Raw genomic sequence first — 115,343 nt, 5'->3', positions numbered from 1 at the left:
GGCCGAGGTGATCGGCACCGGGCCGGTGCCGCCCGAGCTCGCGGACCGGCAGCTGCTGGTGGAGCTGGTCAAGGGCGGCGAGGTGGTGGCGCGCGAGCCCCTGGACGCGGCGCGCGAGCGGCACACGAGGGCGCGCGCGGGTCTGCCGATGTCGGCCACGCAGCTCTCGCGCGGGGAGCCCGTCCTTCCCACGGAGTACCTGCACGAGAGCTCGGGTAGCTAGGGGGTGTTCGGAAAGTCCAGTGCGGTGGCCGCGGTGTTCGGTGCGTGCCCTCGGCGTGCCGGACGAAGGCCCTCGTAGCGGAGCTACTCGGGTCTTCGGCCGGTGCGGCGAGGGGGCGTGCCGGGCGCCGTGGGTGCTGTGCTGGACTTTCCGAACACCCCCGGTGTGCCGTGATGCACCGAGTCGCGACCCCTCCCGCCCGCTCCCCCTTGTCCCTGCGCTCGGTGGTTCACCGGCCGGGCTTGCCGACCTCACCGACCTCATAGCCGAAGGACACCGACCATGCGCCGCGCCTTGATCGTCGTCGATGTGCAGAACGACTTCTGTGAGGGGGGCAGCCTCGCGGTGTCCGGCGGGGCGGACGTGGCCGCCGCCGTCACGGAGCTGATCGGCCAGGCGGCCGGGTCCGGCTACCAGCACGTCGTGGCCACCCGCGACCACCACATCGCCCCCGGTGGCCACTTCTCCACGAACCCGGACTACGCCCGCTCCTGGCCCGCGCACTGCGTCGCCGGCACGGAGGGCGTCGGCTTCCACCCCAATTTCGCCCCCGCGGTCGCCTCCGGCTCGATCGACGCGGTGTTCGACAAGGGGGCGTACTCGGCGGCGTACAGCGGTTTCGAGGGCGCTGACGAGAACGGCACGCCCCTGGCCGACTGGCTGCGCTCCCGCGAGGTCACCGAGGTCGACGTGGTCGGCATCGCCACGGACCACTGCGTGAAGGCCACCGCCCTGGACGCCGCCCGGGAGGGCTTCCGTACGCATGTCCTGCTGGACCTGACGGCCGGGGTGGCCCAGGGAAGCACCGAGCGGGCCCTGGAGGAGCTGCGCGGGGCGGGCGTGGAGCTGTCGGGCAAGCCGGTCGTGCAGTAGTCCCGAGCCCCTGCGGGCCCGGCGCGGGTCAGGTGTGGGCCGTCGGGCGCCGCAGGAGGGTCCTGATCGGACGCCACAGCTCCTGGACCAGCTCCGGGTGGCCGGCCACGACACCGTTGTCGGGGGCCGTGCGCCATATGAGGCCGTCGGGGTGGTGCAGGACCGCCGTGATCTCGTCGGGGGTGGGCGGGGCGGCGTTGCCGCGCAGGTAGACCGACCGCAGACCGAGGTTGCGGAGCCTGGTCAGGGCCCGGGCGCGGTTCACGGAGTGGACGAGGACGCGCACTGCTCCGGGGCCGTCGGCGGCGGGGCGGGGCAGGTTCAGTGCCACCACCACCGTGCCGTTCGGCAGCTTGCAGAAGCCTCCTGCGGCCATGCGCTCATCCCCCTGTGTCGGTCGGTGTCAATAAGAGAGCCACAGGACGCACCTAAACACGGATCGGCGGTGACCCGCCAGTGGGTCACCGCCGATCATGTTCTGACCTGCAAGGATGCGGATTACCTACCCGCGGCGCCGACCTCCAGCTCGATCGTCGAGCCGTCCTTGGCTTCCTTGAGGATCTTGATCTTCGTGTTGGTGTCAGTGATCTTGACACCCGCGGTCGGGTTCGACTCGTCGTAGTAGTCGTTCTTCCGGTCGTTGAAGACCGAGACGCCCTTCGAGCCCGGGATGTACTTCGCCACGTCCGCCTTGTGCAGCGTCATGCCGTCGGTGCGGTAGAGGCTGAACGGCGAGTCGTAGGCCTGGACGCGGTTGCGCATCAGCGTGCCGTCGGCCCACTTCAGCTGGGCCGGGTGCGAGTCGATCGGCAGGACCAGACCGGTGCCCTTGTGCTGGCTGGTGTTGTTGTCCGCCTGGGAGGTGTCCCACTTCCAGATCAACAGGCCGTTCTGGTACGCGTAGTGCTCCACCCAGTCCGGGCGCGCCGTGAAGCCGAAGTTGTACGGGCCGACCTTCAGCGTCTTGTCGTACGAGACGTACTGCCGGTTCTCGGCGATGTAGTACTGCGCGTAGTCCTTGGTGAAGGACGCGCCGATGCGGGAGAAGCCGGTGGCCTTCCACGCGCCGTCCGCGCTCTCGGCGTTGTCGGTGAAGACGGGGGCGCCGTCGGCGGTCACCGCGATCGAGTCGGCCGCGAAGCCCTTCTGGGCCACGCCGCCGTCGGTCTGGTAGCGGAAGCGCAGGTCGATCTTCTTGCCGGCGTAGGCGTCGAGCGGGAAGGCGAGCTTCTTGTAGCCGTCGACCGTGCCGGTCAGGACCGGCTTGTCGCTGCCGTCGCGCGGGATCGGCTGACCGTCCACCGTGCCGTCCAGGGCTGTCCAGTTGGCGCCGCCGTCGGTCGAGACCTCGGTGTAGAGGTAGTCGTAGTTGGCCTCGATGTCGTACCAGCCGTCGAGGGTCAGCTGCGCCTTGGACTTGCCGGTCAGGTCGACCGAACGCGTCAGCGTGTTCTTCAGGTTGTCACCGCTGCCGCTCCACCACTGGGTCTTGCCCTCGGCGGGGGTGACGATCTCGGTGGTGACCGCCTTCTTGGGGAGGTCGACGACCAGGGCCTGCTTGTGCTTGGTGTTGTACTCGGCCACGCCCAGCTTGTGCCAGGAGTTGACGCCGGCCTTGGCCTTGTCGTAGTTCAGCCAGCCGAGCTGCAGCTTGTCCCAGGCGGTCATGTCGCCGGGCAGGTCGCCTATCTCGTTCCTGCCGGTGCCGAGCCAGGACCCGGACGACATCAGCGTCCAGAAGCCGGTGGAGTTCTCGCCGCCCGAGGTGTCGTAGTGGTCCGGCAGACCGAGGTCGTGGCCGTACTCGTGGGCGTAGACGCCGAGTCCGCCGTTCTCCGGCTGGACGGTGTAGTCGCCGACCCAGATGCCGGTGTCGCCGATCTTCGCGCCGCCGAGCTTGTTGTTCGCGGGGCCGGTGGCGCCGGCGTCGGTGCCGAAGGCGTACCAGCGGTGGGCCCAGATCGCGTCGGTGCCCTGGGCGCCGCCGCCCGCGGACTCGTCCTCGCCCGCGTGCACGATCTGGAAGTGGTCGATGTAGCCGTCGGGCTCGTTGAAGTCGCCGTCGCCGTCGAAGTCGTAGCGGTCCCACTCGTCGAACCGGGCCACGTCCGCCTTGATCTGGGCGTCGGTGCGGCCTGCGGCCTTCTGCTGCGCGACCCAGGAGTTCAGACCGTCGCTGACGACGTTCCACACGCTCGGGCAGTTGGTGTCACCGCAGGCGTTGTTGCCGTAACGGGCCTCGTTGTAGGGGACCTTGACCCAGTCGGAGACCTCGCCGTCGACGGAGTAGCGGCCCGAGGACTGCTTCTCGTAGTAGGTCTTGACCGAGTCGACGCCCTTGCCGTGACCGAAGTACAGGTCCTGGAAGTAGTCCTGGTCGTAGTCGGCCCTCCACGCCGTGGAGTTGTCCTTCTTGCGGTCGGGCTTGGGTATCGCGTTGTGCAGCGGGCCCGCGGTGCCGCCGTAGCGGCTGTCGACCTTGTCCCCGAACTCGACCAGGATCGTGAAGATCTTGTCGGTCTTCTCGCGGCCGAGCTCGACGTACTTGTCGTCGCCCTTCTTGCCCTTGAGCTGGACGACCTTCGAGCCCTCGCGGTTCTTTACCTTGCTCTTGCCGGATATGACCTGCTTGAGGGCCTCCTGGCGCTGAGCGTCCTGCGTCTTGCTCAGCGGGCCTTCGAGGTCGTGCTCGTCATGGTGACGATCCGCCGGGTCGTGCCGGTCCACGGTGGTGGACCGGGGGGCCGAGGCGTCGTCGGCCACCGCGTACGTCGAGGCGGTGGCGGTGGCCGCCGCGAGCGCCACGCTTATGGCGGCCGCTCGGAACGTCCAGGTTCTACTGGTCACTTGAGATCCTCCCCCGCGTTCGGGCGCGCGGCAGGCGGGGTCCCGGTCGTGGAATCCGCGCGCACGTGATCAACGCGTGTAGTCAAGTGACGACATTTGACTAGAGGTTTAGAAGAAAAGACAGACCTTGACTTGGACAGGTCAAGTGCATTATGCGGAGGCGAGGTTCGTTTTACGGACAACCAAACGGTTGTCCCGCGACCCTCCCGATCGGCCCCGCGGGCGCGTGCGCATGTCCACTAGATGGACGTCATGACTCCGTGCGCCCCCTGTGCACCGCCCTTGTTGATTAGGTCACGCTTACCGCCGGTTCCGGTCGGGCACCCTGCCCGAGAGAATGTCGTTCGGCGGAACGCCCTCAAGCCGGCGGAATGCCCGGCCGACACCCCATGGACCCCACATTCGAGGACATGATGGCCATGCCCCGTCCGACTGCCGCACAGCTCGCCTACGGTTCGTGCACCGTGATCTTCTCGACCCTCGCCATGCTGCTGCTGTCCCAGACGACCTCGGGCGTGGGGATCGCGGTCATCGCCCTCGCGGCGCTCGCCCTCGGCTTGCTGGTCGCCCTGACCGTGCCACTGCCCGGGAAGCGCCCGGCCGCGGTGGAACGGCCCGCGCCCCCCGAACCGCTGCGGGCCTCGGTCCCGGCACCGGCCCCGGAGCCGGTGCGCGAACGGGCGGCTTCCTGACCGCCCGCTGACTCTTCTTCACCGCCTGCTGTTCCCCAACCGCCTCATTTTGTGCTGACCACGACCGTTTTGGCCGCCTTGTCGTGCAGGCCCTGCCGGTAGGGCCGGTCGAAGTAGCTCCAGCCGCCCGAGATCGCGACCCAGAAGCAGAAGCAGCAGAAGGCGAACGGGAGCCACAGCACCGCGGCCCGCAGCAGCGCGATCTGCACGGAGGGCGTCGCACCGTTGTCCAGGTTGGCCACGCGCATGCGCAGCAGCTTCTTTCCGAGGGTCTGGCCGGTCCTGGCGGTCAGGACGGTGTCGTAGGCGATGTAGAGGACGGCGGCGACCACCGACTGCCACAGCGACCTGCCGAGTTCGATGCGGTCGCTGTCCATGTCGTACTCGTCGACGTTGAAGCCCCAGGTGAGCAGCCAGACGACGGCACCCACGAGGATCATGTCGATGATGCGCGCGAGCGTGCGCTGGACGCTGTCACCGAGCGGGGGCATTCCGGCGAGGGGGTCGGCGGGGTAGGAGCCACCGCCGTACGGATCACCACCGTAGGGGCCGCCGCCGGGGGGACCACCACCGGGCGGGCCGCTTCCGAAGCCGCCACCCGGGCCACCACCGGGGCCCTCGGGCCCACCCGGGCCACCGCCAGGGCCGCCCCCGTACGGCGGGGGTTCGCTGCCCGGGGGCGTGCCGGTGCCGTCGCCGGGCTGCTCGTTCGGGGGACGCTTCCTGAACGGGTCGTCATCCGGCGGCTGCTGACCGGAGCCGGGGGGCGGTTCACTGCTCATAGGGCCGAGTCGACCGCGAACCCCCGCCCTCCGCATCCGGCGGACGGCTGTCCGAGGGAGCTCAGCCCGCCACGAACGTGTGCGCCGCCTTGTCGTGCCAGCACTGGCGCCAGGGCCGGTCGAAGAGGCACCAGGCCATGCCGACGACCCCGACGACGAGGAGCCCGGGCACGCTGTAGACCAGCCAGCGGCGCAGGGCCGCGCCGAACTCCGGGGAGTCGTGCCCCTCGATGTCCCTCACTTCGAGGCCCATCAGCTTCTTGCCGAGGGTGCGGCCCCACTTGGCGGTGGGCAGCACCTCGCACAGGACGCCGGCGAGCAGCAGGACGGCCAGGATGATGCCGAGGCAGACCGAGGTGGTGCCGTCGAGCAGCCAGACCGTGACGGTCTCACCGGAGAGTCTGGCCGCGTCGATCTTCTCCTGGACGTGATCGATCGCCTTGGTGCCGAGCGGTACGGCGGCCGTGGCGGTGAGGGCGGCGAGGACGACGGTGTCCAGCAGCCGGGCGACGAGCCGCTTGCCGAGTCCGGCGGGGCGGGCCTCGGCCTGGCGCCGGGCGGCCGCCTGGAACACGTCCTCGACCGGCGGCTTCCAGGGCGCGACGGACTGCTCGTCACCGCCGCCGGATCCGGCGAGCCGGTGCACCTGCTGCGCCCAGGAGGACTGGCCGCCGCCGGGCCCGGGGCTGAGCGGAGCAGCGGAGGCGGCGGGCTGTGCGCTGCCGGGCCCGCCGGACTGCGGAGGGACCGTGGGGGCGGCCTGGGGCCCGGACAGTGCCGTCGGGGCGGCCTGGGCGGCGGCAGTCCCGGCCGCTGCCTGCGCGGCGGAGGCCCGGGCGGCGGCCGCCTTGCCGGCGCCGAAGCCGGGCGCCGCGGAGCCGCTGCCGGAACCGGTCGGCCCGGCCTGCGCGCCGAACGCGGGCCCCGACGGGCTCCCGCCGGTGCCCGCCGGACCGGGCCCGCCGCCGAAGGCGGGTGCCGCCGGGCCGGCCGGCCCGAAGCCACCGCCGACCGCCCCTGCCTGACCCCCGGAACCGGACGCCGCCGGGTCGCCCCCGGACCCGGCCGGTCCGAAGCCGGAACCGCCGGCGCCACCCTGGGCGCCGAACCCCGAGGCCGCCGGGCCGCTGCCCGGGCCGCCCGCACCCGCCGGTCCGAAAGCCGGACCCGAAGAACTCCCCCCGGAGCCACCGGCGCCGCCCTGCGCGCCGGACCCGGTCCCGGGCGCGCCCCGGCGCCCGGCCCCCGGCCCACCGGCCTGACCCGGGCGCGGGGACACCGCGCGGAACGTCATCGTGCCGTCGTCGGCGGCATCGGCCGCGGCCACCTCTCCCCCGGGCTTCCCCGCCGGGCGGCGGAACACGAACGTGCTGCCCCCTGCCGCGGCCTGCGCCTCCCGGTCGGTTGGGGGGACGTCCGCCGTGCCGTCGGCGCGGGCGGACTCCCCGTCGGGCCGCCGGTCGGCGTGCGGCAGCCTCGGGTCGCCGGCCTGGGCACCCTGCGGGGCCGCGCCCTGCGCCCCCTGCGGCGCGCCCCACGAGACACGGCGGTCCTGGTCGCCGCCGAAGCCGGTCTGCCGGGAGCGGTCGGCGCCCCAGGCGGAGGCCGGTTCGGGGCGGCTGCCGTGCTGCGCGTCGGCGGCGGAAGGCGACTCGGACGGGGATCCGGACGGCTCCCCGGCCGGGTCCTCGTCGAAGAAGTGCGGGCCGGTCTCCTCGACCGGGGCGGGCTGCGCCGCCCCCGCTCCGGGCGGTGGCGCGAGCGACTCGCCGTCCCCGGGCGCCGGCCGGCTGGTGCCCGGCACCCAGGAGGCACCGTTCCAGTACCGGACGTATCCAGGAATGGACGGGTCCGGGTAATACCCTTCGCGGGGCCTGTCGTCACCGGGGGCCGGGGTTGGGGCGCTCATGTCCGTCGTCCCGTATCTGCTCGGGGGCCAAATGGGGGCCTCCACATCTATCAGACGAGCGCAAGCCCCACGGCCGCTCCCACCGGACCCGCCCCTTTCGAGCACCGTTGTGCTACGCACCGCGCCCCTCCGGCGGATCCCCCTGCGAAAAAACTTCCGGCAAGCCGCGTAATGCGGCGGCGGCTGCCCGCTCTCTCCTGCTGACCGGCCCGCAACGGGCGGCCGTCAGGAGAAGGGAAGACCGCCATGCAGACCGTCGTGGAGCGGGAACTGGAGCTGAAGCTCGTCCTGTCGCCCGAACGCAGGATCCCGGTGCCCGCCCGGCTCGGGTACCTCACCGGCGACCCCTACGCCGTCCACGTCACCTTCCACATCGACACCGAGCACCCGGTGTACTGGACGTTCGCCCGAGACCTGCTGGTGGAAGGCGTGTTCCGGCCGTGCGGGCAGGGGGACGTGCGGGTGTGGCCGACGAAGACGGAGGGGCGCAGCGTCGTGCTGATGGCGCTGAGTTCACCCGACGGCGACGCCCTGCTGGAGGCTCCGGCGGCGGCGGTGTCGGCCTGGCTGGAGCGCACGCTGCGGGTGGTGCCGCCGGGGACGGAGGGTGAGCAGCTCGGGCTGGACGACGAGCTGGCCCAGCTGCTCGCCCAGTGAGGGCCGCCCGTCAGAAGAGCTTGCCCGGGTTCAGGATGTTCAGCGGGTCGAAGGCCTGCTTGACGGCCCGCTGCATCTCCATGCCCACGGGGCCGATCTCGCGCGCCAGCCATTCCTTCTTCAGTACGCCGACGCCGTGTTCGCCGGTGATGGTGCCGCCGAGTTCCAGGCCTAGGGCCATGATCTCGTCGAAGGACTCGCGGGCGCGCCGGGACTCGTCGGGGTCCGCCGGGTCGAAGCAGACCGTCGGGTGGGTGTTGCCGTCGCCCGCGTGGGCGACGACGCCGATGGTGAGCTGGTACTTCTCGCCGATCCGGTCCACCCCTTCGAGCATCTCGGCGAGCCGGGAGCGGGGCACGCACACGTCGTCGATCATCGTCACGCCCTTGACCGCCTCCAGCGCGGTGAGCGACAACCGCCGCGCCTGGAGGAGCAGTTCGGATTCCGCCACGTCGTCGGCGGGGACGACCTGGGTGGCCCCGGACGCCTCGCACAGGGCGCCGACGGCGGCGAGGTCGGCGGCCGGGGCGGTGGTGTCGAACGCGGCCAGCAGCAGGGCCTCGGTGCTCTCGGGCAGGCCCATCTGCGCCATCGCGTTGACGGCCCTGACCGTCGTACGGTCCATGAGTTCGAGGAGTGACGGGACGTGGCCGCCCTCCATGATCCGGCAGACGGCGTCGCAGGCCGCGGCGGCGGAGGCGAACTCGGCGGCCAGCACCAGCTGCTCGGGCGGCTTGGGTCGCAGCCCGAGTACGGCCCGCACGACGATGCCGAGCGAGCCCTCGGAGCCGACGAACAGCCGGGTCAGGTCGTAGCCTGCGACGCCCTTGGCGGTGCGGCGGCCGGTGGACATGAGCCGCCCGTCGGCGAGGACGACGTCCAGTCCCAGGACGTACTCGGCGGTGACCCCGTACTTGACGCAGCACAGGCCGCCGGAGGCGGTGCCGATGTTGCCGCCGATGGTGCACATCTCCCAGCTGGAGGGGTCCGGCGGGTAGTAGAGGCCGTGTTCGCCGACGGCCCTCGACAGTGCGGCGTTGACCACGCCGGGCTCGACGACGGCGATGCGGTCGACCGGGTTGATCTCCAGGATCCGGTCCATCTTCGTCAGGGACAGCACGATGCAGCCGTCGGAGGCGTTGGCGGCGCCGGACAGTCCGGTGCGGGCGCCCTGCGGGACGACGGGGAGGCGCAGGGCGGTGGCGGTGCGCATCACGTGCTGGACCTGCTCGGTCGTGCGGGGCAGCACGACCACGGCCGGGCTGCCGGCCGGGCAGAAGCTCGCCATGTCGTTGGCGTAGGAGGCCGTGACGTCGGGGTCGGTGAGGACCGCTTCGGCGGGCAGGCCACCGAGCAGCAGGTCCAGGAGGTCGCCGGTCGCTGCGGTGTCCTCGGAGCGGGGCGCTTCGATACGGCTCATGATCACAGGCTCCCACCCGGGGCCATCGGTGTGAACCGTTCCCGAGGACCGAGCGGGAGCGAGTCCGGGGCCCGGGGTGGCAGGGCGGGCCGTGCGGGTGCCCCGTGACACCCGCACGACCCGGGACACCTGCGGGACCCGCGGCATCCGCACGACCCGCGGCACCGGCGGCTACAGGTTGCCGCGGCGCTCCTGCTCGCGCTCGATCGCCTCGAACAGGGCCTTGAAGTTGCCCTTGCCGAAGCCCATCGAGCCGTGGCGTTCGATGATCTCGAAGAAGACGGTCGGACGGTCCTGGACCGGCTTGGTGAAGATCTGCAGCAGGTAGCCGTCCTCGTCGCGGTCGGCGAGGATCTTCAGTTCGCGCAGGGTGTCGAGCGGGACGCGGGTCTCGCCGACCCACTCCCCCAGCGTGTCGTAGTAGGAGTCGGGCGTGTTGAGGAACTCGACACCGGCCGCGCGCATCGTGCGGACCGTCTGCACGATGTCATTGGTGTTGAGCGCGATGTGCTGCACGCCCGCGCCGCCGTAGAACTCCAGGTACTCGTCGATCTGGGACTTCTTCTTGGCGATGGCCGGCTCGTTGATCGGGAACTTGACCTTGAGCGTGCCGTCGGCGACGACCTTCGACATCAGGGCGCTGTACTCGGTGGCGATGTCGTCGCCCACGAACTCCTTCATGTTCGTGAAGCCCATGACCTTGTTGTAGAAGCCGACCCACTCGTTCATCCTGCCGAGCTCGACGTTGCCGACGCAGTGGTCGATCGCCTGGAAGGTGCGCCGGGCGGGCGGCTCGACCATCGGCTCGGCCGCGGCGAAGCCGGGCAGGTAGGGGCCGTCGTAGCCGGAGCGCTCGACGAGGGTGTGGCGGGTCTCGCCGTAGGTGGCGATGGCGGCCAGGACGACCGTGCCGTGCTCGTCCTTCCGCTCGTACGGCTCGGCGACGGAGCGGGCGCCGTGCTCCAGGGCGTAGGCGTGGGCGGCGCGCGCGTCCGGGACCTCGATGGCGAGGTCGACGACACCGTCGCCGTGCTCGGCCACGTGCTTCGCGAGGAAGTGGCCCCAGTCGGTGGTGGGCTTGATGACCGAGGTGAGGACGAAGCGGGCGGAGCCGTTCTCCAGGACGTACGCGGCGGTCTCGCGGCTGCCGTTCTCCGGTCCGGAGTAGGCGACCAGCTTCATGCCGAAGGCGGTGGAGTAGTAGTGCGCCGCCTGCTTGGCGTTGCCCACGGCGAAGACGACCGCGTCCATTCCCTTGACCGGGAAGGGATCGGCCTGCCGGGCGGTGTCGGGAGTGTGGTCTGTGGTCTGCGTCATAGCCGCAGGGTCTCCCTGCCCGGCAAGGTGCGCAATAGTTTGTGTTTTGACTGGGCAATCTGTTCAGTGATATGGCCGTGGCGGCGGCCTTTCTGTACAGGATGACCATGCCGGGAGGCTGCTGTGGCGATCGATCATCTGGACGGCCGGATCATTCTGCTGCTGGCCCGGGAACCGCGGATCGGGGTGCTGGAGATGTCCCGGCGGCTGGGGGTGGCCCGGGGCACCGCGCAGGCGCGGCTGGACCGGCTTCAGTCGAACGGAGTCATCCGCGGATTCGGTCCCGAGGTGGACCCGGCCGCGCTCGGCTACCCCGTGACGGCGTTCGCGACGCTGCAGATCCGGCAGGGTCAAGGGCCCGACGTACGGGCCCACTTGGCGACCGTGCCGGAGGTGCTGGAGCTGCACACCACCACCGGCACCGGGGACATGCTGTGCCGTCTCGTGGCCCGCTCCAACGCCGATCTCCAGCGTGTGATCGACCGGGTCGTCGGTTTTGATGGCATCGTCCGGGCCTCCACGGCGATCGTCATGGAGAACCCCGTTCCGCTGCGGATCATCCCGCTCGTGGAGCAGGCCGCGGAGGAGACCTGACGTGTAGGGGTGAGCGCGTGTGAACTTCTGGGAGTACCTGGTCAACCGGCACCAGCAGCTGCTCACGGACGCCTACCAGCACGCGAGCGTGGTCTTCCAGTGCATGGTCGTGGCGACGGCGCTCGGGGTGCTGATCGGCGTGGTCACCTACCGCAGCGAGTGGGCCAGGAACCTCGCGACCACGACGACCGCCACCATCCTGACCGTGCCGGCGCTCGCCCTGATCGGTCTGCTCATCCCCCTCGTGGGCCTCGGGGTGCCGCCCACGGTGATCGCGCTGACGCTGTACGGGCTGCTGCCGGTCGTGCGCAACGCGATCGTCGGGCTGCGCGGGGTCGATCCGGCGCTGGTGGACGCGGCCACGGGCATCGGGATGTCCCGGCCGTCCCGGCTGCTGCGGATCGAACTGCCGCTGGCCTGGCCGCCGATCCTGACCGGGATCCGGGTCTCCACCCAGATGCTGATGGGCATCGCGGCCATCGCGGCGTACGCATCCGGCCCGGGTCTCGGCAACGTCATCTTCCGCGGCCTCGCCTCGCTGGGCAGCGCCAACGCGCTCAACCAGGTCCTCGCGGGCACGCTCGGCATCATCATCCTGGCGCTGCTGTTCGACGCCGCCTACGTCCTGATCGGACGGCTGACCATCCCCAGGGGGATCCGTGCCTGAGACCGGTGACCACGGCGCCTCCATCGAGCTGGAGAGCCTGACCAAGCTCTATCCCGGCAGTGCGCAGCCGGCCGTGGACAACGTGAGCATGCAGATCGACGCGGGCGAGGTCGTCGTCTTCGTCGGCCCCTCGGGCTGCGGCAAGTCCACCACGCTCAAGATGATCAACCGGCTGATCGAGCCGACCGGCGGCCGCATCCGCATCGGCGGCGAGGACGTCACCGACATGGACCCGGTCAAGCTGCGCCGCAAGGTCGGCTACGCCATCCAGTCCGCCGGCCTCTTCCCGCACATGACGGTCGCGCAGAACATCGGGATCGTCCCGAGGATGCTCGGCTGGCCGAAGACGCGGATCAAGGAGCGGACCGAGGAGCTCCTCGATCTCGTCGGCCTCGACCCCGGGGAGTTCCAGGGCCGCTACCCGCGCCGGCTCTCCGGCGGTCAGCAGCAGCGCGTGGGCGTGGCCCGGGCGCTGGCCGCCGATCCGCCGGTGCTGCTGATGGACGAGCCGTTCGGGGCGGTGGACCCGATCACCCGCGACCACCTCCAGGACGAGCTGATCCGCCTGCAGCACGAGCTGCACAAGACGATCGTGTTCGTCACCCACGACTTCGACGAGGCGATCAAGATCGGCGACCGGATCGCCGTGCTGCGCGAGCGCTCCCACATCGCGCAGTTCGACACCCCCGAGGCGATCCTCACCAACCCGGCGGACGACTTCGTGTCGGGCTTCGTGGGCGCCGGTGCGGCGCTGAAGCGCCTGAACCTGACCCGCGTACGGGACGTGGAGATCACCGACTATCCGACGGTCACGGTCGACGACCCGTTGCAGCAGATCTTCAACGAGCTGCGGACCAGCGGCAGCAACGAGATCCTGCTGCTCGACCGGCGGGGCCGTCCCTACAAGTGGCTGCGGCGCGGCGACCTGATGCGGGCCCGGGGCTCGCTGGCCCGCGCCGGGACCCTGGTGAGCGACACGGTCACCCGGGACGCGACCCTGCGGGACGCGCTGGAGGCGGTGCTCACCGACAACGCCGGGCGGGTGGCGGTGACCGGGCGGCGTGGCGAGTACACGGGGGTCGTCGACATGGAGACCCTGATGAACTCCGTGCACGAGATGCTGGAGGCGGACCGGCTCGACGCCATGGAGCACCAGCACGAACTGCAGTCGCTGCGGGCCTCGCAGACGCATGCGGAGCAGGAGGGGGCCGCGGGTCCGGCGGGCGTGGGCGGCCCGGGAGGGGAGCGGTGACGGTCACGGAGGCCGGGGAGACCTCCGAGCCCGTCGGGGAGGCGCCCCCTGCGGAGCGCCCGCCCGCGCGTCTGACCTGGCAGAAGCTGACGTTCCTGCCGGTCGCGCTGATCGCCGTGCTGCTCGTCACCTGGCTCTGGTTCCAGCAGGCCGACCTGGACGCGCTCACCCGCAACGCCCTGTCGGGCGGTCAGGTCACCAAGGCGCTGTGGCAGCACATCCAGCTCACCGCGATCTCCACGTTCTTCGTGCTGGTCATCGCGATCCCGCTGGGCATCGTGCTGACCCGTGGGGCGATGAGCAGGGCCACCCCGGTGGCGATGGCGCTCGCCAACACGGGCCAGGCGACCCCGGCGATCGGTCTGCTCGCGCTCCTGGTGATCTGGCTGGGAATCGGCCGCAGGGCCGCCCTGATCGGCATGATCATCTACGCCATCCTGCCGGTGCTCTCCAACACGATCACGGGCCTGAAGGCGAACGACCCGACCCTGCTGGAGGCGGCCCGCGGCATCGGCATGTCCCCGACGGGGGTGCTGACCCGGGTGGAACTCCCGCTCGCGGTCCCGCTGATCCTCGCGGGCGTGCGCACGGCCCTCGTCCTGAACGTCGGCACGGCGACCCTGGCGGTCTTCGGCGGGGGCGGCGGCCTCGGTGTGCTGATCACGACCGGGATCACCAACCAGCGGATGCCGGTGCTGGTGCTGGGCTCGGTCCTCACGGTGGTGCTGGCGCTGCTGGTGGACTGGCTGGCGTCGCTCGTCGAACTGCTGCTGCGTCCGCGGGGGTTGCAGCCATGAGGGGGCCTACGTGCCGGGCGGCGGCGGGGCTGCTGCTGGCGGCCTCCGGGTGCGGCCTGACCAGCGGCTCTCCCCTCACCGACGATGTGAAGCCGGGCTCCATCGGCCGGGGTGAGCCGCTGAAGGGCGCGCATCTGACGGTGACGTCGAAGTCGTTCACCGAGCAGCTGATCCTCGGCTCGATCATGGGCATCGCCTTCGAGGCGGCCGGGGCGGACGTCATCGACCGCACCGGCATCCAGGGCTCCATCGGCAGTCGCGAGGCGGTCCGCAAGGGCGACGCGGACGCCGGGTACGAGTACACGGGCACGGCCTGGATCACGTACCTCGGGCACAGCAGGCCGATCACCGATCCGCAGGAGCAGTGGGAGGCGGTGAAGAAGGAGGACACGAAGAACGGGGTGGTCTGGCTGCCGCCGTCGAAACTCGACAACACCTACGCGCTGGCGATGAACCAGCAGAACGCGAAGAAGTACGGCACGAAGACCATGTCGGACGTGGCGAAGCTGGCGAAGACCGACCCGGGGGCCGTGAAGCTGTGCGTGGAGGTCGAGTTCGCCAACCGGGCGGACGGGCTGCCGGGCATGCAGAAGGCCTACGGCATGAACGTGCCTGCGCGGAACATCACGCAGATGGACACCGGGATCATCTACACGCAGACCGCGAAGGGCAACTGCACGTACGGGGAGGTGTTCACCACCGACGGGCGCATCAAGTCCATGAACCTGGTCGTGATGGACGACGACAAGAAGTTCTTCCCCAACTACAACGCCGCGCCGATGATCAACGCGAAGTCCCTGAAGGAGTGGCCGGCGATCGCGGAGGTCCTGAACCCTGTGACGGCGAAGCTGAACAACTCCGTGGCGCAGGCGCTGAACGCGAAGGTGGATGTGGACGGGGAGGATCCGCACCAGGTGGCGCTGGACTGGATGGTGGAGGAGGGGTTCGTCGAGGAGGGGTGAGTTACAAAGGGACCGTTGCAAAGAGTGCTTTGCAACGCTACCTTTGCATGCATGCCCGACGAACCGGCTCCCCGTCTGCTCGACGCCCGCTCGCTGCGCGGCCTGGCTCATCCCCTGCGGATGCAGCTGCTGGTCGCGCTGCGGCGCGGCGGCCCTGCCACCGCTTCTCAACTGGCGGAGAAACTGGGCGAGTCCAGCGGCGCGACCAGCTACCACCTACGGCAACTCGCCGCACACGGGTTCGTCGCCGACGACCCGGAGCGCGGCAAGGGCCGGGAGCGCTGGTGGAAGGCGGTGGACAGGGGCGTCCAGATCGACGAAACCCTGATCCAGGACCCGGATCCGGCCGTGCGGGGAGCCGTCGCCCTGTTCCGGTACGAGATCGCCAACGTGCACACCCAGGAGATCTCGACCTGGCTCGGCAACACGAGCGAGTGGGGAGAGGAATGGGACGGCGCCACGGACCTCAGCGACTTCTCGCTGAGGCTCACTCCCGAACTCGCCCGTGAGCTGGTCGGCAAGATGCACGACCTCATCCAGAGCTACCGCCCTCTGCCCGAGGGCACCCCGGACGCCGAGACGGTACGCGTCCACACGCACGTCTTCCCCAGCCAGACGACGCTGTGAAAGGCCACCACTCATGCACCCGGACATCCACCTCGCCCTGCACCACGCCCGCGCCGCCGAACTCCGTGCCGAGACCGAACCCCGTCCGGCGCACCGTCCCGAACTCCGTACGCGTCTGGGCTGGGCCCTCATCGAGGTCGGGCTGAAGCTCGCCACCCGGCCCGGGCCGGTGCCCGCGCACTAGCAACCGGGGACGGAGCCCTTCCCCGTCTCCAGGGCCACCAGTGAACTCACGGTGCTCTTCAGTGTGGTCACCGGAATCAGCCGCAGGCCCTTCGGGAGCTCGGCGCGTGCGTCGCGGCACTCCGCCTTGGGGACCAGGAACACCGTCGCCCCGTCCCGCTTCGCGGCCTGGGTCTTGAGGGCGACGCCCCCCACCGCACCGACCCGGCCGGCCGCGTCGATCGTGCCCGTACCGGCGATGACCCGGCCGCCGGTGAGATCCCCGCCCGTGCCGTCGCCGTCGAGCTTGTCGACGATGCCGAGGGAGAAGAGCAGCCCCGCGCTGGGTCCGCCCACGTCCGCGAGCTTCAGCGTGACCTCGACGTCCTTGTCGTCCAGGCCGAGGTATCCCAGCGCGGCCTGGGTCGCCGCGTCCTGGGACTCCTTCATCTGCTGCTCGTTGTGCTGCTCGATCTCCTTGACGTTGTCCCCGCTCGGGTAGACGGAGTCGCGCGGCATGACCGCCTGGTCGGTGCGGAACCAGCTGTCGATGACGTCCGGGAGCGAGACCCGGGTGTCCGGGGAGGTCGCCTCGATGGTGGTCATCCGCAGCTGGCCCTTGGTGTCCCGGACCGGCGCACCGGAGACGGTGATCACCTCCGTGCCCTTGTTCTCACCGAGCACGTTCGCCGTCAGCCCCGGCTGCGCCACCGAGAACGGCAGCGGCGCGAACACGGCCGTCGCGAGCAGGGCCACGACGGGCAGGGCGCAGACGGCGAGGGCCTGGGGGCGCGTGAGGCGAGAGGACACGGGATCAATCTAACGCGGGAGGGAGATACGGCCGGGACCAGGGCGTCCGGGGCCCGAGCGGAGAGGCCGCCGGCATCGGCGCGAGGCATCCGGCCACCGGTGCGGGGAAGCCGCCGTCCCTCAGCGCAGGGCGTCCCGCTCCGGTGCGGGGAAGCCCGCCGGTCCTCCGCGCGAGGCGTCCGGCCGCCGGTGCGGGGAAGCCGCCGTCCCTCAGCGCAGGGCGTCCCGCTCCGGTGCGGGGAAGCCCGCCGGTCCTCCGCGCGAGGCATCCGGCCACCGGTGCGGGGAAGCCGCCGCCCCTCAGCGCGAGGCGTCCCGCTCCGGTGCGGGGGCCGCCGGTCCTCCGCGCGAGGCGTCCGGCCGCCGGTGCGGGCGGCCTGCTGTCAGCGCAGTGCCTCCGCGACCTCACGGGCCGCGTCGACCACCCGCGGTCCCACCCGTTCCGGCACCGCCTCGGCCAGCATCACCACGCCCACGCTGCCCTCGACGCCCGTCACGCCCAGCAGCGGTGCCGCGGCCCCCCAGGCACCCGCCTCCAGCTCCCCGTGGGTCAGCATGTAACCGGGTTCGGCCATCGGGTGCTGCCGGGCCGCGAGTATCGCCTTGCCGGCGGCGCCCCGGTCCAGGGGGTGACGGAACCCGGCGCGGTAGGCGACGTGATAGTCCGTCCAGGTCGGCTCCACGACGGCCACGGCCAGCGCGTCCGCCCCGTCGACCATGGTCAGGTGCGCCGTCGCGCCGATGTCCTCGGCCAGTGACCGCAGCGCCGGCATCGCGGCCTCCCGCACCAGCGGATGGACCTGGCGCCCCAGACGCAGCACGCCGAGCCCGACCCGGGCACGTCCGCCGAGGTCACGGCGTATGAGGGCGTGCTGTTCCAGCGTGGCGAGCAACCGGTACACGACAGTCCGGTTCACTCCCAGCCGGAGGGAGAGTTCGGTCACGGTCAGCCCGTGGTCCGTGTCGGCGAGCAGCTTGAGGACACGCAGTCCCCGGTCGAGCGTCTGGGAGGTCTCCGCGGTCACGACGCCCACTCCTTAGTGGTGAGGGTCGGCGGCTCCCCGGTCGGCGGATGCGTCACCGAGTCCCGTCGGTTACGCGCTTCAGAGGCCGCCGATCGGTCGGCGGCCCGGCCTGTCCGGACCGCGTCGCTTCACGGCTGCGCTCCGCGGCGGCGCTGCCACGGGGCGTGTGCGTAGCCGGACAGTAGCGAAGCAGGTTCGCTGAGCGGAAGTCTCCGTCCAGAATCCGGGCACGGGACAGGGCGTACTGCTGGAATTGCGGCGGTATGCACGCCCCCCAGGTTGTTTGGCCCGCCCGGACCGTCACTTCATGCGCGTGGCCCACTCCTGCACCTTGGCGATCCGCTGCTGCAGCTGCCCCGCCGTCGCCTCCGCCGCCGGAGGCCCCCCGCACACGCGCCGCAGTTCCGTGTGGATCACCCCGTGCGGCTTGCCGCTCTGGTGGACGTACGCGCCGACCATCGTGTTGAGCTGGCGCCGCAGCTCCATCATCTCCTTGTGGGAGACCACGGGCCGCCGCTCGGCGGGCACTTCGAGCAGGTCGGCTTCCGCGTCCGGCTTCTTGCGGCTGTGCGAGATCTGTTTGGCCTGCCGCTTCTGGAGCAGCAGCTGCACCTGGTCGGGCTCCAGCAGACCCGGGATGCCGAGGTAGTCCTGCTCCTCCTCGCTGCCCGGGTGGGCCTGCATGCCGAACTCGGCGCCGTTGTACATGACCCGGTCGAAGACGGCCTCGGACTCCAGCGCCTCGAAGGAGAACTGCTCCTGCTCGCCGGTGTCCTCGTCCTGCTCCCGGTTCGCCTCGTCCATCTCCTGCTCGGACTCGGCGTACGGGTCCTCCTCGCCCTCCTTCTTGGGCTTGTCGAGGACGTGGTCGCGCTCGCGCTCCATCTCGTTGGCGAAGGAGAGCAGGTCGGGCACGGTCGGCAGGAACACGGAGGCGGTCTCGCCGCGCCGCCGGGACCGCACGAAACGCCCGACGGCCTGCGCGAAGAAGAGAGGGGTGGAGATGGTGGTGGCGTAGACGCCGACGGCCAGGCGCGGCACGTCGACGCCCTCGGACACCATCCGCACCGCGACCATCCACCGGTCGTTGCTGCCGCTGAAGTCGTCGATGTTCTTGGACGCGCCGGTGTCGTCGGACAGCACGAGGGTCGCCTTGCTGCCGGTGATCTCGCGGATCAGCTTGGCGTAGGCGCGGGCGGAGTCCTGGTCCGCGGCGATGACGAGCGCACCCGCGTCCGGGATGGCCTTGCGCACCTCGGTCAGCCGCTGGTCGGCCGCCCGCAGCACGGACGGCATCCACTCACCGCGCGGGTCGAGGGCGGTCCGCCAGGCCTGGCTGACGGCGTCCTTGGTCATGGGCTCGCCCAGCCGGGCGGCGATCTCGTCACCGGCCTTGGTGCGCCAGCGCATGTTGCCGCTGTAGGAGAGGAAGATGACGGGCCGCACGACGTTGTCCGCGAGGGCGTTGCCGTAGCCGTAGGTGTAGTCGGCGGCGGAGCGCCGGATCCCGTCGTTCCCCTCCTCGTACGTCACGAAGGGGATGGGGTTGGTGTCTGACCGGAAGGGCGTACCGGTCAGGGCCAGCCGCCGGGTGGCCGGCTCGAACGCCTCCAGGCAGGCCTCGCCCCAGGACTTGCTGTCACCGGCGTGGTGGATCTCGTCGAGGATGACGAGCGTCTTGCGCTGTTCCACGCGGTTGCGGTGCAGCATCGGCCGGACACCGACACCGGCGTACGTCACGGCGACGCCGTGGTACTCCCGGCCGAGCGGCCCGGCGCTGTACTCCGGGTCGAGCTTGATCCCGATGCGGGCCGCAGCCTCCGCCCACTGCTTCTTCAGGTGCTCGGTCGGGGCGACCACGGTCACCTGCTGGACCACGTGGTGGTGCAGCATCCAGGAGGCCAGCGTCAGCGCGAAGGTCGTCTTGCCGGCGCCGGGGGTGGCGACCGCCAGGAAGTCCCGCGGCTGCTCCTGGATGTACTTGTCCATCGCGCCCTGCTGCCAGGCGCGCAGCTTGCTGGCGGTACCCCAGGGGGCGCGGCCGGGGAACGCCGGGGACAGGTGGTGCGAGGCGGAACTGGTGCCGGCGGTGGTAGTCACGGTCTCCGTTGGGGGTCGGGCGGCTCGTGCGAGGGAGCCTGACGGCTCGGCTACGTATGACAACCGGGCCACCCTACCGGCGCCCCGAGCCGGTCGACGCGCGGACCGGGCCAGGGCACCCGCGGGTGGGACCGACGTCACAGCCCCCGCGACCGCGCCGTGTTCCTCCCGGCCTCCCCTTCGGCCCGGGGCGATGCCGACGACCAGCGCGCGGGCCACACCGTGGTCCCTTCGGGCCGGGTCGACGCCGCCGGAGCGGGGAAGGCGCTACGGCCGTCGTTCCCGCAACCGCGTCGACACCCAGGCGCCGGCCAGCGCGACCGCCGCCATGGGCAGGAACACCGCGGTGAAGGCGGCCGGGTGGGAACCGGAGGTGCCGGTGGCCGTGTGGGAGAGCGCGCCGCCGCCGAGCGCGGCGAAGGCCGCACCGCCGGCCGACAGCAGGACGACGTTGGAGAGGCCGTCGGAGATCTGCAGGGCGGCGGAGTTGGCGCCGGCCTCCTCGGGGGCGGAGAGCTTCAGCAGCAGAACGCTCGTCGAGGAGATCACGAGCCCCATCCCGAAGCAGCCGAAGGCCCAGGCAACGGCCACGGTCCAGACGGGCACGGAGCCGATCAGCACGCTCGGCGCCGTCGCGATGGCCGCGACCACCAGCAGCATCCCGACCGTGGTCAGCCGCTCCCGGTACGGCTCTGTCCGGGACCGGGACTGCACCCAGGAGCCCAGCGCCCACGTCCCGCCACCCGCGGCGAGCGAGAACCCGGCCAGTGTCGGACCGAGCCCGCGCTGGGTGACCAGCATCAGTGGCACGAACGACTCGGCGGCGATGAAGGACCCGGCGGCGACGCCGCGCAGCAACACGACGGACGGCAGCCCGCGAGCGGCCCGGTAGGTGCCGCGCGGCAGCAGCCCGAGCACGGCCGGCACGAGCAGGGCCACACCGAGCGCACCCGGCAGGAGCGAGAGGGGACGCAAGTCCTGCGCGGCGTACTGGAGGAGGCCGGCACCGAGGGAGATGGCCAGGGCGAGCCGGATGCGCCGACGGTCGAAAGACGCGGGAGCCTCCGCCTCGACGGACGGGTCCGCCTCGACGGAAGGGTCGGCCACCCGGGGAGTCCCCGCCGTGGCGGGCTGCGCGGCGCTCCGTCCAGCCGGGCCGGACGCCCGCCGCCGTATCTGCGGCAGTGCGAGCGCGAGCGGGAAGACGACGAGCACGGGTATCCCGGTGAACACCCACCGCCACCCCAACTGCTCGGTCACCGTGCCGGCGGCGAGCGGGCCGACGATCGACGGCAGCACCCAGCTCGCGGCGAAGGCGGCCATGATGGCGGGCCGCAGCCGCTCCGGGTAGGCCCGCCCGACGACGACGTACAGCGCGACGATCACCAACCCGCCGCCGAACCCCTGCACGGCCCGCCCCAGGATGAACACCCACATCGTCCCGGCGGTCCCGGACAGCAGCAGTCCGGCCCCGAAGGAGGCGATGCCCGCCGTCAACGGCCCCAGGGGGCCGCGCAGGTCCGACCACTGCCCGGAGAGCACCATGCCGAACAGGCTGGTCGTGAAGTACCCGGAGAACGCGAACGCGTACAGGGACACCCCGTCCAGTTCCCGGGCGGCCACGGGCATCGCCGTCCCCACGGCGGTCGCCTCGAAGGCGATGAGCAGCACGACGGAGACGATCCCGACGCTCAACGCCCGGTGTCCCGGCCCCAGCACACCCTCGTCTCCCCCGGCGAGGGAGGACGGGACGGGAGCACCCACGACATCGACGTCACGCGGCTTGGAGTCAGGCATGCCCGCCAGCGTAAGGTTCACGCGGCCTTTTCACCCCTGTCGCGAGACGGTTCCGGCCTGAGACCTTGGTCTTACGCCCTCCCCTTCGCCCACCGCCTTTCATGAACGGCGTATGGCAGCCTCGTTGCACCCCACCGGAAGCCCTTGAGTCGCACGTTGAGGGCCCCGTACGGTCAAGGCACCGAGTTCGACCTCGAGTCCGGACAAGGCCGTGTGCCCGAGTGGTTCAGGGGCTCGCCTGCAAAGCGAGTTACGTGGGTTCGAATCCCGCCACGGCCTCCGGTGTCAACCCGCCGAGCAGAGACCCTCGTTCGGGCAGAACATGACCCTCGTGTAGTTGTAACCGGTGTGGATCGTCTGACCAGCCTATTGGCCCTCTCGGGGATCTGCTGCAGGAGCGGGTCGCGCGGTTTCATCCGGTATCCGGAAGGGCTGTGGGGCCGATGGTCCCGTCGGCCTTCCGGCGTGCCCTGCGCGCGTTTTCCGCGCGTACGGCGTCCAGCCATCGCCAGATGCCCGCCTCCTGCGGGCTCAGACCGGGGCAGGCGATGCGATGCGGGACGCGGCACACCGCGCCGGGCTCGGGCTCGTCCTCACGGCTGTTCCACGCCGTGCCGTCCGAGTCCACGTACCAGCGGTGCCATGCGGGCACCATGTGCGCGGGTACCGGCATGCCCGGTTCGAGAAGGACATGCGTGCCGTAGTAGGTGACGTGCCGTTCAGCGGTCAGCCCGCATTCGGGGCATTCCGGTGGGGCGGGTGGCTCCGGGCCGGTGGCGCCTTCCGTCGCGGCCTGTGCCCGGTCGGTGTTCTCCCACGGCCGCGGCGCGTCAGGGGGCCGCTGCCGGTGTCCGTCGGGGCCTGGTAACGGGATGATGCTCGACTCGTCTGTGTCCCCCATGAGTCCGAGCATGTGCGGGAGTTCAGGGGCGCGGAAGAGCGCGTTCAGGGCGCAACGGGGCAATCCGCCGAGCGCCCGGAACCGGCGCGCCAGGCGATGTCCGGCCCGGGAGAAGTCCCGCACAACCCCGAGCGCCTCTCAGGTGTCCAGAACATGACCGGTAGCCCACGCTCCGGTCGTCGCGCCTTCCGGGGCCGACGAGGAATCCGACGAGGAGAATCACCGTGCACCTCCGCCCCTCGGCAGCCGTCCTGGCCGCTGCCGTGATCGCCGTCGCCGGTCCCGCTGTCGCCGCGCCCCTGGCGCACGCGGAGGGTGGCGAGCCCGAGCTGGTCGTGTCGGCCCTGCCGTCCGCGACTCCCGAGCCGGGCGAGGTCTACGACAAGTCCGTCACCCTCACCAACAAGGGCACGGCCGCCGTGGACGGGGTCGCCTTCCGGGTGCGTCTGACGCGTGGGCTGGACTTCCCCGAGCAGGTGAAGGGCTGCACCTACTCGACCGTCGAGGACCAGGTGCGGCAGGCACTCTGCGAGCTGGACACGGTGATCGCACCGGGCGCCTCCGTCACCACGCCCGTCCGCTTCAAGGCGCTGGACAAGGCCCTGATGGAGTCCGTCGAGTACGGCACGAGCGCGACCGGTGACGCCCCGGGCGAGGGATTCGACGACAGCTACCGGCGGCTCACCCTGACCGCGGACAACACCGCCGATCTGGTCGCGGTCGGTGAGGAGATGGAGGCACTGGCGGGCGGGGAGCAGTCGGTCACGGCGACCCTGCGCAACGACGGGCCCGGCTGGGTGCAGAACCAGGAGAGCGACGACCTCCCCGGCCTGCTGGTGCAGATCCCGCCGGGCACCGTCGCCGTGAAGGTGCCGAAGGACTGCGCACCGTTCGGGATCGACGGGCCGAGTGAACCGCAGGGGACCCCCCGCAAGCCCAAGTACGTCTGCTGGCCGCAGGACGGGACCCTCGACGTCGGCCAGTCCCTGATGTACACCTTCACCTTGAAGATCAAGAAGTCCGCGCAGGACACCGAGGGCGAGATCAAGGCGTCGTCCGTCTACGACATCGCCCCCGCGTACGACGAGAACCGCGCCAACAACATCGCCTCGATCGGCATCGACCTGCCGAGCGACTACGAGCCCGAGCCGAGTCCCTCGGACGGTACCGACGGCGGTTCCGGCAACGGCGGGAACGGCAACGCCCCCGAGGGACAGGCCGCCGGCGGCACGGGCGCCACTGCCTCCCCCTCGGCGTCCGCGTCGGCCTCGGAGGGCACCACGACCGGTGGCTCCACCGGCACCTCGGCCGGCAGCACCACCGGCGGCAGCCTCGCCACGACCGGCTCCGACGGCACCCCGCTCCTGGCTGGTGCCGCGGCAGCCGCCGCGGCGCTCGGAGGCGGCCTGGTCGTCGCCGTCCGCCGCCGCAACGCCGTCAAGTCCGGCTGACGCGGCCGGATTCCGGCCCGCCTCCTCGTATTGCACCGGCCAATCCAAAACGGTTAGGGTGATGCCATGGCCCGGCCGAGGATGTTCGACGAGGAGCGGGCCCTGGACGCGGCGATGCACACGTTCTGGAAGAAGGGCTACGAGGCCACTTCCACACAGGACCTGTGCGACGCCACGGGACTGGGGCGCAGCAGCGTCTACAACACGTTCAAGAGCAAGCACGACCTGTTCGAGCGCGCGTTGAGCCGCTACATCGACACCATGACGACCGCACAGCTGGCCGTCCTGGAGGATGGGCGACTCAACGGCGCCGACCGCGTCCGCACGCTCTTCACCATGGTCATCGACGGCGACGCGGAACACCGGACGGAGGGCCGCAGTATCGGCTGCCTGACCGTGAACACCACGGTCGAGCTGGCCACCCGAGACGCCGATGCGGCCCGCATGCTGGAGCGTGACACGGCCCGCCGGCTGGCGGCCCTGCGGGCGGTCGTCGAGGAGGGCCGGCGGGACGGCAGCATCACCTCCACCCGGGACACCGGCGCGCTGGCCCGGTTCCTCAACGCGGCGATCGCCGGCATGCGCATCTCGGGCCAGGGCGGCGCGGACCGTGCCGCGATGGAGTCGATCGCCGAGGTCACCCTGGACGCCCTGACCCACTGACCCCTCCCCCTCCCCCTCCCCCTTCCTCTTCCCCGGCCCACCGGATCGCCGGCTCACCGCTTCCTGCCTGCCGAACACACACTCCCGGGTGTGCCCACGCATGCCCAGGTTTTGAACTGACCGATACATAACACTGAACCCCCGAAGCCCCCTGAACCCGTGGATCCCCGAAATCCCCAAGGAGACCGAAACCGTGCCACGTGCCGTATACGTCCTGGCGCTCGGCATCTTCGCCATGGTGACCAGTGAGTTCGTGGTCGCCGGGCTGATGCCCCAGATGGCCGACGGGCTGGACGCGACCATTCCGCAGATCGGGTATCTCATCACCGCGTTCGCGGTGGCCATGGCGGCCGGCGGGCCGTTCCTCACCGTGGCGCTCATGAAACTCCCGGTGCGCACGGTACTGATGGTGCTGTTCGCCATCTTCCTGACAGGCAACGTCCTCGCCGCCACCGCGAACGGCTACGCCACGATGATGGCCGCCCGGATCATCAGCGGCGTCGCCTCCCAGGCCTTCTTCGGCGTGGGAATCTCGATGTGCGCCCGGATCACCCGCCCTGAGGTCCGCGGCCGTGCCATCGCGGTCGCGATGAACGGCCTCATGCTCGGCACCCTGCTCGGGCTGCCGCTGTCGACCCTGGTCGGCGAACGGTTCGGCTGGCGTGCGGCGTTCTGGGCGATCACCCTGATCACGGTGATCGCCGCCCTGGCCACCCTTCTCGGTGTACCTCGCGTCGAGCGCGCCGAGGGCGACAACGGACTGCGGGCGGAGCTCGGCGTGTTCAGGAAGCCGCGCCTGTGGCTGGTGCTGTCCACCAGCACGCTCATCATCGGCGCCACCTTCTCGGCGTTCAGCTACCTCAACCCGATCCTCACCGACGTCACCGGCTTCTCCGCCGGTACCGTCCCCTTCCTGCTGATCGCCTACGGTGCCGCCACCGTCGTCGGCAACACCGTCGTCGGACGCCTCGCCGACCGTCACACCGTGCCGGTGCTCGCCGCAGGGCTGGCCCTGAACACCGTCTTCCTCGCCGGCTTCGCGCTGCTCGCCGGCCTGCCCGTCCCGGCCGTCGTCTGCATGATGGGCGTCGGACTCGTCGGCGTCACCATGAACCCGGCGATGGTGACCCGCGTTCAGCGCACCGGCAACGCGGGGCCGCTGGTCAACACCGTGCACTCCTCGTTCATCACGCTCGGCGTCATCATCGGCTCCTCCATGGGCGCCGTCTTCATCGACAACTGGGGCCTGCGCGCCCCGCTCTGGCTGGGTGCGGTCATGGCGCTGGTGGGCCTGGCCACCGTTGTGCCCGACCTCGCCCGCCGCTCCACCCCCGTGACCGGCCCGGCGGATGCCCGGGCCGCCGAGCGGGAACAGCCGCAGCGGGTCTGAGCAGGGCCCGAGGCCGTGTCCTCAGAGCACCCCGCCGGCCTCGTCCTGGAACGCGTCCGTCCAGTAGTGGCGGACCGTTCTGCCCGCGGTGACGCCCGTGGGGTCCACGCTCGACAGGACCTGAAGCATCGTCATGGCCAGCTGGTCGTAGGTGTCGGTGGTCAGCTCGTGGGACGACTCGGCGTCTATCGCACGCTCGCGGTGCAGGAGCCAGAGGGTGAAGGCGAGGGTCGACACATCCGTGTTGAGCGGGGACAGCGTCGCCTCGGGTTCGCTCCAGTGCAGGACGGCGCCCGTCGCGCCGTCGACGACCAGGCTGTTGTCCTCGACGAGGTGGCCGAGGCGGATGAGGCGGTGGGCCCCGGCGGGGAGTTCGGCCGGGGTGTCGGTGTCGGCGTAGTACTCGGCGAGCGTCGCCAGGGGGACGTCCGTGTCCAGGGAGAAGACGTGGGCGTCCTCCGGCAGGCCCACCTCGCGCAGGAAGCGGCGGGTCGGCTCGTGCGTGAGGGTCGCGGGGAAGTCGACGTCCTCGAAGCGTGCCACCTTGCCGGGGCCGAACTCCTGGTCCAGGAGGCGGTGCGGGAGGTCCAGGGAGAGGCCGGACGCGCCGCCGCGGCCCGCCACCAGGGACAGGGGGCGGATCAGTGCCGCCATCTTCCAGAACGGGGCCGGTTCGCCGTCCGCGCCGTCCCGGAACACCGCGAGCAGGTGCTGCGAGGCCGCCGCCACCGCCTTGGGGCCGTAGCGGCCCGCGTAGGAGGCGAACTGGCCGCGCAGACCGGCCAGTTCGTCCGTGGCCTCCGCGAAGCGGACCAGCGTCCGCAGCGAGGGGGCCAGGGGGCGGCGGTCCATCAGGTCGGGGCGGTCGTGCAGGACGTACGTCGTGGAGATCTCGCCCGTCGCGCCGTCCAGCAGGACCGACTCCGTCTCCAGGCCGACGGGGCCCAGCAGTCCGCCTATCACCAGCTGCTCGCGCAGCTCGGCCGGGAGGCGGTCGTCCGGGTCGCCGGTCGAGTCGGCGACCGTGCGCAGGCCCTCGCGGCTCAGCTCCGCGAAGCTCAGCACGCCGCTGTCCACGGGGAGTCCGGGGCCGGTCAGCCAGTGCCGGGTGGACGCGTGTGTCACCCACGGGTCCAGCTCGGACTCGGTCAGGGTGATCACCGCGGAACCGGCGTCGGTCGTACTCATGGGCTCCCCCGCATGTGCTTGCTCACCGTCCCCTGGCGGAGCACGGCGGACCGCCCGGACCAGCCCGGCAGTCGTTCCCCACTGCCCAGAACAGTACGCCCCACCACTGACAACGCCCCGGAGCAGCGACGCGCGCCCGGCGCCCCACGCGTCCACCTCACAAGACGCTCAGAACACCCTCGCGCGTTCCCTCTTCGCAGAAATCGCTTCCGGTCTCCGGCGCGGCACCGCCGTGGCGGCCGCCCGGGCCCGGGCCGCGGCGCGCCGTCGGTTCGGGTAGCGCGTGCCGAGGCCCGGTGACCGGGTTCCGGCACGCGGAGTCGGCCCGCCCCGGCCGACCTCACGGGCAAGCTCAGGCCCGTTCGGTGACCACCGCTGCCTGGGGGCGGATCGGGAGGCGGTTCACGGGGCGGCCCGTCGCGGCGCGGACGGCCGATGCGATGGCCGCCGGGGACGTCACCACCGGCACCGCGCTGACCGCCTTCGCGCCGAAGGGGGCCACCACGTCCCGCTCCTCGACCAGCCGGACGATGCGGATGTCGGGGGCGTCGAGGGCGGTCGGGAGGGCGTAACCGGTCAGGTCGGGGTGGCGGACGATGCCGCGCGGCGTGCGGAGGTTCTCGGTGAGCGCGATGCCCACGCCCTGGGTCACGCCCGCCTCGATCCGGGCGGCGAGCTGGGCCGGGTTCAGGACGCGGCCCACGTCCTGGGCGACGGCCAGTTCCACGACCCGCACGGAGCCGATCTCGATGTCGACGTCCACCACCGCGCGGATCGCGCAGAAGGCCATGCCCACGAAGGCGTCGCCCTGGCCGGTCTCGTTCAGCGGCTCGGTCGGGTGCGGGCGGCACTGGGCGGTGGCCCACAGCTCCTTGCCGTCCAGCGCCTCGGTGACGGTCGTGGAGAGGACCCCGTCGTACGACGTGATCTTGCCGTCGGTGATCTGGAGCAGCTCCGTCGACATGCCGAACTTGTGGGCGAGCGGCTGGAGGAGCTGCGTGCGGACCATCTTCGCCGCGCGCTCCACCGCGCCGCCCGAGACCCAGGTGTGGCGGCCGCGGCAGCCCGCGCCCGCCGGGGGCTGGTCGGTGTCGACCGGCGCCACGTGCACCTCGTCGATGCCGAGTGTCTCCTGGACGATCTGCCGGGCCAGCGTCGTGAAGCCCTGCCCGGTCTCGACGGCCGCGCACAGGACCGTCGCGACCCCGTCGTGGACCTTCACCGTGGCCGTGGAGACCTCGTCCGCGCCCTCCGCGCCGAGCATGTGCACCATGCCCACGCCGTAGCCCACGCCCCGGCGCACCGCGCCCGGTTCGCCCGCGCCCTCGGGTCCGCCGGGCAGCAGCCACTCGTCCTCGGGCGTGTCCTTGGGCAGCGGCGGCAGCTCGATGTCCCGGACGGCCTGGAGGAGTTCGGCGACCGGGGCCGGGCAGGTCACGGTCTGGCCGGTCGGCAGCACGTCGCCGGTCGCGAGCGCGTTGCGCAGCCGCACTTCCGCCGGGTCGAGGCCGAGCTTCTTGGCGATCTTGTCCATCTGCGCCTCGTAGGCGGCGCAGACCTGCATGGCGCCCTCACCGCGTACGTGGCCGGAGGGGGGGTTGTTGGTGCGTACGGCCCAGCCCTCGATGAAGGCGTTCGGGATGACGTACGGGCCGCAGGCGAACGCGACGGCGGCGGCCAGGGCCTCGGCGGAGGTGTCGGCGTAGGCGCCCGCGTCGAGCAGGATCTGCGCCTCGACCTTGACGAGTCTGCCCTCGGCGTCGGCGTGGTGGCGGTAGCGCAGCAGGGTGGGGTGCCGGTGGACGTGGCCGAGGAAGGACTCCTCGCGCGTGGCGGTGAGCTTCACCGGGCAGCCGGTGCGCAGCGCCAGCAGGCCGAGCGGGAGCTGGAAGCCCTGGTCCTCGCGGTCGGCCGTGGCGCCGGGGACGCCGGTGACGACGATCTTGACGCGCTCGGGTTCCAGCCCGAAGGCCGCGGCGGCCGCGTCGCGGTCGGCGTGCGGGTCGGTGGAGGCGAGGTACAGCTCCACCCCGCCGTCCGGGCGCGGCACGGCCAGGCCCGCCTCGGCGCCGATGGGCGCGGGGTCCTGGCGGCCGATCCGGTACAGGCCCTCGACGACGATCTCGCCGGCCGCCTCCGGGTCGCCGTGGCTCAGCGGGATGTGGCGGATCAGGTTGCCGTCGGGGTGCAGCGGCTCGGCCTCGAAGGCCTGCTCCGGGTCGGTCACCGGGTCGAGCACCTCGTACTCGACGATGACCGCGGCGGCCGCCATGCGCGCGGTGTCCGGGTGGTCGGCGGCGACGGCGGCGATGGGCTCGCCGTGGTGGCGCACGACCTCTGAGGCGAAGACCGGGCGGTCGGCCGTGCCGCGGCCGTGGAACGGGCTGCCGGGGACGTCCTCGTGGGTGACGACGACGCGGACGCCGGGCATCTCGCGCGCGTGGGTGGTGTCGATGGACACGATGCGCGCGTGCGGGTGGGGCGAGCGCAGCACGGCCGCCCACAGCAGGCCCTCGGCCCACAGGTCGGCGGCGTAGGGGAAGGTGCCCTCCGTCTTGGCGCGGGCGTCGGCGGGCGGGAGCGAGGCGCCGATGCCGTGCGGGAGCGGTTCCGGGGCCGGGGCGGCCTCCGCGGCCTGTGCGGCCTGGGCGGTGGCTGCTTCGTTGCTCACGCGGGGCCTCCGTCCTGGCCGTAGGGCTGGTCGTGCGCTTCTGGGGAGTGCGGTCCGGGGGCGTGCGGTTCCGGGGGCGCCCCGAAGGCCGACGCGTTCACGCCACCGGCGCCCGGGCCCGCCTGGCGCGGGATACGGGCCTCTTCGGTGTCGCCGTCGCCCGGCGCGGAGTGGGTCTCGCGTTCGGCGACGACTTCCTTGACGGCGTCCACCACGCCCCGGTAGCCCGAGCAGCGGCACAGGTTGCCGCACAGCGCCTGGCGGGTCTCCAGCTCGGTGGGCGCGGGGTTGCCCTCCAGCAGGTCGTGCACGGTCATCGCCATGCCGGGGACGCAGAAGCCGCACTGCACGGCGCCGCAGCGCGCGAGCGCCCGCTGTACGTCCGACGGCCGGCCGTCCTCGGCCAGTCCCTCGACGGTACGGACCTCGCTGCCGGCGGCGGTCACGGACGGGACCAGGCAGGACGCCACGAGCCGCCCGTCGACCTGGACGTTGCACGCGCCGCACTCGCCCTGTGAGCAGCCGTCCTTGGCGCCGGCGAGTCCGAGCCGCTCGCGCAGCACGTACAGCAGGGACTCGCCGATCCACGCGTCGGTGACGGGGCGTTCGGTGCCGTTGACGCGCAGGACGTACGAGGCGAGGGGGTGTTCCTCCTGGGGGAGGGTGACGGACGGGGCGTCGGGGGCGTGGGCCGGGTCCTCGGCCGGGGCCGGATCGTCCTGGGGCCCGCCGTCGGCGGTCTCCTGGCCGGTGTCGGCGTCGGTGTCCGCCTCCGCCGGGGCCGGCAGGGGCCCCGCAGCGGGCTCGGAGGGGCTGCCGGTGGCCTCCGGGGCGCCTGGAGCGTCCGGCGCGTCCTCGGCGTCCTCACCGGCGCCGGGAGCGGCCTGTGAGGCTTCGTGGGCGTCCTGCGGGAGCGAGGCGGCTTCCGGGTGCGTCTCGGGCAGGGGTTCCGCGGGGAACTCGCCCGGGAAGTCGCCGGGCGCCTCGGCGTAGGGGGTCTCGGGCGGGTGGGCGGCGGGCATCGGGTGACCGGCGGAGCCGGACGACGCGGGCCCGTGCCCGGGGAGGCCGGCGGACTCCGGCCCGTGGTCGGCGTACTCGGCCTGCTCGGCGTACTCGGCCTGCTCGGGCCCGTACTCGGCCTGCTCGGCGAACTCTCCCTGATCGCGTCCCTGCTCGGGGCGCTCGCCATGCTCCGGCCCCTGCTCGGCGTACCGGGACGGGTCCGTCGGGTGACCGGCGTCCCCCGGACCCGCCGGTGCGTAGTCCGAGGGCTGAGGCGCGTGGGGCGTGCCGGGCGTCTCGGGCGCGTGGCCGAACTCCCCGCCGTGCGCGGGGCCGGTGTCCTCGTGGACTCCCGGCGCATGCACGTCCTGTGGGTGCCGCCCCGACTCGTCCGGGGCCGCCTGCTGCTCCGGCGCGTATCCGGAGGCCGGTCCGGCGTCGTGCCGCTGCGCGTGCGCGTGGTCCTGGTCCTGCGCGTGACCGTGGCCCTGCTCCTGCGCGTGGCCCTGGTCGTGACCGTGCGGATGGCCCGGGTGAACCGTCTCCTGCCCCGCCGTGTCCTGCGGATCCTGCTGTCCCCACGGCCGGCCCGTGGCCTGGGTCGCCCAGGGCGCGGGCGCGCCGCCGGGCAGCGTGGCCGGTGGAGTGCCGCCCCACTGCTCGACCAGAGAGGACGTGGTGAATTCGCCCGACTCGTCCGGAAGGTCGCCTCCGGCGACGGGGATGGACCACTGCCCGGTCACGTCATGGCCGGGCGCGGACTCGGCAGCCGCCGCGGCCTCCTCGAAGTTCCACTGGCCGGTCACCGGGGGGTTGTAGGTGAACCGGTCGTCCCCGCCGTACTGCGGCGCCGTCGCGCCGGAGCCGTAGGGGGTCCCGGGGTCGTACGGCGCTTCGGAGCCGTAGGGCTGCTCGGGCACGTCGTGGCCGTGCTGGTGGTGCACCCCGTGCTCGTGAGCGTGCTGCCGGTGCGCCGCGTTCGGGTCGTGCCACTGCGCCCCGTCGACCGGCGCGCCGGGCACCGGCCACCCGCCCGTGGCCGCCGGGTCGGTGCCGGCCGCCGTCGCGGGGTTGACCGTTATCTGCGGCGGTACGTAGCCGTGGCCGGGCGCGGCGAGCGGGCTGTCGGCGGCCAGCAGGGCGTCGACGCCCCCCTCGGGCAGTTCGACGAAGGCGGTGGCGCCGTCGTCGTACTCGCCCTGGGGCAGCGGGTCCCAGCGGCTCCCGCCCCGGGGCGTGCCCTCTCCGTGCTGGTCGTCGCTCACGACAGCGCCCTCCCCAGTGCTCGTCGGGCCAGTGCGGCGACCGTGCGCCGCAGGTGCAGTACGGCGGGCGGCAGCGGTGAGACCGAGCCGTCCTCGGCCGGTGCCGCGTCGGGGATGCAGGCCGCGGCGACGTACTCCCCGAAGGCGTTCAGCGCCTCCGGGACGAGCGCGCGGTTGTTGTCCCAGTCGATGAGGCCGGCCACCCACTGCTCGGCCTCCAGGGGCCGCAGCGCCATCGGCGCTATGGCGCCCACCGCGCAGCGCACCCCCCGGCGCGCCGGGTCCAGGACGAGGGCCACGGACGCCACCGCGCGCCCCGGGCCGGTCCGGCCGGTCGCCTTCAGGAAGACCTGCGGGGCGTGCAGCAGCGGGACGCGCACGAAGCCGATGAGTTCACCGGCCCGCAGCATGTCCATCCCGGCCAGCAGGTGCGAGACGGGGATCTCCCGGCGGGCTCCGCCCGGCCCCGCGATGATCAGGGTCGCCTCCAGGGCGGCCAGCACCGGCAGCGCGTCGCCGGTGGGAGCGGCCGAGGCGATGTTGCCGCCGAGGGTGCCCGCGTTGCGGATGTGCGGGGGGCCCGCGGCGCGCGCGGCGGCGGCGAGCGCCGGGATCAGGGCCGCGAAGTCGGGGCGGCCCATGCGCGCGTGTGTGAGGCCCGCGCCGAGCAGCGCGTGACCGTCCAGGTACTGCCAGCCGCGGATCTCGCTGATCCGGCCGAGTCCCACCAGGGCGGCGGGCCTGAGCTGCCCGGAGTTGACGGCGGCCATCAGGTCGGTGCCGCCCGCGACGGGCACGGCGGCGGGCACGGCGGTGAGCGCCGCGACGGCCTCGTCCAGCGTCGTGGGCAGCGTGACGGCCTGCGCCGCCTGCGGTGCGTGCGTGGTCAAACCGGCTGCCCCTTCCCGCTGCCCCACCTGGTCCCACCTGTGCTGCCGTACGGTACGTGCTGACAGGGCGGACGTGGCAACTCTGGCACATCTTGGCGAGAGCCGAAGACACGGGTCCACTAGGAGGCATTCGCCCACCTCACCGGCGAGATGGCCCGTTTTCGACCAGGTTCACCAGTGCATGCCGGTTGGCACTTTCGGTGACCCTTGTGCGCTTTTTCCGTGGCCTGTTCGAGCTGTTCGGTCGAAGCCGTCGGGGCTACCGGCCGGCCGGCGGGCCGTCGATCGGGCGGCCCAGCACCCCCGGGCGTCGCTGCCAGGGCAGCGGGCCCGTCGGGGGCCGGTAGGCGACGCCCAGGGCGTCGAGCCGCCGGTAGTGCGCGGTCATCCGGCGCTGGAACTCGGCGAAATCCCGTTCCGCCGGGGCGGGCAGGGCGCTCCAGGCGACTTCGGCGAAGGCCGCGAGGCGGGGGAAGGCCTGGTAGTCCACGCGCGCCTGGTCCTCCATCACCTCGGTCCACAGGTTGGCCTGCGTGCCCAGCACGTGCCGGGCCTCCTCGGGCGTCAACTCGGGTGGAACGGGCTCGAACCGGTAGACGTCCTCCAGGGTGCGCACCCACCCGATCGGTACCGGCTCCTCGGGGCCCGGGTCCTGACGGTGGTCCAGGTACACGTGCTGTTCGGGGCACATGACCACGTCGTGGCCGGCCCGGGCGGCGGCGATGCCGCCGGCGTAGCCGCGCCAGGACGAGACGGCCGCGCCCTTCGCCAGACCGCCCTCCAGGATCTCGTCCCAGCCGATCAGCCGCCGTCCGCGCGCGGCGAGCCAGGTGTCGAAGTGGCCGATGAACCAGGACTGGAGCCCGTCCTCGTCCGCGAGCCCGAGTTCCCTGATGCGCGCCTGGGCCGTCTCCGAGCGGCGCCACTGGTCCTTGGGGCATTCGTCGCCGCCGATGTGCACGAACTCCGAGGGGAACAACCGGAGCACTTCCTCGAAGACGCCCTCGTAGAAGCGCAGGGTGTTGTCGGTGGGGGCGAGTACGTTCGGGTTGATTCCCCAGGTGTCCCATACGGAGAGGGCGGTGGTGTCGATGACGTCGGTGTTGCCGAGTTCCGGGTATGCGGCGATGGCGGCCTGCGAGTGGCCGGGTACGTCGATTTCGGGGACGACGGTGATATGCCGCTCGGTGGCGTAGGCGACGATCTCGCGGATGTCGTCCTGGGTGTAGTAGCCGCCGTGCGGCTTGTCCTCCCACAACGGCGAGGCTCGGTGGCCGGTTTTCGTGCGGGCGCGCCAGGAGCCGATCTCGGTCAGCCGCGGATGCCGCTCGATCTCGATGCGCCAGCCCTGGTCGTCCGTCAGATGGAAGTGGAAGACGTTGAGTTTGTGTGCCGCCATCAGATCGAGGTGCCGCAGCACCCCTTCCTTGGGCGTGAAGTGCCGGGCGACGTCGAGCATCAGGCCGCGCCAGCGGAATCGGGGGGCGTCCCGGATCTCGGTCAGGGGCAGCCGCCATGTACGGCCGGGCAAGGGTGCGCGCCGGAAGGCGTCGGGGCCGAGAAGCTGCCGCATCGTCTGGACGCCCCAGAAGACACCGGCGGGCGAGCCTCCCTGGACATGCACGCCATGGGGGGCGACGACCAGGCGGTAGGCCTCGGCGTCGAGGCCGGGCCGGACGGAGAGATGGAGGACGTCGTACTCGTCCCCCTTCCTGGGCGGCAGCGCGAGCCCGGTCGCCGCGCCGAGCGTCGCGCGCAGCCATCGCGCCGTGTCCTCGGTGCCCGGCCCGGCCTCGATCCCGAAGTCGTCGCCGAGTTCGAGAAAGCCCTCGGCCGGCTCGATCCGGTGAGGCAGCGGAATGAGATCCATGGATGATCAGGCCTTTCAGTCCTTGACCGCCCCGCCCAGCCCCGACACCAGCCGTCGCTGCACGAGTACGAAGAAGATCAGTACCGGAATCGTCATCACCGTGGACGCCGCCATCACGCCGCCCCAGTCCGGGTCGTCGGGCTTGTAGAAGACGAGCAGGGCCATCGGCAGCGTCGACTGCGAGGTGTCGCTGATGATGAACGACTTGGCGAACAGGAAGTCGTTCCAGGCCGAGATGAACGAGAACACGCTGGTGGCCACGAGACCCGGCAGGACGAGCGGGAAAAGGATCTGCCAGAGGAATCGTGCCCGGCTCGCCCCGTCGATGTACGCGGCCTCCTCCAGCGCCTCCGGAACGGCTTTCACGAACCCCCGCAGCATCCAGATCGCGAAGGGCAGCGAGAAGGCGATGTGGGGCAGGATCAGCGAGCCCAGCGTGTTCAGCTGACCGGCGTCCCGCATGAGGAAGAAGAGGGGGATGGTCAGGGCTTCCACGGGCACCGTCTGGGCCACCAGAAACATGATCAGAAGGGTGGTCCGGAGGCGGAAGCGGAATCGTGTGACGGCGGTCGCGGCGAGAAACGCGATCAGCCCGGAGGCGATCACGACACAGCCCGCGACGACGAGGCTGTTGAGGAAGTAGCGGCCGAATTCCTGCTGCCCGAAGACACGCCGGAAGGAATCCAGGGAGGGCGCGAGCGTCCAGGGCCGGGGTTCGCTCGACTCGATCTCCCCGGCCGGTTTGAAGGCGCTGAGCACCATCCAGTACAGGGGAAAGGCGACGACGGCCGCGATCAGCAGGGCACCGGCCTCGGCGGCCAGTCGGCCCGGGCGGCGGACACGGACGCGCAGCGGATTCACAGTTCCTCCCCCTGCCGGCGCAGCAGCCGCAGGTAGACCAGCGTGACGGCGAGCAGGATCAGCAGCATCACGACGCCGATCGCGGAGCCGAGGCCGTACTGCGAGGACGCGAAGGCCTGCTGGTAGGCGTAGACGTTCAGGACCAGGTTCTGGCCGGCGATGCCGCCGCCGTTCGTCATGACGTAGATCTGGGTGAAGACCTTGAAGTCCCAGATGACCGACTGGATGGTGACGACGACCAGGATCGGCCGGAGCATCGGGGCGAGCACCGAGCGCCAGACGCGCCACTGCGAGGCGCCGTCCAGACAGGCGGCCTCCAGCACTTCGGCGGGTACGGCGCGGATCCCCGCGTAGACGGTCACCATCACGAACGGGAAGGAGCACCACACCACTTCGAGCAGCACCAGGAAGAAGGCGCTGAGGCGGCCGTAGGTCCACGCGTGGTCGCCGAGACCCAGCATCCGGTTGACCGGGCCGAAGTCCGGGTCGAAGAGGAACAGCCACACCGTGGAGCCGGTGACGGCCGGGGTCGCCCACGCGCCGAGGGCGGCCAGCATCAGGGCGAGCCGCGGCAGCGCCCGGACGTGGGTGAGGAGTACGGCCAGGGCGCAGCCGACGGCGAGTGTGGAGACGACACAGGCCGTCGCGAACAGCACGGTGGCGAGCAGCACCTGCCAGAACTGCGGGTCCCCGAACAGCGCGGTGTAGTTGCCGAACCCCTCGAAGGTGGTCGGCTCACCGCCGCTGACCTGGGCCTGGGTGTACCGGAAGAAGGAGATCAGGCCGAGTTGCCAGATCGGGTAGCCGAGCAGTCCGCCGAGCACGAGGAGCGCGGGCGCGAGATACAGCCAGGGGGTCCAGCCGCCGGTGACCCGCCCGGACCTGCCCGCCCCGCTCCGGCGCGCACCCGGTGGCCCGGAGCGCCGGGCCCGGCCGTCGGAGGGCGTGCGCGCGGCCGGAAGGTGCTCCGCGGCAAGGCCGGGCGGGCCCGCGGAACGTTCCTTGCGGCGCAGGGTGCCTGCCGGCCCGGCCCCGGCCGGGCCGGCCCCTTCGGGATCCGTGCGGTCGTTCACCGGGCTCACCCGGCGGAGCCGAACGCGGAGTTCATCTTCTTGGCGGCGTCCTCGGAGGCCTTCGTGACGTCCTTCTTGCCGCTGACGACCTCCTGGAACATCGTCGGCAGGACGAGGGAGGAGTCGATCCGGGCCCAGGCGGGTGAGGCGGGGACGAACCTGGTTCCGGCGGAGAGGGTCCGCACGAAGGGCTTCACGAAGGGCTCCTTCGCCGCGGCCTGCGTCCGGACGTCCGTGAAGGTCGGCAGGAAGCCCATCGCGTCGAAGAGTTCGCTCTGTGTCTTCTTCGAGGCGAGCCGCTCCATCAGCTGCACGGCGAGTGTGCGGTGCGAGGTGCTCTTCAGGACGCCGATGTTGTTGCCGCCCGCGAAGGCGGGAGCGATCGAACCGGACTTCACCCCCGGCAGGGGGACGACGGCGTACTTGCCCTTGACCTTCCCGGCCTCGACGGCGGTGTGGCTGAAGTCGCCGCCGATCGCCATGCCGGCCTTGCCGGCGGCGAAGGCGCTGACCGTGTCGTTGCCGCCCATGCCCGCGCACTTGGCGGCCGGGCAGTTGTCGTCACCGAAGAGGGACGTGTACGCCTCGATGCCCTTGCGGGCCTCCGGGCTGTCGATGCCGGACGCGTACGAGCCGCCCTTGCCGTTGGCGAGTTCACCGCCGTTGGCCCATACGAACGGCATCGCGCCGTAGGTGTAGGCGCCGCCGACCGCCAGCCCGTACAGCTCGGGTTTCGCGGCGCGTATCTTCCGTGCGGTGGAGGCGAGTTCGTCCATCGTCCTCGGGGCGGACAGGCCGAGCTCCTCGAACACGTCCGTGCGGTAGTACAGGGCGCGGACCCCGACGTAGAACGGGGCGCCGTAGAGCCTGCCGTCCACCGTCACCGACTGTTTCGCCGTCGGGTCGGTGTCCTTCGCCTCGCTCCAGTCGCCGAACTCCTTCGTGACGTCGAGGAGTCCGCCGTCCTTCACATAGCCGGCCGTGTCGGTGTTGCCGTACTCGATCACGTCGGGTGCGGAGCGGGGGTCGTTGAAGGCGGCCTTGACGCGCTGGGCGCGGGTCTCGACCGGGATGTACTCGACCTTGACCTTCGTGCCCTCGTGGGCTTTCTCGAACCCGGCGACGACGGAGTCGACGACCTTCTCCTTGGGGGCGTTGCCGACCTCCTGGAAGAGCCACACGCGCAGTGTGCCGGTCTTCTCGTCCTTGCCGGAGGAGGAGTTCGAGGAGGTCTGGGGCGCGCAGGCGGTGGCCAGGAGGGCGGCGAGGGCGGTGAGCCCGGCGCAACGGACGGACGGCTTCATGAAGTGATCCTCCGAGAGAGTGTTGCAACATGCGCAATGGGGGTTTCGCTGTGCACAACACATCGGAGGCTAGGGACTTCATGAACACGCCCACAAGAGGTCTCAACCACTCTGTGACCGGCGGACGCATCCTGCGCAACGCCCGGACAGTACAAAAGCCCCCGGGGCGCGCGAAACGCACCCTGGGGGCCTCACGCCCGCGGGCCGGGCCTACTCGTCGCCCTTGCCCTCGTCCCCGGAGCTCATGGACTCGTAGATCTCCTTGCACATGGGACACACGGGGTACTTCTTCGGGTCGCGGCCCGGTACCCAGACCTTGCCGCACAACGCCACGACGGGGGTGCCGTCGAGGGCGCTCGCCATGATCTTGTCCTTCTGGACGTAATGGGCGAAGCGCTCGTGGTCACCGTCACCGTGGGAGGTCTGCGGCGTCGGCTCAACGAGGGTCCCCGTACCAGTCCCGCGCTCGGGCTCGAGAGTGCTCATAGGGCCAAGGGTACTGAAGCCCACACGCATCAGTTGAGCGACGGGTCGTCCGGGTACGTCGCCACCATCGCCAGCTCGCTGCGCTGGCGGCGCAGCACCTCGCGCCAGAGCCGCTCGGGAGACGGGCACGAGACGTCACCGGGCTCCGACTCGACCACGTACCAGGCACCGTCCGTCAGCTCGTCCTCCAGCTGGCCCGGCCCCCAGCCGGCGTACCCGGCGAAGATGCGCAGCGAGCCGAGGGCGGAGGCCAGCAGCTCCGGCGGGGCCTCCAGATCGACCAGGCCGATCGCGCCGTGCACCCGGCGCCAGCCCAGCGGGGCGGCCTCGCCGGAGGCGCCGCCGGGGACGACCGCGACCCCGAGGGCGGAGTCCAGTGAGACCGGGCCGCCCTGGAACACGACACCCGGTTCCACGGCGAGGTCCCCCCAGCCCTCCAGGATGTCCCCCACGTCCACCGGGGTGGGGCGGTTGAGGACGACGCCGAGCGAGCCCTCCTCGTCGTGGTCGAGGAGCAGCACCACCGCACGGTCGAAGTTCGGGTCCGCCAGGGCGGGGGTGGCCACGAGCAACCGCCCTGTGAGCGAGGACACCTCGGTCATGGCAGACATGATCCCGCATTCTCCCCGTGCGTGGGGAGGCAATGGGGCACGGGGAGGGGGCCGCAGCTCAGGGCGCACCGAAGCGTTCCACGCGCACGAAACCGGCGGTGACCCCATGTGCCCGGCAGTCAACGGTTCGTGTTGTGACAGAGCGGTGACGTGGCTGGGTCTCACTCAGGCTTACAGAAGGGGGGTGGTGGGCGATTACCCTTTCCCTTCTGGCCCCTGCCCGACTCCATGGAACGCGAGATTCATGACCGTCAACGACGATGTCCTGCTTGTCCACGGCGGAACCCCGCTGGAGGGCGAGATCCGTGTCCGCGGTGCGAAGAACCTCGTACCGAAGGCCATGGTCGCAGCGCTGCTGGGCAGCGCTCCGAGCCGGCTGCGCAACGTTCCTGACATCCGCGACGTCCGCGTCGTGCGGGGTCTGCTGCAGCTGCACGGTGTGACGGTCCGTCCGGGTGACGAGCCCGGCGAACTGGTGATGGACCCGACGCGCGTGGAGAGCGCGAACGTCGCTGACATCGATGCCCACGCCGGTTCGAGCCGTATCCCGATCCTGTTCTGCGGCCCGCTGCTGCACCGTCTCGGCCATGCGTTCATCCCCGGTCTCGGCGGCTGCGACATCGGCGGCCGGCCCATCGACTTCCACTTCGAGGTGCTGCGGCAGTTCGGCGCGAAGATCGAGAAGCGGGACGACGGCCAGTACCTGGAGGCGCCCCGGCGGCTGCGCGGTACGAAGATCGCGCTGCCGTACCCGTCCGTCGGCGCGACCGAGCAGGTGCTGCTGACGGCCGTCCTGGCGGAGGGCGTCACGGAGCTGTCCAACGCGGCCGTCGAGCCGGAGATCGAGGACCTCATCTGCGTGCTGCAGAAGATGGGCGCGATCATCGCGATGGACACCGACCGGACGATCCGCATCACCGGTGTGGACCAGCTCGGCGGCTACAACCACCGCGCCCTCCCGGACCGCCTGGAGGCCGCGTCCTGGGCGTCGGCGGCGCTGGCGACCGAGGGCGACATCGTCGTCCGCGGCGCGCAGCAGCGCTCGATGATGACGTTCCTGAACACCTACCGGAAGGTGGGCGGTGCCTTCGAGATCGACGACGAGGGCATCCGCTTCTGGCACCCCGGCGGCCAGCTGAAGTCCATCGCGCTGGAGACGGACGTGCACCCCGGTTTCCAGACGGACTGGCAGCAGCCGCTGGTCGTGGCCCTGACCCAGGCCACGGGCCTGTCGATCATCCACGAGACGGTCTACGAGTCCCGCCTCGGCTTCACGTCCGCCCTGAACCAGATGGGCGCGCACATCCAGCTCTACCGCGAGTGCCTGGGCGGCTCGAACTGCCGCTTCGGCCAGCGCAACTTCCTGCACTCGGCCGTCGTCTCGGGCCCGACCAAGCTGCAGGGCGCGGACCTGGTCATCCCCGACCTCCGCGGCGGCTTCTCGTACCTGATCGCGGCCCTCGCGGCCCAGGGCACGTCCCGCGTCCACGGCATCGGCCTGATCAACCGCGGCTACGAGAACTTCATGGAGAAACTCGTCGAGCTGGGCGCGAAGGTCGAGCTGCCGGGCAAGGCACTGGGCTGATCCCGCGCTGATCCCGGCCTTCCGGCCACGGCCGTCCGGCTGGGGGTCCGGGGGTCGCCCCCCGGGCAAGCACAGCATGGAGAAACTCGTCGAGCTGGGCGCGAAGGTCGAGCTGCCGGGCAAGGCACTGGGCTGATCCCGCGCTGATCCCGCCCCTGCGGCCGCGCCCGTCCGGTCGGCCGCTCGGGTGGTCCCGGACCGTACACGCCGAGGGGCGGCCACCTGATTCAGGTGGCCGCCCCTCGGCATTTCATGCGGCTCTGCGTGGTGCGCCCCTAAGGGGCGCGGGGAACTGCGCGACCGGCCACAGGCGGCCCGCAGTTGCCCACGGCGCACGCGACGGGCCGCTTACTTACCCTTGGCCGCTTCCTTGAGCTTCGAGCCCGCGGAGACCTTCACGCTGTAACCGGCGGGGATCTGGATGGGCTCGCCGGTCTGCGGGTTGCGGGCGGTGCGAGCGGCACGGTGGGTGCGCTCGAAGGTCAGGAAGCCGGGGATGGTGACCTTCTCGTCGCCCTTGGAGACGATGTCGCCGACGACGTCGGCGAACGCGGCCAGCACGGCGTCGGCGTCCTTGCGAGTCACCTCGGCGCGGTCGGCCAGCGCGGCCACCAGCTCACTGCGGTTCATGTTCTTACTCCCGTGTTCATCTTGCCGTTGAGGCGTCAGATCGAAGCCGATGCTGCCAGGGTCCTCGATGAGTCCCCGGACCCGGGTCCGTCGTCAGACCCTCGCGCCCAGAGACGCATCCTGCCCCTACCTGCGGCGGGAAAGCCAATCCGGCACCCGCAGGAGTCGTGAGAACACCCTTGGGGAGTCACACGAAAAGAGGGCCTGAGCCTTGCGCCACGATAGCTGCGCTGCTGACAGGGTTCTTGCGACGCGCCGGGTTCCCAGCGGCCGTGGGGTTACTCACAGTCCGGGGGCCGGGTCCCGAGGGGCCCGGCCCGGCCTCCGCCTCAGACGCCGGACGGGCTGCCCACCGTCGCACCGGCCGCCTTCGCGGCCTCCCGCACGGCACCGGCGACCGCGCCCGCGACCTTGTCGTTGAAGACGCTCGGAATGATGTAGTTCGGGTTCAGCTCGTCCTCGGTCACCACGTCCGCGAGGGCGGTCGCGGCGGCCAGCATCATCTCGGTGTTGACCGTGCGGGACTGCGCGTCCAGCAGACCGCGGAAGACACCCGGGAAGACCAGCACGTTGTTGATCTGGTTCGGGAAGTCCGAGCGGCCGGTGGCGACAACGGCCGCGGTCTGGCGTGCGATTGCCGGGTCCACCTCGGGGTCCGGGTTCGCAAGCGCGAACACGATGGCGCCCTCGGCCATGGCGGCCACGTCGTCGCCGTCGAGGACGTTCGGGGCCGAGACGCCGATGAAGACGTCGGCGCCGCGCACGGCCTCCTTGAGGGTGCCGGTGAGGCCCTCGGGGTTGGTGTTGTCGGCGATCCAGCGCAGCGCCGAGTCGGGGGCGGCGTCCACCAGGTCCTCGCGGCCCGCGTGCACGACACCGTGGATGTCGGCGACGACGGCGTTCTTGACGCCCGCGGCGAGCAGCAGCTTCAGGATGGCCGTACCGGCGGCGCCGGCGCCGGACATGACGACGCGGATGTTCTCGATCGCCTTGCCGGTGACACGCAGCGCGTTCGTCAGGGCGGCGAGGACGACGATCGCGGTGCCGTGCTGGTCGTCGTGGAAGACGGGGATGTCGAGGGCCTCGCGCAGCCGGGCCTCGATCTCGAAGCAGCGCGGGGCGGAGATGTCCTCGAGGTTGATGCCCGCGAAGCCCGGGGCGATCGCCTTGACGATCTCGACGATCGCGTCGGTGTCCTGGGTGTCGAGACAGATCGGCCAGGCGTCGATGCCGGCGAAGCGCTTGAAGAGGGCCGCCTTGCCCTCCATGACGGGCAGCGCGGCCTTGGGGCCGATGTTGCCCAGGCCCAGCACGGCGGAGCCGTCCGTCACGACCGCAACGGAGTTGCGCTTGATGGTGAGGCGGCGGGCGTCCTCGGGGTTCTCGGCGATCGCCATGCACACGCGGGCCACGCCCGGGGTGTAGACCATGGACAGGTCGTCACGGTTGCGGATGGGATGCTTGGACGCCATCTCGATCTTGCCGCCGAGGTGCATGAGGAAGGTCCGGTCCGAGACCTTGCCCAGGGTGACGCCCTCGATGCCGCGGAGTTCCTCCACGATCTCGTCGGCGTGCGCGGTCGACGTCGCCGCGATGGTGACGTCGATACGGAGCTTCTCGTGACCGGAAGCGGTGACGTCGAGGCCGGTCACCGAGCCTCCGGAGGACTCCACGGCAGTGGTGAGCTGCGAGACGGCGGTTCCGCTCGCGGGCACCTCCAGCCGGACCGTCATCGAGTAGGAGACGCTGGGCGCCGTTGCCATGGCCGACTTCCTCTGCTTTCACCTGAGCCTGAGTTGTGCCGTCCGATCGTCGCACCTACCGCTGAGTAGCAGGTAGCCGCCCTCGATTGCGAACGTTTTGTTCGCGGAAAGGGCGCGGAAAGCACGCGGAAGAGCCGGGTGGGCCGCAGTAAAAGAGACCCACGTCACGTGGACGTGGGTCTCTTCTCAAGTAGGTGGCACCGACCCGCCATGCTCGCCTCGCGGCAAGTGGTCGCTCGTAGCGACGAAGGTTGGGCCCGGGGGCTTGGATCGGGCCGGTGCCACATCCAGGCTAACAAACAGATCCCGTAAGGCCATTCCCGTACCGGTAGTTCATTTCGCCGGTAAGTGGGTATCGGGCCTCAGTCCCTGAGGAGATCCGGAACTCCCGCCGCGTCGGGCTCGTCCCGGCCGGCCGAGACGACGGTGAGCTGCTGGGTGGCCCGGGTCAGCGCGACGTAGAGGACGCGCAGTCCGGCCGGGGACTCGTCGGCGATCTCGGCCGGGGAGACCACGACCGTCGCGTCGTACTCCAGGCCCTTGGCCTCCAGGCTGCCGAGGGCCACGACCCGGTCGCCGAGTCCGGCCAGCCAGCGGCGGGCCTCCTCGCGGCGCTGCATGGCGACGACCACGCCGACCGTGCCGTCGACGCGCTCCAGAAGCCGCGCCGCCTCGTCGCGGACGGTGGCGGCCAGGGTGTCCTCGACGACCGTGAAGCGGGGTTCGACGCCGGTGGAGCGGACCGCCTTCGGCGACACGGAACCGGGCATGGCGAGGGCGAGGACCTTGGAGGCGAGCTCGGCGATCTCGGCCGGGTTGCGGTAGTTGACCGTGAGTTCGAAGCGGCGGCGCGGGCGGGTGCCGAGCGCCTCGTCGCGGGCCTCGGCCGCCTCGTCCGGGTCGGACCAGGAGGACTGGGCCGGGTCCCCGACGACCGTCCAGGTGGCGTGCCGGCCGCGGCGGCCGACCATGCGCCACTGCATCGGGGTGAGGTCCTGGGCCTCGTCCACGATGACGTGGGCGTACTCGACGCGTTCCTGTGCGAGGCGTTCGGCGCGCTCGCGCTGCGACTCCTCGCGCACCGGCATCAGCTCCTCCAGGCCGGTGAGCTGGTCGAGCGGGTCGAGTTCGCGCTTCTTGCGGGGACGGGCCGGGGCGCCGAGGACGGCCAGGAGCTCGTCGAGCAGGGCGATGTCGTGCACCGTGCGGCCCTCGCGCCTGAGCGAGCGGGCGACCTTGCGGACCTCGCCGGGGTTGAGGATCCGCCGGGCCCAGCGGCCCAGGCGCCGTTCGTCGGCCATGGCGTCCAGGACGGAGGCCGGGGTCAGCTCCGGCCACCAGGCGTCGAGGAAGGCGATGAAGACGTCCTCGGAGGTGATGTCCTCGTCGAAGGAGGAGCGCAGCTCGGCCGCGAGTTCGGGGTCGGAGTGCCGGCCGGCCGCGCCGGACTGCTCCCACAGGGCGTCCAGGAGGAGCTTGCGGGCGCGCGGGCGCAGCAGGTTCACGGGGGCCGTGCCGCCGAGGGCGGAGCGGCGGATGCCGTCCAGTTCCCGGGCCTCCAGCTCCAGGCGGCGTCCGAAGGCGACCACGCGCAGCCGGGCCGGAGGGTCGTTCAGCTCCAGGGCGCCACGCGCGGCCTTGCGCAGCACCTTGAGCATGCGGGAGGAGCCCTTGGCGCGGGCCACGGACGGCGAGTCGTAGAGCGTGGCCTCGCTGCCCTCGACCAGGGAGCCGATGGCGCGGATGGCGACCTGGCCCTCCTCGCCCAGAGAGGGCAGCACGCCCTCGGTGTAGGCCACGAGCAGCGGGGTCGGGGAGACGATGAGGATGCCGCCCGCGTAGCGGCGCCGGTCCTGGTAGAGGAGGTAGGCGGCGCGGTGCAGGGCGACGGCGGTCTTGCCGGTGCCGGGACCGCCCTCCACATAGGTCACGGAGGCGGCGGGGGCGCGGATGACCAGGTCCTGCTCGGCCTGGATGGAGGCGACGATGTCGCGCATGGTGTGGCTGCGGGCCTGGCCGAGCGCGGCCATCAGGGCGCCGTCGCCGATGACGGGCAGCTCGTCGCCGTGGAGGTACGCCGTGAGCTCGGGGCGCATCAGGTCGTCCTCGACGCCCAGCACCTGGCGGCCCTTGGAGCGGATGACGCGGCGCCGGACGACCCGGCCGGGGTCGACCGGGGTGGATCGGTAGAAGGGGGCGGCGGCCGGGGCCCGCCAGTCGATGACCAGCGGCGTGTAGTCCTGGTCGAGGACGCCGATGCGGCCGATGTGCAGGGTCTCGGCGATGTCGGCGGTGTTGTCGGGGCGTACGGCGCCCTCCGCCGGCTCGACGGCGGTGTACGCCCCGTCGGGGCCCTTTTTGCCGTCCTTGCCGGTCAGCAGGTCGATACGCCCGAAGAGGAAGTCCTCGAACTCGTTGTTGAGCCGGTTGAGGTGGATGCCCGCGCGGAAGACCTGGGCGTCCCGTTCGGCGAGTGCGCCGGGGGTGCCGACCTGGCCGCGCCGGGCCGCGTCCTGCATGAGGAACTCCGCCTCGTGGATCTTCTCCTCGAGGCGCCGGTACACCCGGTCCAGGTGTTCCTGTTCGACGTCGATCTCCCGGTCACGAACCGAGTCGTGCACCGAACCGACCGCGCCTTGTCTGTGAGCCTGAGCGGCCACCGGGCCCCCTTCTGACGTGCTGGGCAGCCGTCAACCGTACGCGAAGGGGACCCCTGGAAGCTACGGGCTGGCGGGCAGGCGCGGGACCTGTTGCCCCAATGGCTCCTGCCGGGCGGCCGGACAGCCCTATGCGTCGACCTCGACCAGGCGCTTGCCGTCGAACTCCACGACCTCGAAGTGGTCGATCTGGTTCGGGTCGAACGCGGCGCCGCCCTGGACGTAGAGGGGTTCCTTGGCCTTGTCCGTCTCGGCGTCCGGGATGCCGTAGCCCCACTCCGGGACGGACCAGGAGGCCAGGGTCTCGCGCTCGCCGTTCTTTCCGACCGCGACGAGGGCGCACTTCAGCGGGCCCTTGACGTTCTTCAGCTCCAGGACCGCGCCCGTGCCCCAGTCCTTCTTCTGCACGGCGACCGTCGCGGAGACCTTGGTGTTCGGGTCGGTGGCGGTGATCTTGTCGGAGATGCCCTCGAAGGCGGCCTTCGCGGGGCTCGCCGCGAGCGGGCGGTTCTCGGCGCCGCCGCTGCCGCCGTCGCCGCCGTTCGTCGCGACCGCGACGAAGGGGCCGCCGATGATCAGCGCACCGGCCGCGGCCACCATGTAGAAGCTGCGGCGGCGCTTCTGCGCGCGGCGGTCGGCGACCTCGTCGACCAGCTTCTCCACCAGGCGCGGCCTGGGCTTCGCGGACAGCGAGTCGCCGATGGCGGGTGTGCTGCCGGAGCCGGGCAGATCGGCGAGGGCGGCGAGCATCGGCTCCATGCCGGCCAGTTCGTCGAGCTGCTGGGCGCACCATTCGCAGGTGGCGAGGTGGGCCTCGAACGCGGTTGCTTCGGCGTCGTCGAGGATGCCGAGGGCGTAGGCGCCGACGGTCTCGTGCTCGTTCGGCACCGGAGATTCCTGCATGGGACCAGACATACCCATGCCTCCCGTACCGAACCCCTGGTTACCCCCGTAAACACTCATCACGCCGTCACCCCCCGCTCCTCCAGTGCCAGCTTCATCGAACGCAGGGCGTAGAACACCCTGGAGCGGACGGTGCCGCTGGGTATGCCCAGGGTCTCGGCCGCCTCATTGACGGTACGCCCCTTGAAGTACGTCTCGACGAGCACCTCCCGGTGGGCGGGGGTCAGGTCGTCGAGTGCGTCCGAGAGAGTCATCAGCCACAGCGCCTTGTCGATCTCGTCCTCCGCGGGGATGACCTCCAGCGGCGACGGGTCGACCTCCTGCGGCCGGGCCTGCCGGCTGCGGTGGCCGTCGATGACGATGCGCCGGGCGACCGTCACCAGCCAGGGGCGTACCGATCCGGTCGCTCTGTTGAGCTGACCGGCGTTCTTCCAGGCACGGATGAGCGTCTCCTGCACGACGTCCTCGGCGCGCTGCCGGTCTCCGGCGACCAGGCGCAGGACGTATGCCAGCAGGGGTCCGGCGTGTTCGCGATAGAGCGCACGCATCAGCTCCTCATCGGGTTCCGAGGGCTGGGACATGCGATGTCGGGCCCTCGGTGCTCGTTCATTGGCCACGACGGAATCCTTGCGCACGCCCACCTCCGATGTCCGGGGGTTCCCCCAGTCGGTCGCTCCACATGCCGTACGGATGCGAGCGGTTGGGCGTTCAAAGAGACCCGACAGATTTCTTCAAGATGACGTCACGAGCGGGACATGGGGTCACATTCCCACCCCGCGTTCTTTACATTTCCGCCACATCGACCAGATCAAGCCAGGCCTTCCCTACGGTGGCGTAGGTAAACGGTATGTAAGCGAAATCACTTCGCCGACGCGGACGCAGAAGTGGCATTTAGGACAGGGAAATTGAGTGCACGGACCACTCAATTCCGTTTCAGGCGCGGGCGAGTGCCGCGCGGCGGCGATGCCGGGCGACACGTTCGCGGTTCCCGCAGACCTCGCTGGAGCACCAGCGCCTCCTGCGTCCGCGGGAGGTGTCGAGGTACACGATGGGGCAGTTGTCCCCTTCGCACTGGCGCAGGGCCGCGCGGGCGACGGGGTCGGTCAGCAGGTCCACGGCGTCCCGGGCGACGGCCGCGAGCAGGGCGGCGCAGCCGGGCGGGCCGTCCAGCCGCCGCAGCAGCCGGCCGTCCTCGCCGCGGACCGCGCGGGGTGCCGGAGGCGCGGTGCGGGCCAGGTCGTTCACGCGGGCGAGGGCCAGGTCGTACGTCGCGACTCCGGGTCTCGGCCGGCAGCGCACCAACCGGTCGACCTGGGCGCGCAGTTCACGGAAGGCGAGCAGCCAGCCGGTGTCGGCGTGGGCCAGGGCGGTGTCGGCCGGGACGAGCGCGGAGCCGGTGATCCAGGCGCGCAGCACGTCCACGGAGTCGAGCCGTTCCTCGGGGTGCGTGGTGGTCAGCAGGTCCAGGCAGATCCGCCCGGTGTCGAAGCGCAGCTCGTTGGGCGTGGCCGTACTCAGTGCCATGTGCCTGTCACCGCCTAGGGGTTCACCCCGGTCGCGAGGGCTTCGGTGAGACGCCGGTGAGTGGGCCGGTGGACCGCTCCCCCCTACAGTGCCTGCCCGCCACGACTCCGGAAACCCCCCGCGCACACGCCGACGCGACGGGTGTCCCGACCGCGCCACGCGACCGGGCCGCGACCGGAGCAGGCCGCCGCGCTCCTGCCGGGTCCCGCCGGACCACCGCGAGGCGTCCCGCCGGCAGTTCGTTCCGGCAGAGGCGGATTCCGGCTCAACCTCCGGACCGGCTCACGCGTGCGTGCACTTCGTCTCCGGACCGGCTCACGCCTCCGCGTACTTCACCTCGGACCGGCTCACGCGTCCGCGTACTTACCTCGGACCGGCTCACGCGTCCGCGTACTTCACCTCGGACCAGCTCACGCGTCCGCGTACTTCGTCTCCGCGCTCGGGTCCAGGGCCAGGCGGTAGCCCCGCTTGACCACCGTCTGGATCAGCTTCGGTGTGCCGAGGGCCGTGCGCAGACGGGCCATGGCGGTCTCCACCGCGTGTTCGTCGCGGCCGGAGCCGGGAAGGGCCCGCAGCAGGTCCGCGCGGGCGACGACCCAGCCGGGGCGCCGGGAGAGGGCACGCAGGAGGGCCATGCCGGCGGGCGGGACGGGCTTGAGATCACCGTCGACCACGACGGCGTGGCCGCGGATCTCCACGCGGTGCCCGGCGACGGGCAGCGAGCGGGCCCGCCCGGGCAGTTCCTGGCACAGCAGCTGCACCAGAGGGCCGAGCCGGAAGCGTTCGGGCTGGATCGTGTCGATGCCGCTGGACTGCAATGGCAGCGCCGTGACCGGGCCCACGCAGGCCGGCAGGACGTCGTGGCTCAGAGCCGCCAGCACCTCGTCGAGCAGTCCGCGGTCCTTCGCCCGGGAGAGCAGGGAGGCGGCGGCCGGGGCACTGGTGAAGGTGACCGCGTCCAGGGCCCGGGCGACCGTGGCGTCCAGCAGACGGTCGACCGGGGTGATGTCCTCCGGCGGCATCCAGCGGTAGACGGGCACCCCGACCACCTCGGCACCGCCCTCCCGCAGCGCCTCCACGAACCCGGGCAGCGGCTCACCGTGCAGCTGGATCGCGATCCGCAGCCCCTCGACCCCCTCCTCCAGGAGCCGGTCCAGCACCTCCGCCATGGACTCCGACGACGGCGACCACTCCTCGGTCAGCCCGGCCGCCCTGACCGCGCCCTTGACCTTCGGCCCGCGCGCCATGATCCGTACGCCGCCCAGCCGCGACAGCAACTCCTCCCCCAGCCCCCAGCCGTCGGCGGCCTCGACCCAGCCCCGGAAGCCGATCGCGGTGGTGGCCACGGCGATGTCCGGCGCCCGCTCGATGATGTCCTTCGTCGCGGCCAGCAGCTCGCTGTCGTCGGCGAGCGGCACGATCCGCAGGGCGGGGGCGTGCAGGACGGCGGCACCGCGTCGCTGCAGCAGCACCCCGAGCTCGTCGGCCCGGCGCGCGGCCGTCACACCCACGGTGAAACCCGCCAGGGGCCCGTGGTCCGGTCGCTGTTCTTCGTACATGGCTCTCGTCCCGCATCCAGTCGTCGTACTTCGTGGGTACGGCGTACCTACATGCCGATCGAGCCTGTCAACGGCTCGTGACAGGCTCGGATCGGCGTGATGTCGCTGGTGTTACGTCACACCTCGGCGTAGCTGAGCTGCGGCTTCGCCTCCGAGGCCGTCGTGCTGACGGGTACCCGGGGAGCCGTACGGCGAAGGTATACGGCCCATGTGACCACGAAGCAGACCGCGTAGAAGGCGAGGAAGGCGACGAACGCCCCGGTGCCCGAACCGTAGGAGAGGAAGGACTGGCGGAAGGCGAGGTTGATGCCGACACCGCCGAGCGCGCCCACCGCGCCGATCAGGCCCATGGAGGCCCCGGACAGCCGCCGCCCGTACGCCGCGGCCTCCTCGCCCTCCAGCCCCTTGGCCAGGGCCTTGTTCTGGAAGATGCCCGGGATCATCTTGAACGTCGAGCCGTTGCCGAGCCCGCTGAGCACGAACAGCACCACGAACGCCCCGGTGAACAGGGACAGCGACTTCTGCATCGAGGCGCCGATGAGGACCGCCGTCGCGGCGCCCATGCCGACGTAGTTCCACAGGCTGATCCGCGCGCCGCCGTAGCGGTCGGCGAGCCAGCCGCCGACGGGCCGGATGAGGGAGCCGAGCAGCGGGCCGAGGAAGGTGACGTACGCGGCCTGGAGCGGGGTCCGGCCGAACTGGTTCTGCAGGACCTGGCCGAAGGCGAAGCTGTAGCCGATGAAGGAGCCGAAGGTGCCGATGTAGAGCACGGACATGATCCACGTGTGGCCGTCGCGCGCGGCGTCCTTGGCGGCACCGGTGTCGTTCTTCACGTTCTCGAGGTTGTCCATGAAGACCGCGGCCATGACGGCGGCGAGGACGATGAGCGGGATGTAGATCCCCAGCAGGACCCGCGGCCCGCCGCTCGCGCCGATGATCGCGAGGGCGGCCAGCTGGATCACCGGCACGCCGATGTTGCCGCCGCCCGCGTTCAGGCCGAGAGCCCAGCCCTTCTTCCGCAGCGGGAAGAAGGCGTTGATGTTGGTCATGGAGGAGGCGAAGTTACCGCCGCCGACACCGGCGAGCAGGCCCACGAGCAGGAACGTGGAGAAGGAGGTCCCCGGCTTCATCACGGCGAACGCGGCGACCGTCGGGACCAGCAGGAGGCTCGCGGAGATGATCGTCCAGTTCCGTCCGCCGAAGATCGCCACGGCGAAGGTGTAGGGGACGCGGACGACGGCGCCGACCAGCGTGACCATCGAGGTCAGCATGAACTTGTCGGCCGGGGTGAGCCCGTACTCCGGGCCCATGAACAGCACCAGCACGGACCACAGGGTCCAGATCGAGAAACCGATGTGCTCGGACAGCACGGAGAAGTAGAGGTTGCGGCGGGCTACCTTCTCCCCGGTCTCCTTCCAGAACGTCTCGTTCTCCGGGTCCCAGTGCCGGATCCAGCGTCCGCCCTTGCTCGGGGGTGCTGTGCCAGGACCTGTCATGACGCCTCCACTGTGCTCCGGGCTCTGTCGTACTCCGACTGACTGATCCCGAAGGTAGGGAGGACGCGTTTCCTGTCGTGTGGCACCGAGTGACCGCGAGGGAACTTCGCTCTCACCCCGGGCTCGGGCGGGATGAGAGGTTCCGGGAGGGATCCGCTCAGTACTGCGGGGGCTGCCCGTGGGGGTTCTGCTGCGGGTGGGGCTGCTGGTACGGCTGGGCGTAGGGGCCCGGGGCCTGCCCACCGTAGGGGCCGGGCGCGGGCTGCCCCGGGTACGGGCCCTGCGCGGGCTGACCGGGGTAGGGGCCGGGCGCGGGCTGACCGGGGTACGGGGCTTGGCCGGGCTGAGCTCCGTGAGGAGCCTGCGCGGGCCGGCCTCCGTAGGGGGCCTGTGCGGGCTGACCCGGGTACGGGGCCTGTGCGGGCTGACCCGGGTACGGTCCGGGTGCCGGCTGGGCGTACGGGCCGGGCGTCTGCTGCCCGTAGGCCGCCGGCGCCCCCATCGCCGGACCCGCCTGGCCGGGGGCCCCGTACGGCCCACCCGCGAACGGGTTGCCCTGCCCGGGCTGCTGCGCCCCCGGCGGCAGATAGCGCAGCCGCCCGGTCTCGTCGTTCACCGGCATGAAGCCCGCCGCCCGCAGCCGGGCCGCGAACTTGGCGTTGCGCTTGCGCGTCACCAGGAATCCGATGCCGAAGACCGCCATGAGCAGCAGCCACACCACACCGGCCGCGACGAAGTCGGTGGACTGGCCCCCGGAACGGAAGGCGAGGATCACACAGCCGACGGTCACACCCAGGGCCCCGTACCCCATGCGCTTCTCGGCGCTCTTGCCGGTGAGGTCGAAGTTGATACGGGCCTTGAGGAGTTCGAAGGCGTCCGGCACGAGGGGCGGCAGGGAGACGCCGTCGGCAGCGTTCGGATACTGCGCCCAGTTCTGCCCGGCCCGGGCCCGGGCCTGCGGGCTCGGGTCGGGCACGAGGAGCATGATGAGCGCGCCGTTGCGGCCGCTGCTCTGGCGGACGTCGGCGTACTCGTAGCCGAACTGCTGGGCCACGAAGGCCAGCCGGGCGAGCTTCTTCACGGACGCCATCGGGCTGGTCAGTTCGACCGGTTCCCCGCTCGCCATCAGCCGAAGCATCTTCTGTGTCTGCCGCTTGCTCATTCCACCGCTCCCCCGGGCCACCCGTTCACAGACGCAACTCGGGCAGTTTTGCACACGGGCAGAACGCCGGGGAACGGGCCCTCCCCGGGCCGGCCCGCCCCCTACCGCCGGCGCCTGCGGCTGTTGCCGCCGCGCCCGTTCGGCCACCACCGCGGCGACCGCTTCGCCGCGATGTCCTCGACCCAGCCGAACATGAGGATCGCCGCGCCGATCAGCGGCCAGACCAGGGCGAACATCCAGAGGGTGTACGTGCTGTCCAGCGCGGACACCGCGCCGTCGCTCTGGAGGAACGGCAGCTCGTAGAGCAGGTCGAGGATCGGGACCGTGGCCATGATGAGGAGGTTGTGCCAGAGGTAGATCGTGACGGCGCGGTTGTTGGAGAGGGTCACGAGCTTGTCCCACCTGGCCAGCCGGCCCGGGAGTTCGCGCCACGACGGGGAGTACTGGAGGAGTACGACCACGAAGCCGAAGGACCAGGCCGCCTGGGCCAGGGGGATGTCGTTGAGGTCCCAGCCGTCGGGGCCCAGATGCCCCGAGGCCCACCACAGGCCGACGGCCATGAGCAGGGCCGCGCAGGAGATCGCCAGGTAGCGGGGGATCCGCTTGAGCAGGCCCTCGTGGTGGGCGAAGCCCAGGACCCAGCAGCCGCCGTAGACCGCGAAGTCGGTCACCGCGTTGCCCGTCTCGCCGGGGATCTTCACCAGGCCCGTGCCGACGACCGCCGTGAGGCCCAGTGGCGCCAGCAGCGTCGGCCACGGTGCCCGGCGGAACGCCCACAACAGCAGTGGGGAGGCGATGACGAACCAGAGGTAGGCCCGCAGGTACCACAGTGGACCGGCCGCCTGCACCGCCCAGGTCTCCTCCAGCAGGCCGGACCTGGCTCCGAGGTGCCAGGGGAAGGGCGGGGCGCCGACGGGGAAGAAGTAGTTGGCCAGATCGACCAGGCCCCAGGCGCCGCCGTGGTCCGGGTCCTTCAGCGGATTCCAGCCGGCCGCGAACATCATCGCCAGCACCACCACGCCGAACACCCAGAGCGGGGGCAGGAGCCTGCGGATCCGGCCCCGGATCACACCGAGGGCCGGGCGGTCCAACGAGCGCGCCATCAGGGAGCCCGCCAGCGCGAACATCACGCCCATGGACGGGAACAGCACCGTCAGCCACGCCCAGCCGAACAGGTGGTAGACGACGACACGGACCAGGGCGATCGAGCGCAGCAGGTCGAGGTAGCGGTCACGGCCGCCGCCCTGGCGCGCCGACGCGGCGGGGGCGGTCGCGGTGGCGGTTCCGCCCGCCGGGGCGGGGTCCGTCCTGCGCTGCTGTGGCATGCCGTAGGACGCCCCCGGCATGCCGGACGCCGTCGATGACGTGTGGATCGGGTTTCCGTGGGTCATGCCACCGGCCTCCGCTCGGAGCTGCTCTGGGACCGCTGGCGCGGCACGGGGCCGCCGCGGGGCGCGTCGACCACACCGGTACGCCGCAGCTTCTGCCAGCGCAGCCGGCCGCCGGTGAGGGCGGTGATCCAGGACTGGAGCAGTACGACGTACATCAGCTGGCGGTACAGGATCTGCTGCAGAGGCAGCGAGACGAGATGGGTCATGCGCTCGCGGTCGAGCCGGAACGCGTAGGCCGCGCAGACCGCCTGGATCGCCAGGACGCCGAGCCACGCCATGATCGTCTTCTGGGTGGGGCCGAACACGAGGCCGTAGACGAGGAACACGTCGATCAGCGGGGCCAGCAGGGGCGCCAGGACCATGAAGAGGGACACCAGCGGCAGGCCGACGCGGCCGAAGCGGCCCGAGGGGCCCTTGTCCACCAGGGCCCGGCGGTGTTTCCAGATGGCCTGCATGGTGCCGTAGGACCAGCGGTAGCGCTGGGACCACAGCTGCTGGACCGTCTCCGGCGCCTCGGTCCAGGCACGGGCGTTCTCCGCGTAGACCACGCGCCAGCCGTCGCGGTGCAGGGCCATGGTGATGTCGGTGTCCTCGGCGAGCGTGTCGTCGCTCATGCCGCCGACCCGTTCCAGCGCGCTGCGGCGGAAGGCTCCGACCGCGCCGGGGATCGTCGGCATGCAGCGCAGTACGTCGTACATCCGGCGGTCGAGGTTGAAGCCCATCACGTATTCGATGTGCTGCCAGGCGCCGATGAGGGTGTCCTTGTTGCCGACCTTGGCGTTGCCCGCCACCGCGCCCACGCGCGGGTCGCCGAAGGGCTGCACCAGTTCGCGCACGGTGGACGGCTCGAAGACCGTGTCGCCGTCCATCATCACGATCAGGTCGTACCGGGCGTTGGCCACACCGCGGTTGAGCGCGGCCGGCTTGCCCGCGTTGAGCTGGCGGACGACCCGGACGTTCGGCAGGCCCATGGCCTCCACGATCCGTGACGTGCCGTCGGAGGAGCCGTCGTCGATGACGAGGACCTCGATGGGGTGGTCGCTCTCGGCGAGGGAACGGACCGTGTTCTCGATGCACTTGGCCTCGTTGTACGCCGGGACGAGAACCGACACCGGTTCGGTGATCGGCGCTCCCCAGCGGAAGCCGCGGCGGCGCACCCGGCGTGCGTGCACCCCGGAGAGCAGCAGCATCAGCACGAAACGGCCGATGACGAGGGTGCCGACGATCGAGAGTCCGATGACCAGCCCGTCGGTGAGCTGCTCCGAGGCCTGGACCAGGAAGATCCACGCCGCGCCCTTCCACCGGTCGAGGCCGGTGACCCGGGAGTGCGCGCTCGGGGCGTCGAGGGCCTCGGTGAGGTTGCTGAACTCGTAGCCCCGCTCGTGCAGGTCGGGCAGCATGCGGTCCAGTGCCGCGACGGTCTGGTGCCGGTCGCCGCCGGAGTCGTGCATCAGGACGATCGCGCCCTTGCCGCCCTGGGGCGTGGCACGTCGGACGATCTCGGCGACGCCGGGCTTGCGCCAGTCCTCGCTGTCGGTGTTGTTGACGACGGTGATGTAGCCGCGCCGGCCGATGTACTCGGTCACCGGCCAGGATTTGTTGTCCATGGCGTCGGCGAAGGAGGAGTACGGCGGCCGGAAGAGCGAGGTACGGATGCCCGCCGCGCCCGAGAGGGCGAGCTGGTTCTGGGACAGTTCCCAGTCGATGCGCTTTGTGGACTGGTAGGACAGGTCGGGGTGGTTGAAGGTGTGCAGACCGACCTCGTGGCCTTCGTCGACCATGCGCCGGACCAGGTCGGGGTAGCGCGAGGCCATGGTGCCGGTGACGAAGAAGACCGCGTGTGCGTCGTGCTCCTTCAGAACGTCCAGGACTTTCGGCGTCCAGACCGGGTCGGGGCCGTCGTCGAAGGTGAGCACCAGCTGGTGGTCGGGCACACGCAGGGTCTCGGCGCGGCCGCCGCGGGCATCGATGACGGGCCCGCCGCTCATGATCTTCTCCGGCACCCGGTCGGTGGCGGCGGGCGGTCTGACCCGGTGGTCGGCGAGGATCTCGCTGTGCACGTATCCGCGCAGCATGAGCATCGCCCCCAGCGCGACGAGCACGAGCAGGGGCAGCAACAGACGCATGGGCAGGCGCCGGCGCCTGGAGCCGCCACGGGCTCGGGACGCGGGCCCGGAACGGCGAGTACGGGATGCCATGAGTGGTGGTACTCCGGGTGGTGCGGGATGGGATGGCACGGGGACGGGGCGGGCGGACGGTGTGTCAGGAAGGCCGGGCCGGGCGGACGGGGACGTCGCGGCTGCGCGCGGTGTCCACGACGTCCTGGTCCCGCCGTGTGAGCGGGGCGGGACCGGCGGAACGGCTGATGACGAGTGGGCCCGGCCGTGAGGGCTCGGGTTCTCAGGGATCGGCCGGACCCGGGGTGGTCCGGGCCCGGAGGGCTCGGGTTCTCCAGGGAGCGGCCGGCCCCGGCGGAAGGGTGCGCCCGCCGAAGCGGTGGTGCGGCGCCCGGAGCGGCGGGCGCCGCACGTGCGACGCGGCCCGGGCGGCGACGCGGTTCAGGCGACGACGCGACCCGGACGGCGCCGCGGTCTAGGCGGCGGGCGTCTCGGCGGCGGGCTGCGGTTCGGCCGGGGCCTCCGCGACGGGCTGCGGCTCGGCCGGCCCTTCCGCGACGGTGCCGCCGTCGCCACCGGTTCCCGTGGTCTCGGTGGGCTGGGGGGTGGGCTCGCCCGTGGGTGTCGGGTCGGTGACCGGTGTGCTCGGCGGGTCCGCCGGCTTGGTCGGGGCCGGGTCGGTGGCCTTGGTGCCCGGTTTCGGGGTGGCCCGGGTCGCGATCGGCGAGGGCTCGGCGGAGGCGCCGGGGCGCGTGCCGGGGTCGACGCCCGCGGTGGGCGCGGCGGCGCTGGGGCCGGGCGCGGGTGCGGTGGCGTCGCCGGTCGCGGGGGTGCTGCCCGGCGCGGTGGCGCCGGTGGTCTCCCCGACGTCCTCGGGCGCTGCCGACTCGGCCGTCAGGGGCGGGCTGTCGACCTGCCCGGCCGGCGGGTTGTCCTCCCTGGTCGGTACGGGCAGCCAGGGGGCGTTGGAGTTGCCCGACATCAGCGTGGCGACGATGACGACGGCGTAGACCCCGCAGGCCAGGGCGACGGCCATGCCGATCCGGCGGTAGCGGCGGCTGCGACGGCCGGACTCGTCGACGAAGACGGGCCGGTCGGCGGGTGTCTCGGCGCCCGTGCCCTCCTCGACCCGGCGCAGGAAGCCGTCCCCGAGCTGCACGGCGTCGAGCTGGATGGTGACCTCGTGCGGATCATGGGTCTGCCCGGTCGGGTCGCCGGCCTGCTCCGAGCGACGGGCCTCGTCCTGCTCCTGCCAGGGGTCGCGGACCGGGGTCCGCTTGCCCGGGGCGAACGGAACGGCCTCGCCGTCGCTCTGGCGGGGAATGCCGGCCAGTACTTCCCTGCCCGCGGGCAGCCGGCGGCCGGTCGTCCGGACGTCATGACCGGGGAGGACCTGCGTGGCTCTCCGGTCCCGGACTCTTCCGTCCGACGGGAGTTCCCCGGTAGTTGCAGCGGCCTCGGGCCACTCGGGTTGGGCGTCTTCTCGCCACTCTTTCACGCGCACGCACTTCCCCCCACAGGATGGTTCAGGTGCGCTTGACGACCTGAGCACCCGCCGTCGGGCCGGGCCCCCACCCGTCCGAACGCACCCCTATTACCACACCGTGCTCAGGCGTTGAATGTAGCGCACGGGGAGGTTGTGTGTGGGCGGGGGTGTCGAATCGTGTCAGTCGTGAGACGTCATGAGGACATCGTCACCGGCCGGAATCCACCCTCCGGTGGGCCGCCGCAGCCACCCCTCCTCGGCGGCGAGCCGGGCCGCGGCCCGCCGCAGCGCGTCGAACGCGGGGTGGGTCAGGCCCTTGCGCCACACCAGGGACACGGGGGACAGCGGGACCGGGTCGACCAGGGGCCGCACCACCGTCGACGGCAGGGCGGGGAACCCGACCACGGCCAGGATCGGGTTGCGTGTTCTGGCCATGATCCGCTGGAACTCCTCGTCCCCGACGGCCAGCGGGGCGGGTGGCGCGACATCTATGTTCCGGCCCTCGAACAGCAGCCGCGCGAGGCCGGTCCACTCGGGCGTGCGCGGATTACCGGCGCCCGCGTAGACGCTCTCCCCGGCCAGCTCGGCCAGCGGCACGGACTCACGGGCGGCGAGCCGGTGGTCCTCGGGCAGGACGACCGCCATCGGCTCGAACCGCACGGGCTGGTGGTCGAGTCCGGCCCGCAGCGCCGGGTCCAGTCCGGCGAACCGTCCGAACGACGCGTCCAGCCGGCCGGCGAGCAGTTCCCCCGCGGCTCCGGTCAGGCCGCTCTCGTAACGGGCCATCAGCTCGTGCCCCGGGGCGAGCTCACGCGCCTCGTGCAGGACGCGGCGCGGGGTGACCAGGCCCGGGGAGTTGAGGTCGACCAGCAGCGGCCGGGCCTGGCCGAAGGCGGCGAGCAGCTCTTCCTGGGCCCGGAGGACCCGGCGGGCGTACGGCAGCAGGCGTTCCCCGTCGGGGGTGAGCGCCACCTGCCGGGTGGTCCGCACGAAGAGCTCGGCCCCCAGCTCCTTCTCCAGCCGCCGCACGTCCCGGCTGAGCGCCTGCTGTGCCACGTGCAACCGCACCGCGGCGCGGGTGAAGTGCAACTCCTCGGCGACGGTGACGAAGCCACGCAGCAGACGAGGGTCGAGGGGAGCGGACATGCGGTGAACCTACAGCGCCCCGGAGGTCGGATACCGGGGCTGCCGGCTGCGGGGCCGCTGGGAGCCCGGCGACAGGCGGGAGTGGCAGGAGTGGTGGCGGGGCGCCGCGGCCGCATGCCTCACCGCACGCGTGCGGCGGGGCCGCCTGCCCCGCCGCACGCAGGGGTTGCCGGGGCCGCACGCCACCGCCGCACGCAGGGGTTGCCGGGGCCGCACGCCACCGCCGCACGCAGGGGTTGCCGGGGGCGCATGCCCCGCCGCACGCAGGGGTGCCGGGGCCGCCCGGCACCGGCCGCAGGTGGGGGTGCCGGGGCCACCCGGCCGTTCAGGTGCCGATGTTCCTGCGAGGAGTGCCGCCCTGGCCCCTCCCGGGGTCCGCCGCCCCGGGGGCTTCCGGCCCCGGCCGGCCCTCCGCACCCGCCGCACCGGCCGCACCGGCCGCACCGGCCGCGGGTGGGGCCTGGCCCACCCTGTGTCGCGGCGCCGACCGCATCGGCGGCCTGGTCAGGGTGATCTGGCGGACGACCTGCTGGAAGCACGCCAGGGCCGCGAGGCCGGGCAGGGCCGCCGCCGCGATGCCGAGGATGGTCCGGGGCGCCTGGACGACGCACAGCAGCACGGCGATGCAGGAGAAGACCAGGACCACGCACCAGGAGTGCACGGCACGGCGCTGGTGCAGCGCGGCCCGCAGGACGGACAGGGAGCCCACCAGCCAGGGCCCGTACACCAGCAGGGGCCACCAGGTGCGCAGCCCCGGAGCCGCGGGGGACACGGCGACCAGCCGCAGCGGGTCGTAGGCGACGACACCGCTCAGGAGGCTCACCGCGGAGGCGATGACGGCACCCAGGGCCGCGACGAGGAGGCTCGTGGTGCGGAGCACGCCCCCGGCTTTGCGGACCCGGACCTTGCGGTGCCGTCTCGGAATCTCCCGCACGGGCGGCAGTTCCTCGGTGATGTCCTGGAGGCGCCGCATGTGGGTCGCCGGTGCGGAGGCCGGGACCGGTTCCTCGGCGGGGGGAAGGTCCTCGTCACGGGGGGCGGGAATCCTCGCCTGCTCCCCGAGCGCTTCCTCGAGGATGAACGCGAGTTCCTCAGCGGGGTCCCAGGTCGGGTCCGGCGGGGTCAGTGGTGTGATGAAATCCCGGGCCGGAGCCCGGTGCCGGCCGGTGCCCTCTACTTTGTCGTACACGGCGTGCCCCGCTTATTCCGCGAGCGCGAAAGCGGGCCAATCCGTCGCACTGATCCACCGTCGGGCAAGATCCTTCTCCAGGGTGCTCATGGCGTCGATGAAGTCGCGCAGCACCGCCTCGGTCACCTGCAGCGTGACCGGGCAACCGCCTTTGGTGAGCGTCCCGTTGACTGTCGCCGACGAGTGCGCTGGAGCGGGAATGTAGGTGTACGGGCCGAGCGTTACCGCCCAGCCGTCTTTCCTGGTCGCCTCGGTCATGTCTCGACTAACCGTCGGTCTACTTCCTCGGATGCGCGGCAAACGAGTGAAGGAATTTCCCGAATGAGCATCTTTTCCATGCGCTATGAGGAGCATCACTAATCTCCATATCCCTGTATGAAGAACAGGGAGCGAATGTTTCGCGCCATGGGCTTTCGGCCTCGCGCCAGGGACTCACAACCAGGGTGCGTGAGTGTGCGCGGAACAGGTGTTGGACCGCTTGATCGTCCCCGGGCGACGGTGGACGCATGCCCCGACTCTCCCCGTACCGCCGCCTGTTCCGCCTGCCTGGCGCCCGCGCGTTCACCGCCGGGAACCTCGTCGCCCGCCTGCCGATGGGCATGTTCAGTGTCAGCGCGGTCGTGATGATCGCCGGGACCCGGGGCTCGTACGCCCTCGCCGGCGCCGTCACCGCGACGGGACTCGCGGCGACCGCACTGGTCGCGCCGTGGATCGCGCGGCTGGTCGACCGGTACGGCCAGGCCCGGGTGGCCCTGCCCGCCACGGTGATCGCCGTGTTCGGCTCCCTCTCCCTGCTGCTGTGCGTGCGCCACGGCGCCCCCGACTGGACCCTCTTCGCCTCCTACGCCGCCACCGCCACGACCCCCAACACCGGCGGCATGTCCAGGGCCCGCTGGGCGCATCTGCTGGCCGGCGACCCGAAGGCGCTGCACACCGCCAACTCCTTCGAGCAGGCGGTGGACGAACTGTGCTTCATGCTGGGCCCGGTGCTCGCGGCCTTCCTGTGCGGAACGTTCTTCCCCGAGGCCGGCACGCTGGCCGGCGCGGTGCTGCTGCTGACCGGCATGGTCCTGTTCACGACCCGGCGGGCTACGGAGCCCCCGGTCCGCGCGCACATACCCGGCAAGGCACCCCTGCGCGCGCCCGGGATCCCCCCGCTGCTCGCGGTCTGCCTGGCGATGGGCGGCGTCTTCGGCGCGACGGAGGTCGTCACCCTGGCCTTCGCCGACGCGCAGGGGCGGCAGGCGGCGGCCGGTGCCGTGCTCGCGCTCCAGGCCGCGGGCTCCTGCGCGGCCGGCCTGCTGTACGGCGCGGTCAAGCCCACCGGACCGGCCGCGGCCCGGCTGCCCCGGTGCGTGGCCGCGATGGCCGCGCTGCTGACCCTGCCCCTGCTGGCCGCGGCCCTCACCGGTTCGCTCCTCCTGCTGGCGGCCGCGCTGCTGGTCGCCGGGATGGCGACGGCCCCGACGATGGTCACCGCCATGACGCTGGTCCAGGAGCGCACTCCCGAGGGCCGGCTGAACGAGGGCATGACCCTCGCGGTGACCGGCCTGCTCGGCGGCATCGCCTGCGGCAGCGCGCTCGGCGGCTGGACGGTGGAGCACCTCTCCCCGACGGCGGGCTACGCGGTCCCGGTGACGGCGGCGGCCCTGGCACTGGCCTTGTCCCTGACCCTGTCTCTGGGCAGTTCTTCGAATCGCTTCACCAAGATTCCTGCGCACCATTGACGCCCTCGCGCCCCCCGCATACGTTCGATCGTCGAAGCGCTTCGACATCACGCGCCGGGAGAGTGGGGACCCACATGAAGTTCACCGACGGCTACTGGCTCCTGCGCGAGGGCGTGACCGCGTCGCACCCGGCCCAGGTCCTCGACCTCACCGAGTCGGACGGCGCACTGGAGATCCACGCGCCCACCCGGCCCGTCCGCTCCCGGGGCGACCTGATGACGGGCCCGGTGTTCACCGTCAGGGTGCACTCCCCCATGCCCGGCGTCATCGGGGTGACCCTGACGCACTTCACCGGTGGGGAGCCCCGCGGCCCCGAGTTCGAGCTGATCACGTCGGACACCACCGCGGAGATCTCCTACGACGACGAGCACGCGACCCTGACCTCCGGCGACCTGTCGGTCCGGCTGGCCCGCGGCGGCCCCTGGGACGTCGAGTTCCTCGCGCACGGCCGGACCCTCACCCGCAGCGGGCACAAGAACGCGGGCATCATGCGGGACGCCACCGGCGCGCACCACCTGCGCGAACAACTGGTCCTGACGGTCGGCACGTCCGTCTACGGCCTCGGTGAGCGCTTCGGTCCGCTGGTGAAGAACGGGCAGGTCGTCGACATCTGGCAGAACGACGGCGGCACGTGCAGCGAACAGGCCTACAAGAACGTGCCGTTCTACCTCACGGACGCCGGCTACGGCGTCTTCGTCGACCACCCGGGCCAGGTGTCCTTCGAGGTCGCCTCGGAGGTGGTCTCCCGGGTGCAGTTCAGCGCGGAGACCCAGGAGCTGACGTACTACGTCATCCAGGGCCCCACCCCGAAGGACATCCTGCGCAGGTACACGGCCCTGACCGGCCGCCCGGCCCTGCCGCCCGCCTGGTCGTTCGGCCTGTGGCTGTCGACGTCGTTCACCACCTCGTACGACGAGGAGACGGTGACGTCCTTCATCGAGGGCATGCGGGAGCGCGAACTGCCGCTGTCCGTCTTCCACTTCGACTGCTTCTGGATGCGGGAGTACCACTGGTGCGACTTCCGGTGGGACCCGCGGGTCTTCCCCGACCCGGAGGGCATGCTGGCCCGGCTGAAAGCTCTCGACCTGCGCGTCTCCGTCTGGATCAACCCCTACATCGCCCAGCGCTCCCCGCTGTTCGACGAGGGCAGGGCACTCGGGCACCTACTGAGGCGGCCGGACGGCAGTGTGTGGCAGTGGGACATGTGGCAGCCCGGCATGGCCCTGGTCGACTTCACCTCACCGGCCGCCCGCGACTGGTACGCCGGCAAGCTGGAGGCGCTGCTCGCGCAGGGCGTCGACTGCTTCAAGACCGACTTCGGCGAGCGGGTGCCCCTCGACGTGGTCTGGTCCGACGGCTCGGACCCGGAGCGGATGCACAACTACTACACGTACCTGTACAACCGCACGGTCTTCGAGGTGCTGCGCAAGCACCGCGGTGAGCAGGAGGCCGTGGTCTTCGCCCGCTCGGCGACGGCGGGCAGCCAGCAGTTCCCCGTGCACTGGGGCGGCGACAACGAGGCGACCTACGAGTCGATGGCGGAGTCCCTGCGCGGCGGGCTGTCCCTCGGCTTGTCGGGTTTCGGCTTCTGGAGCCATGACATCGGCGGTTTCGAGGGCACCCCCACACCGGCCCTGTTCAAGCGCTGGCTGGCCTTCGGCCTGCTCTCCTCGCACAGCCGGCTGCACGGCAGCCGGTCCTACCGGGTCCCCTGGCAGTTCGACGAGGAGTCGGTCCACGTGGCCCGCCACTTCACCCGGCTGAAACTCCGTCTCATGCCCTACCTGTACGAGACGGCCCGCACGGCCCACACCGAGGGCCTGCCCGTGATGCGGGCCATGGTGCTGGAGTTCCCGGACGACCCGGGCTGCGCCCACCTGGAACGGCAGTACATGCTCGGCCCGGACCTGCTGGTCGCCCCGGTGTTCAGCGACGAGGGCGACGTCACGTACTACGTCCCCGAGGGCACCTGGACGCATCTGCTGACCGGCGATCCGGTGACCGGCCCGCGCTGGGTGCGCGAGCGGCACGGCTTCCTGAGCGCGCCGCTACTGGTCCGGCCCGGCGCGGTGATCCCGTTCGGGGCACGGGAGGACCGCCCGGACTACGACCACGCCGACGGGGTGACCCTGCGGGCGTACGGTCTGCGGCCCGGCGACGAGGTGACGGTGCCGGTCGGGGAGGTGACCTTCACGGTCGTCCGCGAGGGGACCGTCCTGCGGGCGACCTGCGCCACCCCGTCAGCCGCCTGGGCCCTGGCCGCGGGCGACCGCGAGGTCCGGGCCTCGCCCGGCACGGATTCCCTCACCTTGGAACTCGGCCGGTGATCACGAGCTGGACGACCGCATGACGAAGGCCCCGCCGCTCGGAAGCGGCGGGGCCTTCGCCCACATGGGATGAGTGGAGATGGCGGGAATCGAACCCGCGTCCAACGGTGCAGAATCAGGGCTTCTCCGTGTGCAGTTCGCTGCGATTTTCTCGGCCCCGGCGATCACGCGAACAAGTCGCCGACGGGCCCAGTCACTGTTTGATTTCCCATCGAACCCCGTGACCGGGCTCGATGGTTTAGTCCCCTAGATTATGCCAGGATCCGGGCCGGGAACACTCCCGGGCTGACACCCATTTAGGGTCCTTCAGTCACTGCTTATCAGGCAGCGAGGGCGAAGGACTGGGAATCGCGCTTGGTGTTGGCGATTATTTTTTGCGACATATGGTTTACGAGATCATTGCCGCTTCCTCGACACGCTTCCCCTGCTTCGACAGCCGCTGTCGAAACCGATCATCCCCATGTTGTGTTGACAATCCCTCCGGAGAGGGGCGCGCACCCGCCGTGGGGTGCAGGCACCATCGTACGTGACCAACGCAGGTCGGTGCCAGCTTATTCCTTATGCCCCGCGCTGCCTCCGCTTCACCGCCGCGATCGCCCGGTCGGTCTCGCGGCGGTCCTGCTTCTCCCGCAGCGCCTGACGCTTGTCGTACTCCTTCTTGCCCTTCGCCAGCGCGATCTCGACCTTGGCCCGGCCGTCCTTGAAGTACAGCGCGAGCGGCACGATGGTGTGGCCCGTGTCCCCCGACTTCGACTCCAGCTTGTCGATCTCCGCGCGGTGCAGCAGCAGCTTCCGCTTGCGCCGGGCGCTGTGGTTGGTCCAGGTGCCCTGGCTGTACTCCGGTACGTGCACGTTGTGCAGCCACGCCTCACCGTCGGTCAGCTGCACGAAGCCGTCGACCAGCGACGCCCGTCCCTGGCGCAGGGACTTCACCTCGGTCCCGGTGAGGACCAGGCCGGCCTCGTAGGTGTCGATGACGAGGTAGTCGTGCCGCGCCTTCTTGTTCTGCGCGATCAGCTTGCGCCCTTTTTCCTTAGCCATAGTGCCGCCCATTTTCGCACTACGGAGGGGCCCTGCGGAAAGTCGATTACGAGGGGCTCGCGAGGCCGCGCAGCACGGTGCCGGCCCGCTGGAGGGCGTCCTCGCCGGTCTCCAGGTCGGGCGTGATGCCCCGGCCGTCGACCCCGCGGCCGGAGGGGGTGCGGTAGTGCCCGACGGTCAGCTCCGCGACGGAGCCGTCGGGCAGCCGGCTCGGCATCTGGACCGAGCCCTTGCCGAAGGTGCGGGAGCCCACGACGAGCGCCCGTCCGCGGTCCTGCACGGCGCCGGTGAGGAGCTCGGCCGCGCTCATCGTCCCGCCGTCGACGAGCGCGACCAGCGGTCTCGTGGTGTCCCCGCCGGACTGGGCGTGCAGGGCGCGCTGCTTGCCGTCGACGTCGTAGGTGGCGACCAGGCCGCCGTCCAGGAAGGCGGATGCGGCGGTCACGGCCTCGGTGACCAGGCCGCCGGAGTTGCCGCGCAGGTCGAGGACGATGCCGGCGCGGGGCGGGGTCCGGCGGACGGCTTCGCGGACCTGGCGGCCGGAGCCCTTGGTGAAGGTGCCGACCTTGATGACGGTGACACGGCCCGCGAGTTCCCGGACGGTGACCGAGTCCGTGGACAGCTGGGCCCGGCGCACGGTTTCGGTCCACGCGCGACTGCCGCGCTGCAGGCCGAGACGGACCGTGGTGCCCGCGGGGGCGTCGGTGGCGTCGCCGCGCAGCAAGGAGACGACCTCGGTGACGGGCCGGCCGCCGGTCTTCTCCCCGTCGACACTGCGCAGCAGGTCTCCGGGGCGGATCCCGGCGGTGGCGGCGGGCGACCCCGTGCGCACCCGCGTCACCTCGATACGGCCGTCCCGTTCACTGCGGGCCCAGAGGCCGACACCGGTGTACTCGCCGTCGAGGGACTCCTCGAACTCCTCGTACTCACCCGGGGAGTAGACGGCGCCCCAGCGGTCCCCGCTGCGGCTGACGGCGCGCTTGGCGGCCTGGACCGGGGACGTGCCGTCGGCCATGGCCTCCTCCGCGGCCCGGGCCACATCCGCGTGGTGTGCGGCGGAACCCGTCGAACGGACCTCCTCCGGCGCGGACTTCCCCTGCCCCTGGGGCAGCGCCCCGGTGGCCGCACCGGCGACGAGCACGCTCGTGAACACCAACGTCAGGGCGGCCCCGCGGCGGAGACGACGGGGCTGACAGAACGGGTCACGACCTGACATGCCGGTGAGTCTAGGACAAGCGGAAGGGCCGTACGGCCGGTTGACCGTACGGCCCCTCTTGGCATGCGTCACACCTTCAAGTACTTGCGCAGCGCGAAGAACGCGGCCAACGCGGGCATCAGGAGGCTCGTCGCGAGGATGAGCGGCAGCTTGGTGAGGACGGCGTCCCAGCCGATGAAGTTGATCAGTGTCAGCTGGTCGGCCAGGGCCAGTCCGTGGTCGATGAGGAAGTACCGGGCGAGCAGCAGGAAACCGCACGCGAGGGTGCCGCCGATGAGTCCGGCGACCGCCGCCTCCATGATGAACGGCGCCTGGATGTAGAAGCCCGACGCGCCGACCAGCCGCATGATGCCGGTCTCACGCCGTCGGCTGAACGCCGAGACGCGCACGGTGTTGACGATCAGCATCAGCGCGACGACCAGCATCAGCGCCATCACCGCTCGGGCGGCCCAGTTCATACCGTTCAGCAGCTTGAACAGGTTGTCCAGAATGCCCTTTTGGTCCTGTACGGACTGCACACCGTCCCGGCCGTTGAAGGCGGTGGCGATGACCTGGTACTTCTCCGGGTCCTTCAGCTTGATGCGGTACGACTCCTGCATCTGGTCCGGCGTGAGGGAGCTGGCGAGCGGGGAGTCGCCGAACTGCTCCTTGTAGTGCTTGTACGCCTGGTCCTGCGACTCGTACGTGACGGCCTGGACGACGCCCATCTTGTCGAGGTCGGCCTTGATCTGCGACTTCTGGTCGTCGGTCACCGCACCCTTGGCACAGTTGGGGTCGGACTCGGCGTCGCTCTTGTTGCAGAGGAAGATCGAGACGTTGACCTTGTCGTACCAGTAGCCCTTCATGGTGTTGACCTGGTCGCTCATCAGGAGCGACCCGCCGAACAGGGCGAGCGACAGGGCTACGGAGACGACGACGGCGAAGGTCATCGTCAGGTTGCGGCGGAGACCGACACCGATCTCCGACAGGACGAACTGGGCGCGCATGGCGACTGGTTATGCCTTTCCGTGGATCTCGGGTGCGGTATCAGTGCTGGTAGCCGTAGACACCGCGGGCCTGGTCGCGCACGAGGCGGCCCTTCTCCAGTTCGATGACGCGCTTGCGCATCTGGTCCACGATGTTCTGGTCGTGGGTGGCCATCACCACGGTCGTGCCCGTCCGGTTGATCCGGTCGAGCAGCTTCATGATGCCGACGGACGTCTGCGGGTCGAGGTTGCCGGTGGGCTCGTCGGCGATGAGCAGCTTGGGGCGGTTGACGAAGGCCCGCGCGATGGCCACGCGCTGCTGCTCACCACCGGACAGCTCGCCGGGCATCCGGTCCTCCTTGCCGCCGAGCCCGACGAGGTCGAGCACCTGCGGCACGGACTTGCGGATCTCGCCGCGCGACTTGCCGATGACCTCCTGCGCGAAGGCGACGTTCTCGCCGACCGTCTTGTTCGGCAGCAGGCGGAAGTCCTGGAACACCGTCCCCAGCTGGCGCCGCATCTGCGGGACCTTCCAGTTGGAGAGGCGGGCGAGGTCCTTGCCCAGAACGTGCACCTGACCGTGGCTGCACCGCTCCTCGCGGAGGATCAGCCGCAGGAAGGTGGACTTTCCGGAGCCGGAGGACCCCACGAGGAAGACGAATTCGCCCTTCTCGACCTCCAGGGACACATCCCTGAGGGCGGGGCGGGTCTGCTTGGGGTAGACCTTGGAGACGTTGTCGAATCGGATCACGGATGCACCACGGGTCGCCGGGGGTAGATGAGCGTGACCATACGCGAACCGGGTGGGGCACCGCAGTCACCGACCGTGATTGCGCCATGGATGTGCCGTTTTGTGCCGAGCGCCGAGGGACGCGGGCGGGCTGTGCTCACCCCCACAGAAAACGCGAGGCCGCGCGGGGGCCGACGGAACCTGGCAAAGTGGAGGGGGAACATTCCCGCCCCCACGGACGTTGAACACGTGGAACCGGCGCAAGGAGGGCAAGCGCATGACGTACGACCGGCTGGTGTGCGCGAACTGCGCGTCCCCCGTGAACGAGGGCCGCTGCCCCGTGTGCCGCGCGAACCGCGAGCGGCTGCAACAGGAGAACTTCCTGGCGGGCCTCAATCCGATGGCTCTGATCGCCCTGCTGACGGTGCTGATCGCCGCGGTGGCCCTGCTGGCCCACCAGACCGTGTGACGACGTAGCCCCCGAGGACACGGCCGAGGGCCCGGAGCGGTTCGCTCCGGGCCCTCGGTGTTGCGCTGGGCGCACGGTCCGTACGGACGCGGCTACCGTCAGGCGGCAGCGCCGCCGCGGCCGCTCACGAGGCGGGGCAGCAGACGGAAGCCGACACCGCCGGCGATCATCGTGGCGGCGCCGATCACCAGGAAGGTGGTCTGCGCGGCACCCGTCTCGGCGAGCTCCTGGCCGTTGCCCTGGGCCTGGGCCTGCGAGGCCGGGGTGGAGTCCGAGCCGACCTCGGTGAGGGAGGAGGAGCCCTCCTCCTGCGGCGAGGTGCCACCGTCGGGGTCGGCGTTGTTGCCGCCGCCGTTGCCGCCACCGTTGGCGTTGCCGTTGCCGCCGCCGGTGCCGTTCCCGTTGCCCGGGTCGGTCGGGGCGTCCGTCGGGTCCTCGGTCGGCTCGGTGGGCTCGTCCGTCGGCTCGGTCGGCTCGTCGGTGGGCTCCTCGGTCGACGGCGGGTCCGTCGGGAGGTCCGTGGGCGGGTCCGTCGGGAGGTCCGTGGGCGGGTCCGTCGGGAGCTCGGTCGGCGGGTCGGTCGGGGCGTCGCCGCCCGTGCTCACGCCGACACCGACACTGGTGTCACCGAGGCCGACGCTCACGCCCAGGTCGAGAGCGGATGCCGCACCGGCGGCGGTCAGCGAGGCACCGGCGGCGATCACGGCACCGGCGGCTATCCGCGCGACACGAATCCGCGTCTTCTTCGTCATGTGGTTGCTACCCCCAGTAGCTCATCGTCATTAGGCAGCGCTCGGGGCTGTGCTCGACGGGGACGACTGTGGTGAAAGGCGCCCCGGTTCACATGCGCCCCAGAGACACGCATGCCACGCTTCACCCTTCCCATTTTTCAAGAACACGTCAAGGCCGTTTACGGCTGCCATGTCCAACTACGGGGGCTATGCCGGGAGTCTGAGGGCGTGAGTGTGATGTAAAACCCGGACATGGGGTACGGAAAAGGCAACTGCCGCCCAGACGGCGGCAGTTGCCTTGTCGACAAACTTACTTCTCCTGCTGCTTGCGCCAGCGAATTCCGGCTTCGATGAAACCGTCGATCTCGCCGTTGAACACGGCCTCGGGGTTGCCGACCTCGAACTCGGTGCGCAGGTCCTTGACCATCTGGTACGGGTGCAGGACGTAGGAGCGCATCTGGTTGCCCCAGGAGCTGCCGCCGTCCTTGAGGGCGTCCATCTTGGCCCGCTCCTCCTGGCGCTGCCGCTCCAGCAGCTTGGCCTGGAGCACGTTCATGGCCGTGGCCTTGTTCTGGATCTGCGAGCGCTCGTTCTGGCAGGAGACGACGATGCCGGTGGGGATGTGGGTGAGGCGCACCGCGGAGTCGGTGGTGTTGACGCCCTGACCACCGGGGCCCGACGAGCGGTACACGTCCACGCGCAGTTCGGACTCGTCGATCTCGATGTGGTCGGTCTGCTCCACCACGGGCAGGATCTCCACGCCCGCGAACGAGGTCTGCCGCCGGCCCTGGTTGTCGAAGGGCGAGATGCGCACCAGCCGGTGCGTGCCCTGCTCGACGGAGAGCGTGCCGTAGGCGTAGGGCGCCTGGACGGCGAAGGTGGTCGACTTGATGCCGGCCTCCTCCGCGTACGAGGTCTCGTAGATCTCGGTCTTGTAGCCGCGCTGCTCGGCCCAGCGCAGGTACATGCGCTGGAGCTTCTCGGCGAAGTCGGCGGCGTCGACGCCACCCGCCTCGGCGCGGATGTTCACCAGTGCCTCACGGGAGTCGTACTCACCGGACAGGAGAGTGCGGACCTCCATCTCGTCCAGCGCCTTCTTCACGGCCGTGAGCTCGGACTCGGCCTCGGCGCGGGTGTCCGGGTCGTCCTCCTCCTCGGCCATCTCGAAGAGGACGCCCAGGTCGTCGATGCGACCGCGCAGGGCCTCGGCCTTGCGCACCTCGGCCTGGAGGTGGGACAGCTTGCTGGTGATCTTCTGCGCCTCATCGGGGTTGTCCCAGAGGGACGGCGCGGCCGCCTGCTCCTCGAGCACGGCGATGTCTGCCCTCATCTTGTCGAGGTCCAGAACGGCCTCGATCGACTCCATGGTCGAGGAGAGGGACTTGAGCTCTTCGGATACGTCGACGACTGCCACGCCCTCCAGCGTAACGGCTCCGCCCGGCGGCCATCGCCGGGCGGCAGGAGCAGGCGGCTCAGGGGGTCTGCGGGGCCGAGTTCTGCGTGTCCTGGGGAGGTGCGCTCCGGTCGTCGTCCGACGTGGTCAGCCAGGCTCCGACGCCGATCGCCGCCGCGAGGGCCACCGCGCCCACTCCCAGGGCCACCCGGCGGCGCCGGGTCACGGCGCGGTTGCGGGCCGAGCCGGGGCGGGGGGCGCCTGGGGTGCGCGGGGCCCGGGCCGTGCCGTGGGCGCCGCCGGCCAGCTCGTCGGGGGCCGGGACGCGCATCGAGGTGTGGGTGTCCCGGTTGGAGTCGGTGGGTTTCGCGCCCGGCACCAGGGGGACCGCGCCCCGCCGCCTGACCCGCTCCCCCGCCGGCGCCGGTCCGGCGGGCCGCTCCTCGCGGTCGGACTCCTCCTGGGACTCGGTGTCCGGCTCGTCGACCTCCAGCGGGGGCATGCCCGTCAGCATCGGCAGCAGCTCCCTCAGCCGGACCCCGAGCTCCGAGGCGCGCAGTCGTGAGGCCGGGGCCTTGGCCAGGCACTGCACCAGCAGCTGGCACAGCTCGTCCGGGATGCCGGGCAACGGGACGACCGTCTCCGTGACGTGCCGGCGCAGGACCGCACCCGGGTGGCCGCCGCCGAAGGGGGTGAAGCCCGCCAGCAGCTCGTAGAGGACCGTGGCGAGCGCGTAGATGTCGACGGACGCGCGTGGGGGCAGGCCCTCGACGATCTCCGGGGCGAGGTAGTCCGGGGTGCCGATGATCTTGGTGGCCTTGGTCCGGCGCGGGGTGTCGATGAGCTTGGCCACGCCGAAGTCGGTCAGCAGCGCGCGGTGCGAGCCGCCGGGGCCCAGCGGGCCCTGCATGTCCAGCAGGACGTTCTCCGGCTTGACGTCCCGGTGCACGACTCCCGCGGCGTGCGCGGCCGCCAGCCCGTCGGCGATGTCGGCCGCGATGGCGACGGCCGCCTCGGGGGCCATGCGCCGGTCCCGGTCCAGCCGGGTGCGCAGGTCCGTGCCGCGGACGAGGTCCATGACGAGCGCCAGGTCGTTGCCGTCGACGACCAGGTCCCGCACCGACACCACGTGCGGGTGGTCCAGGCCGAGCAGGGCCGTGCGCTCCTGGACGAAGCGGCCGACGAGTTCCTGGTCGGACGCGAGGTCCTCGCGCAGCAGCTTGATGGCGACGGGACCTTCGGGGCCCTCGCCCAGCCACACCGTGCCGGCGCTGCCCCGCCCGAGGATCTGGTGGGCGGTGTACCGGCTGCCGATCTTCCGTGCCAAGGCTGCTCCTACCGACGCGTGTTGTCGCTAAAACTACGCGTACGGAAGGCCAACCTTCACCGGGGAGGCGGAAAACACCCCCCAGGTGTCGACAAATCACCAACCCCGCAGGGTGGTTCCGGTCAGTTCGTGCCGGAACCGCTCCCGCCGAGCTTCTCGAACCAGCCGGTCACGGTGCTGAACCAGTCGGTGAGCTGGTCCCAGTAGCCCTTGGTGGTGCCGATCCACTCCTGCAGCGGGCTCAGCTCCCACACCAGCCAGCCCGCGACGAACAGGATGACGATCGTGAAGAGGCAGCCCTTCAGGCAGCCGAGGCCGGGGATCCGCATCGGGTTGGCGCTGCGCTGCCGCGGCTGCCGGGGCTCGCGCTGGGGGCGCTGCGGCTGCTGGGGCTGGGCCGGGGGCGCGGGTGGGGCGTAGCGCTGCGGCGGCTGGGGCCGCTGCGGCTGCGGGGCGTACTGCTGGGGCTGCTGCTGCGGGTGGCCGTAGCCGGGGCCGGGCGGGGGTGCCTGGCGGTGCGGGGGCTGCTGCGGCCGGGCGACCTGGCGCTGGGGGCGGCGGCGCAGCGGGTCCTCGTTCGGGTCGAGGTACTGGACCTGCGTCTGCTCGTTGCGGTCGCGGGCCGCGCGCAGCTGGTTCTGCCAGGGGTGCGGGTCCTCGGGGCCGCCCGGTCCGCCCTGCTGTCCGGGGTGGCCGGGCGAACCCGGCGGGACCGGCGGCATGACGGCGGTCGGGTCGGCCGCGCCGTGGTGGTTCATGACGGCGGTGGGGTCGGCGGCGCCGGCCGGGCCGCCGGTGTGCGGCATGACGCTGGTCGCGGCGTTCGGGTCGTAGGCGCCGGCGCCCTGCGGGAGGACCTGGGTGGGGTCGGCCGAGCCGGGCGTGTCCGGCACCGGCGCGGGGGCCGGGTCGGGCGCGAGGAGCATGCCGACGCCCTCGGCGGCGGCGATCTGCGCGGAGTTCGCGTGCACCCCGATGCCCTCGGCGACGACGCGCAGACCGCGGGCGAGGTTCTCGGCGCTGGGCCGCTCGTCCGGGTTCTTGCGCAGGCAGCGCTCGATGACCGTCCACAGCGGGTCGGGGACCGTGGAGGGGCGGCGCGGCTCGGAACTCAGGTGCTGGTGCAGCACCTCCAGGGCGGAGCCGCCGGAGAACGGCGGGCGGCCGGTGACCAGCTCGTACAGCAGGATGCCGGCACCGTAGATGTCGACGGCGGAGGTCTGCGGGCGGCCCTCGGCGGACTCGGGCGCGACGTACGCGGGCGTGCCGACGAACTCCTGGGTGCGGGTCAGGCCCGGGGAGTCGGCCAGCCGGGCGATGCCGAAGTCGGTGAGCAGCGGGTGCATCCGGCCGTCGTACTGCTGGAGCAGGACGTTGGCCGGCTTGAGGTCGCGGTGGACGACGCCGTCGGCGTGGCTGGCGGCGAGGGCGTCGGCGATCTGGGCGGTGAGCAGGGCGGCGGCGACCGGGGTGAACGGCCCGTTCTCGCGCAGGTAGCGGTGCAGGTCGGGGCCCTCGACGAGGTCCATGACCAGCGCCAGCAGCTCGCCCTCGACCACCAGGTCACGGACCCGGACGATGTTCGGGTGGGTCAGCCTGAGCAGGACGGACCGCTCGCGCAGGAACCGCATGACGATGTCCGGGTCGCCGGCCAGCTCCTCCTTGAGGACCTTGATCGCGACGGTCTCGCCGGGCTGCCCCGGCACGGCCGCCTCAGCGCCCGCGGTCTCGCGCTGGCGGGCTCGCCAGACGGTGCCCGTGGCGCCGCGTCCGAGCGGCTCCTCGAGCAGGTACTTGCTGCCTACCGGCCGCACGTCATGCGCTCCCTGGTGCTTGCCTTGCCTGCTGGCCTGTCCGACCCACTGTAGTGCCGGGGGGCCGGGGACCGGGGTGTCGTCTTTCTGTGGGTCTTACGTAGCGGCCCTCACACCCGTTCGAAGGAAGGACGCTCACCTCGGTCTCGTGGTTGCCGCAGGGGAACGTGAGTGATCTCAAGCGGTCGCCTGTGGGTCATCTCTCAGGCACTTTTGCGGGCAGAGCCGACCATTCAAGATCACCTTTTGCGGAGCGAGGGGCGCACTGTCAGTGGCAGGTGCGAGGATGCTGCCAGTACTGGGCGACGTGCTGGGGCGGGGTGGGGGACTCCGCGCCCGGGCAGAAGGGACCGCTGACGGCGATGCAGATCCGGCTGACCGTCGTAGATCCGCTGGGCCCGTCGGCGCCGGCGCGGGATCGCGTCCCGCGCAGCGACGTGCTGGTCACGGCACCCGCCGGTACGGCGCTTGCCGCGGTGGCGTCGGCCCTCGCCCAGGCGGTCTCCGGCGGTGACGGCTCGGGCACGCCCGTGCTGTACGCCGGGGAGCAGCGGCTGGACGCCCAGCGCTGCACGCTCGGCGAGCCGCCGCTGACCGACGGTGCCGTGCTGTCCGTGGGCGCGCCGGGCGAGCCGGAGCCGCATCCGGAGCTGGAGGACGCACCGGCCCAGTTGCAGGTCGTGGCCGGGCCCGACGCCGGCGGTGTCCATCTTCTGCACGGCGGCGAGATCCGCGTCGGCCGCTCCGCGGACGCCGACGTACCGCTCGACGACCCGGACGTCTCCCGGCTGCACTGCGCGGTGACGGTGAGCGCGGACGGCCGCGTCGCGGTCGCCGACCTGGACTCCACGAACGGCACGACGGTGAGCGGCGCGCGGGTGGGTGACCGGGCGGTCCCCTTCGTGCCCGGTGCGCTGCTGCGGATCGGCGAGTCGGCCCTGCGGCTGACTCCCGCCGGGGGGCCGGGGGCCCGGGTGGAGACGACTCCGGACGGGGAGGGGCACGTGCGCGTGGCCGGGCCCGCGGAGGCATCCGCCCCGGTCGAGGCGACTCCGAAGGCGGCCGGGCCCATGGGCTCCACGCACCACGCCCACGGCTCGGCGCCCTGGGGCGCACCGGCTGCTTCCGGGCGCGGCTCCGCGGACCCGGCCGTGGTGCCGGGGCAGGGCGGGGCGCCGTGGATCGAGGGCGGGGGTGCGGGCTCCGGGCCGGAAGCGGTACGGCTCGGGAGCGGAGGTGAGGGCCCGGGGCCGGAGACGCCGCATATAGAGGGCGGCGGAGCGGACTCGGGGGTGCTGGGGGGCGAAGGTGGCGGCCCGAGGTCGCAAGCGCAGCGGAGCGAAGGCGGGGGCACCAGGGCGGAAGCGCCGTGGAGCGAAAGCGGCGGCGCCGGGCCGGAGGCGCCGCATATAGAAGGCGGCGGAGCGGGCTCGGGGGCGCTGGGGGGCGAGGGCGGCGGCCCGAGGTCGCAAGCGCCGCGGAGCGAGGGCGGCGGCCCGAGGTCGCAAGCGCCGTGGAGCGAAGGTGGGGGCACCAGGGCGGAAGCGCCGCGGAGCGAAAGCGGGGGCACCAGGGCGGAAGCGCCGTGGAGCGAAGTCGGGGGCGCCAGGGCGCAAGCGCCGCGGAGCGAAAGCGGCGGCGCCGGGGCGGAAGCGCCGCGGGAGTGGGGGCAAGGTCGCGGGGCCCGCACGGCGGACAGTGGGGATGAAGCCCGTTCGGGAGGCCATCGGAGCGAGGTGCCGCCCCGGGGGGCCGACGGCAGAGCCCGGCCGGGACGCCGGAGCGACGTGCCGTCCCAGGGTGCCGCGGGCACGGCCCACGCCGAGGGCCGTCGGAGCGAGGTCACGCCCGCGAATTCCGGCGGCGAAGCCCGTTCCGGTGGGCGCCGGAGCGAGATGCCGCCCCCCGGTCCCGGGGGCGCTGCCCACGCCGGCGACGGCTGGAGCGAGGTGCCGCCCGGGGGCACCCGGGGTGAGGCGCGACGGCAGACGGCCGGTGGTGGAGCACGGTCGGGGTCGGCCGGGTCGGGGCGGACGTCCCCGGAGCCTCACGGAACGCGCCCCGGTCCGCCGGAGGACACACTCCGGACCTCCCGGCAGCACGATGCGCCTCGGGGCTCGTCGCCCCTGGCTCCGCCCGGCCCCGGGCGCCGGAGCGACGCCGGCCGGCCGGTGAGCGAGGCCGGGGACACGCATGCGGGTCGTTCCGGGGCCGGGGCGTTCGGTGACCTGGCCCGGGAGCGCCCCGGACCGGCGCACGGCGGCGACGTCGGCAGCGGTGTCGGTGTCGGCGTCGGCGCCACGGACGGAAGCGGTCACGACCCCTGGGCCCCGGGCCCCGGCAGCGACGACCCGGCTCTCGCCGACCAGCGTGCCGGGCGTGGGCGCAAGGGCACTCCCCTCCGCGGCACCGACATGCCCCAGCAGACCCGCAGGCGTGGCGGGCTCGGGGCATGGGCCCGGCGGCTGGCCGGAGGCCGCGGCGAACAGGCGGCGGAACCACACGAGACGTACGAGGACGAACCGGCCGCGGTGGTGGCCGCGGAGCACCACCCGGTCGTCGAGCCGGCCGCCCCGGAGACCTGGCCGGACCCTGCCACGCTGCTGCTCACGGCTCTGGGGCCCGGACCCCGGCTGTGGGAGCGGGGCCCCGGCCACCCGGAGGCCCTCGCCGTGCGCCTCGGTACGGCCGACCGGGCGGCACCGGACGGCTCGGGCCTGCTGCCCGCCGTCCCCGTGACCGCCGGACTGCGCGAGGTCGGCGCCCTGGGACTGGCCGGGCCGCGGGCGCGGCTGACCGGGCTGACCCGTGCCGTCCTGGCCCAGCTCACCGCCCTGCACTCCCCCGACACGCTGGAGATCGTCCTGATCTCCGCGGACCGCTCCCGCGCGCTGGAGGAGCGGACCGCCGAGTGGTCCTGGCTGGGCTGGCTGCCGCACGTGCGCCCGGGGCACGGGCAGGACTGCCGGCTGCTCCTGGCACACGACCGCGAGCAGGCCGCCGCCCGCGTCGACGAGCTGACCCGCCGTCTGGAGGACCACCTGGAGGACGCGGGCCGGGCCGGCGGCCCCACAGGCGTCGGCGGCACCCCGGCAAGCCACAGCTCACAGCCGACCGGCGCCCCGCCCCCGCACCACACCGTCCCGGTCCCCCACCGCCCCTCCTGGGCCCTGGGCGACAGCGTCGGCGGCGACACGGTGGGCGGTTTTCCCGGTCCGTACACCGTCGTGGTCGTCGACGGCGATCCCGGCGGTGCCGACCTGCGTGGAGCCCTCGCGCGGCTGGCGCTGGAGGGCCCCCGGGCCGGTATCCACATGGTCTGTCTGGCCGAGACGGCCGCCGCCTCCCCGGCCTCGCCCGTGACGGACACGTACGAGGCGGCCTGTTCGGTGGCACCGGTCTTCCGGCAGTGCGGTGCGGTCGCGCTGCTCAGCGGGGACGTGGCGACGGCCCTGCGGCTGATGCGTGTGGCCCGTACCGGTGGCGACGGCTCGTCCGCTGGGCCCGTCGGGCACGGCACGGTCGCCACCGTCGACGCCGTCTCCACCGCCTGGGCCGAGCGGTTCGCGCGGGCGCTGGCGCCGCTGCGCACGGACGGCCCGGCGAGCGAGCGCCACCCGCGGGTCTCCGCACCGCTGCCGCAGGCGGCGCGGCTGCTGGACGAGCTGGGTCTGGCCCGCGCCACCCCGGCGTCGCTGATGGCCCGCTGGGCGGACGCGGCCGACGACGCCGAGGCGCTGGGCGGCCGGGTGCGCGCGGTGCTGGGCGCCGGGCCGCGCGGCCCGGTGGGCGTCGACCTCGCCGCCCAGGGTCCGCATCTGCTGATCGAGGGCCCACCGGGCAGCGGCCGTACGGAGCTGCTGCGGTCGATCGTCGCGTCCCTGGCCGCAGCCGAGCGGCCGGACCACCTCGGCATCGTGCTGGTCGACGGCCGGGGCGGCCCGGGCGCGGGCGGCGGCAACGGCGAGGGACTGCGGGTGTGTACGGACGTACCGCATGTCACCACGTTGCTCATGGCCCACGACCCGGTCCGGATGCGGGAGTTCGCGCAGTCCCTGAGCGCCGAGCTGAAGCGGCGCGCCGAGCTGCTCGGGCGGTCCGGCTTCGCCGAGTGGCACACCGGCCGCGAGCTGTCGGGCCGGATGGTCGCGCAGCGCACGGCGACGGCCCGGGGCGGCGCCCAGACCGAGACGGGCGGCGCGGGAGGGGCCGGCGACCTCGACTCGCCGTCCAGTTCCACCATGCGGCTGCGGCCCGGCACGGCCCGGCGGCAGACGGGCGCGGCCGCGCCCCCGCTGCCCCGGCTCGTCGTGGTCGTGGACGACCTGGACGCGCTGGTCGCCCCGGCGCTCGGCTCGACCGGGCGGCCCGCGGCCGGGTCGGTGATGCGCGCGCTGGAGGCGGTGGCCCGGGACGGCGAGCGGCTCGGCGTCCATCTGGTGGCGGCCACCGGCCCGTGCGCCCGTACGGCGGAGACGGAACCGGCGCGCCGGGCCACCCTGCGCGTCGTGCTCGACGCCCCCGCCTCGGGCCCGGAGGAGCCCGCGCCCGGCCGGGGAAGGCTGACCGGTGCGGACGGGCGGGTCACCCCGTTCCAGGGCGGCCGGGTCACCGGCCGGATCCCTCGGACGGCGACGCTGCGTCCCACGGTCGTCCCCCTGGAATGGCACCGCATGGGTGACCCTCCGGCCCGGCGTCCGGTGCGGGAACTCGGAAACGGCCCGACCGACCTGGCACTGTTGGCCAGCGCGCTGGAAAGGGCGGCACGGGAGGTCGCGGCTGCGAAGGTGCCGTCGCTCCTGTGAGCGGGGAGGGCCTCCAGCCCCACCCGCGTCATGGGGCCGCGTCCCTGGTCACGAGGGAGTCACGATCCCCCGCTTGACAGCGGACGCCATCTTGCCGCCCCCGCACACCCGGGCGTAGACCAGATCGCACGGGAGCGCGCTCGACGTTCGACGAGGAACGAAGAAGCGGGGCAGTCATGCGCATGACGAGCAGCACCATCCGGACACGCTGGTCGCCCGAGCGGGACACGGCGACCCCCCAGAGCCGCAGAGCCGTCAAGGCCGCGGCCGCCGTCGCGGCGGGAGCACTCGCGCTCTCGCTCAGTGCCTGCGGAAGCAGCGACAGCGACAGCGGTGGAAGCACGGGCGAGACCACGGGAACCGCAGGCAACGTCACCCTTCCCAAGCTCGACGGGACGAGCCTGGAGATCGCCGCCGTGTGGACCGGCACGGAACAGGCCAACTTCAAGAAGGTCCTTCAGGAGTTCGAGAAGCGCACGGGCGCCAAGGTCACGTTCGTGCCCGCACAGGACCCGATCATCAACTTCATCGGCTCGAAGGTGGCCGGCGGGCAGCCGCCGGACATCGTGATGCTGCCGCAGCCCGGCGCCATCAAGCAGGCCGTCGACAAGGGCTGGGCCAAACAGCTGGGCTCCGGCACCGTCAAGGAGCTCGGCGAGAACTACTCGCAGGGCTGGCAGGACATCGGCAAGGTGAACGGCAAGCCGTACGGCGTCTACTACAAGGCCGCCAACAAATCCCTGATCTGGTACAACAACCAGGTCTTCGAGAACGCGGGGGCCAGTGAGCCCGAGACCTGGCCGGACCTGCTCAACACCGCGCAGACGGTCTCCGACTCCGGCGTCACCCCGTTCTCCATCGGCGCGGCCGAGGGCTGGACGCTGACCGACTGGTTCGAGAACGTCTACCTCTCGCAGGCCGGCCCGGAGAAGTACGACCAGCTGGCCAAGCACGAGATCAAGTGGACGGACCCGTCCGTGAAGGACGCGCTGACCACCCTCGCGCAGGTCTGGGGCAAGCCCGACTGGATCGCGGGCGGGGCGAGCGGGGCGTTGCAGACCGACTTCCCGGCCTCCGTCACGCAGGTCTTCACCGGCGGGGACCAGCCCAAGGCGGCCATGGTCGCGGCGGGCGACTTCGCGCAGGTCAACATCCCGTCGAGCATGAAGATCGGGACGGACGCGAAGGTGTTCCCGTTCCCGGCCGTGGGTGACCAGGGCCCGGTGGTCTCGGGCGGCGACGCGGCCGTGATCCTTCAGGACTCCAAGGGGTCGCAGGCCCTGGCGACCTGGCTCGCCTCCCCGGACGCGGCGTCGATCCAGGCCAAGCTGGGCGGCTACCTCTCGCCGAACAAGAACGTGCCGAACTCCGACTACCCGAACGCGGTGCAGCAGAAGATCGCCAAGGCGCTCATCGACGCCGGTGACGACTTCCGCTTCGACATGTCCGACCAGGCCCCGCAGGCCTTCGGCGGTACGCCCGGCAAGGGCGAGTGGAAGACCCTGCAGGACTTCCTGAAGAACCCGAAGGACATCGCGGGGACGCAGGCGAAGCTGGAGGCCGAAGCAGCAGCGGCGTACGGGAACTGACGTCATGACGTCGGTCCCGGCGGCAGGGGGCACCGAGCCCCCTGCCGCTCCCAAGTCGCGCAAGAGTGTGACCGGCACCCGCAGGACCGTCGCGGCGCTGTTCCTGCTGCCCGCGCTCGTCCTGCTCGGCGCGCTCGTGGTGTACCCGATCGGGTACTCGGTCGTGCGCAGCTTCTACGACCAGTCCGGTGACGGCTTCGCCGGAATAGACAACTACACGGCCCTCTTCACCGACGAGGGCATCCGCACCGCGCTGAAGAACAACATCATCTGGGTGGTGTTCGCGCCGACGATCGCGACCGCGCTCGGCCTGATCTTCGCGGTGCTGACCGAACGGGTGCGCTGGGGTACGGCGTTCAAGCTGGTCGTCTTCATGCCGATGGCGATCTCGATGCTGGCGGCGGGCATCATCTTCCGCCTGGTGTACGACCAGGACCCGGACAAGGGCGTCGCGAACGCGGTGTGGGTGGGCGTGCACGACACGTTCGCCCAGGCCTCGGCGTTCCCGAAGGCCCACCCGGGCCGCGAGTCGCCGCTGAAGCCGGCCGGCGGGGGCGCGTTCGTCACCACGTCGCCCGTCCGCACGGGCGAGGCGGTCTCGCTGCCCCTGGTGGGTGTGGCACCCGACCAGATGCCCGACGGCGCTAAGGCCGCGGTGGCGGCGAAGCCCGAGCCGGACAAGGTCACGGGCACGACCTGGCAGGACTTCACCCGCGGCAAGGGCGTCGGCACACTCAACCGTGTGGACCCGTCCGAGCTGGGCTATGCCGGCATGCGGATCGAGGCCGTGAAGGACGGCAAGGTGGTGGCGTCGACGACGGCCGCGGGCAACGGCACCTTCACCCTTCCCGCCTCGGCCGACGGGGCGCAGCTCAGGCTCCCGGCGGCCAACTTCAAGGAACCGTACAACGGCCTGGACTGGCTCGGCCCGTCCCTGGTCACCCCGTCCATCATCGGCTCGTACATCTGGATGTGGGCGGGCTTCGCGATGGTGCTGATCGCGGCCGGGCTCGCGAGCGTGCCCCGGGAGCTGCTGGAGGCGGCCCGGGTCGACGGCGCGAGCGAGTGGCAGGTGTTCAGACGCGTCACTGTGCCGCTGCTGGCGCCGGTCCTCGCGGTCGTCACCGTCACCCTGATGATCAACGTGCTGAAGATCTTCGACCTGGTCTTCATCATCGCTCCGGGCTCCTCCCAGGACGACGCGAACGTCCTCGCGCTGGAGCTGTACCGCAAGGGCTTCTCCGAGGACCAGCCGGGCATCGCCAGCGCCATCTCGGTGTTCCTGCTGCTCCTCGTGATCCCGGTGATGTGGTTCAACGTACGTCGGCTCAGGCGGGAGGTGCGGCGATGAAGGCGGCCCGGCCTTCCCCCGGCTGGGGGTCCGGGGGTTACCCCCCGGGGAGGCGCAGTAACGTACGTCGGCTCAGGCGGGAGGTGCGGCGATGAAGGGCATGCAGTCGCTGGGATCGCGGCTCGCCGGGGCGGTCAGCGGCGGTGTGCTGCGGGTGATCCTCGTCGTCGTCGGAGTGTTCTGGCTGGTGCCGACCATCGGGCTGCTGGTGTCCAGCCTCCGTGCGCCGGAGGACATCGCGGCGAGCGGCTGGTGGAAGGTGTTCACCGAGCCCTCGCAGATCACCTTCGACAACTACTCCAAGCTGCTGCAGAACGAGGACATCACCAACTCCCTGCTGAACACGGTCTGGATCACCGTGCCGGCGACCCTGCTGGTCGTGATCATCGGCTCGCTCGCGGGCTACGCCTTCGCCTGGATGGAGTTCCCCGGCCGGGACTGGTGGTTCCTGGGCGTGGTCGGCCTGCTGGTCGTGCCCGTGCAGGTCGCGCTGATCCCGATCGCCGAACTCTTCGGCAAGATCGGCATCTTCGGCTCGGTGCTCGGCGTGGTGCTCTTCCACGTCGGCTTCGGACTGCCGTTCGCGGTGTTCCTGCTGCGGAACTTCTTCGCGGAGATCCCGCGGGAGCTGCTGGAGGCGGCGCGTCTGGACGGGGCGGGTGAACTGCGCCTGTTCTTCCGTGTCGTGATGCCGCTGGGCGCCCCGGCGATCGCGGCGCTCGGCATCTTCCAGTTCCTGTGGGTGTGGAACGACCTGCTGGTCGCGCTGATCTTCTCGGACTCCGGGAGCCAGCCGATCACGGTCGCGCTCCAGACGCAGGTAAGGCAGTTCGGAAACAACATCGACGTGCTGGCACCCGGCGCGTTCATCTCGATGGTGATCCCGCTGGCCGTCTTCTTCGCGTTCCAGCGGCAGTTCGTGTCCGGCGTGATGGCGGGCGCGGTCAAGTAGCGATCAGAGCACCGTAGTCGAAGGGGTGGGCCGGGGGCGGTCCGCCCCTTCCGCGTTCCCCCGGATGCCGTAGCGACCGTAACCAAGTCGGCCCATCGGCCGTTCCCGGGCCGAACGCCCGCGCCGACCGATGGATGGCCTCTTGCCCAGGTTCAGTGTCATTGTCCCCGCGTACCAGGTTCAGGCGTACCTGCACGAGTGCCTCGAATCGGTGCTCTCCCAGTCCTGTCCCGATCTGGAACTGATCGTCGTCGACGACTGCTCGCCGGACGCGTGCGGTGCGATCATCGACGAGTTCGCCGCCCGCGACACGCGCGTACGCCCCGTCCACCTGCCGGAGAACGTGGGCCTGGGCCGCGCGAGAAACGCCGGCGTGGCCCACGCGAGCGGCGACTACCTGCTGTTCCTGGACAGCGACGACACCCTCACGCCCGACGCGCTGCGGTCGATCGCCGACCGGCTGAAGGAGACGGGCGAGCCGGACGTGCTGGTCTTCGACTACGCGCGCACCTACTGGACGGGCGAGGCGGTCCGCAACCAGGCGGCCCTGCAGCTCACCGAGCAGGGCCCGGCGCCGTTTAGCCTGGAGGACCGGCCGGGGCTGCTGCGGCTGCTGATGGTCGCCTGGAACAAGGCCTACCGGCGGGAGTTCGTCGAGCAGGGGGGTTTCGTCTTCCCGCCCGGCGTCTACGAGGACACTCCGTGGACGTACCCGGTGCTGATGACCGCCGAGTCGATCGCGACCCTCGACCGGGTCTGCGTGCACTACCGGCAGCGGCGGCAGGGCAGCATCCTGCGCACCACCAGCGAGCGGCACTTCGACGTCTTCGAGCAGTACGACCGGGTCTTCGCGTATCTCGACGAGCGCCCCGAACTGGACCGGTGGCGGCCGGTGTTGTTCCGCCGCATGGTGCACCACCTGGTGATCGTGTACTCGCGGCGGGACCGGCTGCCCCGGGGCTCGCGCGCCGATTTCCTGCGCCGGGCCCGCGCCCACTACCGCCGCTACCGCACCCCCGGCGTGCCCGTCCCGCTGCGCTGCCGGATCCACCACGTCCTGATCCGTTTCGGCCTGCACCGCACCTACCGCACCCTCCAGCTGGCGTCGGCCCTGCACCGCGCCGCCACCGGGACCGCCGGGAAGCTGCTGCGGGGCCTGCGGTCGGCCGCCCTCAGGACGCACTACCGGGTGCAGCGCTGCCTGCCGCTGCGCGCCGACCGCGCCGTCTTCGCCGCCTACGACGGCCGCGGCCACGGCTGCAACCCGGGCGCGCTGGAGGCCGCGTTCCGCGACCTCGCGCCGCACGTCCGCACGGCGTGGATCGCCCACCACGAGCACCACCACACGATCCCGCCCGGCCCCCGCCGCATCACCCCCGGGACGGCCGCCTACTGGACGGCGCTCGCCCGCTCCCGCTACCTGGTCAGCAACACCGGCTTCGACGACCGGCTGGCCAAGCGCCGGGGCCAGGTCCTGATCCAGACCGGGCACGGCACCCCGCTCGGCCACATCGGGCTCGACCTCCAGGAGCGTCCCGCGGCGGCCCGCGGCCGTGACTTCGCGCGGCTGCTGAAGGACGTCGACCGGTGGGACTACGTGCTGTCCGCCAACCGCCACACCACCCTGACGAACGAGCGCGTCCACCCCGGCCGCTACACCACGCTGGAGTACGGCTACCCCCGCAACGACGTGTTCCGGACGGCGACCCCGGCGGACGTGGCCCGGCTGCGCGCCTCGCTGGGCATCCCGCGCGGCGCGGTGGCGATCCTGTACGCGCCGACCCACCGCGACTACCGCCGCTCCCAGCGCCGGCCCCTGGACCTCCAGCGGATCGCGCGCCGCCTCGGCCCGCGCTTCATCGTCCTGGCCCGCGCCCACCACGCCTACGACACCCCGCTGACCAGCACCTGCGGCCGGGTCGTCGACGTCTCCGGCCACCCGAGCGTGGAGTCGCTCTGCCTGGCGTCGGACGCCCTGGTCACGGACTACTCGTCGCTGATGTTCGACTACGCCAACCTGGACCGGCCGATCATCGTCCACGCCGACGACTGGGAGGCGTACGACGCGGCCCGCGGCACCTACTTCGACCTGCGCGAGGTCCCGCCGGGCGCGGTCGCCCGCGGTGAGGACGAACTGATCGACATCTTCGCCACCGGCCACTGGCGCGGCTCCCGCTCGACCCAGCTGCGGGCGGCGTTCCGCGAGCGGTTCTGCACCTACGACGACGGGCGGGCCGCCGAGCGGGTGGTGCGCCGGGTCGTGCTCGGGGAGTCGGAGCTGCCGCCGGTCGTGCCGCTCGGCGAGCGCCGCCCGGTGCCCTCGGCGGCGGCCTCGCTGACGCGTGAACCGCTCACCACGGTGCCGTTGCCGGCCGGGCCCCACGCCGTCACCGACAGCATCTGAGCACGGTTCGCACCCCGGGGAGTCCGCATGCCCTCCAGCCCGTCGCGGCCGACGCCGTCCCGGCCGCCCTCCTGGCGGCCGTCGGGGCGTCCGGGACGACCGCGACCCGTGTGAACCGGCCCGCCCGACCTGCCCGAACCGGCCCGCCCGACCCGTCTGAACCGGCCCGCCCCGACAGACCGCCTCCCGACAGAAAGAGCCACATGCCCCGCTTCAGCATCGTCGTCCCGTCCCATGGGGTCGCGGGCCGGCTGTCCCTGGCGCTGGACTCCGTCCTCGCCCAGTCGTTCGGCGACTTCGAGCTGATCCCGGTGTGCGACGCGCCCGACGCACCGGCGGCGGACGTCGTCGCCGGGTACGCCGAGCGGGACTCCCGGGTGACGCCGGTGCACTCGCCGCCGTCGGACGGACTGGCCGGGGCGCGCAACACCGGGCTGCGGGCGGCCGTCGGCGGCCATGTGCTGTTCCTCGACGGCGACGACGTCCTGGTCCCGGGCGCGCTCGCGGCACTGGACGCCCGGCTGGGCGAGACGGGCGGCGTGGACGTCCTGTACTTCGAGCACGAGCGCACCCCCTGGTGGGAGGGCGAGCCGACCAACCCGGCCGCGCCCCTGCTGGCCAGGGCGCCGGACGGGGCCTTCTCCCCCGGCCGGGCCCCGCGGCTGACGGGTGTGGCGCTCCCGGCGTGGAGCGCGCTGTACCGCCGGTCCTTCCTCACCGAGCAGGGCCTCGCCTTCCCCGGTGACCACTACACCGACATCGGCTTCGGCGGGCTGGTCGCCCTGCGGGCGGAGCGGGTGGCGGTGTTGCGCGCGGTCGTCGTCCGCCACCTGCTGCGCCGGCAGGGCAACCTGCTCGGTCTGCCCGGCGAGCACCACACCGAGCTGCTCGACCAGTGCGAGCTGGTGCTGGCGGGGGCCTCGGAACAGGGGCTTTCGGCGGAGCGGCGGTCGCCGCTGTTCGAGCAGCTCTTCGCCGCCGTACTGAAGACGGCCGCCCATCCCCGGCGGCTGACGTCCGGACGGCGGGCCTTCTTCCGGCGGGCGAGCGTGCTCTACCGGCGGCACCGCCCCGCCGGTTACCGGGCGCCCGGGGGCAGCCTCGGCGTCCAGCACCGGCTGCTCGCCTCCGGGTCGTACCCGGCGTTCCGCGCCCTGCGCGGCGCCAACCGGACGGCCGCCCGGGTCGCCGCGCTGCTCCCCCGCCCGCGGGGACTGCGGACCCGGCTGCGCTACGCGCTCGCCCTGCGCCTCCCGCTCGACGAGAACCTCGTCGTGTACTGCGCGTACTGGGGACGCGGCTACGTCTGCAACCCGGCCGCGATCCACGCCGCGGCCCGCGCACTCGCGCCGCACCTGCGCGCGGTGTTCCTGGTGGAGCCGGACGCGGTCGGCAGCGTGCCGCCGGACGTGGAGTGCGCGGTGATCGGCAGCCGGAAGTACTGGCAGGTGCTCGCCCGCGCCAAGTACCTCGTCAACAACGCCAACTTCGCGGACGCCGTGGTCAAGCGCCCCGGCAGCGTGCACCTCCAGACCCAGCACGGGACCCCGCTGAAGACGATGGGCGCCGACCAGGCGACGTACCCCGTGGTGGCCGCGGCGACCGGCAGCATCGCCAGGCTGCTGGCCCGGGTGGACCGCTGGGACTACAACCTCACCTCCAACCGGCACTCCACCGAGATGTGGGAGCGGGCGTTCCCCAGCGCGCACGAGACCCTCGAGTACGGCTATCCGCGCAACGACGTGTACTGCACGGCGTCCGCCGAGGACGTGGCCCGCGTCCGCAAGGAACTGGGCGTCCCCGACGGCAAGAAGGCGCTGCTGTACGCCCCCACGCACCGCGACTACGCCACCGGTTTCGAGACGGGCCTGGACCTCGCGGGGTTCTGCGAGGCGATCGGCGACGAGTACGTGGTGCTGCTGCGCGCCCACTACTTCTACGACCAGGGCGCGAGCAGGGGCGGCGGGCGGATCATCGACGTCACCGGGCACCGCTCGTCGGAGGACGTGTGCCTGGCCGCCGACGCTCTGATCACGGACTACTCGTCGATCATGTTCGACTACGCCAACCTGGACCGGCCGATCGTCGTGTACGCCGACGACTGGGACGTCTACCGGGAGACCCGGGGGGTGTACTTCGACCTGATGGAGCTCCCGCCCGGCCGGGTCGCGCGGACGCCCGAGGAGCTGGCTGCCGTCTTCCGCGACGGCTCCTGGGCGGACGGGTCCGCCGCGGCCCTGCGGGCCGCGTTCCGGGAGCGCTTCTGCCAGTTCGACGACGGGCGGGCCGCCGAACGCGTGGTGCGCAGGGTGCTGCTCGGGGAGCCGCCCGAGTCGATCCCGCCCGTGGTCCCGCTCGCGGAGCGCGTCCCGGCCCCCGCTGCCACCCTCGTGAGGAGCTGACCGAAGAAGTGCCCCTCTTCAGCATCATCGTCCCCGTCTACAAGGTGCAGGGATTCCTGCGCGAGTGTCTCGACTCGGTGCTCGGCCAGTCCCACGGCGACTTCGAGGTGATCGCCGTGGACGACCGCTCGCCCGACGGCAGCGGTGCCATCCTCGACGAGTACGCCGCCCGCGACGACCGGGTGCGGGTGCTGCACCTGCCGGAGAACGTGGGCCTCGGCCGGGCCCGCAATGCCGGTCTCGCGCAGGCGGCCGGCGACTACGTCCTGTTCCTGGACAGCGACGACGCCTACACGCCCGGCCTGCTGGCCGCCGTCGCCGCCCGGCTGGCGGCGACCGGCGAGCCGGACATCCTGGTCTTCGACCACGTGCGCACCCACTGGTGGGGCCGGGGCGGGCGCAGTGAGGCGGCGGACCTGCTGGCCGCGGCGGGCCTGGAGACGTTCACCGTCCGGGAGAGCCCGCAGTATCTGAACCTGTTCCTGGTCGCCTGGAACAAGGCCTACCGGCGCTCCTTCCTCCAGGAGCACGGGCTTCGGTACGCGGCGGGGCTCTACGAGGACGCGCCGGTCACCTACCGGTCCATGGTGCTGGCCGGGCGCATCGCCTGCCTGGACCGGATCGGCGTGGAGTACCGGCAGCGCCGGCAGGGCGCGATCACCAGGACACCGGGGCGCCGGCACTTCGACATCTTCCCGCAGTACGAGGGCCTGTTCGCGTTCCTGGAGCAGCGCCCCGACCTCGACTGGGCGCGGCCGCTGCTGCTGGAACGGGCCCTGGACCACATGCTGTTCGTGCTGGCCCGCGAGGACCGGGTACGGCCCGCCGACCGGGGCGACTTCTACCGCGAGATCCGCTCCTTCCACCGCCGTCACCTCCCCGAGGGCGGCTTCCCGCTGCCGGACGGCTGGCGCGGGGCGGAGATGCGGCTGCTCGCCTCGGCGCCCTACGCGTCGTACGCGGCGGCCCGCGGGCTGCGGGACCTGCGCGGGGCCGCCCTGGGCGGGCAGCGGAAGGTGGTGAAGAGGGCGTCGGAGACGGCCCTGCGCGGCTGGTACGCGGCCCAGTCGAAGCGTCCCCTCGATCCGCACCTGGCGGTCTACTCGGCGACCCACCACCGGGGCGTGACCGGTGATCCGGCCGCGATCCACGCGAAGGCGCGTGAGATCGCCCCGCACATCCGGGGCGTGTGGGTGGTCCGGGAGGACGCGGTGGAGGCGCTGCCGCCCGGCATCGACCATGTGACGCCGGGTTCGCGGCGCTACCACGAGGTCATGGCGCGGGCCACGTACTGGGTGAACAACGTCAACTGGCCCGGCACGCTGGCCAAGCGGCCCGGCAGCGTGCACATCCACACCCACCAGGGCACCCCGCTGAAGTACATGGGCGCCGACCTGCTGACCAAGCCGGGCGCCCGGCACGGCTTCGACGTGCCGCAGATGCTGCGCCGGGCGGACCGCTGGGACTACAGCCTGGTCGGGGGGCGGCATGCCGAACGGGCGTGGGAGCGGGCGTACCCGTGCCGCTTCACCTCGCTGCGGACCGGCAGCCCGCGCAACGACGTGCTGGTCGGCGCGGGGCCCGAGCGAGGCCGGGAGGTGCGCGAGCGGCTCGGCATTCCAGCCGGTGACACGGTGGTGCTGTACGCGCCGACCCGCCGCGACTACCGGCGGGGCGGCCATGTCGACCGTTTCGACCTGGCCCGGTTCGCCGAGGACCTGGGTCCCGGGCACACGCTGGTCGTCCGGCTGCACCCGTCGCTCGCGGCGGGCGTCCCGCGCGGCCTCGGCCTGTCCGACCTCGACCGGCGAGGCGTGCTGGTGGACGCGACCGACGAGCCGCACGTCGAGGACGTGCTGCTCGCCTCCGACGTGCTGGTCACCGACTACTCCGCCCTGCTGTTCGACTATGCCCTGCTGGACCGGCCGATCGTCGTCCACGCCGACGACTGGGGGGCGTTCGCGGCGAGCCGGGGCGCCTACTTCGACATCACGGCCGACGCACCGGGCCATGTGTCGCGCTCGTACCGCGAGCTGGCCTGGCTGTTCGCGTCCGGCACCTGGCAGGACGCCGAGGCGGCGCGGCTGCGGGCGGGCTTTTGTGAGCGGTACTGCGAGTTCGAGGACGGGCGGGCCGCCGAGCGGGTCGTCCGGCTGGTGATGCTGGGCGAGCGGGGCGGGGCGCTGCTGCCCGCGGCCCGCCGGACCGAGGGTGCCCGCATCCGGACCGAGGCGCTGATCGAGAGATGAGAACTCCCGCGACCCCCGAGGCCGTCCCCTCCCTGCCCGGCCAGCGGGCCTCCTCGGCCCGGCCGCCCGCCGTCGCCGGGCGGCCGCGGCCGGTGCGGTGGTGGCACGCCGCCCTGGTCGCCGTGCCCACCGCGGCCCTGTTCGTGCTGGGCTACCGGCGCCGCTGGATCTGCGACGACGGGCTGATCTACCTGCGCCCGGTCCGGCAGATCCTGGCGGGCAACGGGCCGGTGTTCAACGTCGGGGAACGGGCGGAGAGTTCGACGGGCACCCTGTGGCAGTGGCTGCTCGCGCTCACCACCTGGGTCACCGGCGAGGACCCGGCGTTCCTCGCGGTCGGCCTGGGACTGCTGCTGAGCACCGCCGGGTTCGCGTTCGCCCTGCTCGCCACGTGCCGGCTGCACCGGGGCGCCGGGCTGCTGCTGCCGGCGGGCGTGTTCGTGCTCCTGGCCGTGCCGCCGTTCTGGTCGTACATGACGTCGGGTCTGGAGAGCGGCCTCGGGACCTTCTGGACCGGCCTGTCGTGGTGGCTGCTGACGCGGACCCGGCGTGCCGGGAAAGCCCGTGAGACGTGCACGGCCGCCTTCGTGTTCGGGCTGGGTCCGCTGGTCCGGCCCGATCTCGCGGTGGTCACGGCGTGCTTCCTGGCCGCCCAGTGGTGGGTGCTGCGCCCCTCCCGGCGGGGCACGGCGGCGATGCTGGCGTCGGCGGGAGCGGTACCGCTGGTGTACGAGGTGTTCCGGGCCGGGTACTACGGCATCCTGGTGCCGCTGCCCGCCATCGCCAAGGAGGCAAGTGCCAGCGACTGGAGCCGGGGCGCCGGGTACGTGCAGGAGACGCTCGGCCCGTACTGGCTGTGGCCGGTCGTGCCGGTGCTCGCGGCGCCGGCCGTCCTGCTGGTCCGGCGCACCCGCCGGGAGCAGCGGGATCGCGCCCCGGGGCGGGCCTCGCTCGCGGTGCTGACGGCGCCGCTCGCGGCCGGTCTGCTGCTGGCGGGGTACGTCGTGCGCGTCGGCGGCGACTACATGCACGCCCGCATGATCCTCCCCGCGCTCGTGCTGCTGCTCCTGCCGGTGCTGGTCGTGCCCGCGACCAGGGTCACCGGCGCCGCGGGCGTGCTGCTGGCGGTGTGGCTGTGCGCGGCGGTCGGTCCGCTGCGGGCACCGTTCGACGTGCGCAGCACGCCCGGGTCGTTCAACGTGCGCAGTTCCGACGTGGAGAGCCTCGGCGACCACAACCCGGTGCGCACCGCCACCTGGGTGGCCAACTGGCCCGCCCTGCCCGAGGGACGCGCCATGCTGGCCCGGGCGGAGCGCGCGCCCGGGCCCACGCTGCTCTACTTCGACGCCGGGCGGCGGCTGCACGCCACGCCGATGCGCGCGGACACCCCGTACCGGGTGGTGATCGTGGGGCGTCACCTCGGAGTGACGGGGGCGGCGGCGCCGCTGGACGCCTACGTCAACGACGCCTGGGGGCTGGCCAGCCCGATCGGCGCGCATCTGGCGCTGGAGCGGTGGAGCTGGCCCGGGCACGAGAAGTTCCTGCGCAACTACTGGATCTTCGCCGAGTGGGCGGCCGAGAACCCGCCGCGGCCCGACCTGCTGCGGGCCGGGGCCTCCCGGGAGACGGTCCTGGCGGCCCGGGCCGCGCTGGACTGCGGGGAACTGGCCGAACTGCGGGAGTCGGTGCGCGCACCGCTCACCGCCGAGCGGTTCTGGCATAACCTCACCGGGTCGGTCGAGCGGACACGGTTCCGTTTCGCACGCTGGCCGGCGGCGGCACAGCAGACGCTGTGCGACTGACCGTCGGCAGGTGGGGGTAGGGCCTCACCCGATGAAGTGATCCGGGGTCAGGGCGTGGGTAGGGCGGGAACATTCGGCGCATGCCCCAGACCCCTTCCGCCTTCCGGTGAGCGCCCCGGCCCTGGTCCGGCGGGCCGTGCGCGGCGCGACGGCGCTGCGCGGCGGCCGTGTCGGCAGGCTCACCCCGTACCAGTTCTACGGCGCCCTGTTCTGGCTGGTGATGACGCTGGCGTACTGGCGGATCCCGCTGTGCTGCGACGCCGGGCAGCACGCGGCGGTCGTCGAACGCCTCAAGGCCGACCTGCTGCACCCGGCCCACTCCATGGCCGACCTGCCGGGTGAGGGCAGCCCCTACTACGGCCCGTACGCCGTCGCCCAGGGCGTGCTGGCACGGCTGACGGGGCTGTCCGGCTGGGAGGTCGTGAAGCTCGCCGGGCCGGTGCACCTGGTGGTGCTGCTGACGGGGCTCGGCCGTTTCGTCAGGACCCTCACTGCGCGTCCCTGGGCGCCGGTGTGGGCGCTGCTGTTCATGACGGTGCTGTGGGGCACCGTGCGGATCCTGTGGAGCGGCTACCTCGGGCTGATGTCGATGACGACGAACCTGGGCTACCCGTCCACGGTCGCCATCGGCCTGACGTTCTGGGCGTGGGCCTGGACGGGCGCCCGGGCGCGGGACGACGCCCCCGCCGTGCGCTTCGTCGGTCCGAGCGGGCTCGGCGGCTGGTGGGGGTACGCCGGGATCGGTGCCCTGTACGGGCTGATCCTGCTCACCCACCCCGTCACGGCGGCCTCGGCGCTCACCGGGGCGGTGGCGATCGTGGCGGCCCGGCAGCGCGGCTGGCGCCGCCCGGTCGTGGCCCGCTGGACCCTCACCGGGGCGGTCTGCGCGGCGGTCGCGGTGGCGTGGCCGTACTACGACGTGCTGGCGCTGGTCAGCGACACCGGCATGGACGCGATGCACCGGCAGCTGTACGAGAGGATGCTCGGCAATTCCTGGCTCGCGCTGCTCGGCCTGCCCGCGCTGTGGGCCCGGGCCCGCAGGTCGGCGCGTGATCCGCTGGTGTGGATGTTCCTGCTGGAGTGCCTGCTGGTGGCGTACGGCTGGGCGAGCGGGCACTACACGTACGCCCGGGCCCTGTGGGCCGTACTGGTGCCGCTGCAGTTCGCCCTGGCGGTGGAGCTGGCGGCGCCCCGGCCCTGGCGGCGGGCACGGCGGGTGCTGGGCGGGGTGGCGGCGGCCGGGGTGTGCGCCGGGTTCGTCACGGTGCACGCCGGGGCGGTGGTGCCGCGCTCGGTGGACCCGGTGGGGTTCGCACAGCCGACGCGCTGGCCGTCGTACGACTGGGCGGCCCGGCACATCGGGCCCGGCGAGGTGGTGATCACCGACGGGTACCTGGCCAGTCACGCCATCGCCGGGTACGGGCCGAACCTCGCGGCGCCCATCTGGCCCGACCCCGCCCTGGACGAGCGGCGGCGGGAGCGCCGGGCGGCCGACGTGCGCGCTTATCTGGCCCCCGGTTCGACCCGCGCCGAGCGGTCCGCCGTCGTCCGCCGCTACCACGTGCGCTGGCTGTTGCTGACGCGCTGGCACCCGGTGCCCGAGGAGGCCGTGGTGGTGGCGTGGAGCAGCCGGACGGGGGAGGTGCTGGCGCGGGTCGGGGGTGGTGTGCGGGTGGTTACTCGATGACGAGGTCGACCTCGATGTTGCCGCGGGTGGCGTTGGAGTAGGGGCAGACCTGGTGGGCCTGCTCGACCAGCTTGCGGCCGGTCGCCTCGTCCACGCTGTCGGGCAGCTCCACGCGGAGGGTGACGGCGAGGCCGAAGCCCTCGCCCTGCTTGCCTATGGAGACCTCGGCGGTCACCGCGGCGTCGCTGACGTCGACCTTGGCCGCGCGGCCGACGAGGCCGAGGGCGCTGCCGAAGCAGGCGGCGTAACCGGCGGCGAAGAGCTGCTCGGGGTTGGTGCCCTGGCCGTTGCCGCCCAGCGCCTGGGGCATGCCCAGGGCGAGGTCCAGCACGCCGTCGGAGCTGACGGCCCGGCCCTCACGGCCGTGGGTGGCGGTGGCGACAGCGGTGTAGAGCGCGTCCATGGAAAACCTTCCCTCTCACGTCGGTGTTCGGCGGCCCGCTTCCGGGCCGCTCGACCTCCAGAATTAGAGCACACAATTCAGTTGTGTGCAATTGAATGACGGGCGCGAGCTACCCTGGGAGCATGAACACGCTGGAAGACGACTGGCTCCGCCTGGACCAGCAGATCTGTTTCTCCCTGCACGCGGCCTCCCGCGCCTTCAACGGCGTCTACCGCCAGGTCCTCAAGGACCTCGGCCTCACCTACCCGCAGTACCTGGTGATGCTCGTGCTGTGGGAGCACGACGAGCTGCCCGTGAAGAGGCTCGGCGAGCACCTGCGTCTGGACTCCGGCACGCTGTCGCCGCTGCTGAAGCGGCTGGAGGCGGCCGGTCTGGTACGCCGGGAGCGCAGTGCGCGCGACGAGCGGTCGGTGGAGGTGCGGCTGACCGAGGAGGGCGTCGCGCTGCGGGCGCGGGCGCTTCAGGTGCCGCGCCGGATCGCGTCCTCGACCGGCTTCGGCCCCGAGGAGGTCCGCGCCCTGCGGGCCCGCATCGACGAGCTCACCACCGCGCTCGACGCGGCCGCGGCGCTCGCGGAGCCGCAGGGCGGCTCGCCGGCGACCCGGCCGTCGTAGCGGCTCCGGCCGGGTCGCCGGGTGGTGCCGCTACGACGGCCGGCTGCCGCCGGACGTGGAGGCGGAGGACCACCCCGTCCCGGGTGTACTGCTCCCGGACGGTGAACTCCTCCCTCAGCAGGGCGAGCTTGGTCCGCTCGGCCGGATCGTCCGGGGACCAGCGCGGGTTCAGTACGTGCGCCTCGGCGACGACCCAGACGCGTTCCACCGAGGCGAGCCGCCGGCGCAGCTCCCCGGGGGCCGCCTCCCGGCCCCACAGCGTCCCGGAGCGGGGCGCGGACTCCCGCAGCGCGATGTCCCGCGCCCGCCGGAACCCCTTCGGGTAGGCCAGCGCGGCGAGCCTGCCGACCGACGGCAGGAACAGCACCGGGTCACCGGGGCGCATCCGGCGGACGGCGAGCGCGGAGACCACGGCGAGATTGTCCGGGCGGTGTGCGGCGGACCGGTCCTGGCGGTACACGGGTAGCTGGGTGAGGAAGGTGCCGGTGAGGGCGAGAACACCCAGGAGGCCGACGCCGACCCGCACCCGCCGCCCGCCGAACCGCGCCCGGCGAACGAGGAACCGCACCCGGCACCCGCCGGCCCGCACCCGGCGATCGAGAAACCGCGACCAGCGCCCGCCGGACCGCATCCGCCGCCCGCCGAACCGCACTCGGGACCCGTGGACCCGCACCCACCGCGCGCCGAACCGCACTCGGGACCCGTGGACCCGCACCCACCGCCCGCCGAACCGCACTCGGGACCCGTGGACCCGCACCCACCGCCCGCCGAACCGCATCCGCCCCAGTGCCCGGCCCGCTCGTCCGGCGCCGGCCGCGGCCAGCAGGGACGCGCCCGCCAGCGAATAGAGCACGTACCGGTCGTGGTAGAGCGGCCGGACCTGCGAGACGGTCATCAGAATCCCCGGCGGCACGAGCAGCAGCGGCACCGCGACCGCGGCCGTGCGCCGCTCCCGGAGTCCCACGGCCATCAGCAGCAGCGCGCCCCAGAACACCGGCCCCGCCGGACCGGGAGTGAAGTTCCGGGCGAGCCTCTCCACCCGGTCCCACCCCGGCGGCACCAGCCACGCCACCTGCCCGGCCTGCCCCTGCGACACCCACACCAGCGGCAGCAGAAGCAGTGCCGCCGCACCCGCCGCGAGCCCCCAGCCGGCCCACACCCTCCTCGGCACCCGCAGCAGCGCCAGCGTCAGGGCGTGCGCGCCCAGCACCGGCACCGCCAGCTCGTGCAGCGCACAGGTCAGGGCGACGGCCGTCCCGTAGCCCCACCAGGCCCGGGCCCCCGTCCCCTCCACGGCCCGCAGGAGCAGCAGCGTCGCCCCTGCCACACCCCCCGCGACCAGCGCGTAGGACCGTCCCTCCTGGGCGTAGTGGCCGGTCATCGGGGTGATCGCGTAGAGGACGCCGGCCCCCAGGCCGACCCGGGGCCCGGCCAGCCGGACGCCCAGGGCCGCGACCAGGCCGGCGGTCGCCGTCGCCGCGCACACGGCCGGCAGGCGCAGCACGACCTCGTCCGGGTGGACGGTGAGGACGACGTGCATGAACAGGTAGTACAGGCCGTGCACCGCGTCCACGTCGTGCAGCAGCCGCCAGATCTGCGGGACCGTGCGCTGCGCGACCTGGAAGGTGACGCTCTCGTCTCCCCACATGCCGCCGCGGTCCAGTCCCCACAGCCCGATCGCGAGCATCACCGCCATGGGAACCGCCACGGGCGCCACGGGCCGCGTACCCGTGGCGAACCCGCCGCTCCCCGCCGACCGTCCGCTCTTCACGGCCCGATTCTGTGCTGAATAAGAGGCTTCGCGTAGGTTTGATGGAGTGTTATCACTTTCATGTCATTCGCCCGGCTTACGATCCGTCGTGATGAGTGCCGAGAGTGAGACCGAGAGCGAGACCCGGCGTGCGTCCCGGGGTGTGACCGGGACGGGCGCCGGGGAGCCGCTCGCCGAGGTCGCCGTCGTGGTGATCGGTTTCGACGACGCCGCTCATGTGACGGACGCCGTGCGCTCGGCGCTCGCCCAGGGGCCGGCCGTGCGCGAGGTCGTGGCCGTCGACGACTGCTCCAGGGACGGCAGCGCAGGCCTGCTGGAACGCCTCGCCGCCTCGGAGCCCCGCCTGAAGGTGATCCGCCGCCGGGTCAACAGCGGCGGCTGCGGCACCCCCCGCAACACCGGGCTCGCCGCGGTGACCGCGCCGTACGTGATGTTCCTGGACAGCGACGACGTCCTGCCGCCCGGCGCGGTCGAGACGCTGCTCCGAGCGGCCGAGGGCGCGCACGCGGAGGTCGCGGGCGGCCTGTGCGTGCGCCGGGAGCTGCCGTCGGGGCGCGAAGTGGCCTGGCAGGAGAGCCTCTACGCGCTGCACGCCGTGGTCCCGCACCCCGCGCGACGACCGCGCCTGGTCCACGACACGCTCTGCGTCAACAAGCTCTACCGCACCGACTTCCTGCGCGCGCACGGCATCCGCTTCCCCGAAGGCCGGTTCCCGTACGAGGACGTCGTCTTCACCGCGCGCGTACTGGCCGCGGCCCCGCGCATCGCCCTGGTCCCGGACCGGGTCTACGTCTGGCACGTGCGCCGGTCCGCCGGGCGGCTGTCGATCTCCCTGGACCGGGCCGGTGTCGAGAACTGGCGGGCCCGTACGGAGGCGTGCCGGCAGGCGTACGAGGTGCTGCTGGGCGCCGGGCAGAAGGAACTCGCGCGGGCCGTGCGCGCCAAGTTCCTCGACCACGACCTGCGGATGTACGTGCGCGAACTGGTGTTGCGCGACACCGCGTACCGGCGCGCGTGGTGGGAGCTCACGCGGGCGCACCTCGCGGAGTACGACGCCGACGACTGGGCCCGCAACCCGGCCGCTCCCGGCCGGCTGGCCGGGCGGGTCGTCCTGGCCTCCCCGGAGCCGTGCGACCTGCCCCGGCTGCGGGAGCTCGCGGCGCGCCCGGCCCGCCTGTGCCCGCCGTACGCCCGCGCCGCGGACGGCACCCCCGTCTGGTCGGGACGCCTCCCGCAGGTCTCCCTGGAGCCGCTGCGGGCCCGGCCGGTGCGGGCCCTGCCCCTCGCCGTCGACGGGGAGCTGCGGCCGGGCGCGCGGGGCACCCGGCTGCGGCTGCGCCTGCACGAGCTGTACGGGCGGGTGGCACAGGCGGGTCCGGAGGCGGTGGAGGTGGAGTGGCGGCACCGGGACGACGATGACGTGGTGGTCCGGGGCGCGAGCGCGGCGCTCGCGCCGGGCGCGGGGGCGCACCCCGAGGCCTCGGGAACCGCCGCCCCCGTCGGTCGCGAGGCCGCCTGGTCGGCGGAGACGGCCGTCGACCTCGCCGCGCTGGCCGCGCTCGGCGCGGGCACCTGGGACCTGCGCCTTCGCGTCCGCTTCCGCGACGGCGCGAGCCGGGACGTCACGGCGCACGCGCTCGACGGCGCGGGTCTGCTGCGCCGCAGCGCCGTCCCGAGTGCCCGGCAGGGCGTGGTACTCGTACAGCCGTACTCCACCCACTCGGGCGCACTGGCGCTGCGGGTGGCTCCCGGCGTACGTGGTGTGCTGTCGGTAGTGCGCCGACGGCTGCGCCGCCTGCTTCACTGAAGGCACGACGACAGCGACGAACCACACGGATCGGCGCGCACCACCACCACGGGCCAACTGACGAGGGGACGGCCGCACATGACCTGGTTGATCACCGGCGGCGCCGGCTACATCGGCGCGCACGTCGTACGGGCGATGACCGCGGCGGGCGAACGGGCCGTGGTGTACGACGACCTGTCCACCGGCATCGCGGAGCGCGTGCCCGACGGGGTGCCGCTGGTGACGGGCTCGACCCTGGACGCCGAGCGGCTCGCCCGCACCCTCGCGGACCACTCGGTCACCGGCGTCGTCCACCTCGCGGCGAAGAAGCAGGTGGGCGAGTCCGTCGAACGGCCGCTGCACTACTACCGGGAGAACCTCGAGGGCCTGCGGGTGCTGCTCGACGCCGTGACGGCGGCGAACGTGCCGTCCCTCGTCTTCTCCTCGTCGGCGGCGGTGTACGGCATGCCGGACGTGGACCTGGTCACGGAGGAGACGCCGTGCGAGCCCCTGTCTCCCTATGGCGAGACCAAGCTGGCCGGTGAATGGCTGGTCCGTGCGACGGGCCGGGCGACCGGGCTGTCGACGGCGTCCCTGCGCTACTTCAACGTGGCGGGCGCAGCGGCCCCGGAGCTCGCGGACACCGGCGTCTACAACCTCGTGCCGATGGTCTTCGAGAAGCTCACGGAGGGCGCGCCGCCGAGCGTCTTCGGCGACGACTACCCGACGCCGGACGGCACCTGCGTACGCGACTACATCCACGTCGTCGACCTGGCCGAGGCCCATGTCGCGGCGGCCCGGGCGCTGCGCTCCGCGCCCCGCCGCGACCTCACGCTCAACATCGGCCGGGGCGAGGGTGTCTCCGTCCGCGAGATGATCGACCGCATCAACGCGGTCACCGGCCACGACCGGCCGCCGTCCGTGGTCCCCCGCCGCCCGGGCGACCCGGCCCGCGTGGTCGCCTCCGCCGATCGCGCGGCCACGGAGCTGGGCTGGAAGGCCCGGCTCGACGTGCAGGACATGATCACGTCGGCGTGGGAGGGGTGGGTACGGCTGCATCCGGAGGCACGGCGGGCCTGACCGGGCCAGGCCGGGCCAGGCCAGGCCGCTCGCGAGCCCCGGACGAGCCCGGGGCCAGCCGGAACGAGCACTGCGCGCGCCCTGGAAAAGCTGGGCCACGCTCTGCGCGAGCCCTGGAAGAGCCGGGGCACGCTCGGGGTGAGCCCTGGCCCGGCCGACCGAGCCCCGGCGCGCAGGCCGGGGCTCACTCATGTGGGCCGCACGCCCGGGCTCACCCGGGCCGGGCGCTCCCTTCTGCCACCGTCGAGCCCTCTCCTACAGCGCCTTCAGTCCCTCCGACGTGGCCCGGGCCAGCGCGCCCAGGTACCCCTTCGGGAGCTTCGGGCTGCGGATCACCACCGAACGCCAGTAGAGGGGGCCGGAGATCAGGTCGAGGGCGAGGTCGTGGTCGATGCCCTCGCGCAGCTCGCCGCGTCGTTCCGCCGCCGTCACGATGCCGGTGGCGACGCCGTCCTGCCCCTCCCGCAGGGCCTTCTGCATGGCCTCGGCGATCTCCGGGTTGCGGGCCGCCTCCGCCTGGAGGTCGGGGATGACCTGCGAGGCGACGGGGTGGCGCAGCGCGCGGGACGTCACCTCGTAGAGCAGCCGCAGGTCGCCTTCGAGTGAGCCGGTGTCCGGCGCGGGCAGGCCCTGCACGGCGAGTGCCGAGACGATGTCGAGGACCAGGTGCAGCTTGGAGCGCCAGCGGCGGTAGACCGCCGTCTTCCCGACCCCCGCCCGGCGTGCGATCCCCTCGATGGACATCCGCGCGTAGCCGACGGCCGCGAGCTCCTCGAAGACGGCCGCCCGGATCGCTTCCGTCACGTCCTCCCGCAGTACGGCCGCCCCCGCGGGGGCCCGGCGACGCGGGGGCTGCTGGGGCTCGTCGGGGTTCGTCGTCATGCCGACAGCATAGGGCGTCACGACGAAACGGTTGCGTTCCGACGTCAGTCCGACGTACGCTCCCGTTGCGACGATACGGTCCCGTCCCGACGTAAGAGTTCGCGAAGAGTCCGGTAAAAGACCACCCCGCCCGTCGCTCTTCGCGGCCCCCTGGTCCCACACCCCACGAGCGAAAGCAGCGGATGTGAGTACGGTCCTCCACACACCGCCCCAGCCCCCGGCCCCGGCCGACCACGACCTCGCGGCCCTCGCCGCCCGCCACGGCCTCACGGTCAGCGGCGCGCGGCCCTCCCTGCCCGAGTACGTCCGGCAGCTGTGGGCCCGCCGCCACTTCATCACCGCGTTCGCCACCGCCAAGCTCACCGCCCAGTACAGCCAGGCGAAGCTCGGCCAGGTCTGGCAGGTGATGACCCCGCTGCTGAACGCGGCGGTCTACTACTTCATCTTCGGCGTGCTGCTCGGCACCAAGCACGGCGTGCCGGACTACATCCCGTTCCTGGTCACGGGCGTGTTCATCTGGACGTTCACGCAGAGCTCGATCATGGCGGGCACCCGCGCGATCTCCGGCAACCTCGGCCTGGTGCGGGCCCTGCACTTCCCGCGCGCCGCGCTGCCGATCTCCTTCTGCCTCCAGCAGCTCCAGCAGCTGCTGTTCTCGATGGCCGCGCTGGTCGTCATCCTGCTCTGCTTCGGCGTGCCGGTCGGCGTGTCCTGGCTGCTGGCGCTGCCGGCCCTGTTCCTGCAGTTCACGTTCAACGCGGGCGTGTCCATGGTCATGGCCCGGATGGGCGCCAAGACCCCCGACATCGCCCAGCTGATGCCCTTCGTGCTGCGCACCTGGATGTACGTCTCGGGTGTCATGTGGAGCATCGACAAGCTGGCGAAGAACGACAGCCTGCCCCACGCTGTGAAGATCGCGCTGGCGGCCAACCCGGCCGCCGTCTACATCGACCTGATGCGCTTCGCTCTGATCGACAGCTTCCACGCGAGCCAGCTCCCCGCCCACGTGTGGGCGCTCGCGGCCGGCTGGGCGCTGCTCGCCGGCGTGGGCGGCTTCATCTACTTCTGGAAGGCTGAGGAGACCTACGGCCGTGGCTGAGCACCCGAACGAGAAGATCCCCACCGTCGTCGCCGACGGCGTCGACATCGTCTACCGCGTCAACGGCACCGGCGCCGGGCGCGGCTCCGCGACCGCCGCCCTCAACCGCATCGTGCGCCGCAAGCAGACCGAGAAGGCCTCGGGCGTGCGCCGGGTGCACGCCGTGAAGAACGTGTCCTTCGTCGCCTACCGGGGCGAGGCGATCGGCCTGATCGGCACCAACGGCTCGGGCAAGTCGACCCTGCTGAAGGCCGTCGCCGGTCTGCTGCCCGTGGAGAACGGCCACATCTACACCGACGGCCAGCCCTCCCTGCTCGGCGTCAACGCCGCCCTGATGAACGACCTGACCGGCGAGCGCAACGTGCACCTCGGCGGCCTGGCCATGGGCATGTCCCGCGAACAGGTCAGGGACCGCTACCAGGAGATCGTCGACTTCTCGGGCATCAACGAGAAGGGCGACTTCATCACGCTGCCGATGCGGACGTACTCCTCCGGCATGGCCGCGCGGCTGCGGTTCTCCATCGCCGCCGCCAAGGACCACGACGTCCTGCTGATCGACGAGGCGCTGGCCACCGGCGACCGCTCCTTCCAGAAGCGCTCGGAGGAGCGCATCCGCGAGCTGCGCAAGCACGCGGGCACGGTGTTCCTGGTCAGCCACAACAACAAGTCGATCCGCGACACCTGCGACCGGGTGCTGTGGCTGGAGCGCGGGGAGCTGCGCATGGACGGGCCGACGGAGGACGTCCTCAAGGAGTACGAGGCGTTCACCGGGGACAAGGCACCGAAGCCGAAGCCCAAGCCGAAGGTCGCCGTTCCCTCGTGAAGGACGCCGTTCCCTCGTGAGGCCTACCCGGTCGGCCCTTTTGTCTCATTGATGGCAGCATGACCGCATACGGTGTGCAGCGGTGAGAGGGGGCCCCGGGATGGCGGAGCTCAGTGTGATCGTCCACGGGCCGAACGTTCAGGACCATCTGACGGAGCTCCTCGACTCCCTCGCCGCCCACCCCCTGCCGGACGCCGAGGTGATCGTGGCGGCGGTGGGCGACTGGGCCCGCGAGACGGCCGAGCGGCACACCCCGGACGGCGCGGTCGACGTAGTGCCGCTGCCGGACGGCACCGGTGCCGCGGCGGCCCGGGCGGCGGGCGCGTCCCGGGCCTCCGGCCGCTGGCTGCACTTCGTCCACGCCAAGGACGGCCTGCCCGCCGGCACCCCGCGCACGGTCGCCGAGCGGGTGGCCGAGCTCCCCGGCGAGGTCGACGTCCTCCTGCTCGACCACGTCCGCAGCGCCTGGCACACCTCCGGCATGCCGTCCCCCGACGGCCCGCTCCTCGCCCGGGCGGGCCGCGCCGAGGTCGCCCTCGACGACTGCGCGCCGCTGCTGCGGCTCACCCCCCTGCTCGGCACCCGCGTGCTGCGCGCGGAATTCTGGCGGGCGCACGAGTCGCGGCTCAGCACCGACGACGAGCCGTACGCCGCCCTGGCCGCCCTGCTGCTCGCCGACCGCGTCGCCTGCCTGCCGCACGTCGCCTACGAGGACCGCAGGCTGCGGCCCGCGAGCCTGCCCCCCGTCGCCCCCGAACAGCGGTACGGCCACGTCGAGCGCTACGAGTCCCTCCTCGACCTCACCCGGGGCCGACACGCCGCGCACACCGTGCTCTACGACGTCATGGTCCGCGACCTCCTGCGCACGTTCACGCGCGGCGGCATGCCGGAGGAGGTGGCCCGCGAGTTCTTCCGCAGGGCGTCCCTGGCCGCCCTGCGCCGCCGCCCCGAGGGCTACCACCGCCCGGCCGGGCTCGAAGGCGTCCGCCGCTCCCTGCTGGAGGAGGACGCCTACACGAAGTACCGGGCCTTCCAGACCGTCAACCGCGCCCGCCGCAGCGCCAGATCAGCCGTACGGGCCCGTAAGCGGCAGGCCGGCGCGAGACTCCGCGACCACCAGTACCGCAGGGCGCTCGGCCGTCCCGTCAACCCGCACCTCGCGGTGTTCGCGGCTTACTGGAACCGCGGCGTCGCCTGCAACCCCGCCGCGATCGCCGCCAAGCTCGCCGAACTGGCCCCGCAGATCCACGCGGTGTGGGTGGTCACCGAGGAGAACGCGGCCCTCCTGCCGCCCGGCACCGACCACGTGGTGCCCGGCAGCCGCCGCTACTGGGAGGTGCTGGCCACCGCCAAGTACCTCGTCAACAACGTCAACTTCCCCAACGCGGTGGTCAAACGCCCCGACGCGATCCACGTCCAGACCCACCACGGCACACCCCTGAAGCGCATGGGCATCGACCAGATGGCGTTCCCGGCCGCCGCGCAGGGCCTGGACTTCCCGGCACTGCTGGAGCGCATCGACAAGTGGGACTTCAGCGTCTCGGCGAACAGCCACACCACCCGCATGTGGGAGCGGGCGTACCCGTCGCACTACGTCTCCCTGGACCACGGCTATCCGCGCAACGACGTCTACTACACCGCCGGCGCCGACGACATCCGCGCGGTCCGCGACCGCCTCGGCATCGCCCCGGGCCGCCGTGCCGTCCTGTACGCGCCGACCCACCGCGACTACGAGGCCGGCTGGACCCCGCGCCTGGACCTCGCCGCCCTCTCCGACCGCCTGGGCGCGGACACGGTCCTGCTCGTGCGCGGCCACTATTTCTACGGCGGCGCCGCCTCCCCGCTCACCAACCTGCGCCGCACGGGCCGGATCATCGACGTCTCCTCCTACGACCCGGTCGAGGAACTGTGCCTGGCGGCGGACGTCCTGGTCACGGACTACTCCTCGATCATGTTCGACTACGCCAACCTCGACCGGCCGATCGTCATCCACGCCGACGACTGGGAGACGTACCGCACCACCCGCGGCGTCTACTTCGACCTGATGGACCAGGCCCCGGGCCCCGTCGCCCGCACCCAGCAGGAGCTGACGGAGATCCTCACCACCGAGGCCTGGCGCGACGAGAGCGCGGCGAAGACCCGGGCCGTGTTCCGGCGCCGGTTCTGCGAGTACGACGACGGACGCGCCGCCGAACGCGTCGTCCGCCGGGTCTTCCTCGGGCAGGACGAAGGGGACCTGCCTCCCGTGCTGCCGATCGAGGAGCGCACCCCGGCCCCGGCCCCGCAGGAGGCGACCGCATGAGCACCCCCGACGTCACCGTGACGGTCATCGTCTACAACGACGCCGAACGGCTCGTCCGCGCGGTCGAATCGGTGCGCCGCCAGACCCACACCGACCTCGAGATCATCATCAGCGACGACCACTCCACGGACGCGACCCCGGCGGTGGCACAGCGGCTGGCGGCCCAGGACCCCCGGGTCCGGCACCTCCGCCTGGAGCGCAACAGCGGCGGCTGCAGCGCTCCGCGCAACCGCGCCCTGCAGATCGCGCGGGCGCCGTACCTGATGTTCCTGGACAGCGACGACGAACTCCCCGGCGACGCGGTCGAACTGCTGCTCGCCGCGCACCGCGAACGCGAGATCGACTTCGCGATGGGTGCGGTGCAGCGGGTCCGGGTGGACAACGGGCGCCGCTCCACGTGGATGCCGCACCTGGTCGCCGAGCGCCGCACCCTCGACGGCATCGAGGCCGACCCGCGGCTGTTCTTCGAGCACCTGTCCACCAGCAAGATGTACGCCCGCGCCTTCCTCGACCGGCACGACCTGCGCTTCCCCGAGGGCATCCACTACGAGGACCAGCTGTTCTCGGCGCAGGCGTACTGTCTGGCCACGAGGTTCACGATCATCCCGGAGCCGGTCTACCGCTGGTACGTGGCGCCCTTCGCGGCCTCGGAGACGGCGTCGATATCGAACCAGCGGCACAAGCTCGCCAACGTCCGGGACCGGATCCACGTCCAGCACCTCATCGACGCGTTCCTGGCCGGCAGCGGGCACCAGTCGCTGCGCGAGGACAAGGACCACAAGTTCCTCAAGCACGACCTCCGGATGTACGCCGGTGACCTGCCCTACCGCGACGACGCCTGGCTGACGTCCTTCGCGGACATCGTCACGCCCTACCTCGACACGCTCGCGCCGGGCGCGTTCGCACGCCTCCCGCGCGCCGAGCGCGTCGTCGTCCAGCTGATCCGCGACCGCCGTCTGCCGGAGGCCCGCCTGGCCGCCCGGGGCCTGGGCCACGCGGTGGGTCCGAGGACCGTGACCGCGGACGCGGCGGGCCGCACCTTCTGGGGCGAGCGGGTCCCCGAGTCGGAGTGGTCACGCCGCGAACTGAGCGTCGCCGACCTGGAGCTGGAGACCCGTCCCTTCCCGAGCGCCCAGTTCCGCCACGAGATCAAGGAGATCACCCGGGGCCCGGGCGCTTCGGTCGACCTCATGATCCGCACCTACGACCCCGCGCTGCGGCTCCCCGTCGGCCCGCAGCGCGCGACCCTCCTCATCGCCCCGGGCGGCCGCCGCATCCACGTCCACTTCCGCCTCTCCCCCGTCCGCCCCGGCCTCTTCGAGGGCCACGCCCACCTGGACCTCGCGGCGGCCCCGCTCCCCCTCCAGGGCTTCGCGGGAATCCGCCATCCGCTGCTCCGCCTCCAGCACCAGGGCCTGTCCCACACGGGCCTGCTGCTGGCCCCCCTGGCCTTCCCGGCCCTGACGACCCGCATCCCCTCCCACCACCTGACGGTGGAACCGGAGGGCCACAACCCGGGCCGCCTCCAGGTCCGCTGGGAGCCGGTGGGACTGACAGCGAGGGTGATCCGCCCGACGGTACGCAGGCTGGCCCGCCCGAGAGTGAAACGGGCGGTGCGGCTGGTGGCGAGCGCATTGAAGTAAAGCCGAGAGCTCGGGGGAGGGCCGGCGCAGCAGCACCCCGCTGCGCCGGGCTGCGGACCCACCCGGCCCCGGCCACAACCCGCAGCCCCCGTCAGCACCCGTCAACGCACCACCGCATACAGCACCTGCCCCTCCGGCCCCCGAGCCACCTCTCGCAACCCGGTGGCACCCCGCATACCGGCCCCTGCCATCACCCACCGCACCCCGTACTCCCGCAGAATCCCCGCCCGCTCCTCCTGCGACGTCCCGGCCGCGAAGTACCTCCGCACAGCCCCCACCCGCCGCCCTTCATCCGGCAGGAAGAAGTCCGGATACCCGGGCGCCACCGTGTACGCCCCGTACGCCGGGATCTGCCGCGCCGGCCGCCCCTCCCGCGCCATCACCACATCCCCGTACCTCACCCAGGGCGTCATCCACTGGTACCCCGTCCACGGCCGCCGGTACTTCTCCGCGACGGCTGCCGGCAGGTCCCCCCGCGGCACCACGTAGCCGACCGCCCCCGCCTGCGTCCACGCCCCCAGAGCCAGCGCAGCGCCCAGCACGCACGCCCACCCCACCCGCACCCCTCGCCGCCCCGCCTCGCACACCTCCACGGCGACCGCGACCTGCGCCGGGATCAGCACCGCCGGCAGGGCCCGCCCCCACGACCAGTGCCCGCTCACCCCACCGGCCGTGACCAGCACGGCCCCCAGCACGAAGAACAGCACCAGCGGATCCCACCGGTCCCGCCACCAGCGCACCCCGAGGGCCACCACCCCGAGCAGCACCAGCCAGTACCGACCGACCAGATCGTCGTACAGCGGCCGGTGCACCGTCTCAAGGCCGCCGCCCGCCCCGAACAGCGCGAAGAAGTCGTAGTACGGCCACAGCGCCAGCACCCCGAGCCCCACCGCGAGTCCGCCGCCGAGCCGAAGCCACGCCGCGCGGTCCGGCCGGGCGGCGAGCACCGTCGCGACCGCCCCCAGCGAAGCCACCACTCCCGAGAACTGATGGCACAGCAGGATCACCGCCCACAGCACCCCGAGCCCGAGCCACATCCCCCACCCGGCGCCCTCCCGTGCCGCCCGCCCCAGCCACGCCCAGAGGTGGAACGCCGGCCCGAGCGCGAACAGGCTCGGATACGGCACCGTCAGCGCCAGCGAGTCGAGCCCGTAGAAGCCGCTCCACTTGAACACGGCCGTCCCCCACAGCAGCAGCAGGCTCAGCAGGGCCAGCGCGGGCGCGGCGCGATGCGCGGTCAGGGTGCGGACGTAGCGCCACACCCCTGTCACCAGCAGCCCGAGCCCGGTGAGCGCCCCGAGTCGCAGCACCACGAAGACCGACAGGCCGGACACCCGCGCCACACACCCGAGGATCAGCGTCCAGGGCGAGTAGTACGGGCTCGGCGTGTCCGCGTCGACCAGCGGATTGCCCGGGTCGACGAGGTCGTGCCGCAGGCGCTGGACGGTCGCGGCGTGCATGCCGAGGTCCCCGGCCCAGGGCAGCCGGACGACGACCAGGAGGAGCAGCAGGACCACCAGCGAGGCGGCGAGCCACGCGGTGAGGACGGCCGGTCTAGGCGGGGCGCGCATCGTGCGGGAACACCCAGGTCCGGTAGACGAGGAAACGGAAGGCGGAGGCGAGCACGATGGACAGGGCTTTGACCGCGTTGGATTCCAGCGGCCCGTCCAGGCCGAGGCCGTGGTAGCCGACGTAGAACAGCCCGCTCTCCATGGCGACGCCGATCGTGCTGAGGGCGAAGAACAGCGCGATCTGACGCCGGGTCCGGGACGCCCGGTCGCGGTAGGCGACGTACCGGAAGCCGAGGTAGTTGCCGCCCATGGCGATCAGGCTGGCCGGTACCGTCGCCACCATGGCGGCCAGGTGCAGCCCGTGCAGGAGCGCGTTGAACACCAGGAAGTTCACCGCGACGCCGCTGCCGCCGACCAGCGCGAAGTGCACCACTTCGAGGACGACGCGCCCGGCCGGGCGGGCGGGGGCGGCCACGCGCTCCTCGGAGACGTTGAGAGTCACGTCCCAAGCCTTAGCCGGATCGGGTAAGTCCTCCAGTCGAATCGCCCTAACGCACGCCAAGAAGAAGCGCCCCGGGCCGGAACCGGCCCGGGGCGCCCGTCACGCCGTACGCCCTACGAGTGCGTCCGCAGCAGCGTCCTCATCGTGCGCATCGCCACCGACAGGTTGGCGAGGTCGAACGCGTCGGAGTTCTGGATCTCCTCCAGCGTGCTGCGGGCGCGGCCGAGGATCGCCGCGTTCTTCTGCTCCCACGCCTTGTAGCGCTGCTCGGGCGTCGAGGTGCCGTTGCCGACGGCCAGGACGTCGGCGGTCAGCGCCGCGTGCGCCGCGTACAGGTCCTCGCGGATCGCCGCGCGGGCCATGGACTGCCAGCGGTCGGCCCGGGGCAGCTCGATGATGCGGTCCATGAGCTGGGTGATGCGCAGCCGGTCGGCGAGGTCGTAGTAGACCTCGGCGACGTCCATCGGCTCCCGGTCCATGCGGTCGGCGATCGAGACGATGTCGAGCGTCGGGAAGGCCGAGGAGAAGCCCGCCACCCGGGTGGCCAGGTCCTCCGGGACACCCGCGCCCGTCAGTTCGTCGTAGATCTTCTGGTACCACTCCAGGTCGGCGCCGCGCAGCAGCTTCGGCAGCTGCCCCCAGACCTGTTCGACCCGGTCGGCGAAGAAGTCGACCGTCCCGGCGAGCTCCAGCGGCTGGGGCCGGTTGTTGAGCAGCCAGCGGGTGCCGCGCTCCACCAGGCGGCGCGCGTGCAGCCGGATGCGGGTCTGGACCTCGGCCTCGACCTTGTTGTCGAGCGCCTCGACCCCGTCCCACACCGGGGACTGGCGGAAGATCGCCCGGGCCGCGGTCTGCGCCCGCACGATCTCCTCCAGCGACGCGCCGGTCTCCTCGCGCAGCCGGTGCAGATACGTCGTACCGCCGGTGTTCACCGTGTCGTTGACCAGCACGGTCGTGGTGATCTCACGGCGCAGCGGGTGGCTGACGAGGTACTCGGGGTGCTGCTCGCGCAGTTCCTTCGGGAAGTACGCGTGCAGCAGGGTGCTCAGGTACGGGTCGTCGGGCAGCGTGGTGTGCAGCAGCTCCTCGGCGACCGTGATCTTCGTGTAGGCCAGCAGTACGGCCGTCTCCGGGCCGGTCAGCCCCTGGCCCTGGGCGAGCCGCTCGCGGATCTGCCGGTCGGTGGGCAGGAACTCCAGCGCCCGGTCGAGGTGCCCCTCCCTGACCAGGTGCTTCATGAAGCGCTGCTGGGCGTGGAGCATGGCGCCGGACTGGGCGAGGGCGTTGGCGATCGCCGTGTTCTGCGCGTAGTTGTTGCGCAGCACCAGGTGGCCGACCTCGTCGGTCATCTCGGCGAGCAGCTTGTTGCGCTGCTTGACGGTCATGTCGCCGTCCCGGACCAGGCCGTTGAGCAGGATCTTGATGTTCACCTCGTGGTCGGAGGTGTCCACGCCCGCGCTGTTGTCGATGGCGTCGGTGTTGATCCGGCCGCCCTGCAGCGCGAACTCGATCCGGCCGAGCTGGGTCAGGCCGAGGTTGCCGCCTTCGCCGACGACCTTGACGCGCAGGTCCTTGCCGTCGACACGGATGGCGTCGTTGGCCTTGTCGCCGACGTCCGCGTTGGACTCGGCGGAGGACTTGACGTACGTGCCGATGCCGCCGTTCCACAGCAGGTCCACCGGCGCGTGCAGGATCGCCTTCATCAGGTCGGCCGGGGTCAGCTTGGCGACCTTGGCCTCGATGCCGAGGGCCTCGCGGATGTGGGCGTTGACCGGGATCGCCTTGGCCGTGCGCGGGAAGATGCCGCCGCCGGCCGAGAGCAGCTCGGTGTTGTAGTCCTCCCAGCTGGAGCGGGGCAGCTCGAACAGGCGTCGGCGCTCGGCGTAGGAGGTGGCGGCGTCCGGGTTCGGGTCGATGAAGATGTGCCGGTGGTCGAAGGCCGCGACCAGGCGGATGTGCTCGGAGAGCAGCATGCCGTTGCCGAACACGTCACCGGACATGTCGCCGATGCCGACGACCGTGAAGTCCTGGGTCTGGGTGTCCACGCCCAGCTCCCGGAAGTGCCGCTTGACGGACTCCCAGGCGCCGCGGGCGGTGATGCCCATGCCCTTGTGGTCGTAGCCGGCGGAGCCGCCGGAGGCGAAGGCGTCGCCGAGCCAGAAGTTGTAGTTCTCGGCGACCCCGTTGGCGATGTCGGAGAAGGTCGCGGTGCCCTTGTCGGCGGCGACGACGAGGTAGGTGTCGTCCTCGTCGTGCCGGACGACGTCGGCCGGGGGCACGACATCGCCCGCGACCATGTTGTCGGTGATGTCGAGCAGCGCCGAGATGAACGTCTTGTAGCTGGCGATGCCCTCCGCCATCCACGCGTCCCGGTCGACGGACGGGTCCGGCAGCTGCTTGGCGACGAAGCCGCCCTTGGCGCCGACCGGCACGATGACGGTGTTCTTCACCATCTGCGCCTTGACCAGGCCGAGGATCTCGGTGCGGAAGTCCTCACGCCGGTCGGACCAGCGCAGACCACCGCGTGCGACCTTGCCGAAGCGCAGGTGCACACCTTCGACGCGGGGTGAGTACACCCAGATCTCGAACGCCGGACGGGGCGCCGGCAGGTCGGGGATGGCCTGCGGGTCGAACTTCATGGAGACGTACGCGTGCGGCTTGCCGCCCGCCGCCTCCTGGAAGAAGTTGGTCCGCAGCGTCGCCTTGATGACCGTCAGGAAGGACCGGAGGATGCGGTCCTCGTCGAGCGAGGCCACCTGGTCGAGGGCCGCGTCGACCTCCTCCAGCAGCGCGTCCACGATCTCGTGCCCCGCGCGCTGCCGGTCCGGCGACATCCGCGCCTCGAACAGGGAGACGAGCAGGCGGGTGGTGTGGACGTTGTTGCGGAGGGTGTCCTCCATGTAGTCCTGGCTGAACGTCGACGCCGCCTGGCGCAGGTACTTCGCGTACGCCCGCAGCACCATCGCCTGGCGCCAGGTCAGCCCGGCGCTGAGCACGAGGGCGTTGAAGCCGTCGTTCTCCGCCTCACCGGTCCAGGTGGCGGCGAAGGCGTCCTGGAAGCGCTCGCGGGCGTCGTCGCCGAAGTGGTCCCCGGCGCCGTTCGCACGGGGCATGCGCAGACCGAAGTCGTAGATCCAGGCCACGCTGCGGTCCGAGCAGCGCAGCTCGTAGGGCCGCTCGTCGACGACCTCGACCCCGAGCCGGTTGAGGACCGGCAGGACGGCGGACAGCGAGATGGCGTCGCCCGTGCGGTAGATCTTGAAGCGGCGCTCCTCGGGGGCGGCGCCCACCGGCTCGTACAGGCTGAGCGCGAAGTCCTTGTCCGCCTCGGCGTTCAGCTGCTCGAGGTGGACGAGGTCGGCGACCGCGGCGCGCGGGTTGTGGTCGGCCTTGTAGCCCTCGGGGAAGGCGTGCGCGTACCGGCGCATCGCCTCGGCCGCGTGCTCCTCGCCGAGCTCGGCGTTGAGCGCCTCGGCGAAGGCGTCCTCCCAGGAGCGGGCGGCCTCCACCAGCCGGGCCTCGATGCGCTCCTTGTCGGAGTCGGACAGCTCGGGCAGCTCGGTGCCCTGCGGGACCCGGACCACGAAGTGCAGCCGGGACAGGATCGACTCGGTGTTCCAGGCGGTGAAGTCGACGCTGATGCCGCCGAGCTCCTCCTTGAGGATCTCGATGATCCGCAGGCGGACGGCCGTGGTGTAGCGGTCGCGCGGGAGGTAGACGAGGGCGGAGTAGTAGCGCCCGTACTCGTCCTGGCGCAGGTAGAGCCTGAGGCGCCTGCGCTCCTGGAGGTAGAGCACGGAGGTGACGATCGACCGCAGCTCGTCGACGGGGGTCTGGAACAGCTCGTCGCGCGGGTACGTCTCCAGGATCTGCGTCAGGTCCCGGCCGTCGTGGCTGTTGGGCGAGAACCCGGCGCGCTCCAGGACCTCCTCGACCTTGCGCCGGATGACCGGGACGCGGCGCACGGACTCGGTGTAGGCGGCGGAGGAGAACAGCCCGAGGAAGCGGCGCTCGCCGATGACGTTGCCGTCGGCGTCGAACTTCTTGACGCCGATGTAGTCCAGGTACGACGGCCGGTGCACGGTCGCCCGGCTGTTCGCCTTGGTCAGCACGAGCAGCTTGTGCTCGCGTGCCTTGGCCCGGGCGTCGGCGGGCAGCCGCTCGAACGACGGGCTGACCGGGTGGCTCTCCTCGGCCGCGTGGTGCGGGTCCGCGCGCAGTATGCCGAGCCCGGTGCCGGGCACGGCGGCCAGCGAGTCGTCGTCGCGCAGCTGGTACTCGCGGTAGCCGAGGAACGTGAAGTGGTCGTCGGACAGCCAGCGCAGCAGCTCGCGGGCCTCCTCGACCTGGGGTCCGGGCAGGTCGCCGGGGATGGGCTCGTCCGGCAGCCCCTCCGCCAGCCGGATCGCCGCTTCCCGCATCTTGCCCCAGTCCTCGACGGCCTCACGGGCGTCGGACAGCACGCGCAGCAGGTCGGCGGTGATCTGCTTCAGATCGGCCCGGTCGGTCTCGCGGTCGATCTCGACGTGGATCCAGGACTCGACGTGCGCGTCGTGCGGAAGGTCGCCGGTGGGCCGGGCCGACAGGACCTCGATGAGCTTGCCGGTGACATCGCGCCGCACCACGAACTGGGGGTGGATGACGACGTGGATCCCGCGCCCCTGACGCGTCAGCTCGTTGGTGACGGAGTCGACGAGGAAGGGCATGTCGTCGGTGACGACCTCGACCACGGAGTGGCTGCAGGTCCACCCGTTCTCTTCCACCGTCGGGGTGTGCACCCGCACGTTTGCCGTGCCCTGGGGGCGGTTCTCAGCCAGCCGGTAGTGCGATACGGCAGCTCCGAAGACGTCGACCGGGTCGCGGTCGGTGAGGTCCTCCGGTGCCGTGTGCAGGTAGTAACGCTGGAGGAACGTGTGGAGGGTCTCACGGTCCGGGGCCTTCTGGGCGTCTGGGGTCTCCTCGCCCGTCGACCCGGTCGGTAGGTGCCCCCCGACCGGGCTGTTCTCAGCTACCCGGGTGGCCCTCTCGAGCAACTCGGCCTTGGCTTCGTCCAGCTTGGTCTGCATTGTCCTCTGGCTCCTGTCGCGCGCCGTTGCGTGACGTAGAAGGAAGTACGGCCTCTGCGCTGACGACCTCACGTCGTGACACGGGGTATCCGGTCTGTTCCGACGCTATGCCGCAAGGCGAGCTGAGCGGGGGTGTCTGAGCCATTTTTGAGCTGCGCCACCGGTGTGACGCTGCTCTCTGCGACGCTCGGGTACGGGTGATGCTCGGCGTCCCGGGAGTCCTGCATGGCACGTCCCGCCCGCGAGGACCAGCGACTGCCGCCCGGTCACGGATGTCGTCCGTGCTCTCCGGGCGCAGGGCAGGGACGACGACGTCCCCGCGAACTATCGCGCTGATCACGCCACCAAGGCTATCGCTCCTTACAGGGGCTCCGTCATGAGCCGTATGTGTACAAAACCAGCCGTGGAAGTTTGACGTTCTGCACAGTGCCCCTACGGGTTCCGGTCAGGAAGGCCGGTCACGCCGCGAGCCGCTCCGCCTCCGCGACCGCTTCTTCCAGCGTGTCCACGACAGGGACGCCGACGGCTTCCAGGCTCACTCTGCTGTGCGATCCGCCGGTGTACAGCACGGCCCGGGCCCCGACGTGCAGCGCCGCCACCGCGTCGTCCGCCGCGTCCCCGATCACCACGGTCCGCTCCGGCGCCACCCCGCCGAGCGACGCCAGGTGCCGCACCATGTGCTCGGCCTTGCTGCCCCCCGACGGCCCGGTCCGCCCGTCCACCCGTATGAAGTGCGGCTCGATGCCGAACCCCCGCACCAGCGGAACCAGCTCCTCGTGCACGTACATGCTCAGGATCGACTGGCTGCGGCCCGCCGAACACCATCCGGCCAGCAGCTCCACGGCCCCCACCGTCAGTCCACACGCCGCCCGGTGCTCGGAGTAGTACCGGTGGAAGACATCGTCCATGGCCTCCCACTCGGCCTCGGTGGGCAGCCGCCCCATCAGCCGCTCGTAAAACTTCGGCACAGGTACGCAGTACAGCTCCCGGTACTTCTCCAGCGTCAGCGGCTCGAGGCCCAGCTCGGCGAAGGCCGCGTTCGTCGCCCCGATGATCGCGTCGATGTCGTGGAACAGCGTCCCGTTCCAGTCCCACACGATGTGCGCGCCCGTCTTCATCCCCATGCCCGAAAACGTACCCGCCCCCACTGACAATCAAGAGAGCGGCGCCTCAACGCGCCCCCTGCGACGGGCCCGGTCCCCGCCACGCCCCGGCAACGGGTTCCGGCACCGGCGACGGTTTCAGTCCCCGCGGCCCACCAGGTTCGCGATCTCCTGGGTGGCGAACCACAGCAGCTCGTGGTCCTCCGCACCGTCCACGACGAACTGTGCGTCGCCGTCCCCGCCGTCCGCCGCCGGCAGGGCCTCCGCGGCCGCCGTCACATCGGCCTGCGCGTCCGTCGCGTCGACGTGCACCGACGCCGCCTTGCCGAGCGGCAGCGGGCCCGCGACCCGCACCTCCCCCGCCGGGTCGAGCCCGTGGTCGGCGTCCGCGCTGACGGCCCGGTCGGCGACGTCGACGGCGATGACGACCCGGCGCCGCGGCGCCTCGGGCTCGGCCGTCAGCAGGCGCAGCGAGGCCAGCGCGGCCCGGCCCAGCGCCGCGTACTCCAGTTCCTCGATGTCGTCGGAGACGTACCACTCACGCAGTCCCGGCGTCACGGCGTAGGCGGCGAGCGGGCCGCTTCCCAGCTCACCCGTCTTGTACGCCTCTGCGAGGCCGGGGAGGGTCAGGGGCACGTAGACACGCATGGCTGGCCGCTTTCGTGGTCGTGGTGGACGTGATCGGAGCTCTCTGGGCGCGGGTCCGGACCTCTCGGCACGGCTCCGGCCTCCCGGCAGGGCTTGCAGGGCTCCGGGCTCTCCCGGCACGGCTCCGAAGGTCTTCAGGATACGTGCGGGGCGTCCCCTTTCGAGCCCCGCCCCGTCCCGCCGGAGGCGTCCACCCACGGCCCGGAATTCACCCGGCACGCCCCCGGCATACAAGGGCTCCCCGCCCCGAGACCACCCGGATAGGTGAACTTTCCTGCGCCCGCGACCCGAACCGCGCTTCCTTGCCGCGGCCCCGGCCCGCCCCGTACAAGATCACCAACCCGAAGTTACTCCCCGGTACACACCGGGCCCACGAAACGGGGACCCCCATGCACAAGGTCATGACCAGGACCACCCACCGCCCGACCACGCCTGCACCCCGTCCGCAGGCGAGCCCTTCGCCCCTCGCCCCCGGGTACACCGCACCCCGCACCACGGCCGGCACCGCCGCCGCACCGCCCCTTCCCGGCGGCTCCGCGCCCCCGCGCTCTCCCGGCAGCGGGCGGACCCGGCCCCCGGCCGCGGGCGGTCGTCCGCCGGCCTCCGCCCGCGCCAGGGCCTCCCGCACCCGCCCCGCGGACACGCGCCCGCCGTCCCCCTCGACAACCCGAACAGCCCCACGCCGGACTCCGGAAGCGACCGGCCCCCAGGCGCGCCCGAGCGCCACCGCCCCGGGCCCCGCTCCCGCCGAGACCGCTCCCGCTGTCCCGGCACAGGGCTCACGTCACGCGGCGGTCCCCCAGCTCCTGCCCACCGACGTCTTCGCCGACCTCCTCGTCGCCGTCCTGAGCGGCCACCGCCCCGTCCACTCGATGCTCCGCCACACACGAGGCCGCGCCTACGACGAGCTGGCCTGGCTGGCCGAACGCGGCCCCCTGCGCACCCGCGGCGCCCGCCCCGTCGTCCGCGACATCGGCTGGTGCGAACCCCGGCCGGGCGCCATCGAGGCCTTCGCCCGCGTCGGCGCCGGCGACCGGCTGCGCGCCATGGCCTTCCGCCTGGAACTCGGCCAGGACCTCCGCTGGCGCTGCACCGCCGTGGAACTCGGCGGCCCCCGACCGCCCCGCCCGGAGTGCGACTGAGACCTGGCGAGACCCCGGAAGCAGGTGCCGGTTCGCGGGTCACCGCCGCGCAGAGCCCAACCATAAGGCCGGACACCCGCAGCCCCCGCCCAGACCACCTCCCCGGGGGGGGGCGGGCACCCCCCGCCGGCAGGGGGGGGGGGGGGCCCCCGCCCCCCCCCCGGGGCGGGGGGGGGGGCCCCCCCGGGGGGGGCGCCCCCGGGGCCGGCGCGGGCCCCCGCACAGAATTGGGCGACC

At 72.2% G+C, this 115,343-nt stretch carries 88 protein-coding genes, 1 tRNA gene, 1 other RNA gene and 1 pseudogene (1 of these 91 running past the window's edge); 37 read left to right on the top strand and 54 right to left on the bottom strand.

Annotated features, from left to right (window positions below):
* Positions 1-223, top strand: the 3' portion of a protein-coding gene (locus ACFCXS_RS07285) for a nicotinate phosphoribosyltransferase (RefSeq protein WP_376642074.1). 1,124 nt of this gene lie to the left of the window's left edge; the window shows 223 of its 1,347 coding nt (coding positions 1,125-1,347); the start codon falls outside the window, past its left edge; it ends in the stop codon at positions 221-223.
* 282 nt (positions 224-505) lie between these two features.
* Positions 506-1,096, top strand: a complete 591-nt coding sequence (locus ACFCXS_RS07280; protein ID WP_376642073.1) for a nicotinamidase — start codon at positions 506-508, stop codon at positions 1,094-1,096.
* Positions 1,097-1,124: 28 nt separating this feature from the next.
* On the opposite strand, the gene ACFCXS_RS07275 is transcribed toward ACFCXS_RS07280, so the two are convergent.
* Together ACFCXS_RS07275 and ACFCXS_RS07270 are read right to left on the bottom strand one after the other, a co-directional pair.
* On the bottom strand, positions 1,125-1,472 hold the full coding sequence (locus tag ACFCXS_RS07275; RefSeq protein ID WP_376642072.1) for a hypothetical protein: 348 nt from the start codon (positions 1,470-1,472) through the stop codon (positions 1,125-1,127).
* A 122-nt stretch (positions 1,473-1,594) separates the two neighbouring features.
* Entirely contained in the window at positions 1,595-3,943 is a 2,349-nt protein-coding gene (locus ACFCXS_RS07270) for an immune inhibitor A domain-containing protein (RefSeq protein ID WP_376642071.1), read from the bottom strand.
* Positions 3,944-4,356: 413 nt separating this feature from the next.
* On the opposite strand from ACFCXS_RS07270, the gene ACFCXS_RS07265 reads away from it, so the two are divergent.
* Positions 4,357-4,635, top strand: a complete 279-nt coding sequence (locus tag ACFCXS_RS07265) for a hypothetical protein (RefSeq protein WP_376642408.1) — start codon at positions 4,357-4,359, stop codon at positions 4,633-4,635.
* 44 nt (positions 4,636-4,679) lie between these two features.
* Here the strand turns inward: ACFCXS_RS07265 and ACFCXS_RS07260 are convergent, their stop codons facing one another.
* Positions 4,680-5,417, bottom strand: coding sequence for an RDD family protein (locus tag ACFCXS_RS07260; RefSeq protein WP_376642070.1), 738 nt, complete (start codon positions 5,415-5,417; stop codon positions 4,680-4,682).
* A gap of 61 nt (positions 5,418-5,478) precedes the next feature.
* Positions 5,479-7,326 carry an RDD family protein gene (locus tag ACFCXS_RS07255; RefSeq protein WP_376642069.1) on the bottom strand — a complete coding sequence of 616 codons (1,848 nt, stop codon included), beginning with the start codon at positions 7,324-7,326 and terminating at the stop codon, positions 5,479-5,481.
* Positions 7,327-7,572: 246 nt separating this feature from the next.
* On the opposite strand from ACFCXS_RS07255, the gene ACFCXS_RS07250 reads away from it, so the two are divergent.
* Complete coding sequence (locus ACFCXS_RS07250; protein WP_376642068.1) at positions 7,573-7,983, top strand: SsgA family sporulation/cell division regulator; 411 nt, start codon at positions 7,573-7,575, stop codon at positions 7,981-7,983.
* A 10-nt stretch (positions 7,984-7,993) separates the two neighbouring features.
* Here ACFCXS_RS07250 and ACFCXS_RS07245 read toward each other — a convergent pair whose 3' ends face one another.
* Both ACFCXS_RS07245 and hppD read right to left on the bottom strand, forming a co-directional pair.
* Positions 7,994-9,409: an FAD-binding oxidoreductase gene (locus ACFCXS_RS07245; protein ID WP_376642067.1), complete on the bottom strand. Its 1,416-nt coding sequence runs from the start codon at positions 9,407-9,409 to the stop codon at positions 7,994-7,996.
* Between the two features lie 165 nt (positions 9,410-9,574).
* Positions 9,575-10,720 carry a 4-hydroxyphenylpyruvate dioxygenase gene (gene hppD, locus ACFCXS_RS07240; RefSeq protein WP_376642066.1) on the bottom strand — a complete coding sequence of 382 codons (1,146 nt, stop codon included), beginning with the start codon at positions 10,718-10,720 and terminating at the stop codon, positions 9,575-9,577.
* 123 nt (positions 10,721-10,843) lie between these two features.
* Here hppD and ACFCXS_RS07235 point away from each other — a divergent pair, with 123 nt between their 5' ends.
* Genes ACFCXS_RS07235 through ACFCXS_RS07205 form a run of 7 tightly spaced genes read left to right on the top strand, consistent with a single transcriptional unit; the run spans position 10,844 to position 15,803 of the window.
* A complete protein-coding gene (locus ACFCXS_RS07235; RefSeq protein WP_376642065.1) occupies positions 10,844-11,314 on the top strand; it encodes an Lrp/AsnC family transcriptional regulator in 471 nt (156 codons plus the stop codon).
* A gap of 19 nt (positions 11,315-11,333) precedes the next feature.
* Positions 11,334-11,981, top strand: coding sequence for an ABC transporter permease (locus tag ACFCXS_RS07230; protein ID WP_376642064.1), 648 nt, complete (start codon positions 11,334-11,336; stop codon positions 11,979-11,981).
* Positions 11,974-13,233, top strand: coding sequence for a betaine/proline/choline family ABC transporter ATP-binding protein (locus tag ACFCXS_RS07225; RefSeq protein ID WP_376642063.1), 1,260 nt, complete (start codon positions 11,974-11,976; stop codon positions 13,231-13,233). The genes ACFCXS_RS07230 and ACFCXS_RS07225 overlap by 8 nt, the downstream gene beginning before the upstream one ends.
* The gene (locus ACFCXS_RS07220; RefSeq protein ID WP_376642062.1) at positions 13,230-14,030 is read left to right on the top strand and encodes an ABC transporter permease; all 801 of its coding nucleotides are present in this window, start codon (positions 13,230-13,232) and stop codon (positions 14,028-14,030) included. The genes ACFCXS_RS07225 and ACFCXS_RS07220 overlap by 4 nt, the downstream gene beginning before the upstream one ends.
* Positions 14,027-14,992: a glycine betaine ABC transporter substrate-binding protein gene (locus ACFCXS_RS07215; protein ID WP_376642061.1), complete on the top strand. Its 966-nt coding sequence runs from the start codon at positions 14,027-14,029 to the stop codon at positions 14,990-14,992. The genes ACFCXS_RS07220 and ACFCXS_RS07215 overlap by 4 nt, the downstream gene beginning before the upstream one ends.
* A 51-nt stretch (positions 14,993-15,043) precedes the next feature.
* Positions 15,044-15,619, top strand: coding sequence for an ArsR/SmtB family transcription factor (locus ACFCXS_RS07210; protein ID WP_376642060.1), 576 nt, complete (start codon positions 15,044-15,046; stop codon positions 15,617-15,619).
* Positions 15,620-15,632: 13 nt separating this feature from the next.
* Complete coding sequence (locus ACFCXS_RS07205; protein ID WP_351628077.1) at positions 15,633-15,803, top strand: hypothetical protein; 171 nt, start codon at positions 15,633-15,635, stop codon at positions 15,801-15,803.
* Here ACFCXS_RS07205 and ACFCXS_RS07200 read toward each other — a convergent pair.
* From ACFCXS_RS07200 to ACFCXS_RS07185, 4 genes are all read right to left on the bottom strand, one after another.
* On the bottom strand, positions 15,800-16,591 hold the full coding sequence (locus ACFCXS_RS07200; RefSeq protein ID WP_376642059.1) for a S16 family serine protease: 792 nt from the start codon (positions 16,589-16,591) through the stop codon (positions 15,800-15,802). The two genes, ACFCXS_RS07205 and ACFCXS_RS07200, sit on opposite strands and share 4 nt — an antisense overlap.
* A gap of 383 nt (positions 16,592-16,974) precedes the next feature.
* Positions 16,975-17,616: a helix-turn-helix domain-containing protein gene (locus tag ACFCXS_RS07195; RefSeq protein WP_351628082.1), complete on the bottom strand. Its 642-nt coding sequence runs from the start codon at positions 17,614-17,616 to the stop codon at positions 16,975-16,977.
* Between the two features lie 300 nt (positions 17,617-17,916).
* Positions 17,917-19,716, bottom strand: coding sequence for a DEAD/DEAH box helicase (locus tag ACFCXS_RS07190; protein ID WP_376642058.1), 1,800 nt, complete (start codon positions 19,714-19,716; stop codon positions 17,917-17,919).
* Positions 19,717-19,983: 267 nt separating this feature from the next.
* Positions 19,984-21,513: an MFS transporter gene (locus tag ACFCXS_RS07185; RefSeq protein WP_376642057.1), complete on the bottom strand. Its 1,530-nt coding sequence runs from the start codon at positions 21,511-21,513 to the stop codon at positions 19,984-19,986.
* 207 nt (positions 21,514-21,720) lie between these two features.
* On the opposite strand from ACFCXS_RS07185, the gene ACFCXS_RS07180 reads away from it, so the two are divergent.
* Positions 21,721-21,792: transfer RNA gene (locus ACFCXS_RS07180), tRNA-Cys, on the top strand.
* 133 nt (positions 21,793-21,925) lie between these two features.
* Here the strand turns inward: ACFCXS_RS07180 and ACFCXS_RS07175 are convergent.
* Positions 21,926-22,414, bottom strand: coding sequence for a DUF6083 domain-containing protein (locus ACFCXS_RS07175; RefSeq protein WP_376642056.1), 489 nt, complete (start codon positions 22,412-22,414; stop codon positions 21,926-21,928).
* Between the two features lie 224 nt (positions 22,415-22,638).
* Between ACFCXS_RS07175 and ACFCXS_RS07170 the strand changes: the two genes are divergently transcribed.
* The 3 genes from ACFCXS_RS07170 to ACFCXS_RS07160 all read left to right on the top strand — a co-directional run bounded on the left by ACFCXS_RS07170 (position 22,639) and on the right by ACFCXS_RS07160 (position 25,918).
* Entirely contained in the window at positions 22,639-23,865 is a 1,227-nt protein-coding gene (locus tag ACFCXS_RS07170) for an LPXTG cell wall anchor domain-containing protein (protein ID WP_376642055.1), read from the top strand.
* Between the two features lie 66 nt (positions 23,866-23,931).
* Positions 23,932-24,528, top strand: a complete 597-nt coding sequence (locus ACFCXS_RS07165; protein ID WP_376642054.1) for a TetR/AcrR family transcriptional regulator — start codon at positions 23,932-23,934, stop codon at positions 24,526-24,528.
* A 193-nt stretch (positions 24,529-24,721) separates the two neighbouring features.
* Positions 24,722-25,918, top strand: a complete 1,197-nt coding sequence (locus ACFCXS_RS07160) for an MFS transporter (protein WP_376642053.1) — start codon at positions 24,722-24,724, stop codon at positions 25,916-25,918.
* A gap of 21 nt (positions 25,919-25,939) precedes the next feature.
* Here the strand turns inward: ACFCXS_RS07160 and ACFCXS_RS07155 are convergent, their stop codons facing one another.
* From ACFCXS_RS07155 to ACFCXS_RS07110, 10 genes are all read right to left on the bottom strand, one after another.
* Positions 25,940-27,106: an SUKH-4 family immunity protein gene (locus ACFCXS_RS07155; protein WP_376642052.1), complete on the bottom strand. Its 1,167-nt coding sequence runs from the start codon at positions 27,104-27,106 to the stop codon at positions 25,940-25,942.
* Positions 27,107-27,458: 352 nt separating this feature from the next.
* Positions 27,459-29,777: a xanthine dehydrogenase family protein molybdopterin-binding subunit gene (locus ACFCXS_RS07150; protein WP_376642051.1), complete on the bottom strand. Its 2,319-nt coding sequence runs from the start codon at positions 29,775-29,777 to the stop codon at positions 27,459-27,461.
* A complete protein-coding gene (locus ACFCXS_RS07145; protein ID WP_376642050.1) occupies positions 29,774-32,047 on the bottom strand; it encodes a 2Fe-2S iron-sulfur cluster-binding protein in 2,274 nt (757 codons plus the stop codon). The genes ACFCXS_RS07150 and ACFCXS_RS07145 overlap by 4 nt, the downstream gene beginning before the upstream one ends.
* Positions 32,044-32,937 (bottom strand): FAD binding domain-containing protein, encoded by an 894-nt coding sequence (locus ACFCXS_RS07140; RefSeq protein WP_376642049.1) that lies wholly within the window; start codon positions 32,935-32,937, stop codon positions 32,044-32,046. The genes ACFCXS_RS07145 and ACFCXS_RS07140 overlap by 4 nt, the downstream gene beginning before the upstream one ends.
* A gap of 259 nt (positions 32,938-33,196) precedes the next feature.
* On the bottom strand, positions 33,197-34,807 hold the full coding sequence (locus tag ACFCXS_RS07135; protein ID WP_376642048.1) for a beta-N-acetylhexosaminidase: 1,611 nt from the start codon (positions 34,805-34,807) through the stop codon (positions 33,197-33,199).
* A gap of 15 nt (positions 34,808-34,822) precedes the next feature.
* A complete protein-coding gene (locus ACFCXS_RS07130) occupies positions 34,823-35,668 on the bottom strand; it encodes a carbohydrate ABC transporter permease (RefSeq protein ID WP_376642047.1) in 846 nt (281 codons plus the stop codon).
* The gene (locus ACFCXS_RS07125; RefSeq protein ID WP_376642407.1) at positions 35,665-36,681 is read right to left on the bottom strand and encodes a carbohydrate ABC transporter permease; all 1,017 of its coding nucleotides are present in this window, start codon (positions 36,679-36,681) and stop codon (positions 35,665-35,667) included. The genes ACFCXS_RS07130 and ACFCXS_RS07125 overlap by 4 nt, the downstream gene beginning before the upstream one ends.
* A 65-nt stretch (positions 36,682-36,746) precedes the next feature.
* Positions 36,747-38,045, bottom strand: coding sequence for an extracellular solute-binding protein (locus ACFCXS_RS07120; RefSeq protein ID WP_376642046.1), 1,299 nt, complete (start codon positions 38,043-38,045; stop codon positions 36,747-36,749).
* A 210-nt stretch (positions 38,046-38,255) separates the two neighbouring features.
* Positions 38,256-38,531: a DUF3039 domain-containing protein gene (locus tag ACFCXS_RS07115; RefSeq protein ID WP_376642045.1), complete on the bottom strand. Its 276-nt coding sequence runs from the start codon at positions 38,529-38,531 to the stop codon at positions 38,256-38,258.
* Positions 38,532-38,560: 29 nt separating this feature from the next.
* A complete protein-coding gene (locus ACFCXS_RS07110) occupies positions 38,561-39,133 on the bottom strand; it encodes a YqgE/AlgH family protein (RefSeq protein ID WP_376642406.1) in 573 nt (190 codons plus the stop codon).
* Between the two features lie 253 nt (positions 39,134-39,386).
* On the opposite strand from ACFCXS_RS07110, the gene murA reads away from it, so the two are divergent.
* Positions 39,387-40,727 (top strand): UDP-N-acetylglucosamine 1-carboxyvinyltransferase, encoded by a 1,341-nt coding sequence (gene murA / locus ACFCXS_RS07105; protein WP_376642044.1) that lies wholly within the window; start codon positions 39,387-39,389, stop codon positions 40,725-40,727.
* A 348-nt stretch (positions 40,728-41,075) separates the two neighbouring features.
* On the opposite strand, the gene ACFCXS_RS07100 is transcribed toward murA, so the two are convergent.
* The 15 genes from ACFCXS_RS07100 to ACFCXS_RS07030 all read right to left on the bottom strand — a co-directional run bounded on the left by ACFCXS_RS07100 (position 41,076) and on the right by ACFCXS_RS07030 (position 60,008).
* Positions 41,076-41,357 carry an HU family DNA-binding protein gene (locus ACFCXS_RS07100; protein WP_003990598.1) on the bottom strand — a complete coding sequence of 94 codons (282 nt, stop codon included), beginning with the start codon at positions 41,355-41,357 and terminating at the stop codon, positions 41,076-41,078.
* Positions 41,358-41,686: 329 nt separating this feature from the next.
* Positions 41,687-43,120, bottom strand: coding sequence for an NAD-dependent malic enzyme (locus ACFCXS_RS07095; protein ID WP_376642043.1), 1,434 nt, complete (start codon positions 43,118-43,120; stop codon positions 41,687-41,689).
* A gap of 362 nt (positions 43,121-43,482) precedes the next feature.
* Positions 43,483-45,780, bottom strand: coding sequence for a HelD family protein (locus tag ACFCXS_RS07090; RefSeq protein WP_376642042.1), 2,298 nt, complete (start codon positions 45,778-45,780; stop codon positions 43,483-43,485).
* A gap of 126 nt (positions 45,781-45,906) precedes the next feature.
* Positions 45,907-46,740, bottom strand: coding sequence for an anti-sigma factor family protein (locus ACFCXS_RS07085; RefSeq protein WP_376642041.1), 834 nt, complete (start codon positions 46,738-46,740; stop codon positions 45,907-45,909).
* Entirely contained in the window at positions 46,740-47,261 is a 522-nt protein-coding gene (locus ACFCXS_RS07080; RefSeq protein ID WP_010039908.1) for a sigma-70 family RNA polymerase sigma factor, read from the bottom strand. The genes ACFCXS_RS07085 and ACFCXS_RS07080 overlap by 1 nt, the downstream gene beginning before the upstream one ends.
* A gap of 352 nt (positions 47,262-47,613) precedes the next feature.
* Entirely contained in the window at positions 47,614-48,204 is a 591-nt protein-coding gene (locus ACFCXS_RS07075; RefSeq protein ID WP_376642040.1) for a CGNR zinc finger domain-containing protein, read from the bottom strand.
* A gap of 410 nt (positions 48,205-48,614) precedes the next feature.
* The gene (locus ACFCXS_RS07070; protein ID WP_376642039.1) at positions 48,615-49,763 is read right to left on the bottom strand and encodes a uroporphyrinogen-III synthase; all 1,149 of its coding nucleotides are present in this window, start codon (positions 49,761-49,763) and stop codon (positions 48,615-48,617) included.
* Positions 49,764-49,879: 116 nt separating this feature from the next.
* On the bottom strand, positions 49,880-51,259 hold the full coding sequence (locus ACFCXS_RS07065) for a nitrate/nitrite transporter (RefSeq protein ID WP_376642038.1): 1,380 nt from the start codon (positions 51,257-51,259) through the stop codon (positions 49,880-49,882).
* Between the two features lie 157 nt (positions 51,260-51,416).
* The gene (locus ACFCXS_RS07060) at positions 51,417-52,421 is read right to left on the bottom strand and encodes a hypothetical protein (RefSeq protein WP_376642037.1); all 1,005 of its coding nucleotides are present in this window, start codon (positions 52,419-52,421) and stop codon (positions 51,417-51,419) included.
* 101 nt (positions 52,422-52,522) lie between these two features.
* On the bottom strand, positions 52,523-53,812 hold the full coding sequence (locus ACFCXS_RS07055) for an acyltransferase (RefSeq protein ID WP_376642036.1): 1,290 nt from the start codon (positions 53,810-53,812) through the stop codon (positions 52,523-52,525).
* Positions 53,809-56,010 carry a glycosyltransferase gene (locus ACFCXS_RS07050; RefSeq protein ID WP_376642035.1) on the bottom strand — a complete coding sequence of 734 codons (2,202 nt, stop codon included), beginning with the start codon at positions 56,008-56,010 and terminating at the stop codon, positions 53,809-53,811. Before ACFCXS_RS07050 ends, ACFCXS_RS07055 begins: the two co-directional genes overlap by 4 nt.
* A 394-nt stretch (positions 56,011-56,404) precedes the next feature.
* On the bottom strand, positions 56,405-57,427 hold the full coding sequence (locus ACFCXS_RS07045; protein WP_376642034.1) for a hypothetical protein: 1,023 nt from the start codon (positions 57,425-57,427) through the stop codon (positions 56,405-56,407).
* A gap of 168 nt (positions 57,428-57,595) precedes the next feature.
* On the bottom strand, positions 57,596-58,561 hold the full coding sequence (locus ACFCXS_RS07040; RefSeq protein WP_376642033.1) for a LysR family transcriptional regulator: 966 nt from the start codon (positions 58,559-58,561) through the stop codon (positions 57,596-57,598).
* A 325-nt stretch (positions 58,562-58,886) separates the two neighbouring features.
* Positions 58,887-59,750: a hypothetical protein gene (locus ACFCXS_RS07035; protein WP_376642032.1), complete on the bottom strand. Its 864-nt coding sequence runs from the start codon at positions 59,748-59,750 to the stop codon at positions 58,887-58,889.
* A 12-nt stretch (positions 59,751-59,762) separates the two neighbouring features.
* The gene (locus ACFCXS_RS07030) at positions 59,763-60,008 is read right to left on the bottom strand and encodes a hypothetical protein (RefSeq protein ID WP_053669824.1); all 246 of its coding nucleotides are present in this window, start codon (positions 60,006-60,008) and stop codon (positions 59,763-59,765) included.
* A 248-nt stretch (positions 60,009-60,256) separates the two neighbouring features.
* On the opposite strand from ACFCXS_RS07030, the gene ACFCXS_RS07025 reads away from it, so the two are divergent.
* Positions 60,257-61,477, top strand: a complete 1,221-nt coding sequence (locus tag ACFCXS_RS07025) for an MFS transporter (RefSeq protein ID WP_376642031.1) — start codon at positions 60,257-60,259, stop codon at positions 61,475-61,477.
* Positions 61,478-61,551: 74 nt separating this feature from the next.
* A complete protein-coding gene (gene yicI, locus ACFCXS_RS07020) occupies positions 61,552-63,804 on the top strand; it encodes an alpha-xylosidase (RefSeq protein ID WP_376642030.1) in 2,253 nt (750 codons plus the stop codon).
* Between the two features lie 71 nt (positions 63,805-63,875).
* Here yicI and ssrA read toward each other — a convergent pair.
* From ssrA to ftsE, 5 genes are all read right to left on the bottom strand, one after another.
* Positions 63,876-64,264, bottom strand: a transfer-messenger RNA (tmRNA) gene (gene ssrA / locus ACFCXS_RS07015).
* A gap of 98 nt (positions 64,265-64,362) precedes the next feature.
* Complete coding sequence (gene smpB, locus ACFCXS_RS07010) at positions 64,363-64,845, bottom strand: SsrA-binding protein SmpB (protein WP_053669821.1); 483 nt, start codon at positions 64,843-64,845, stop codon at positions 64,363-64,365.
* A gap of 46 nt (positions 64,846-64,891) precedes the next feature.
* Entirely contained in the window at positions 64,892-66,061 is a 1,170-nt protein-coding gene (locus ACFCXS_RS07005) for a S41 family peptidase (protein WP_376642029.1), read from the bottom strand.
* A gap of 68 nt (positions 66,062-66,129) precedes the next feature.
* Positions 66,130-67,047 carry a permease-like cell division protein FtsX gene (gene ftsX, locus ACFCXS_RS07000; protein ID WP_376642028.1) on the bottom strand — a complete coding sequence of 306 codons (918 nt, stop codon included), beginning with the start codon at positions 67,045-67,047 and terminating at the stop codon, positions 66,130-66,132.
* A gap of 40 nt (positions 67,048-67,087) precedes the next feature.
* On the bottom strand, positions 67,088-67,777 hold the full coding sequence (ftsE, locus tag ACFCXS_RS06995; RefSeq protein ID WP_003990615.1) for a cell division ATP-binding protein FtsE: 690 nt from the start codon (positions 67,775-67,777) through the stop codon (positions 67,088-67,090).
* 256 nt (positions 67,778-68,033) lie between these two features.
* Between ftsE and ACFCXS_RS06990 the strand changes: the two genes are divergently transcribed.
* On the top strand, positions 68,034-68,225 hold the full coding sequence (locus ACFCXS_RS06990) for a hypothetical protein (protein WP_376642027.1): 192 nt from the start codon (positions 68,034-68,036) through the stop codon (positions 68,223-68,225).
* Between the two features lie 98 nt (positions 68,226-68,323).
* Here the strand turns inward: ACFCXS_RS06990 and ACFCXS_RS06985 are convergent, their stop codons facing one another.
* The 5 genes from ACFCXS_RS06985 to ACFCXS_RS06965 form a co-directional block, all read right to left on the bottom strand.
* Positions 68,324-68,977, bottom strand: a complete 654-nt coding sequence (locus ACFCXS_RS06985; RefSeq protein WP_376642026.1) for a hypothetical protein — start codon at positions 68,975-68,977, stop codon at positions 68,324-68,326.
* A 289-nt stretch (positions 68,978-69,266) separates the two neighbouring features.
* Positions 69,267-70,370 carry a peptide chain release factor 2 gene (gene prfB / locus ACFCXS_RS06980; protein WP_161366359.1) on the bottom strand — a complete coding sequence of 368 codons (1,104 nt, stop codon included), beginning with the start codon at positions 70,368-70,370 and terminating at the stop codon, positions 69,267-69,269.
* Positions 70,371-70,428: 58 nt separating this feature from the next.
* Entirely contained in the window at positions 70,429-71,676 is a 1,248-nt protein-coding gene (locus tag ACFCXS_RS06975) for a serine/threonine-protein kinase (protein ID WP_376642025.1), read from the bottom strand.
* A gap of 122 nt (positions 71,677-71,798) precedes the next feature.
* Positions 71,799-73,490: a serine/threonine-protein kinase gene (locus ACFCXS_RS06970; RefSeq protein ID WP_376642024.1), complete on the bottom strand. Its 1,692-nt coding sequence runs from the start codon at positions 73,488-73,490 to the stop codon at positions 71,799-71,801.
* A 239-nt stretch (positions 73,491-73,729) separates the two neighbouring features.
* Positions 73,730-74,284 (bottom strand): hypothetical protein, encoded by a 555-nt coding sequence (locus tag ACFCXS_RS06965; protein ID WP_376642425.1) that lies wholly within the window; start codon positions 74,282-74,284, stop codon positions 73,730-73,732.
* Here ACFCXS_RS06965 and ACFCXS_RS06960 point away from each other — a divergent pair.
* The 10 genes and pseudogenes from ACFCXS_RS06960 to ACFCXS_RS06915 form a co-directional block, all read left to right on the top strand.
* Positions 74,204-74,386: pseudogene (locus ACFCXS_RS06960) on the top strand (FHA domain-containing protein); the annotation flags it as partial. The gene ACFCXS_RS06965 and the pseudogene ACFCXS_RS06960 overlap by 81 nt on opposite strands.
* 1,275 nt (positions 74,387-75,661) lie before the next feature.
* Complete coding sequence (locus ACFCXS_RS06955; protein WP_376642405.1) at positions 75,662-78,295, top strand: FtsK/SpoIIIE domain-containing protein; 2,634 nt, start codon at positions 75,662-75,664, stop codon at positions 78,293-78,295.
* Between the two features lie 176 nt (positions 78,296-78,471).
* The gene (locus ACFCXS_RS06950) at positions 78,472-79,884 is read left to right on the top strand and encodes an ABC transporter substrate-binding protein (protein ID WP_376642023.1); all 1,413 of its coding nucleotides are present in this window, start codon (positions 78,472-78,474) and stop codon (positions 79,882-79,884) included.
* Positions 79,885-79,888: 4 nt separating this feature from the next.
* On the top strand, positions 79,889-81,235 hold the full coding sequence (locus tag ACFCXS_RS06945; protein WP_376642022.1) for a carbohydrate ABC transporter permease: 1,347 nt from the start codon (positions 79,889-79,891) through the stop codon (positions 81,233-81,235).
* Positions 81,236-81,326: 91 nt separating this feature from the next.
* Entirely contained in the window at positions 81,327-82,187 is an 861-nt protein-coding gene (locus tag ACFCXS_RS06940; RefSeq protein ID WP_376642021.1) for a carbohydrate ABC transporter permease, read from the top strand.
* Between the two features lie 142 nt (positions 82,188-82,329).
* The gene (locus ACFCXS_RS06935; protein WP_376642020.1) at positions 82,330-84,591 is read left to right on the top strand and encodes a CDP-glycerol glycerophosphotransferase family protein; all 2,262 of its coding nucleotides are present in this window, start codon (positions 82,330-82,332) and stop codon (positions 84,589-84,591) included.
* A gap of 203 nt (positions 84,592-84,794) precedes the next feature.
* Positions 84,795-86,993 carry a CDP-glycerol glycerophosphotransferase family protein gene (locus ACFCXS_RS06930; RefSeq protein ID WP_376642019.1) on the top strand — a complete coding sequence of 733 codons (2,199 nt, stop codon included), beginning with the start codon at positions 84,795-84,797 and terminating at the stop codon, positions 86,991-86,993.
* Between the two features lie 8 nt (positions 86,994-87,001).
* Positions 87,002-89,242 carry a CDP-glycerol glycerophosphotransferase family protein gene (locus ACFCXS_RS06925; protein ID WP_376642018.1) on the top strand — a complete coding sequence of 747 codons (2,241 nt, stop codon included), beginning with the start codon at positions 87,002-87,004 and terminating at the stop codon, positions 89,240-89,242.
* The gene (locus tag ACFCXS_RS06920) at positions 89,239-91,044 is read left to right on the top strand and encodes a hypothetical protein (RefSeq protein WP_376642017.1); all 1,806 of its coding nucleotides are present in this window, start codon (positions 89,239-89,241) and stop codon (positions 91,042-91,044) included. The genes ACFCXS_RS06925 and ACFCXS_RS06920 overlap by 4 nt, the downstream gene beginning before the upstream one ends.
* A 106-nt stretch (positions 91,045-91,150) precedes the next feature.
* The gene (locus ACFCXS_RS06915; protein WP_376642016.1) at positions 91,151-92,731 is read left to right on the top strand and encodes a hypothetical protein; all 1,581 of its coding nucleotides are present in this window, start codon (positions 91,151-91,153) and stop codon (positions 92,729-92,731) included.
* On the opposite strand, the gene ACFCXS_RS06910 is transcribed toward ACFCXS_RS06915, so the two are convergent.
* Entirely contained in the window at positions 92,721-93,134 is a 414-nt protein-coding gene (locus ACFCXS_RS06910) for an organic hydroperoxide resistance protein (protein WP_161368937.1), read from the bottom strand. The two genes, ACFCXS_RS06915 and ACFCXS_RS06910, sit on opposite strands and share 11 nt — an antisense overlap.
* A 95-nt stretch (positions 93,135-93,229) precedes the next feature.
* On the opposite strand from ACFCXS_RS06910, the gene ACFCXS_RS06905 reads away from it, so the two are divergent.
* Positions 93,230-93,748, top strand: a complete 519-nt coding sequence (locus ACFCXS_RS06905) for a MarR family winged helix-turn-helix transcriptional regulator (protein WP_376642015.1) — start codon at positions 93,230-93,232, stop codon at positions 93,746-93,748.
* Here ACFCXS_RS06905 and ACFCXS_RS06900 read toward each other — a convergent pair.
* Positions 93,675-95,444 (bottom strand): hypothetical protein, encoded by a 1,770-nt coding sequence (locus ACFCXS_RS06900; protein WP_376642404.1) that lies wholly within the window; start codon positions 95,442-95,444, stop codon positions 93,675-93,677. The genes ACFCXS_RS06905 and ACFCXS_RS06900 overlap by 74 nt on opposite strands.
* A gap of 166 nt (positions 95,445-95,610) precedes the next feature.
* Here ACFCXS_RS06900 and ACFCXS_RS06895 point away from each other — a divergent pair, with 166 nt between their 5' ends.
* Positions 95,611-97,326, top strand: coding sequence for a glycosyltransferase family 2 protein (locus ACFCXS_RS06895; protein WP_376642014.1), 1,716 nt, complete (start codon positions 95,611-95,613; stop codon positions 97,324-97,326).
* 78 nt (positions 97,327-97,404) lie between these two features.
* Positions 97,405-98,385, top strand: coding sequence for a UDP-glucose 4-epimerase GalE (galE, locus tag ACFCXS_RS06890; protein WP_376642013.1), 981 nt, complete (start codon positions 97,405-97,407; stop codon positions 98,383-98,385).
* A gap of 255 nt (positions 98,386-98,640) precedes the next feature.
* On the opposite strand, the gene ACFCXS_RS06885 is transcribed toward galE, so the two are convergent.
* A complete protein-coding gene (locus ACFCXS_RS06885; RefSeq protein WP_376642012.1) occupies positions 98,641-99,267 on the bottom strand; it encodes a TetR/AcrR family transcriptional regulator in 627 nt (208 codons plus the stop codon).
* 184 nt (positions 99,268-99,451) lie between these two features.
* Here ACFCXS_RS06885 and ACFCXS_RS06880 point away from each other — a divergent pair, with 184 nt between their 5' ends.
* The 4 genes from ACFCXS_RS06880 (at position 99,452) to ACFCXS_RS06865 (ending at position 105,134) form a co-directional block, all read left to right on the top strand.
* Positions 99,452-100,366 (top strand): ABC transporter permease, encoded by a 915-nt coding sequence (locus ACFCXS_RS06880; protein WP_376642011.1) that lies wholly within the window; start codon positions 99,452-99,454, stop codon positions 100,364-100,366.
* Complete coding sequence (locus ACFCXS_RS06875; RefSeq protein ID WP_376642010.1) at positions 100,359-101,189, top strand: ABC transporter ATP-binding protein; 831 nt, start codon at positions 100,359-100,361, stop codon at positions 101,187-101,189. Before ACFCXS_RS06880 ends, ACFCXS_RS06875 begins: the two co-directional genes overlap by 8 nt.
* A gap of 100 nt (positions 101,190-101,289) precedes the next feature.
* The gene (locus ACFCXS_RS06870) at positions 101,290-103,491 is read left to right on the top strand and encodes a CDP-glycerol glycerophosphotransferase family protein (RefSeq protein WP_376642009.1); all 2,202 of its coding nucleotides are present in this window, start codon (positions 101,290-101,292) and stop codon (positions 103,489-103,491) included.
* On the top strand, positions 103,488-105,134 hold the full coding sequence (locus ACFCXS_RS06865) for a glycosyltransferase family 2 protein (RefSeq protein ID WP_376642008.1): 1,647 nt from the start codon (positions 103,488-103,490) through the stop codon (positions 105,132-105,134). The genes ACFCXS_RS06870 and ACFCXS_RS06865 overlap by 4 nt, the downstream gene beginning before the upstream one ends.
* 101 nt (positions 105,135-105,235) lie before the next feature.
* On the opposite strand, the gene ACFCXS_RS06860 is transcribed toward ACFCXS_RS06865, so the two are convergent.
* The 5 genes from ACFCXS_RS06860 to ACFCXS_RS06840 form a co-directional block, all read right to left on the bottom strand.
* On the bottom strand, positions 105,236-106,705 hold the full coding sequence (locus ACFCXS_RS06860; RefSeq protein ID WP_376642007.1) for a hypothetical protein: 1,470 nt from the start codon (positions 106,703-106,705) through the stop codon (positions 105,236-105,238).
* Positions 106,689-107,147 carry a GtrA family protein gene (locus ACFCXS_RS06855; RefSeq protein ID WP_376642006.1) on the bottom strand — a complete coding sequence of 153 codons (459 nt, stop codon included), beginning with the start codon at positions 107,145-107,147 and terminating at the stop codon, positions 106,689-106,691. The genes ACFCXS_RS06860 and ACFCXS_RS06855 overlap by 17 nt, the downstream gene beginning before the upstream one ends.
* Before the next feature lie 113 nt (positions 107,148-107,260).
* Positions 107,261-112,213: an NAD-glutamate dehydrogenase gene (locus tag ACFCXS_RS06850; RefSeq protein ID WP_376642005.1), complete on the bottom strand. Its 4,953-nt coding sequence runs from the start codon at positions 112,211-112,213 to the stop codon at positions 107,261-107,263.
* Positions 112,214-112,671: 458 nt separating this feature from the next.
* Entirely contained in the window at positions 112,672-113,337 is a 666-nt protein-coding gene (locus ACFCXS_RS06845) for an HAD family hydrolase (protein WP_376642004.1), read from the bottom strand.
* A gap of 117 nt (positions 113,338-113,454) precedes the next feature.
* Complete coding sequence (locus ACFCXS_RS06840; protein ID WP_376642003.1) at positions 113,455-113,964, bottom strand: DUF6912 family protein; 510 nt, start codon at positions 113,962-113,964, stop codon at positions 113,455-113,457.
* 389 nt (positions 113,965-114,353) lie between these two features.
* Here ACFCXS_RS06840 and ACFCXS_RS06835 point away from each other — a divergent pair, with 389 nt between their 5' ends.
* Positions 114,354-115,106: an Rv3235 family protein gene (locus ACFCXS_RS06835; protein WP_376642002.1), complete on the top strand. Its 753-nt coding sequence runs from the start codon at positions 114,354-114,356 to the stop codon at positions 115,104-115,106.
* Positions 115,107-115,343: the final 237 nt, after the last annotated feature.

Source organism: Streptomyces sp. NPDC056373, assembly GCF_042262425.1.
GTDB lineage: Bacteria > Actinomycetota > Actinomycetes > Streptomycetales > Streptomycetaceae > Streptomyces.
This window is presented reverse-complemented; position numbering and strand designations above follow the sequence as displayed.

Bases quoted from the DNA above. Each gene is read 5' to 3' on its own strand.
- ACFCXS_RS07280 (WP_376642073.1), top strand. From the start codon at position 506: ATGCGCCGCGCCTTGATCGTCGTCGATGTGCAGAACGACTTCTGTGAG.
- ACFCXS_RS07275 (WP_376642072.1), bottom strand. From the start codon at position 1,472: ATGGCCGCAGGAGGCTTCTGCAAGCTGCCGAACGGCACGGTGGTGGTG.
- ACFCXS_RS07265 (WP_376642408.1), top strand. From the start codon at position 4,357: ATGGCCATGCCCCGTCCGACTGCCGCACAGCTCGCCTACGGTTCGTGC.
- ACFCXS_RS07260 (WP_376642070.1), bottom strand. From the start codon at position 5,417: ATGAGCAGTGAACCGCCCCCCGGCTCCGGTCAGCAGCCGCCGGATGAC.
- ACFCXS_RS07255 (WP_376642069.1), bottom strand. From the start codon at position 7,326: ATGAGCGCCCCAACCCCGGCCCCCGGTGACGACAGGCCCCGCGAAGGG.
- ACFCXS_RS07250 (WP_376642068.1), top strand. From the start codon at position 7,573: ATGCAGACCGTCGTGGAGCGGGAACTGGAGCTGAAGCTCGTCCTGTCG.
- hppD (WP_376642066.1), bottom strand. From the start codon at position 10,720: ATGACGCAGACCACAGACCACACTCCCGACACCGCCCGGCAGGCCGAT.
- ACFCXS_RS07215 (WP_376642061.1), top strand. From the start codon at position 14,027: ATGAGGGGGCCTACGTGCCGGGCGGCGGCGGGGCTGCTGCTGGCGGCC.
- ACFCXS_RS07210 (WP_376642060.1), top strand. From the start codon at position 15,044: ATGCCCGACGAACCGGCTCCCCGTCTGCTCGACGCCCGCTCGCTGCGC.
- ACFCXS_RS07205 (WP_351628077.1), top strand. From the start codon at position 15,633: ATGCACCCGGACATCCACCTCGCCCTGCACCACGCCCGCGCCGCCGAA.
- ACFCXS_RS07185 (WP_376642057.1), bottom strand. From the start codon at position 21,513: ATGCCTGACTCCAAGCCGCGTGACGTCGATGTCGTGGGTGCTCCCGTC.
- ACFCXS_RS07175 (WP_376642056.1), bottom strand. From the start codon at position 22,414: ATGGGGGACACAGACGAGTCGAGCATCATCCCGTTACCAGGCCCCGAC.
- ACFCXS_RS07165 (WP_376642054.1), top strand. From the start codon at position 23,932: ATGGCCCGGCCGAGGATGTTCGACGAGGAGCGGGCCCTGGACGCGGCG.
- ACFCXS_RS07155 (WP_376642052.1), bottom strand. From the start codon at position 27,106: ATGAGTACGACCGACGCCGGTTCCGCGGTGATCACCCTGACCGAGTCC.
- ACFCXS_RS07135 (WP_376642048.1), bottom strand. From the start codon at position 34,807: ATGGATCTCATTCCGCTGCCTCACCGGATCGAGCCGGCCGAGGGCTTT.
- ACFCXS_RS07120 (WP_376642046.1), bottom strand. From the start codon at position 38,045: ATGAAGCCGTCCGTCCGTTGCGCCGGGCTCACCGCCCTCGCCGCCCTC.
- ACFCXS_RS07115 (WP_376642045.1), bottom strand. From the start codon at position 38,531: ATGAGCACTCTCGAGCCCGAGCGCGGGACTGGTACGGGGACCCTCGTT.
- ACFCXS_RS07110 (WP_376642406.1), bottom strand. From the start codon at position 39,133: ATGACCGAGGTGTCCTCGCTCACAGGGCGGTTGCTCGTGGCCACCCCC.
- murA (WP_376642044.1), top strand. From the start codon at position 39,387: ATGACCGTCAACGACGATGTCCTGCTTGTCCACGGCGGAACCCCGCTG.
- ACFCXS_RS07100 (WP_003990598.1), bottom strand. From the start codon at position 41,357: ATGAACCGCAGTGAGCTGGTGGCCGCGCTGGCCGACCGCGCCGAGGTG.
- ACFCXS_RS07095 (WP_376642043.1), bottom strand. From the start codon at position 43,120: ATGGCAACGGCGCCCAGCGTCTCCTACTCGATGACGGTCCGGCTGGAG.
- ACFCXS_RS07085 (WP_376642041.1), bottom strand. From the start codon at position 46,740: ATGAGTGTTTACGGGGGTAACCAGGGGTTCGGTACGGGAGGCATGGGT.
- ACFCXS_RS07080 (WP_010039908.1), bottom strand. From the start codon at position 47,261: ATGTCCCAGCCCTCGGAACCCGATGAGGAGCTGATGCGTGCGCTCTAT.
- ACFCXS_RS07075 (WP_376642040.1), bottom strand. From the start codon at position 48,204: ATGGCACTGAGTACGGCCACGCCCAACGAGCTGCGCTTCGACACCGGG.
- ACFCXS_RS07070 (WP_376642039.1), bottom strand. From the start codon at position 49,763: ATGTACGAAGAACAGCGACCGGACCACGGGCCCCTGGCGGGTTTCACC.
- ACFCXS_RS07065 (WP_376642038.1), bottom strand. From the start codon at position 51,259: ATGACAGGTCCTGGCACAGCACCCCCGAGCAAGGGCGGACGCTGGATC.
- ACFCXS_RS07060 (WP_376642037.1), bottom strand. From the start codon at position 52,421: ATGAGCAAGCGGCAGACACAGAAGATGCTTCGGCTGATGGCGAGCGGG.
- ACFCXS_RS07055 (WP_376642036.1), bottom strand. From the start codon at position 53,812: ATGACCCACGGAAACCCGATCCACACGTCATCGACGGCGTCCGGCATG.
- ACFCXS_RS07050 (WP_376642035.1), bottom strand. From the start codon at position 56,010: ATGGCATCCCGTACTCGCCGTTCCGGGCCCGCGTCCCGAGCCCGTGGC.
- ACFCXS_RS07040 (WP_376642033.1), bottom strand. From the start codon at position 58,561: ATGTCCGCTCCCCTCGACCCTCGTCTGCTGCGTGGCTTCGTCACCGTC.
- ACFCXS_RS07030 (WP_053669824.1), bottom strand. From the start codon at position 60,008: ATGACCGAGGCGACCAGGAAAGACGGCTGGGCGGTAACGCTCGGCCCG.
- ACFCXS_RS07025 (WP_376642031.1), top strand. From the start codon at position 60,257: ATGCCCCGACTCTCCCCGTACCGCCGCCTGTTCCGCCTGCCTGGCGCC.
- yicI (WP_376642030.1), top strand. From the start codon at position 61,552: ATGAAGTTCACCGACGGCTACTGGCTCCTGCGCGAGGGCGTGACCGCG.
- smpB (WP_053669821.1), bottom strand. From the start codon at position 64,845: ATGGCTAAGGAAAAAGGGCGCAAGCTGATCGCGCAGAACAAGAAGGCG.
- ACFCXS_RS07005 (WP_376642029.1), bottom strand. From the start codon at position 66,061: ATGTCAGGTCGTGACCCGTTCTGTCAGCCCCGTCGTCTCCGCCGCGGG.
- ftsX (WP_376642028.1), bottom strand. From the start codon at position 67,047: ATGCGCGCCCAGTTCGTCCTGTCGGAGATCGGTGTCGGTCTCCGCCGC.
- ACFCXS_RS06990 (WP_376642027.1), top strand. From the start codon at position 68,034: ATGACGTACGACCGGCTGGTGTGCGCGAACTGCGCGTCCCCCGTGAAC.
- ACFCXS_RS06985 (WP_376642026.1), bottom strand. From the start codon at position 68,977: ATGACGAAGAAGACGCGGATTCGTGTCGCGCGGATAGCCGCCGGTGCC.
- ACFCXS_RS06950 (WP_376642023.1), top strand. From the start codon at position 78,472: ATGCGCATGACGAGCAGCACCATCCGGACACGCTGGTCGCCCGAGCGG.
- ACFCXS_RS06945 (WP_376642022.1), top strand. From the start codon at position 79,889: ATGACGTCGGTCCCGGCGGCAGGGGGCACCGAGCCCCCTGCCGCTCCC.
- ACFCXS_RS06940 (WP_376642021.1), top strand. From the start codon at position 81,327: ATGAAGGGCATGCAGTCGCTGGGATCGCGGCTCGCCGGGGCGGTCAGC.
- ACFCXS_RS06930 (WP_376642019.1), top strand. From the start codon at position 84,795: ATGCCCCGCTTCAGCATCGTCGTCCCGTCCCATGGGGTCGCGGGCCGG.
- ACFCXS_RS06920 (WP_376642017.1), top strand. From the start codon at position 89,239: ATGAGAACTCCCGCGACCCCCGAGGCCGTCCCCTCCCTGCCCGGCCAG.
- ACFCXS_RS06910 (WP_161368937.1), bottom strand. From the start codon at position 93,134: ATGGACGCGCTCTACACCGCTGTCGCCACCGCCACCCACGGCCGTGAG.
- ACFCXS_RS06905 (WP_376642015.1), top strand. From the start codon at position 93,230: ATGACGGGCGCGAGCTACCCTGGGAGCATGAACACGCTGGAAGACGAC.
- ACFCXS_RS06900 (WP_376642404.1), bottom strand. From the start codon at position 95,444: ATGGCGGTGATGCTCGCGATCGGGCTGTGGGGACTGGACCGCGGCGGC.
- ACFCXS_RS06895 (WP_376642014.1), top strand. From the start codon at position 95,611: ATGAGTGCCGAGAGTGAGACCGAGAGCGAGACCCGGCGTGCGTCCCGG.
- galE (WP_376642013.1), top strand. From the start codon at position 97,405: ATGACCTGGTTGATCACCGGCGGCGCCGGCTACATCGGCGCGCACGTC.
- ACFCXS_RS06885 (WP_376642012.1), bottom strand. From the start codon at position 99,267: ATGACGACGAACCCCGACGAGCCCCAGCAGCCCCCGCGTCGCCGGGCC.
- ACFCXS_RS06870 (WP_376642009.1), top strand. From the start codon at position 101,290: ATGGCGGAGCTCAGTGTGATCGTCCACGGGCCGAACGTTCAGGACCAT.
- ACFCXS_RS06865 (WP_376642008.1), top strand. From the start codon at position 103,488: ATGAGCACCCCCGACGTCACCGTGACGGTCATCGTCTACAACGACGCC.
- ACFCXS_RS06860 (WP_376642007.1), bottom strand. From the start codon at position 106,705: ATGCGCGCCCCGCCTAGACCGGCCGTCCTCACCGCGTGGCTCGCCGCC.
- ACFCXS_RS06850 (WP_376642005.1), bottom strand. From the start codon at position 112,213: ATGCAGACCAAGCTGGACGAAGCCAAGGCCGAGTTGCTCGAGAGGGCC.
- ACFCXS_RS06845 (WP_376642004.1), bottom strand. From the start codon at position 113,337: ATGGGGATGAAGACGGGCGCGCACATCGTGTGGGACTGGAACGGGACG.
- ACFCXS_RS06840 (WP_376642003.1), bottom strand. From the start codon at position 113,964: ATGCGTGTCTACGTGCCCCTGACCCTCCCCGGCCTCGCAGAGGCGTAC.
- ACFCXS_RS06835 (WP_376642002.1), top strand. From the start codon at position 114,354: ATGCACAAGGTCATGACCAGGACCACCCACCGCCCGACCACGCCTGCA.